120 protein-coding genes, 6 tRNA genes, 2 pseudogenes and 1 riboswitch (2 of these 129 running past the window's edge) are annotated in these 115343 nt (G+C 46.8%); of the genes and pseudogenes, 35 read left to right on the top strand and 93 right to left on the bottom strand.

Features of this window, described 5'->3' with window-relative positions; genetic code table 11:
- Together tilS and J5A52_01190 are read right to left on the bottom strand one after the other, a co-directional pair.
- Window positions 1-614 carry the 5' portion of a tRNA lysidine(34) synthetase TilS gene (gene tilS, locus J5A52_01195; protein ID QUB37708.1) on the bottom strand. The gene continues 253 nt to the left of window position 1, outside the view, so 614 of the gene's 867 nt are visible here — the first part of the coding sequence; its start codon is at window positions 612-614; its stop codon lies off the left edge, out of view.
- Window positions 615-704: 90 nt separating this feature from the next.
- The gene (locus tag J5A52_01190) at window positions 705-914 is read right to left on the bottom strand and encodes a hypothetical protein (GenBank protein ID QUB37707.1); all 210 of its coding nucleotides are present in this window, start codon (window positions 912-914) and stop codon (window positions 705-707) included.
- A gap of 190 nt (window positions 915-1104) precedes the next feature.
- Here J5A52_01190 and J5A52_01185 point away from each other — a divergent pair.
- A tRNA-OTHER gene (locus J5A52_01185) sits at window positions 1105-1179 on the top strand.
- A 488-nt stretch (window positions 1180-1667) separates the two neighbouring features.
- Here J5A52_01185 and J5A52_01180 read toward each other — a convergent pair.
- Window positions 1668-2102, bottom strand: coding sequence for a hypothetical protein (locus J5A52_01180; GenBank protein QUB37706.1), 435 nt, complete (start codon window positions 2100-2102; stop codon window positions 1668-1670).
- A gap of 138 nt (window positions 2103-2240) precedes the next feature.
- On the opposite strand from J5A52_01180, the gene J5A52_01175 reads away from it, so the two are divergent.
- Both J5A52_01175 and J5A52_01170 read left to right on the top strand, forming a co-directional pair.
- Window positions 2241-3077 (top strand): hypothetical protein, encoded by an 837-nt coding sequence (locus J5A52_01175; GenBank protein ID QUB37705.1) that lies wholly within the window; start codon window positions 2241-2243, stop codon window positions 3075-3077.
- A 192-nt stretch (window positions 3078-3269) separates the two neighbouring features.
- Window positions 3270-3346, top strand: a tRNA-Met gene (locus tag J5A52_01170).
- A 208-nt stretch (window positions 3347-3554) separates the two neighbouring features.
- Here the strand turns inward: J5A52_01170 and J5A52_01165 are convergent.
- The 3 genes from J5A52_01165 to J5A52_01155 all read right to left on the bottom strand — a co-directional run bounded on the left by J5A52_01165 (window position 3555) and on the right by J5A52_01155 (window position 5237).
- Window positions 3555-4118: a hypothetical protein gene (locus J5A52_01165; protein ID QUB37704.1), complete on the bottom strand. Its 564-nt coding sequence runs from the start codon at window positions 4116-4118 to the stop codon at window positions 3555-3557.
- Window positions 4119-4427: 309 nt separating this feature from the next.
- Complete coding sequence (locus J5A52_01160) at window positions 4428-5066, bottom strand: hypothetical protein (GenBank protein QUB37703.1); 639 nt, start codon at window positions 5064-5066, stop codon at window positions 4428-4430.
- Between the two features lie 30 nt (window positions 5067-5096).
- Window positions 5097-5237 carry a hypothetical protein gene (locus J5A52_01155; protein ID QUB37702.1) on the bottom strand — a complete coding sequence of 47 codons (141 nt, stop codon included), beginning with the start codon at window positions 5235-5237 and terminating at the stop codon, window positions 5097-5099.
- Window positions 5238-5360: 123 nt separating this feature from the next.
- Here J5A52_01155 and J5A52_01150 point away from each other — a divergent pair, with 123 nt between their 5' ends.
- From J5A52_01150 to J5A52_01140, 3 genes are read left to right on the top strand one after another with little or no spacing between them, the layout of a single operon-like run.
- Window positions 5361-6104, top strand: coding sequence for a hypothetical protein (locus J5A52_01150; protein QUB37701.1), 744 nt, complete (start codon window positions 5361-5363; stop codon window positions 6102-6104).
- A complete protein-coding gene (locus tag J5A52_01145) occupies window positions 6101-6388 on the top strand; it encodes a hypothetical protein (GenBank protein ID QUB37700.1) in 288 nt (95 codons plus the stop codon). The genes J5A52_01150 and J5A52_01145 overlap by 4 nt, the downstream gene beginning before the upstream one ends.
- 8 nt (window positions 6389-6396) lie before the next feature.
- Window positions 6397-7776: an NAD(P)/FAD-dependent oxidoreductase gene (locus J5A52_01140; GenBank protein QUB37699.1), complete on the top strand. Its 1380-nt coding sequence runs from the start codon at window positions 6397-6399 to the stop codon at window positions 7774-7776.
- 112 nt (window positions 7777-7888) lie between these two features.
- Here J5A52_01140 and J5A52_01135 read toward each other — a convergent pair.
- Together J5A52_01135 and J5A52_01130 are read right to left on the bottom strand one after the other, a co-directional pair.
- Window positions 7889-7966, bottom strand: a tRNA-Met gene (locus J5A52_01135).
- A 28-nt stretch (window positions 7967-7994) separates the two neighbouring features.
- Window positions 7995-8456, bottom strand: a complete 462-nt coding sequence (locus tag J5A52_01130; GenBank protein QUB37698.1) for a hypothetical protein — start codon at window positions 8454-8456, stop codon at window positions 7995-7997.
- 49 nt (window positions 8457-8505) lie between these two features.
- Between J5A52_01130 and J5A52_01125 the strand changes: the two genes are divergently transcribed.
- Window positions 8506-8581: transfer RNA gene (locus tag J5A52_01125), tRNA-Ile, on the top strand.
- 23 nt (window positions 8582-8604) lie between these two features.
- Here the strand turns inward: J5A52_01125 and J5A52_01120 are convergent.
- The 3 genes from J5A52_01120 to J5A52_01110 all read right to left on the bottom strand — a co-directional run bounded on the left by J5A52_01120 (window position 8605) and on the right by J5A52_01110 (window position 10706).
- Window positions 8605-9210, bottom strand: a complete 606-nt coding sequence (locus J5A52_01120; GenBank protein ID QUB37697.1) for a hypothetical protein — start codon at window positions 9208-9210, stop codon at window positions 8605-8607.
- A gap of 544 nt (window positions 9211-9754) precedes the next feature.
- Window positions 9755-9979, bottom strand: a complete 225-nt coding sequence (locus J5A52_01115; protein QUB37696.1) for a hypothetical protein — start codon at window positions 9977-9979, stop codon at window positions 9755-9757.
- Window positions 9980-10079: 100 nt separating this feature from the next.
- On the bottom strand, window positions 10080-10706 hold the full coding sequence (locus J5A52_01110; GenBank protein ID QUB37695.1) for a hypothetical protein: 627 nt from the start codon (window positions 10704-10706) through the stop codon (window positions 10080-10082).
- A gap of 68 nt (window positions 10707-10774) precedes the next feature.
- Here J5A52_01110 and J5A52_01105 point away from each other — a divergent pair, with 68 nt between their 5' ends.
- Window positions 10775-12076 carry a hypothetical protein gene (locus J5A52_01105; protein QUB37694.1) on the top strand — a complete coding sequence of 434 codons (1302 nt, stop codon included), beginning with the start codon at window positions 10775-10777 and terminating at the stop codon, window positions 12074-12076.
- 21 nt (window positions 12077-12097) lie between these two features.
- On the opposite strand, the gene J5A52_01100 is transcribed toward J5A52_01105, so the two are convergent.
- The 7 genes from J5A52_01100 to aspS form a co-directional block, all read right to left on the bottom strand.
- Window positions 12098-12439 carry a nucleoside triphosphate pyrophosphohydrolase family protein gene (locus tag J5A52_01100; GenBank protein ID QUB37693.1) on the bottom strand — a complete coding sequence of 114 codons (342 nt, stop codon included), beginning with the start codon at window positions 12437-12439 and terminating at the stop codon, window positions 12098-12100.
- Window positions 12436-13014 carry an NUDIX domain-containing protein gene (locus J5A52_01095; GenBank protein QUB37692.1) on the bottom strand — a complete coding sequence of 193 codons (579 nt, stop codon included), beginning with the start codon at window positions 13012-13014 and terminating at the stop codon, window positions 12436-12438. The genes J5A52_01100 and J5A52_01095 overlap by 4 nt, the downstream gene beginning before the upstream one ends.
- 24 nt (window positions 13015-13038) lie before the next feature.
- Complete coding sequence (gene trmB / locus J5A52_01090) at window positions 13039-13692, bottom strand: tRNA (guanosine(46)-N7)-methyltransferase TrmB (GenBank protein ID QUB37691.1); 654 nt, start codon at window positions 13690-13692, stop codon at window positions 13039-13041.
- The gene (locus J5A52_01085) at window positions 13689-14123 is read right to left on the bottom strand and encodes a hypothetical protein (protein QUB37690.1); all 435 of its coding nucleotides are present in this window, start codon (window positions 14121-14123) and stop codon (window positions 13689-13691) included. The genes trmB and J5A52_01085 overlap by 4 nt, the downstream gene beginning before the upstream one ends.
- A complete protein-coding gene (locus J5A52_01080; GenBank protein ID QUB37689.1) occupies window positions 14120-14659 on the bottom strand; it encodes a hypothetical protein in 540 nt (179 codons plus the stop codon). Before J5A52_01080 ends, J5A52_01085 begins: the two co-directional genes overlap by 4 nt.
- A 62-nt stretch (window positions 14660-14721) precedes the next feature.
- A complete protein-coding gene (locus tag J5A52_01075; GenBank protein ID QUB37688.1) occupies window positions 14722-15477 on the bottom strand; it encodes an A/G-specific adenine glycosylase in 756 nt (251 codons plus the stop codon).
- Window positions 15478-15517: 40 nt separating this feature from the next.
- Window positions 15518-17311, bottom strand: a complete 1794-nt coding sequence (gene aspS / locus J5A52_01070; protein ID QUB37687.1) for an aspartate--tRNA ligase — start codon at window positions 17309-17311, stop codon at window positions 15518-15520.
- Window positions 17312-18424: 1113 nt separating this feature from the next.
- Here aspS and J5A52_01065 point away from each other — a divergent pair.
- The 8 genes from J5A52_01065 to J5A52_01030 all read left to right on the top strand — a co-directional run bounded on the left by J5A52_01065 (window position 18425) and on the right by J5A52_01030 (window position 25264).
- Window positions 18425-20209, top strand: coding sequence for a type II/IV secretion system protein (locus J5A52_01065; protein ID QUB37686.1), 1785 nt, complete (start codon window positions 18425-18427; stop codon window positions 20207-20209).
- A complete protein-coding gene (locus tag J5A52_01060; protein ID QUB37685.1) occupies window positions 20210-21433 on the top strand; it encodes a type II secretion system F family protein in 1224 nt (407 codons plus the stop codon).
- Window positions 21434-21483: 50 nt separating this feature from the next.
- Window positions 21484-22542, top strand: a complete 1059-nt coding sequence (gene pilM / locus J5A52_01055; protein ID QUB37684.1) for a type IV pilus assembly protein PilM — start codon at window positions 21484-21486, stop codon at window positions 22540-22542.
- A complete protein-coding gene (locus J5A52_01050) occupies window positions 22533-23093 on the top strand; it encodes a hypothetical protein (GenBank protein QUB37683.1) in 561 nt (186 codons plus the stop codon). Before pilM ends, J5A52_01050 begins: the two co-directional genes overlap by 10 nt.
- Window positions 23090-23692, top strand: coding sequence for a hypothetical protein (locus J5A52_01045; protein ID QUB37682.1), 603 nt, complete (start codon window positions 23090-23092; stop codon window positions 23690-23692). The genes J5A52_01050 and J5A52_01045 overlap by 4 nt, the downstream gene beginning before the upstream one ends.
- 4 nt (window positions 23693-23696) lie before the next feature.
- Window positions 23697-23969, top strand: coding sequence for a hypothetical protein (locus J5A52_01040; protein QUB37681.1), 273 nt, complete (start codon window positions 23697-23699; stop codon window positions 23967-23969).
- 3 nt (window positions 23970-23972) lie between these two features.
- Window positions 23973-24551, top strand: a complete 579-nt coding sequence (locus J5A52_01035; GenBank protein ID QUB37680.1) for a PRC-barrel domain-containing protein — start codon at window positions 23973-23975, stop codon at window positions 24549-24551.
- Window positions 24552-25123: 572 nt separating this feature from the next.
- Window positions 25124-25264, top strand: a complete 141-nt coding sequence (locus tag J5A52_01030) for a hypothetical protein (GenBank protein QUB37679.1) — start codon at window positions 25124-25126, stop codon at window positions 25262-25264.
- Between the two features lie 346 nt (window positions 25265-25610).
- On the opposite strand, the gene J5A52_01025 is transcribed toward J5A52_01030, so the two are convergent.
- The 4 genes from J5A52_01025 to J5A52_01010 form a co-directional block, all read right to left on the bottom strand.
- Window positions 25611-26288, bottom strand: a complete 678-nt coding sequence (locus tag J5A52_01025) for a RecX family transcriptional regulator (GenBank protein ID QUB37678.1) — start codon at window positions 26286-26288, stop codon at window positions 25611-25613.
- A gap of 361 nt (window positions 26289-26649) precedes the next feature.
- Window positions 26650-26925, bottom strand: coding sequence for an integrase core domain-containing protein (locus tag J5A52_01020; protein QUB37677.1), 276 nt, complete (start codon window positions 26923-26925; stop codon window positions 26650-26652).
- Complete coding sequence (locus J5A52_01015; GenBank protein ID QUB37676.1) at window positions 26900-27175, bottom strand: hypothetical protein; 276 nt, start codon at window positions 27173-27175, stop codon at window positions 26900-26902. The genes J5A52_01020 and J5A52_01015 overlap by 26 nt, the downstream gene beginning before the upstream one ends.
- The gene (locus J5A52_01010) at window positions 27157-27537 is read right to left on the bottom strand and encodes a helix-turn-helix domain-containing protein (protein QUB37675.1); all 381 of its coding nucleotides are present in this window, start codon (window positions 27535-27537) and stop codon (window positions 27157-27159) included. Before J5A52_01010 ends, J5A52_01015 begins: the two co-directional genes overlap by 19 nt.
- A gap of 296 nt (window positions 27538-27833) precedes the next feature.
- Between J5A52_01010 and J5A52_01005 the strand changes: the two genes are divergently transcribed.
- A complete protein-coding gene (locus J5A52_01005; GenBank protein ID QUB37674.1) occupies window positions 27834-28007 on the top strand; it encodes a hypothetical protein in 174 nt (57 codons plus the stop codon).
- 55 nt (window positions 28008-28062) lie between these two features.
- On the opposite strand, the gene J5A52_01000 is transcribed toward J5A52_01005, so the two are convergent.
- Window positions 28063-28884 carry an IS1595 family transposase gene (locus tag J5A52_01000; protein ID QUB37673.1) on the bottom strand — a complete coding sequence of 274 codons (822 nt, stop codon included), beginning with the start codon at window positions 28882-28884 and terminating at the stop codon, window positions 28063-28065.
- 158 nt (window positions 28885-29042) lie between these two features.
- Here J5A52_01000 and J5A52_00995 point away from each other — a divergent pair, with 158 nt between their 5' ends.
- Complete coding sequence (locus J5A52_00995; protein QUB37672.1) at window positions 29043-29393, top strand: hypothetical protein; 351 nt, start codon at window positions 29043-29045, stop codon at window positions 29391-29393.
- Window positions 29394-29465: 72 nt separating this feature from the next.
- Here the strand turns inward: J5A52_00995 and recA are convergent, their stop codons facing one another.
- The gene (gene recA, locus J5A52_00990; protein QUB37671.1) at window positions 29466-30512 is read right to left on the bottom strand and encodes a recombinase RecA; all 1047 of its coding nucleotides are present in this window, start codon (window positions 30510-30512) and stop codon (window positions 29466-29468) included.
- Window positions 30513-30573: 61 nt separating this feature from the next.
- Here recA and J5A52_00985 point away from each other — a divergent pair, with 61 nt between their 5' ends.
- A complete protein-coding gene (locus J5A52_00985) occupies window positions 30574-30972 on the top strand; it encodes a type II secretion system protein (protein QUB37670.1) in 399 nt (132 codons plus the stop codon).
- On the opposite strand, the gene J5A52_00980 is transcribed toward J5A52_00985, so the two are convergent.
- The 11 genes and pseudogenes from J5A52_00980 to J5A52_00930 form a co-directional block, all read right to left on the bottom strand.
- On the bottom strand, window positions 30969-31721 hold the full coding sequence (locus J5A52_00980; protein QUB37669.1) for a PH domain-containing protein: 753 nt from the start codon (window positions 31719-31721) through the stop codon (window positions 30969-30971). The two genes, J5A52_00985 and J5A52_00980, sit on opposite strands and share 4 nt — an antisense overlap.
- Before the next feature lie 38 nt (window positions 31722-31759).
- Window positions 31760-32758: a Holliday junction branch migration DNA helicase RuvB gene (gene ruvB, locus J5A52_00975; protein QUB37668.1), complete on the bottom strand. Its 999-nt coding sequence runs from the start codon at window positions 32756-32758 to the stop codon at window positions 31760-31762.
- A gap of 1247 nt (window positions 32759-34005) precedes the next feature.
- On the bottom strand, window positions 34006-34659 hold the full coding sequence (locus J5A52_00970) for a hypothetical protein (protein QUB37667.1): 654 nt from the start codon (window positions 34657-34659) through the stop codon (window positions 34006-34008).
- A gap of 38 nt (window positions 34660-34697) precedes the next feature.
- The gene (locus J5A52_00965) at window positions 34698-35231 is read right to left on the bottom strand and encodes a hypothetical protein (protein QUB37666.1); all 534 of its coding nucleotides are present in this window, start codon (window positions 35229-35231) and stop codon (window positions 34698-34700) included.
- Window positions 35232-35245: 14 nt separating this feature from the next.
- A complete protein-coding gene (gene ruvA, locus J5A52_00960; protein ID QUB37665.1) occupies window positions 35246-35821 on the bottom strand; it encodes a Holliday junction branch migration protein RuvA in 576 nt (191 codons plus the stop codon).
- Window positions 35822-35830: 9 nt separating this feature from the next.
- Window positions 35831-38329 (bottom strand): penicillin-binding protein, encoded by a 2499-nt coding sequence (locus tag J5A52_00955; GenBank protein ID QUB37664.1) that lies wholly within the window; start codon window positions 38327-38329, stop codon window positions 35831-35833.
- Window positions 38330-38337: 8 nt separating this feature from the next.
- Window positions 38338-38820: a crossover junction endodeoxyribonuclease RuvC gene (ruvC, locus tag J5A52_00950; protein ID QUB37663.1), complete on the bottom strand. Its 483-nt coding sequence runs from the start codon at window positions 38818-38820 to the stop codon at window positions 38338-38340.
- 3 nt (window positions 38821-38823) lie between these two features.
- Window positions 38824-39153 carry a hypothetical protein gene (locus J5A52_00945; protein QUB37662.1) on the bottom strand — a complete coding sequence of 110 codons (330 nt, stop codon included), beginning with the start codon at window positions 39151-39153 and terminating at the stop codon, window positions 38824-38826.
- Between the two features lie 30 nt (window positions 39154-39183).
- On the bottom strand, window positions 39184-39906 hold the full coding sequence (locus J5A52_00940; GenBank protein ID QUB37661.1) for a YebC/PmpR family DNA-binding transcriptional regulator: 723 nt from the start codon (window positions 39904-39906) through the stop codon (window positions 39184-39186).
- Between the two features lie 207 nt (window positions 39907-40113).
- Window positions 40114-40944, bottom strand: a complete 831-nt coding sequence (locus tag J5A52_00935) for an IS30 family transposase (protein ID QUB37982.1) — start codon at window positions 40942-40944, stop codon at window positions 40114-40116.
- Between the two features lie 145 nt (window positions 40945-41089).
- Window positions 41090-41257 (bottom strand): annotated as a pseudogene (locus tag J5A52_00930) (helix-turn-helix domain-containing protein).
- Window positions 41258-41420: 163 nt separating this feature from the next.
- Here J5A52_00930 and J5A52_00925 point away from each other — a divergent pair.
- Window positions 41421-41497, top strand: a tRNA-Lys gene (locus tag J5A52_00925).
- Between the two features lie 286 nt (window positions 41498-41783).
- On the opposite strand, the gene J5A52_00920 is transcribed toward J5A52_00925, so the two are convergent.
- The 7 genes from J5A52_00920 to J5A52_00890 all read right to left on the bottom strand — a co-directional run bounded on the left by J5A52_00920 (window position 41784) and on the right by J5A52_00890 (window position 50504).
- A complete protein-coding gene (locus tag J5A52_00920; protein QUB37660.1) occupies window positions 41784-42272 on the bottom strand; it encodes a hypothetical protein in 489 nt (162 codons plus the stop codon).
- A 187-nt stretch (window positions 42273-42459) separates the two neighbouring features.
- Window positions 42460-43371: a 30S ribosomal protein S6--L-glutamate ligase gene (gene rimK / locus J5A52_00915; protein ID QUB37659.1), complete on the bottom strand. Its 912-nt coding sequence runs from the start codon at window positions 43369-43371 to the stop codon at window positions 42460-42462.
- A complete protein-coding gene (locus tag J5A52_00910; GenBank protein QUB37658.1) occupies window positions 43371-43883 on the bottom strand; it encodes an ATP-dependent zinc protease in 513 nt (170 codons plus the stop codon). The genes rimK and J5A52_00910 overlap by 1 nt, the downstream gene beginning before the upstream one ends.
- Window positions 43884-43931: 48 nt before the next feature.
- Entirely contained in the window at window positions 43932-47102 is a 3171-nt protein-coding gene (locus tag J5A52_00905) for a hypothetical protein (protein ID QUB37657.1), read from the bottom strand.
- A gap of 225 nt (window positions 47103-47327) precedes the next feature.
- A complete protein-coding gene (dnaJ, locus tag J5A52_00900; protein QUB37656.1) occupies window positions 47328-48440 on the bottom strand; it encodes a molecular chaperone DnaJ in 1113 nt (370 codons plus the stop codon).
- A 48-nt stretch (window positions 48441-48488) separates the two neighbouring features.
- Window positions 48489-49469 (bottom strand): DUF21 domain-containing protein, encoded by a 981-nt coding sequence (locus tag J5A52_00895; protein QUB37655.1) that lies wholly within the window; start codon window positions 49467-49469, stop codon window positions 48489-48491.
- A 21-nt stretch (window positions 49470-49490) separates the two neighbouring features.
- Window positions 49491-50504 carry a CBS domain-containing protein gene (locus tag J5A52_00890; protein QUB37654.1) on the bottom strand — a complete coding sequence of 338 codons (1014 nt, stop codon included), beginning with the start codon at window positions 50502-50504 and terminating at the stop codon, window positions 49491-49493.
- 78 nt (window positions 50505-50582) lie between these two features.
- Between J5A52_00890 and J5A52_00885 the strand changes: the two genes are divergently transcribed.
- Entirely contained in the window at window positions 50583-51341 is a 759-nt protein-coding gene (locus tag J5A52_00885) for a thioredoxin domain-containing protein (protein ID QUB37653.1), read from the top strand.
- A 335-nt stretch (window positions 51342-51676) separates the two neighbouring features.
- On the opposite strand, the gene J5A52_00880 is transcribed toward J5A52_00885, so the two are convergent.
- The 16 genes and pseudogenes from J5A52_00880 to arcA form a co-directional block, all read right to left on the bottom strand.
- Window positions 51677-52591 carry a magnesium transporter CorA family protein gene (locus J5A52_00880; protein ID QUB37652.1) on the bottom strand — a complete coding sequence of 305 codons (915 nt, stop codon included), beginning with the start codon at window positions 52589-52591 and terminating at the stop codon, window positions 51677-51679.
- Between the two features lie 39 nt (window positions 52592-52630).
- Complete coding sequence (locus J5A52_00875; GenBank protein ID QUB37651.1) at window positions 52631-53011, bottom strand: hypothetical protein; 381 nt, start codon at window positions 53009-53011, stop codon at window positions 52631-52633.
- 72 nt (window positions 53012-53083) lie between these two features.
- Complete coding sequence (locus J5A52_00870) at window positions 53084-54103, bottom strand: HAMP domain-containing histidine kinase (GenBank protein ID QUB37650.1); 1020 nt, start codon at window positions 54101-54103, stop codon at window positions 53084-53086.
- Window positions 54096-54776 (bottom strand): response regulator transcription factor, encoded by a 681-nt coding sequence (locus J5A52_00865; protein ID QUB37649.1) that lies wholly within the window; start codon window positions 54774-54776, stop codon window positions 54096-54098. Before J5A52_00865 ends, J5A52_00870 begins: the two co-directional genes overlap by 8 nt.
- Window positions 54777-54807: 31 nt before the next feature.
- Complete coding sequence (locus J5A52_00860; GenBank protein ID QUB37648.1) at window positions 54808-55071, bottom strand: MarR family transcriptional regulator; 264 nt, start codon at window positions 55069-55071, stop codon at window positions 54808-54810.
- A gap of 145 nt (window positions 55072-55216) precedes the next feature.
- The gene (locus J5A52_00855; GenBank protein ID QUB37647.1) at window positions 55217-57610 is read right to left on the bottom strand and encodes a glycosyltransferase family 39 protein; all 2394 of its coding nucleotides are present in this window, start codon (window positions 57608-57610) and stop codon (window positions 55217-55219) included.
- 321 nt (window positions 57611-57931) lie between these two features.
- Window positions 57932-58663 (bottom strand): ABC transporter ATP-binding protein, encoded by a 732-nt coding sequence (locus tag J5A52_00850; protein ID QUB37646.1) that lies wholly within the window; start codon window positions 58661-58663, stop codon window positions 57932-57934.
- A gap of 10 nt (window positions 58664-58673) precedes the next feature.
- Window positions 58674-60044, bottom strand: coding sequence for an ABC transporter permease (locus J5A52_00845; GenBank protein QUB37645.1), 1371 nt, complete (start codon window positions 60042-60044; stop codon window positions 58674-58676).
- Between the two features lie 75 nt (window positions 60045-60119).
- Window positions 60120-62297 (bottom strand): YhgE/Pip domain-containing protein, encoded by a 2178-nt coding sequence (locus J5A52_00840; GenBank protein QUB37644.1) that lies wholly within the window; start codon window positions 62295-62297, stop codon window positions 60120-60122.
- Window positions 62294-62734: an Rrf2 family transcriptional regulator gene (locus J5A52_00835; protein ID QUB37643.1), complete on the bottom strand. Its 441-nt coding sequence runs from the start codon at window positions 62732-62734 to the stop codon at window positions 62294-62296. Before J5A52_00835 ends, J5A52_00840 begins: the two co-directional genes overlap by 4 nt.
- A 201-nt stretch (window positions 62735-62935) precedes the next feature.
- The gene (groEL, locus tag J5A52_00830; protein ID QUB37642.1) at window positions 62936-64570 is read right to left on the bottom strand and encodes a chaperonin GroEL; all 1635 of its coding nucleotides are present in this window, start codon (window positions 64568-64570) and stop codon (window positions 62936-62938) included.
- A 4-nt stretch (window positions 64571-64574) separates the two neighbouring features.
- On the bottom strand, window positions 64575-64844 hold the full coding sequence (locus J5A52_00825; GenBank protein ID QUB37641.1) for a co-chaperone GroES: 270 nt from the start codon (window positions 64842-64844) through the stop codon (window positions 64575-64577).
- Window positions 64845-65179: 335 nt separating this feature from the next.
- Window positions 65180-66127: a carbamate kinase gene (gene arcC / locus J5A52_00820; GenBank protein QUB37640.1), complete on the bottom strand. Its 948-nt coding sequence runs from the start codon at window positions 66125-66127 to the stop codon at window positions 65180-65182.
- Complete coding sequence (locus tag J5A52_00815; GenBank protein ID QUB37639.1) at window positions 66127-67692, bottom strand: YfcC family protein; 1566 nt, start codon at window positions 67690-67692, stop codon at window positions 66127-66129. The genes arcC and J5A52_00815 overlap by 1 nt, the downstream gene beginning before the upstream one ends.
- Before the next feature lie 26 nt (window positions 67693-67718).
- Window positions 67719-68777, bottom strand: coding sequence for an ornithine carbamoyltransferase (gene argF / locus J5A52_00810; protein ID QUB37981.1), 1059 nt, complete (start codon window positions 68775-68777; stop codon window positions 67719-67721).
- A gap of 63 nt (window positions 68778-68840) precedes the next feature.
- Window positions 68841-70076, bottom strand: a pseudogene (gene arcA, locus J5A52_00805) (arginine deiminase).
- Between the two features lie 177 nt (window positions 70077-70253).
- On the opposite strand from arcA, the gene J5A52_00800 reads away from it, so the two are divergent.
- Entirely contained in the window at window positions 70254-71339 is a 1086-nt protein-coding gene (locus tag J5A52_00800; GenBank protein QUB37638.1) for a DUF475 domain-containing protein, read from the top strand.
- Window positions 71340-71404: 65 nt separating this feature from the next.
- Here J5A52_00800 and J5A52_00795 read toward each other — a convergent pair whose 3' ends face one another.
- Together J5A52_00795 and J5A52_00790 are read right to left on the bottom strand one after the other, a co-directional pair.
- Complete coding sequence (locus tag J5A52_00795) at window positions 71405-72511, bottom strand: ABC transporter permease (GenBank protein QUB37637.1); 1107 nt, start codon at window positions 72509-72511, stop codon at window positions 71405-71407.
- Window positions 72511-73272 carry an ABC transporter ATP-binding protein gene (locus J5A52_00790; GenBank protein QUB37636.1) on the bottom strand — a complete coding sequence of 254 codons (762 nt, stop codon included), beginning with the start codon at window positions 73270-73272 and terminating at the stop codon, window positions 72511-72513. Before J5A52_00790 ends, J5A52_00795 begins: the two co-directional genes overlap by 1 nt.
- A 431-nt stretch (window positions 73273-73703) precedes the next feature.
- On the opposite strand from J5A52_00790, the gene J5A52_00785 reads away from it, so the two are divergent.
- From J5A52_00785 to J5A52_00775, 3 genes are all read left to right on the top strand, one after another.
- Window positions 73704-74864, top strand: a complete 1161-nt coding sequence (locus J5A52_00785; protein ID QUB37635.1) for a Fic family protein — start codon at window positions 73704-73706, stop codon at window positions 74862-74864.
- Window positions 74845-75303, top strand: coding sequence for an NUDIX hydrolase (locus tag J5A52_00780; protein ID QUB37634.1), 459 nt, complete (start codon window positions 74845-74847; stop codon window positions 75301-75303). The genes J5A52_00785 and J5A52_00780 overlap by 20 nt, the downstream gene beginning before the upstream one ends.
- Before the next feature lie 463 nt (window positions 75304-75766).
- Entirely contained in the window at window positions 75767-76225 is a 459-nt protein-coding gene (locus J5A52_00775) for a YbhB/YbcL family Raf kinase inhibitor-like protein (GenBank protein QUB37633.1), read from the top strand.
- A 7-nt stretch (window positions 76226-76232) separates the two neighbouring features.
- Here J5A52_00775 and J5A52_00770 read toward each other — a convergent pair whose 3' ends face one another.
- The 3 genes from J5A52_00770 to J5A52_00760 all read right to left on the bottom strand — a co-directional run bounded on the left by J5A52_00770 (window position 76233) and on the right by J5A52_00760 (window position 81033).
- Window positions 76233-77207, bottom strand: a complete 975-nt coding sequence (locus J5A52_00770; GenBank protein QUB37632.1) for a hypothetical protein — start codon at window positions 77205-77207, stop codon at window positions 76233-76235.
- Window positions 77208-77221: 14 nt separating this feature from the next.
- Entirely contained in the window at window positions 77222-79117 is a 1896-nt protein-coding gene (locus J5A52_00765; protein ID QUB37980.1) for an ABC transporter ATP-binding protein, read from the bottom strand.
- Window positions 79118-79215: 98 nt separating this feature from the next.
- Window positions 79216-81033: an ABC transporter ATP-binding protein gene (locus J5A52_00760; protein ID QUB37631.1), complete on the bottom strand. Its 1818-nt coding sequence runs from the start codon at window positions 81031-81033 to the stop codon at window positions 79216-79218.
- Between the two features lie 122 nt (window positions 81034-81155).
- Here J5A52_00760 and J5A52_00755 point away from each other — a divergent pair, with 122 nt between their 5' ends.
- Both J5A52_00755 and J5A52_00750 read left to right on the top strand, forming a co-directional pair.
- Window positions 81156-81758, top strand: a complete 603-nt coding sequence (locus J5A52_00755) for a hypothetical protein (GenBank protein ID QUB37630.1) — start codon at window positions 81156-81158, stop codon at window positions 81756-81758.
- Entirely contained in the window at window positions 81751-82464 is a 714-nt protein-coding gene (locus J5A52_00750) for a DsbA family protein (protein QUB37629.1), read from the top strand. The genes J5A52_00755 and J5A52_00750 overlap by 8 nt, the downstream gene beginning before the upstream one ends.
- Here J5A52_00750 and J5A52_00745 read toward each other — a convergent pair.
- Complete coding sequence (locus tag J5A52_00745) at window positions 82454-83065, bottom strand: class I SAM-dependent methyltransferase (protein QUB37628.1); 612 nt, start codon at window positions 83063-83065, stop codon at window positions 82454-82456. The two genes, J5A52_00750 and J5A52_00745, sit on opposite strands and share 11 nt — an antisense overlap.
- 42 nt (window positions 83066-83107) lie before the next feature.
- On the opposite strand from J5A52_00745, the gene J5A52_00740 reads away from it, so the two are divergent.
- Window positions 83108-83184 (top strand) — tRNA-Pro (locus J5A52_00740).
- 889 nt (window positions 83185-84073) lie between these two features.
- Window positions 84074-84406, top strand: coding sequence for a hypothetical protein (locus J5A52_00735; GenBank protein QUB37627.1), 333 nt, complete (start codon window positions 84074-84076; stop codon window positions 84404-84406).
- Between the two features lie 213 nt (window positions 84407-84619).
- Here J5A52_00735 and J5A52_00730 read toward each other — a convergent pair whose 3' ends face one another.
- A complete protein-coding gene (locus tag J5A52_00730; protein QUB37626.1) occupies window positions 84620-85078 on the bottom strand; it encodes a transposase in 459 nt (152 codons plus the stop codon).
- 16 nt (window positions 85079-85094) lie between these two features.
- On the bottom strand, window positions 85095-85514 hold the full coding sequence (locus tag J5A52_00725) for a helix-turn-helix domain-containing protein (GenBank protein ID QUB37625.1): 420 nt from the start codon (window positions 85512-85514) through the stop codon (window positions 85095-85097).
- A 142-nt stretch (window positions 85515-85656) separates the two neighbouring features.
- On the opposite strand from J5A52_00725, the gene J5A52_00720 reads away from it, so the two are divergent.
- Window positions 85657-86814, top strand: coding sequence for a hypothetical protein (locus J5A52_00720; GenBank protein ID QUB37624.1), 1158 nt, complete (start codon window positions 85657-85659; stop codon window positions 86812-86814).
- A 13-nt stretch (window positions 86815-86827) separates the two neighbouring features.
- Here the strand turns inward: J5A52_00720 and J5A52_00715 are convergent, their stop codons facing one another.
- Window positions 86828-87052: a DUF167 domain-containing protein gene (locus J5A52_00715; protein ID QUB37623.1), complete on the bottom strand. Its 225-nt coding sequence runs from the start codon at window positions 87050-87052 to the stop codon at window positions 86828-86830.
- Window positions 87053-87124: 72 nt separating this feature from the next.
- On the opposite strand from J5A52_00715, the gene J5A52_00710 reads away from it, so the two are divergent.
- Window positions 87125-87955 carry a VanZ family protein gene (locus J5A52_00710; protein ID QUB37622.1) on the top strand — a complete coding sequence of 277 codons (831 nt, stop codon included), beginning with the start codon at window positions 87125-87127 and terminating at the stop codon, window positions 87953-87955.
- 40 nt (window positions 87956-87995) lie between these two features.
- Here the strand turns inward: J5A52_00710 and J5A52_00705 are convergent, their stop codons facing one another.
- From J5A52_00705 to J5A52_00680, 6 genes are all read right to left on the bottom strand, one after another.
- Window positions 87996-88661 carry an NAD(P)H-dependent oxidoreductase gene (locus J5A52_00705; GenBank protein QUB37621.1) on the bottom strand — a complete coding sequence of 222 codons (666 nt, stop codon included), beginning with the start codon at window positions 88659-88661 and terminating at the stop codon, window positions 87996-87998.
- Window positions 88658-89404, bottom strand: a complete 747-nt coding sequence (locus J5A52_00700; protein QUB37620.1) for a DNA alkylation repair protein — start codon at window positions 89402-89404, stop codon at window positions 88658-88660. The genes J5A52_00705 and J5A52_00700 overlap by 4 nt, the downstream gene beginning before the upstream one ends.
- Before the next feature lie 116 nt (window positions 89405-89520).
- The gene (locus J5A52_00695) at window positions 89521-89994 is read right to left on the bottom strand and encodes an NUDIX domain-containing protein (protein ID QUB37619.1); all 474 of its coding nucleotides are present in this window, start codon (window positions 89992-89994) and stop codon (window positions 89521-89523) included.
- Between the two features lie 52 nt (window positions 89995-90046).
- Window positions 90047-90676, bottom strand: coding sequence for a non-canonical purine NTP pyrophosphatase (locus J5A52_00690; GenBank protein QUB37618.1), 630 nt, complete (start codon window positions 90674-90676; stop codon window positions 90047-90049).
- Window positions 90677-90857: 181 nt separating this feature from the next.
- Window positions 90858-91292 carry an NUDIX domain-containing protein gene (locus tag J5A52_00685; GenBank protein QUB37617.1) on the bottom strand — a complete coding sequence of 145 codons (435 nt, stop codon included), beginning with the start codon at window positions 91290-91292 and terminating at the stop codon, window positions 90858-90860.
- Window positions 91293-91494: 202 nt separating this feature from the next.
- Window positions 91495-91911 carry an NUDIX hydrolase gene (locus J5A52_00680; protein ID QUB37616.1) on the bottom strand — a complete coding sequence of 139 codons (417 nt, stop codon included), beginning with the start codon at window positions 91909-91911 and terminating at the stop codon, window positions 91495-91497.
- Window positions 91912-92010: 99 nt separating this feature from the next.
- Here J5A52_00680 and J5A52_00675 point away from each other — a divergent pair, with 99 nt between their 5' ends.
- Complete coding sequence (locus tag J5A52_00675; GenBank protein ID QUB37615.1) at window positions 92011-92835, top strand: prephenate dehydratase; 825 nt, start codon at window positions 92011-92013, stop codon at window positions 92833-92835.
- A gap of 13 nt (window positions 92836-92848) precedes the next feature.
- Here J5A52_00675 and J5A52_00670 read toward each other — a convergent pair whose 3' ends face one another.
- From J5A52_00670 to J5A52_00625, 10 genes are all read right to left on the bottom strand, one after another.
- The gene (locus J5A52_00670; protein ID QUB37614.1) at window positions 92849-93202 is read right to left on the bottom strand and encodes an MmcQ/YjbR family DNA-binding protein; all 354 of its coding nucleotides are present in this window, start codon (window positions 93200-93202) and stop codon (window positions 92849-92851) included.
- Window positions 93203-93256: 54 nt separating this feature from the next.
- Complete coding sequence (locus J5A52_00665) at window positions 93257-93883, bottom strand: hypothetical protein (protein QUB37613.1); 627 nt, start codon at window positions 93881-93883, stop codon at window positions 93257-93259.
- Between the two features lie 419 nt (window positions 93884-94302).
- Window positions 94303-95358: a methionine adenosyltransferase domain-containing protein gene (locus J5A52_00660; GenBank protein ID QUB37612.1), complete on the bottom strand. Its 1056-nt coding sequence runs from the start codon at window positions 95356-95358 to the stop codon at window positions 94303-94305.
- Between the two features lie 53 nt (window positions 95359-95411).
- Window positions 95412-95530: riboswitch (SAM riboswitch) on the bottom strand.
- Window positions 95531-95582: 52 nt separating this feature from the next.
- Window positions 95583-96005, bottom strand: coding sequence for a hypothetical protein (locus tag J5A52_00655; protein QUB37611.1), 423 nt, complete (start codon window positions 96003-96005; stop codon window positions 95583-95585).
- Window positions 96002-98746 (bottom strand): DEAD/DEAH box helicase family protein, encoded by a 2745-nt coding sequence (locus J5A52_00650; protein ID QUB37610.1) that lies wholly within the window; start codon window positions 98744-98746, stop codon window positions 96002-96004. The genes J5A52_00655 and J5A52_00650 overlap by 4 nt, the downstream gene beginning before the upstream one ends.
- The gene (locus J5A52_00645; GenBank protein ID QUB37979.1) at window positions 98736-99728 is read right to left on the bottom strand and encodes a virulence RhuM family protein; all 993 of its coding nucleotides are present in this window, start codon (window positions 99726-99728) and stop codon (window positions 98736-98738) included. The genes J5A52_00650 and J5A52_00645 overlap by 11 nt, the downstream gene beginning before the upstream one ends.
- 7 nt (window positions 99729-99735) lie before the next feature.
- Window positions 99736-99885: a hypothetical protein gene (locus tag J5A52_00640; GenBank protein ID QUB37609.1), complete on the bottom strand. Its 150-nt coding sequence runs from the start codon at window positions 99883-99885 to the stop codon at window positions 99736-99738.
- A complete protein-coding gene (locus J5A52_00635) occupies window positions 99885-101438 on the bottom strand; it encodes a TIGR04141 family sporadically distributed protein (GenBank protein QUB37608.1) in 1554 nt (517 codons plus the stop codon). The genes J5A52_00640 and J5A52_00635 overlap by 1 nt, the downstream gene beginning before the upstream one ends.
- Window positions 101439-101440: 2 nt before the next feature.
- Window positions 101441-103327: a site-specific DNA-methyltransferase gene (locus J5A52_00630; protein ID QUB37607.1), complete on the bottom strand. Its 1887-nt coding sequence runs from the start codon at window positions 103325-103327 to the stop codon at window positions 101441-101443.
- Between the two features lie 23 nt (window positions 103328-103350).
- Complete coding sequence (locus J5A52_00625) at window positions 103351-104526, bottom strand: Fic family protein (protein ID QUB37606.1); 1176 nt, start codon at window positions 104524-104526, stop codon at window positions 103351-103353.
- A gap of 178 nt (window positions 104527-104704) precedes the next feature.
- On the opposite strand from J5A52_00625, the gene J5A52_00620 reads away from it, so the two are divergent.
- From J5A52_00620 to J5A52_00610, 3 genes are all read left to right on the top strand, one after another.
- Window positions 104705-105523, top strand: a complete 819-nt coding sequence (locus J5A52_00620; protein ID QUB37605.1) for a hypothetical protein — start codon at window positions 104705-104707, stop codon at window positions 105521-105523.
- Between the two features lie 114 nt (window positions 105524-105637).
- Window positions 105638-105838, top strand: coding sequence for a hypothetical protein (locus J5A52_00615; GenBank protein QUB37604.1), 201 nt, complete (start codon window positions 105638-105640; stop codon window positions 105836-105838).
- A 682-nt stretch (window positions 105839-106520) separates the two neighbouring features.
- The gene (locus tag J5A52_00610; GenBank protein ID QUB37978.1) at window positions 106521-107273 is read left to right on the top strand and encodes a polysaccharide deacetylase family protein; all 753 of its coding nucleotides are present in this window, start codon (window positions 106521-106523) and stop codon (window positions 107271-107273) included.
- Between the two features lie 4 nt (window positions 107274-107277).
- Here J5A52_00610 and J5A52_00605 read toward each other — a convergent pair whose 3' ends face one another.
- From J5A52_00605 to J5A52_00560, 10 genes are all read right to left on the bottom strand, one after another.
- A complete protein-coding gene (locus tag J5A52_00605) occupies window positions 107278-108633 on the bottom strand; it encodes an Ig-like domain-containing protein (GenBank protein ID QUB37603.1) in 1356 nt (451 codons plus the stop codon).
- Window positions 108623-109378, bottom strand: a complete 756-nt coding sequence (locus tag J5A52_00600; GenBank protein QUB37602.1) for a TIGR03943 family protein — start codon at window positions 109376-109378, stop codon at window positions 108623-108625. Before J5A52_00600 ends, J5A52_00605 begins: the two co-directional genes overlap by 11 nt.
- A complete protein-coding gene (locus J5A52_00595; GenBank protein QUB37601.1) occupies window positions 109368-110249 on the bottom strand; it encodes a permease in 882 nt (293 codons plus the stop codon). Before J5A52_00595 ends, J5A52_00600 begins: the two co-directional genes overlap by 11 nt.
- 56 nt (window positions 110250-110305) lie before the next feature.
- Window positions 110306-111199 carry a metallophosphoesterase gene (locus tag J5A52_00590; GenBank protein QUB37600.1) on the bottom strand — a complete coding sequence of 298 codons (894 nt, stop codon included), beginning with the start codon at window positions 111197-111199 and terminating at the stop codon, window positions 110306-110308.
- Window positions 111196-112098 carry a hypothetical protein gene (locus tag J5A52_00585; protein QUB37599.1) on the bottom strand — a complete coding sequence of 301 codons (903 nt, stop codon included), beginning with the start codon at window positions 112096-112098 and terminating at the stop codon, window positions 111196-111198. Before J5A52_00585 ends, J5A52_00590 begins: the two co-directional genes overlap by 4 nt.
- A 119-nt stretch (window positions 112099-112217) precedes the next feature.
- The gene (locus J5A52_00580) at window positions 112218-112796 is read right to left on the bottom strand and encodes a hypothetical protein (GenBank protein QUB37598.1); all 579 of its coding nucleotides are present in this window, start codon (window positions 112794-112796) and stop codon (window positions 112218-112220) included.
- Window positions 112797-113324 (bottom strand): kinase, encoded by a 528-nt coding sequence (locus tag J5A52_00575; GenBank protein QUB37597.1) that lies wholly within the window; start codon window positions 113322-113324, stop codon window positions 112797-112799. It lies immediately after the preceding gene.
- Window positions 113325-113368: 44 nt separating this feature from the next.
- Window positions 113369-114442 (bottom strand): ATP-grasp domain-containing protein, encoded by a 1074-nt coding sequence (locus J5A52_00570; GenBank protein ID QUB37596.1) that lies wholly within the window; start codon window positions 114440-114442, stop codon window positions 113369-113371.
- Between the two features lie 83 nt (window positions 114443-114525).
- Entirely contained in the window at window positions 114526-114909 is a 384-nt protein-coding gene (locus J5A52_00565) for an NUDIX hydrolase (GenBank protein ID QUB37595.1), read from the bottom strand.
- 167 nt (window positions 114910-115076) lie between these two features.
- Window positions 115077-115343 carry the 3' portion of a CBS domain-containing protein gene (locus J5A52_00560; GenBank protein QUB37594.1) on the bottom strand. It continues 462 nt past the right edge of the window, so 267 of the gene's 729 nt are visible here — the last part of the coding sequence; its start codon lies beyond the right edge, outside the window; its stop codon occupies window positions 115077-115079.

The raw sequence follows: 115343 nt of genomic DNA, 5'->3' as shown, positions 1-115343 counted from the left end.
ATCATTTTATGCTTTATGGCAATCTGTTTGTTGCGCAGCTGTACGATACGCGCCTGGTCGTCATTTGATAACAATTTTGATATTTTGCGACGTAAGCGATTCCGCAAATAACTATCTTCTTGATTACTCTCATCTTCAACCCATTCCAAGCGATACCGGCATGCGTACGCGTAAATTTCCCGCTTCGTCATGTGCAGCAACGGGCGATACAGCCCCGGACGATCCATCACCGCCAGCCCGCGCCAGCCCGTGCCGCGCGTCAGATTCACCGCCACTGACTCCACCGCGTCTTCTTGATGGTGCGCAAGCCAAATATCAGCCTGAAAATCCCGCGCCGCAGCGTACAAAAAATCATACCGCGCCCGCCGCGCTGCATCCTCTCCCGCACGCGCGCCCAGCTCCGCCCGCTGCGTCCGAAATACACAGCCGTATCGTGTCGCCAGCGCTGCCGCAAACCGCGCATCCGCTGCCGATTCCGGACGGATACCGTGGTCGAAATGCGCCACGATCAGCCGCGCTGCACCGTAGCGACAGTGCGCCATATCGAGCATTACCACCGAATCAACGCCGCCGCTCACCGCTAAGATATGGTTGCCGCTGCTTCTTGCTTTCACGTATCCAGTATAGCGCATAGCGGTATCGCATTATTGCTCAGCGCCCGATAGCTACCACCGCGGTGGCAATTATCCCATTGGGACAAGTGTCTAATCTAGAACTTGGATGATATCGCTATCTCTCAGCGTTTGAATAATTTGATTTTGGAGTCTAGGATTTGCTTCAAAAGCTTGCAGAACAAAATCTACACCCATCGCAAACCCTTCTGTACTATCTTTGTCCGTTGACTCTGGTACTTTGATACCAAGATTATAATTACTTCCGTTTTGTGACACGCTCGTTACGTACAATTTTTGCATATAAACTCCTTATTACATCTATACTAATTATAACAATTAAGAAATAGCCATCCGCAAAGCATAGAAAAGATGTATAATAGGATAAGTATTTTAATAAATCGGTAACCGGAAATTTACGTGTACGGCACGGATGTCTATACCCTGAGAAGGGCGTATCATCCGTGCCTTTTTTGTTAAGGCTGTAACGTATGGGGATGTAGTTTAACGGTAAAATGGCGATCTTGTCACTTCGCGGATCGGGGTTCAACTCCCCGCATTTCCACCAAAACATACAGCTAAAACAAAAGACGGTAAAAGAAATACCCGCTGATGTATAGCGGGTAGGCGATCTTGTCACTTCTAATTATAGCAAGTGACAATTCTTTGCGCTACCCCTTTAAACGAAAAAGGGATTATTAACTGTATGCATAATAGACTTGCATAAAATGATTATAGATTGTATAATACTACACGATAAGCTGTCTAGACCCACAACAAGGTTTTATCCCTATTGCTTTAGTGCAAATGGCTGCCCATTTCTCGGGATAAAAAATGAGCCTCATTATGGATCTAGACAATTAGTATTTTAGCATAAAAAAGCCCCAATGAATGGGGCTTTTGCGACAATGAACGCTAATTAAGCGCCGGCTCCGTAGGTTTTTTTCATAGTTACTAGTATACCCTTCCTAGTGCTTTATTGAAAGAACCTTAGCACTACTAATATTATAGCACCAGCAATCATTGGGAGAAAAGCATTTTGAACAGCTAGATATTTTATTTTATGGGATTTGAGATTTTTTCACTCGCATCCTCATAACCATTGACCATCTCCTGAAGATACTCTCGCTTTGTAAGCCGATCATCTATACTACCTATAATTCTACGGTCAGAAGTGTCAGTATATACCTCCCATTGAGTATCCATCTTCATCGCACGAATTAGTACAAAAAGCGCGTATAGGATGCACGTTAGTCCAAAAAAGTAGAATATAATACCGTATAGCTCTTCCGGAATAAACAAGCGCTCCCGAACGCCTTTTGATGTATCTATTGCACCAGAGTATAAAAAAGCAAGTCCCGCCAGAATAGCACCGATATAAACAACAATTCTATTTTTTGTGTCGTCAAACGAATTCGTTAGTTCGTCGTGAAAACGTTGCTGCTCAGCGAGCGTTGATTTCAATATCTCTATTTGCTCATTTTCATCCATATACTAAAAATTATAATATCAACTAATCCAATAGCAAATCATAAGCATTTACGCTTAGACGCCCATACACTTGTTTCAATGGGATAATTGCCACCGCAGTATATTGCATTTTTATTAAAACATGGCATAATTTTATGCATGCCAACACCAGAAAATCTCACCTATCTCTCATGCTTGTCCTGGAAGTTGCTTGACAAAGTTGATTTAGAAGAGAACGCTCGCAACTATAAAGTACTCCAGCGGCCAACAACCAGGAAAGAAGAGCGTGCCCTCGGCAGAATTAAAGAGATGATGCTAGACGGGTTTCCACTCACCCACAAGACAGAATCCGAGAACCTGAATTCTATTCAAAACAGTGCCATCATGCCAGCAAAAGCCTTGTCGAAAAACAAGTCCACTCACACGCTGCCTCTTGATGAATCGCTAGGCTTAGATGAATATGCGTTCACAAGCTGGGGCGATATGCACAGGCATTCTATATACGGGTCTTCTACGCTATTATTATGCACGGAAAAAATATTATTGTCAGACGAAACAATTGCCAGTCCATACGATATTACGCTTCATATTGGCGCGGGAACTAATTTTCCGTACGATGAATTAAATAAAACGGATACCGAACATTTAGAGGCATACTTGCAAACACTGGTTACGGGAGAACGCTGGCTTGAGATAACGGCTCGAAATGCGTTAGAAATCGCTCTGAAGGGAACCGTACCAGTCATATCTCATACAAAGCTCAATACTGGAGAGATTAAACACAAGGGAGCAATTGATTCAGCTCATATACAGGGAGTACTTTTGACCAAAGACGACTACCATGCCGCTCAAAACGAAATGCTTCGCAACGGATTTATGGCAGGTCCTCTAAACTCTCTCACGAAACTACACGGATATATACCAGCGGAGTACGAAGCGAATTTGAAGAGGGCTAAAAAGATGTGGCGCAAGGTCGTCGATCTAGCAGGACACTAAGCAAAGTTTCATAGTATTTACGCTTCGCCAAATAGATTCTGCCTCAAGTTACACTAGGCATCGGATACGCCAAATGTCATAGAGCAAGCGTAAAGCGCGAGTAAATTTATAGCTGTTCTGAACTAAACGGCCGCACCCAACGTCGAAACTGCTAGAAATCCATGCGTATGTCTGGTATAATTATAGCGCTATGGCACTGTAGCTCAGTTGGTTAGAGCGTAGGACTCATAAGCCTAAGGTCACTGGTTCGATCCCAGTCAGTGCTACCAAACTAATTTTTTCGGCGGATTTTCCGCCAATTTTTTATTTATCTAAATAATTAACGATTTGTTATATCGCCTGCGATTCCATGATCTTTCATTTAGAGTCAAGTTATAAATAACATCGCACTAATAAGAGCATTCGCAGTTCAATTCGTAGCGCTTTAGCCCCACTCTTCTTTCAAAACCAGGTAATCATTTTAACTTTGACATTGTATCAGTCTTGCCTTAAACTAGCTAGTTCAAGTATATGCAGTTGCTCTCTTGTCAACACATCTGCATAATGCTTTTTTATATATGCAAAATGCAGCTTCCGCTGATCGGGATTAAGTCTCTTAAAGTCCTCTAGTATTTCTTGCAATCTTTTTTCATCCTCAGCAGCTACTTGAGCAAACTGCTGTTTCAGCAAGTGCTTATGATATGTCACCTCAATCATCACTATATACTTTTCAATATTTTCCTTTGAATCTTTCGCGAATACGAGACCGAGGTTGACAATACCTTCTTCGCCATCCTCGGCTTCTATTGTTTTTATAAGCCAGTTAAGTTCATCGTCTGCATAATCCACATTGAACTCAGCTTTTGCGCGCGAGCGTATCACTTCGCGCGTATCCATCCGGATTTTATTTAATCTATCGCGTTCAGCCTGTGCCCTCTGTTCTTTCCTCTTCTTTTCGCCTCTACTACTCAGCCAGTATACAATCAGGCACATGATTACTGATCCTGGTATCATCACTTTATCCTTTCTTTTTGCGTTCCAAACAAAAGAAACATCGTACATCGGCGTTCTACGCCTTTCATCCACATTTGAGCGTTAAGCCCATTTGTTTCACACTGTGTTCCATTTCTGGTCTTAACCGTGCGAGGAAAAAAGATCGCAGCTCAAATATGTAAAGCGTAGAACACCTTTATTATGCACTAGCTATGTCTTAAAAACAACAGATCGGCTTTTAAGTATATAATTCCATACGGTGCTATCGCCGTTTTATATGGATAGTATACATATCACATAAACAACGTATCAATTAGCCCTCTTTTTACTTTCCTAGTTTCAATCTTTCTCACACAAGCTATTAGAACTTTCCGCCGATTATTTATCTAAATAATTAACGATTTGTCGTATCGCCTGCTCATGCCCGAGAATGTAGTCCTTTCGTTTTTCGGCAGAAAGCTCTCTAACTTCATGAAACATCAGATTTAATTCTGGTACGAAAAATAACGCTCGAAATGGCAGCCCTGGTAGCAGCGAACTGCACCGCGGGCGTTCAAGAATAACGCCGCGATTCTCGCCGCTTATTATTGCTATATCATCATCAGGAACCGAAACTGCAAAATACGTAACATACTTTGCCGAGCGATTATTCGCTCCACGCATCTTGTCAAGGCAATAAGCGATAATGGCTTCGTCGGTCATCTCGCTTCCATTCCAACGGCGCGTGTAGACGCCCGGCTCTCCATTTAGATACGATATCCGCATACCAGAATCATCGCCGACGACAATTAAATTTTTATCATCTCCCCGCAGATGCCGCCGCGCATTACGAACCTTCAAGCGTGCATTCTCTCTAAATGTTGTGCCCGTTTCGTCACAATCTGGAATGTCGTAAGTAAGGTCGCGAAATGATATTATCTCGTAATCAGTGCTGAACTTATTGAAAGTTTCTTTGAACTCAGCTAATTTTCCGGGATTTTTTGTGGCAAATAATATGCCGTGTTTTTCACGTGCCATACAATCATTTTACATAAAATAAGTTAGCGCCTACAGTTCAAAATCTTCAACCTCAAGCGCTTCATCGTGCGCCGCAACGAATGCGCGCAGCTCAGCAAGCGAGCGCGAACGATTCCAAGTGGCGTCATTATTAGTAAAATTGTTAGCTAATTTGCCGGCGATGATTTTCATGTTGCTGTTGCTTCTTTCTTTTTGTTATTAGTATCAATACTTTTATAATATCATAAACTCACCATAAACGCAATAGTTTTACAAAAAATCTTTACATACTTACACCGCTTACGCTATAATATTATGAGAGGATTTACGAAGACAAACATGGATACCCTAACCGCCCTCAGTGTCGTCGCGCTCGCTGCGCTTATTCACGCCAGTTTTCAGCTGGGCGTCAGTATTATTACAGCACTTTCAAGCTATGCGCGCGGACGGAAAGCGCCGAACAAGACGCTGCAGCGTCTAACCGGCGGGTTTTTAGGCGGTGTTATGACGATGACATTGCTAACCGTATCGCTCGCCGGCTGTATCGCAAGCGGCTTCTACCACAGCGTATCAACACCGCAAGCGTGGACGATTATTGCCATTCTACTCGCAAGCATCGGCGTGTTTGTATGGTTATTATACTACCGCCGCGGCGACGGCACGAGCTTATGGATTCCGCGCGGTTTTTCGCGGTTTTTACAGCAGCGCATAGCTCAAGCCTCACTGGCTACCGAAGCGTATAGCCTTGGGCTGGCAAGCGTTGCGTCTGAGTTATTATTCGTTGCAGTACCCGCTACCGCTGCGGCAATCTCGCTCGCCACATTGCCGCTCCAATGGCAAATCGCTGGCATTACGCTATATACAATCATCGCGTCGCTTGGCACATTGCTCGTTACTGTTCTTATCGGTAGCGGACACTCGTTAAGCAGCATCCAGCGTTGGCGTGAGCGCAATAAGCACTTTCTACAGTTTGCCGCCGGCACGGGGCTCATCGTACTCGGACTCTATTTATACGCGAACCAAGTCGCTGATGTCACCGTAAAGGCAGCGGGCTTATGAGTGATCTCTCTGTTGACGTCGTGAAACGCCAAGGTAAGCGACCAAACGAACCGTTTGACCCCGGCAAGTTATATGCCAGCATTTACGCCGTCTGTATTAGTACCGGCAGTCCGGACGGACTCGCCCACGACGCCGCAACCACTACCTGCAATACCGTCGTCGCCTGGTGCACAAATAAGCCCGAAATCACCACCACTGATATACGTACGCAGGCGGCGCTAGCACTCAAGGCGTTTCACCCCGACGCAGCATATTTATATAAACACCACAAAACAATCATGTAGGAGGCTTTATGGCTAAAAAAAATCATTTTGATTATGATCTTATCGTTATCGGCAGCGGCGCAGGCGGATCGGCGGCGGCCACTATCGCAGCGCGCGCCAATAAGCGCGTTGCTATCATTGAAGAGGATACTTTCGGTGGTGACTCGCCAAACTGGAGTGACATCCCAACAAAAGCCTTGTTACACGCAGCACATTTATATGACGAAGCGCGACACGGCACAAAGTTTGGGCTGCGTTCCGGTACACTGAGCTATAATTATCCGAGCCTACGCGCCTGGAAAGATTTAGCAGTCAAGCGCACTGGTGCCGCTGGCAATCGTAAATTTTACGAGTCGCACAATATTGATACCTACGCCGGGCACGCGCAATTTTTGTCGCCAAACGAGATCTCCATCAATCGCAAGCATATCAGCGCCGGACATTTCTTAATCGCGACTGGCTCGCGTTGGATTGCACCAGACATTCCAGGACTAACTGATATTGCATACCTGACGCCGCGAACAATGCTTGAAACAATCCGTCCACCAAAAAGTTTATACATTATTGGTGCAGATTCTATTGGCGTAGAGATTGCGCAGCTAATGGCGATTTTCGGTACGAAAGTATACTTAGCAGAGATCGCGGCACGTATCTTGCCGAAAGAGGAAGAGGAAGTCGGCAGACTGCTTGAGCCCTACCTGAAAGACCATAAGGGTGTCACAGCGCTCACGCAGACCCGCACCGTTGCTATCGCGAAAGATGGACTTGGATACCGCGTTAGCTTTCTGCGTGGCGGCGTCGAAAAAACGATTCGCGTTGAAGAGGTTTTAGTGGCTGCAGGACGCGTACCAAATGTTGACTTAGGTCTCGAAAACGCACACGTTGAATATGACCCGACCGGCATAAAAACAAATGAATATTTACAAACGAGCGCTCGACATATTTACGCTGCGGGCGACGTCGTCGGGCATGCCGAACACACGCATACTGCCCTGTTGGAGTCACAAATCGCAGCGCACAATATATTCAGCAAAGGTCAGCTTGCACCGGATTATACCGCTACGCCACGCGTCACTTTCACGATGCCGAGTGTTGCATCAGTCGGGCTAACCGAAGACGATTGTATCAAGCGCGACCTGAAGGTCAATAAAGCCTTGGCACCGCTCACCATCGTCGCGCGCGCCAATACCAGCGATTTCCGTGATGGATTCGCCAAAATTATTGCCGACAAGAAAGGTACCATCTTGGGTGCAACTGTCGTCGCACCGGACGCGGGCGAAATTATTCATGAGCTAGCCCTTGCCGTTCGACTCGGATTATCCGCACGTGATATAGCCAACACACAGCATGCATTTCTCAGTTGGAGCGAAGTTGTACGTGTCGCTGCGAGTAAATTAGCGACCAGCTAGCTAGTTGCTGCAGCACTCTAAAGAGTGTATACAACAAATCCGCATCACGTTTTGGGTACTATGTAAAAACTCCAAACAAAAAAAGACCTTTCAGAACCTGAAACGTCTTTTTTGGTAGCGGGGGCTGGATTTGAACCAGCGACCTGTTGGTTATGAGCCAACCGAGCTGACCAGGCTGCTCCACCCCGCGATACAGTTGTCATTATACACATGGATAACTACTTTTGCAACTGTGAAGCACTTTTGCCCGACAAAAAATTAATCCACTGCTGAAAATTCGACCCAGATGCGGTTATTTTTGCCGATGTTGCTGTTTTGAGTTTTTGGTCTCGCTCGTCCTGTTGGTGGGCTCGCTCGCTGTTAGGTGGCAAAATTAATACTTTTTCACCAGGACTTGCCAAACCTAATTTTGAACGTGTTTCTAAGTCTTTAAATTCATCGCTACGATAGTAATTCTGCTGATAGCGCAACGTTGCCACCTCAAGCTCCAGTACATCACGCTCGCGCTGCCGCTCCTCAACGACTTTTTGCGCTTCAAAATTCGCCTGAATCGTTGATGCCGCGCCCCACGCCCAACTCAGCACTACAAACCCTGCTACGATCGTGATACCCGTATTAAATGTCGCGTAACGATGCCATATGTAGCGCATGAATTGTTTCGAACGCATAAGCGATATCATGATTTTATTATAGCCGAACAGGACAAAATCGGCTATAATAGCATCGGGCGGGGGCGTAGCTCAGTGGTTAGAGCAGCGGGCTCATAACCTGTTGGTCGCTGGTTCAAGTCCAGCCGCCCCCACCACGGAATTATTACATAAGCATTGATTAATCGCGCTCAAGATATGCGCCGCTAGCGCGCTCAGCGTGGTCAGATTCCTCCCAGCGACGCAAATTAGCAGTATCTGCAACTATGCATCGCCCTAGCCTGCTCGCAGACTTTTGTTGTCGCACGGACACACTTTCACGTCGTGCCTGCAGCGTTGTTATTTTTTGCGCTTCTTGTTCGCGGACGATATCATCGTACAGCTTGCGCCGCGCCGTCAGTACCGCAATATAGCCATCCGCTTCTGTATGATACGTAATCTCGCCTGTTTTCGAGTTTCTTGAAACGATCGATTCAGGGTTAATGCCCTCGCGCTCTGCGAGTGCTTGGTAGAGTTCATAGTTGTGTTCGCGCCACTGCGCAATAAGCGCACGTTTTCCTGCGCTATCGCGGCGTTTTGCATCAATTTTCGCCTTTAGAGTTTTTTCTTCAATCGCCATAGCGAGTAAATCTTCCCACTTTCGCGAACACTCATGCAAGCTCATTAAATCAATATTATCGCTCTGGCTCTGACGCTGACACGCCTCCAACATATCGTCTATTCCCGTAAGGGGCTGGTCAAGTGATATCGACGGCATAAAATTTCCAAAATGTCTATGATTATTCATACTCTATATTATGAAACATTTTTATTATAAAACAATATTTGTGGGCTAAAATCTACAGCAATGAAAGCGCATGCGGGGTTGAAACTACTAACCCCTACCGAGACTTTATACAGATAAAAATCAATGCAGCGATGCAGCGTCCAACAAAAAGCCCTCCGTCGGGGAACGGAGGGCAAATTTGGCACCTGTTTGTTTCTATACGTAGCATATCGTGTTTCGAGAAAAAGCGCAAGCACTTATTATTGTAATATTTGTGTTCAAGATACGCGAGACTCTCTCCGCCTTTAGACGCTTCATGTCAATCGCAGCTTGCGCGCAATAGCTCGTAACGTCATCTTTTCTTCTATATCTCTCAATATATAACCCAAGAGAAATCATTATAGTCTTTAAATATAATGCTGCGAGCAGTGAACTTAATAGTGCCAATAATATTATCGCCATATCGTGCCGTCATACGCTCTTTTCCTATAGCCATACCGCTCAAACTACCCAATAAAATAGCCCCGCCCTTATTCCTAAGGCGAGGCTATTCTAAAAATATATTCTATTCCGCTTTCTCGCCGCCCTTCTTCTTCGAGACAGTCAAAAAGCCATTGCGCGGATTTTCTTTAACAAAACGGTCTTCCGGCAAATCGCACGGCGTGCCTTTTTTATTCTTCGCTACTTTAGCAAAAAAGTAAATAATCTGATGCTTGCCACCACGCAGAACAGACTCAGTTTTGTGTAAGTAATATGTAACGCCTTTCGAATTCGTGTGCTGATACGCCATAAGTGATACCTCCTATTTAAGTGTCTAAGTTACACCTGTTAGCTTAGCGCATACTATATAGCCATGTCAACACCCCTGAGCGACCCCTGAAGCGCATGAGCTAAATAGAGCGGTAATGACGACGCAGCAGGATTTGTAAAATACCCATGCTGATCAACCGCACGATAATGATAAAAACTAAAAACCCAACCAAGAGCAAACTAAACCCAGCAAAGTCGGGCGACCACAATGGCGATATAAATTCGTATCGGTACAATTCGGTATTTGGCAACTTTGGCTCGGCAAGCTTATCTGACGTCGGGTACTTTGCAAGCTCCGCCAAAACGCACTGCATATACGCCGTCGACCAGCCAGAGTACTGCGGATGACAGACAGCTTCGGCGCGAGCATTAGCGGTAGCGCCTTCCGATGAAGTATTTGATACCGCTTTAATTGCTGCCTGCGCGTCGCGATCATATTGATGTTGCAAATAAATTACACCGCTGCTTGCATTCATGTGTGCAGTTGAGTATCGCTGTAATTCCGCTATCCGCTCAGCGATTTGCTGCGCACCACCTACCTTATCGGCGGCGGTGACAGCATTACGGCGCTGCACCATGCCTGTGTTATTTAAGCGTAAGAATGTCGCTGATAGAAACCCCGCCAAAATCAGTAGAATTAATAGTTGCCACGTTTTGACGCGCTGCAATTTCTTAATATCGCGCCGAATTGAGCGTTTATCTGCCATTATCGCCCCACCTTCATACCCTATTAGTATACCATACCATAAGCACCGAGCATGCTATACTAAAAGATATGAACATCTACTTCTCGGGTATTGGCGGCGTTGGACTGGGACCGCTTGCAGAAATCGCACACGACGCCGGTCATATTGTGCACGGCAGTGATATGCAGGAGAGTCTCACAACGCGCGAGCTGCAAGAACGTGGCATTCCCGTGAGTACCGATCAAACAGGCGACTACTTAATGTACTGTCACCGGCAACAATCAATTGACTGGTTTGTATACACCGCCGGTTTGCCGAGTGATCATCCGGAACTGCTTAAAGCACGCGAGTTGGGACTGCATCTGGCGAAACGCGATGAACTAATCAATTACATCATCGGTGAAAAGGGACTCAAGCTCATTGCTATCGCCGGTACACACGGCAAAACTACCACCACAGCAATGATGGTGTGGGTATTCCGCCAGCTGAATATACCAGTGAGCTTTTCGATCGGAGCAACGACGTCGTTTGCTCCTTCCGGGTATTTCGATCCGAATTCGCGCTACTTTGTATACGAATGCGACGAGTTTGATTATAATTTTTTACATTTCGAGCCTGACATTTCAATCATCACGTCGCTTGATTATGACCATCCGGACACCTATCCAACCGAAAGCGACTATCGTGCCGCGTTTGAACGCTTTTTAACGCAGTCAAAACAAACTGTCATGTGGCTACGCGACACGTTCTCTGGTTTGAAAACACCGAAGAGCACGTGGTTGCTCAAAGATAGCGAGGTTATACCGCTCCAGCTAGCAGGCGCGCACAACCGCGCCAACGCAACACTCATTGTAAAAGCCTTTGAATACCTAAAGCTCGGGCAACAGCATGCCGTGCTGACAGCGTTATCAAGTTTCCCTGGCACGTCACGGCGCTTTGAGAAGTTAGCGGATAATTTATATAGCGACTATGGACATCATCCGGTTGAAATTGCCGCCACGCTACAGATGGCACGCGAGATATCAGACCACGTCGTGCTCGTTTATCAGCCGCATCAAAACGTCCGCCAACACGAAATTCGCGATCAATACGACAGCTGCATGGAACTTGCCGAAGAGATCTATTGGCTACCAACATATCTAACGCGTGAAGATCCAAGGTTGCCGATATTAACGCCACAAGAATTAGCGAACAATCTAACGAATCGTAACACCGTCCATTACGCCGAGCTTAACGACGAGCTGTGGCGACATATTGAAATGGCACGACACAACGGTAAATTAGTACTATGTATGGGGGCTGGCACGATTGATGGTTGGCTGCGAGAGCAACTAGCAAAAGCGGCGAGTACGACGGAAAGTTCTGATAACACCAATACGTCTACCATATAAGAACGTGTTTTACTGATAGAATCAGCGATCATCGCCACTGCCCTGCAGTTGACCGCGGTACTGGCGACTAGCAAGTTTTTCATTATTAAGGCGTGCAACTTCCTCAAGGTCTGAGCCAACGAGATGAGCGATAGCATTAACGTACCAAAGAACGTCGCCAAGCTCTTTGACAATCGCCGTGCGATCGCTACCAGAGATCCTACCTTGTTTGTCGCGCAAGATTTTCTTGAATTTTTCGAGCACTTCGCCCGATTCACCACCCAAGCCCAATACTTGCGCCATCAATTTAGCGTCAACCTCGCCATAAGCGTGTTCACCCAGTAGCGTACGAAGGGCTTGCTGCGAATAATCATTAATCGTCATAGCTCCTCCTTACTCGTAAACTTTGCGGTGGTATCTGCTGTGTCGTAGCTCGTCGCCGGCACAGTCTCCCAAACGTCGCTTGGCAACAATTTTTCAAACACATAGGCGCAAAAATCCTGAATATTCGGATATGTTTGCGTCTCGTCGAGTGCTGCAACATCTGCTGCACTCATCCAACGAAAGTCGGTTGATTCACCCTCAGCAGGCGGCGCGCTCGGCTTTGATCGCGCGATAAAGAGGTAATCTAAATCAGTATGAAAATGCTCCGGCGTCACCGCATGCGTATTGCTCGCGAATGGCTGCGGATGAACCGTAATGTCACGTGCTGATTTCATACGCAATTTCGGCTGCATGATATCTAATTCAGTCAACCGATAACCCGTCTCCTCTTGAAGTTCGTGGCTAACCGCCGCCCACGGCGTTTCATCAAGCTCAACATGCCCGCCCGGCGGCATCAACTTACCAAGTTTGCGGTGCATATGCATCAACAACTGTGGCTGATTACCGTCCATACATATGATAAACATCGTCACGCTAGCATCGTGCTGATTTGGTTGCGTGTGAATATGTGGCATATTTTTCTCCAGCTCATCTTTCAATTATTTTACAGGTGATTTCGCGCAGACAAAATTCGTTTTTCGCCCTTCATCCAACCAACGTTGCTCGTAGGTAGTCTTGATCTTATATTCATCATACAGGTTTGATTCGTGCAGATCAAACGATAGTTTCTGAACACGCCACTGCGCCGCAACAAGTTGCTCTAGACTCCAGCAGAAAAAATCAAGGCTATCATGTTTAAGTAGTAATTCGCCATCAGAACACAACAACTCAGCATAGATATGCAAAAAATGCGTGTGCGTGAGCCGGCGACCCGCTGAACGCTGGCGCGGAAACGGATCAGGAAACGTTAGCCAGATTGTGCGGAGCGATCGCGTAGCAACGAGTTTAGCTAACTGATCTGCCCGCGCCCGCACGAAAAACACGTTCCTAAGTCCACGCGCCTCCGCCTGGTATGCACCCTTTTGCAACCGATCGCCCTTAACATCAAGTGCGACAAATGTCTGCTCGGGATGGCGCGCCGCTAACTCAACGCTAAACAGCCCTGTTCCTGCGCCGATTTCTAGCACATCAACAGCACGCGGCGCCCACTCGCTAAGCTCAAAACAAAGCGACGAGTTCGCAAATAGCGCAAAGCGGTATTTTTTGCGCTTACGAGTGATGATAAAATCATTCGGGTTGAGCAATTGACTCATTGCGCAGACTGACTTTCTGACGGACTTGGAGCAGGGTTTGCTACGTTATTTGCACTTGTGTCGGTAAAGATTTGCAGTGAGTCGTCAGTTAGAGCTTCTTTACCAAAACTCGGCGCGTCGACAGTTCGCTTAGCGTGGCGGTCATACATCGTGCTGAACTGCAAATACGCTTTTGCGTCAAGATTACCTGTCGCCGCAAACTGCTCATCTGATGTATTAGCGGTAGCTTCTTTGCGCACCGACTGATAGCCCGGGCGACTCAAATCAACCTGCACCGCTCCACTCGCGCCATAGATATACAACGAAATACCCGTAAGTATACATGCCACTGCGATCACACAAATAATCATACTCGCAAAGCGAATCTTCCGACGGCGGCTCTCGGCGACCTGGTTAAGACTAACATACGGCGAAACAACCTCCTCTGTCATTTTGCTCCTGCGTGTTTCTTGTCGCTTGTTTGGTGAATCGTATCAATTTGCATACGGTACTTCTTTATCAATTCGCTCATTCTCATCACGGTTTGGCGAACTTCAGCACGGTACATACGTGCATATTCAATCATCTGATAAAAATCAACTGGACGCTCTTGGCAGTCAATATTAATCGTTCTCGCAACGCTTTCCTCATAACGCTGGTAGCTTGAGCGAAATGTCGCGAGCTCATCATCAAACTCAACCGTCGTTTTTGCAGCCATAACACCATCAAGTTTATTAAGTGCAATGCGACTATTCATCGGCGCCATTAGCTTGTTTGAAATCGTTTCATATTCGCGCCCCAAATTTACTCGCGCAAGTGCGTCATTCTCGTGCAACCGTTGCAAGGATGAACGAATCGACACGCAGTTCGCTCGGATCAGTGCGAGTTGCGCACTACTAAGCACAATCGGCTGCAAGCCTTCAGCACTCACAAGCGGACTCACCGTCAAGGCAGTTGCCAACACTAACAGAATGTATGCTCGCTTCATGTGCTTTTTATTATCGCGCATTTTAGCGAAATGGTCAAATTATAACAGAGTTAGATACGGCTTTATTCCTCACTGATTAACCCATCATTTTGCACCCCGCGTAATGCTGCTGCAAAACGTGAGTCACCACTTAATTCACGCGCTATCTGCGCAATTGATTGCCCACGCACGTAACGGCGAATGATCTCGCCGCGCATTTGACGGATACTGCCGTCAAGCAATGACTGCTTAGTATAATGCTTGCTCTGACTTAGTCTCCCATGACCCTGATGCTTGAGCTCCGCACCATAGTCCATCAGAGCCCAAAACCATTCACGTGGTCGGGCGGCGTCTATTGTTTCAGCGACTTTTACAAGAACGTCTTGATCGCTCACACGCGTTTCATTAGCAAAAAAATGATGAAAGTATACCGTGCGAATATTCGTCTCGACGAACGGCGTCGGAATTTCGTACGCATAATTCAGGATAGCCGCAGCCGTATTTGCGCCGACACCCGGCAGTTTCATAAGTTTGATTTGCGTATTCGGCGTGCCATTCACCGCCACTGCTTGCGCTGCTTGGTGCAAATACTTTGCCCGGCGATTATAGCCTAACCCTTGCCACGCCGCCAGCACGCGCGATAAGTCTGTCGCCGCAAGCGAATCAATAGTCGGAAATGTTCGCGTAAACTCAGTAAATTTCGCGAGCACGCGCCCCACCTGGGTTTGTTGCAGCATAATCTCGCTGACAAGCACGTAGTAGAATGTCGGTCGCTCACGCCAAGGCATGGAACGGTAGAGTTGTTTCCCTTTTTGCTGGACAAGTTGTTGGAAATCCATCTGAAAGCTACATCAACTTCATAATTGTCCGCCGGGAAGGCTATAGTCCCAATTCGCGCAGTTGCCCCGGCTCCACTGCACTTGGCGAGCTCATCATCACATCTAGCCCCGAACCATTTTTAGGAAAAGCAAGCACTTCGCGAACATTTTCTTCATTCAGCAGCTCCATTAGAATGCGGTCAACACCGAAAGCACAGCCAGCATGTGGCGGAGCGCCATATTTAAAGGCATTAATCATTGCGCCAAACTTAGCATCAACATAGGCGCGATTATAGCCTAGATTCTCAAACGCTTTGTAAAGCACTGCCGGATTGTGATTGCGCACGCCACCTGAGCAAATTTCGTAGCCGTTCATTACCATATCAAACTGATCAGCGACTACCTCCAAGCGCTGCTTATCAGTTGTCGCCGCATCCAATGCTGCTTCACCGCCACGCGGCATACTGAACGGATTGTGCCCAAAATCAAGTTTCTTACGAGCATCATCCCACTCGTAGAACGGAAAATCAACAATCCAGGCGAGCGCAACAACATTCGGATCTTTCAAATTAAAGTGCGTGGCAAATTCATTACGCAAGCGACCAAGGACAGCGTTAACAGTAACGCGGGTATCAGCGCCGAAGAAGATAGCGTCACCCGACTGCGCACCAGTCGCTTCAAGTACGCCCATGACTTCCTCAGACGAGAAAAACTTGAGGATTGGCGACTTCAGTCCGCTCATAGCACTAACCGGATCAACAGAATTAAGGCCTAAGTCTGGCAACCGCTCAACAGTAATGTATGCCAAACCACCCGCACCCTCGCTCTTCGCGATCGCAGTAAACGTATCAATCTGTTTGCGACTCAAGTTCGCGCCGCCCGACACGCAAATCGCTTTAATACACTCAGCATTCTTAAATACGCCAAATTCAGTCCTACTAAATACGCTTGTCAGGTCAACCAATTCCATGCCGAAGCGCAGATCCGGCTTGTCAGAACCGTAGCGCTCCATTGCCTCTGCGTACGGAATACGCGGAATACCCCGACCCAGCAGTTTTTTGCCGGCAAAATCGGCCACCAGCTGCTTGATTAGCGGCTCGACTTCCCGCCGAACTTCTTCGCCATCTTCAACAAAACTCATTTCGCAGTCCAGTTGATAAAATTCACCGTACAAGCGATCGGCTCGCGGATCCTCGTCGCGAAAACATGCTGCTAATTGGTAATAGCGCGACACACCACCAACCATTAGTAATTGCTTGAATTGCTGCGGTGCTTGTGGCAAAGCGTAAAACTTACCTTCATGCAGACGCGATGGAATCAAAAAATCGCGCGCACCTTCAGGGCTAGAATTTGCCAAAATCGGCGTTTGTACTTCCAGAAATTCGCGTTCGTCCATGTACTGGTGAATTAGCCTGTACATCTCAGCTCGTTTTTTTAGCATCGTCTGAACTTTGTTGCGACGCAAATCAAGAAAACGATACTTTAAACGCAATTCTTCTCCGGCTTGGTTATCGTCAGCAAACGGTTGAATCGGTAATGTCTCCGCGCGATTCAAAATCCTCAGCTCATCGACAACTAACTCAACGTTCCCTGTTAGAATTTTATCATTATGCAATTGTTCGTCGCGTTCACGCACCATACCGCTTGCAGAAATTACAAATTCATCACGCAGTTCTTCCGCCAGCGCAAACGCCTGTGGCTGATCAGGATTAAACACTAGCTGCAGCAACCCCGTATGATCGCGTAAGTCAATAAAAATTAGCCCGCCATGATCGCGTCGCGAATGCACCCAGCCAGCAACCGTCACACGTTTACCGATTGCTTGAGTAGAATTAAGAGTAAGCGTTCGTTTCATATCTCTGTTATTGTACGCGAAATGGGCATAAATTTCCAGCTGCCGTCATGTTGGTACATTAAACTAAAACGGAACACCCTAGTAAAATTAGCTCTAGCCATATAGTAAACAACTAATCAAAGAAAGAATGTCTCCCGTATGTCTCATTTAGTAGACATACCGAGCGAAGCTCGGTATAAATAGCTAATGAATAGCCATTACTCTCACTATTGCTCTTACTCACAAATATCCAATCATTATCACTCTTGCCCTTACTTTTATCCTTACTTTTACCCATAAACATCCAATAATTTTAGCTATCCTCTTAATATAAAAATACCGGATATCGATATCCGGTATTTTTTATCTATTTTACCTCTGTTATCTTTTATTCTTTTTTCTCTTCTTTTATATATAAATATATAGAGGAGAATTATGGTAAGAATTAAGAAGAAGAATTATATGGGATTATGGAACTATGAAACTATGAAACTATGGGAGTTATAGAGTTATAGAACTATAGAGTTATAGAGTTATAGAACTATAGAACTATAGAACTATAGAGAATGTCATTAAAGAGCTATAGAGAGTTAGGAGTTAGGAGTTAGGAGTTAGGAGTATAGGAGTATAGGAGTATAGGAGTTGTTAAAGAACTACTTATAGAGAGGTAGAGAGAATTAAGAGAATTAAGAGAATTAAGAGAATTAAGAGAATTAAGAGAATTAAGAGAATTAAGAGAATTAAGAGAATTAAGAGAATTAAGAGAATTAAGAGAATTAAGAGAATTAAGAGAATTAAGAGAATTAAGAGAATTAAGAGAATTAAGAGAATTAAGAGAATTAAGAGAATTAAGAGAATTAATTAAATTAAATTAAATTAAATTAAATTAAGTTAAGTTAAGTTAAGCTAGTTAGTGAATGAGTGGATGGGTGGATGGATGAGTAAGCAAATAGATAAGCAGACGAACAATAAACGTTTAGTACTTAAGAAAGGGCAGATAGCTATACTTGAGGGGTTGTATGGGTGTAGGTTTGGGGGATGCTGGTGTTGTGGGTTGGGTTAGGATACCGAAGTACCAAGTACCTTACATCATAGTATTTGCACACCAAGTGCTGTACAATAAACATAAGAAACATGAGAATTTTAAATCACACCATCGTGAAAATTTTGAAGCGTTATCGCATCGCAACCGACGAGCAGCTGCGACCATTGCTTGATGAGGCGGAGCGCTCAGGGCACTCGCTGCAAGATGTCGTGCTTGACGCGAAATTGGTATCCGAAACCGAGCTCACTAAACTATTCGCCGATTACGCTGATATTCCGTACGTCGAAATCGACCCGCGCGACATTCCGAGCGAAGTGCTCAATCGAATTCCCGAACGAATCGCGCGGCAATATAACGCCGTTATTTTCCAAGTTGATGAAGACGGTTTGGTGCATCTGGCGATGGACGACCCCGACGATGTGCAGGCAACCAATTTCATCGAGAAGCAAGTCGGCAGCAACATCCGTATTTATATTGCATCGCATGATAATATTCTGCAGTGTTTAGAAAATTACCGCGGCGACGTCAATCAAGAACTCAACGAAGTAATCGACGTCCAGCGTGAAGACGACGGCTCGGATCAGCAAGTATCCGAAGCTGATGTCGCCGAAGACTCGCCGATCGCTCAGACCGTTAATCTGCTGCTTGAATATGCTATTCGCTCGCAAGCATCCGATATTCACATTGAGCCGCGCGAAAATTTCGTGCAGGTACGCTATCGTATTGACGGCGTATTAAAGGAAGTCAACCAACTGCCACGCAACGTACTCGGCGCGCTTGTTAGCCGCATAAAAATATTATCGAATCTTAAAATCGATGAACGCCGCGTACCGCAGGATGGACGTTTCAAAATCAAAGTCGCCGGCAAACAATACGCGCTACGCGTTAGCACTCTGCCAATCGCTGACGGCGAAAAAGTCGTTATGCGTGTACTGGACGAATCAAACCAAGCAATTAGCCTAGAACAGCTCGGCTATTGGGGGCGTTCACTGGCTATTATCAACAACGCTATCGCCCAGCCGAACGGTATGATTCTCGTAACCGGACCAACTGGCAGCGGTAAGTCAACCAGCTTATTCAGCGTACTCAATATGCTCAATACACCTGATGTAAATATCTCAACGATAGAAGATCCAGTCGAATACAAAATTCCCGGCGTCAACCAAACGCAGACCAACGCCAAAGCAGGCATGACGTTCGCAAGCGGATTACGCGCCCTACTCCGCCAAGATCCTAACATTATCATGGTCGGTGAGATTCGCGACGGCGAAACGGCGAACCTCGGCGTGCAAGCAGCACTCACCGGTCACTTAGTATTTTCGACGCTCCATACTAACAACGCCGCAACCTGTCTGCCGCGCTTGCTCGACATGGGAATTGAACCGTTTTTGATTGCAAGCACCGTAAAAGCAGTTGTTGGACAGCGTCTGGTGCGACGATTGTGCATGAACTGCCGGCAAGTGTACGAGCCCGAGCAAAATGAGATTAACGAAATTGTGAAATTATTCAATCTCAAACCAGGACAAACATTCGCCTACATTCACGAACTTGAACTGCAAGCTATCCAGCAAAAAGTCGGCGGCGACACGCCGCTCAGTACAAGCGAACAAACCATTATACAACTATGGCGCGCCAATCCCGAGGGTTGCGACGAGTGCGGTCACACCGGATTCAAGGGGCGCGTTGGCATTTACGAAGTGCTCGACATGAGCCGCGAAATCCAAACGATGATCACAAAAAATGCGACAAGCGACGAAATCCAGGATCAAGCGATTAGCGAAGGTATGATCACAATGCAGGCAGACGGTTTAGTAAAAACATTGCGCGGCAATACAACGCTCGACGAAGTGCTGCGCGTCACAAGGGAGTCATAAATGGCAAAATTTACCTATGTCGCTACCAACGCGCGAAATGCAAGCGTGCGCGGCTCGGTTGAAGCGACCGATCGCGCCGCAGCAATCGAGACATTGACGAAACAGGGCTTATCACCGCTTGATATTAACCAGCAGAAAGAAGACGCGGCACGCGGATTTAGCGCATTCGGCGGCAAAAAAGTCAAAAATGACGACATCGTCATGTTTACGCGGCAACTAAGCGCAATGATTTCCGCCGGCGTTCCATTGCTACGCGGCTTATCGTCGCAATACAAGCATACCGATAGCGAAGCGCTCAAAACAGTACTCGGCGGCATTATCAAAGACGTCGAAAGCGGCGCACCGCTCGCCGATGCACTCGCGAAATATCCAGCAGTCTTTAACGATGTTTACGTCAACATGGTACGCGCCGGCGAAGCGGGCGGCATTCTCGACGATATTTTGAAACGCCTCGCCTTGCAACAAGAAAAAAATGCCAGCATGCGCAAGAAAATCAAAAGCGCTATGACATATCCGATCGTCTTGTTTGTTATTGCAATCATCGCATTTTTAGGCATGATGATTTTCGTCATTCCGCAAATCGGTAAAATGATGCAAGATCTAGGAGGTCCCGATCAACAGTTGCCAATGCTCACGCAAATCATGCTTAATATTAGTGACGCAATCGTCAAATACGGATTATTTATTTTACCGGTCATGATCGCTGGAATCGTGCTTTTGTTACGCTGGCTCAAAACGCCAAAAGGTCGCCATATTTTTCATCACGTTGTACTAAAAATCCCTGCCGTCGGCAGCATTGTCAAAAAGGTAGCCGTCGCGCGATTTGCACGCACATTTTCGGCACTAATGGGATCGGGTGCTGCCGTACTAGAAGCACTGGAGGTTACGGCGCGTGCTGTCGGCAATGTTGTATATGAGGATATACTGCGCGATGCTGCCAAACAAATCGAAAACGGCAAACAATTATCGACCGTTATTGAAAAAAGCGATTTATTCCCGCCGATTGTCGCACAGATGCTCTCTGTCGGTGAAGAAACTGGTCAGACTGACGTCGTACTCGTCAAAGTCGCCGATTTTTACGAAGAAGAAGTTGATGTCGCAATTGATAGCATTAGCTCAATTATTGAGCCGGTCATGATCGTCCTTATGGGCGGCATCATCGGGTTAGTCGCAGTCGGCGTTATGGGACCGATCGCCGGGCTAGCGTCCAGCGTGAAAAGTTAAAAAACTATGCCGCTTATGCTATACTAAGCCAAAAGAGTGAATGATCAAATATGTCACATTTATTTTATAAAAATAAGCCGCTAATCGGTCTGGATGTAAGCCAAACCGGCATTAAGGTGATGTCAATTAACCAAAAACGGTCGCTCATTCAGGGTTATGGTTCACTTGATCTTGATCCTGCTAAAACACGGGCATCATTAGACGACGAGAATGATAATTATCTGCTTGATAGCTTACGCTCGCTGCTTGAACAAAACATCGTTGGTAGCATGCTGTCAGATCATGCCGTTGTCGGCATACCAACAAGCCGTACGTTTTCGCGTGCTTTCAGTGTGCCAACCGATGATGAATCACATATCAAAGGTGCGGTACAAATTGAAGTTGAGCGCTATATTCCGATGCCCGCTGATTCACTCTACATTGACTACCAAATCGTTAAAAGAACTAAAGAAAAGATTATCGTTGTACTTGCTGCCGCACAAAGGTCAGTCGTTGATAGCGTCCTAAAAACCGTACGCGACGCTGGACTATTACCTGTCGCAGTCGAGCCGAGCATCAATGCAACAGCACGCGTTCTTACCTCAACTGAGGAAGGTCATCTGGCAACACTCATCGTTGATATCGGCACTACCAGCACCGACATCGCCGTACTTGACGAAGGAGCAATTCGCATCACCGGATCAACAAACGTTGGCGGCAATTCATTCACGCTCGATATCTCGTCGAAACTTGGTATTTCACTCGAAAAAGCCCACCAGTACAAGGTTCTGAACGGTTTATCGTCCGGTCCGCAGCGCGAGAAAATCGAAACCGCGCTGACGCCCAGTCTCAAGAAAATCGCCAACGAAATGCGCAAGGTAATTCGCTACTACAGCGAACGTCTCGTTGACGAACGTACGATTGAACAAATCGTTATCGTCGGCGGTGGCGCAAACGTGCCCGGTATCGGCGACTTTTTTACAAACGAGCTTGTTATGCCGGCGCGTGTTGCTAGTCCATGGCAGAACTTTGATTTCGGCAATTTACAAAAACCAAACCGCCAGTTCCGCCCGCGCTACATCGCAGTCGCCGGACTTGCCAGCATATCGCCCACGGAGGTATGGGAATGATTAACTTACTGCCGCCTAATGATCGCCGTCAGCTCGCGGCAGCGCGCACAAATACACTGCTTGTACGCTACGTTGTCATTTTGCCGATTCTAATTATCGCAATGATCGCCGAGATGGGCGCCGTATACTTTTTCATGAACTCTATACAAACGAATAACCGCCGCGTCATCGCCGAGAACGAAACGCAAGCAACGCGCTACGCCGATATCAAGAAGAAAGGCAACGAGTACAAAAAGAATCTGCTCATCGCAAAATCAATTCTCGACACGCAATTCCCATACACCGCAGTCCTGACCGCTATCGCGCAGGCACTACCCGAAGGTGTGTCAATCGAGCAAATTGCTATTGACACACAAAAACTCAACACACCAAGCGAGATCAAAATGCGCGTGCAATCATACCAGCAAGCTGTCGACGTTAAAAATATTTTGCAAAAAATCAAAGTTAATTCAAAATTACTCTTTTCCGACGCGAAAATCCAAGTTGCAAACTATAACGATTACTACGAAGCAACGTACAACGTCACGTTTTCAAAGGAGATTTTACCGTGAAATTGAAACAGCGTGCCCTAACGCCATCTATTGCGAGAGCTATCCTAGCAGGAACATTGCTACTAACGATCGCTACCGGAATTGGCGTATTTGTATTTGGACAGCAGCAATTGAGCGCCGTTGCCGAAGAAACGCGCAAGTCGACGACCGACGCCGAATCATCGTCAAATGAATTACAGACCTTGACAACGCTCAAAAACCGACTCAAAGAACAGGACAAAGATGTTGAGCGCGCTGCAAAGATCGTCTCCATCACTAAAAATTACAGTTACCAGGATCAAGTTGTACAAGATCTCGTCAATTACGCGAACGCATCTGGTGTCGTTATTAAATCAATTGATTTTTCGGCAAACAACAGCAGTGCAGCAAGCAAATCAACAAACGCGGCAACAATAACCAAAGCGCCAACCGGCACGAAATCAATCTCTGCAACAGTCACGCTGAATACGCCTGTCGCATACGATAGCCTGCGCGACTTTATCTATCGTATTGAGAAAAACTTATTCCAGATGCAAATCAGCAATTTGACACTATCGTCCAATAAAGATACGGGCGGTATCGTCGTCGACGCATTAACCGTAACCGCTTATGTGAGGTAATCGTATGGAAGTTTCTGTCGCATTCGCACTTGCAGCCAAAAAAATCGGGCAATTTATACACCGCTACCACGTGCTATTGTTTACCGTACTCGCTATCGGCGGATTATCATTTGCTACCTTTTCGCTTTATCAGCTCATCTCTCAGCCCGCCGAAGAAGCTAAGCAGAGCACATCTGCCAGCTTCGACGCAAAAACAGCTGCGCGCCTACGTAAACTTCATTCGTCCAACCAACCTGCCACACCAAACCTACCGTCAGGACGGATCAATCCGTTTTAGCCTATGATTATCCTCGGATCAAACCTCAATCATGCACCTGTCGTTAGCATCCAGACAAGCGGCGAAGTTGCCCATACGGAACGCGCAATTATTGACCCAGCCGACCTGCGCGTACTCGCCTACTCCGTGACAGGCGCGTTGCTGCCGAAGGCACCACAACTGATGCGCATCGCCGACGTGCGCGAGCTGAGCAGTATGGGATTTATTGTTGATTCGATTGATGAGTTTGTTGCGCCAAGCGATGTCCTAAATTTGCAGAAGATTTACGATTTACAATTTGACTTGCTCGGCATGCGCGTGATTGATCAGCGGCGGCACAAACTCGGCAAAATCATTGACTTTACTATTGACACGAATACGTTTTTAGTGCAACAGCTTACCGTTAAACGACCACTGTTCCGCAGCTTAAACGACACAGAGCTACTCGTACACCGTTCGCAAATTATCGAAATCAACAACGACGAAATCGTCGTTCATAGCGAAACCAAGGTACCCGAGCCTGAATTACACGAAGTAGTCGGTAGCTACGTAAATCCGTTTCGTAAAACAAACCCCGCTAAACAGCCGATCAACGAGAGATAGCGATAAAGATTATTTAACAGTAACAGTAAATAGAGGTCCATTAACCTAAACCAGAACCTCCCATAAACTTAGGAGTGAATAGCAACTAAGTGAAAGGGGATGTTCCTAATGTCTACCATACCAAAAGTTTGCCAGTAACAAGAAATACTGGCAGATCCTTAACAAACTAGTCTTTGGCGATGAGGTGTCTTGTCCTCGCTGCCATAAGGGTCTTCATGAAAACTATTGCAACAAATATCTGTGGTGTAAACTGTGCCGCAAGAAATACCGGCCTACCAGCTACCAGCTAACAGCTACCAGCTAACAGCTACCAGGCTAGTTGGTTATACGGCATGAAGCTAAGTCCCCGGCAGCTCTGTTCATCCTGCTCTACTGCTAGCAAACAAAACGCTCAACGGAAACGTCATACCTATTAGCTAGCGTAAGCTATACTACTGTTCGGCGCTAGTTTACCCGATTCCGCAAGCAACTGCCTGGCAGCAGCAAGCTCACCACCATGCTGGAGAGTGTGGTACAAGTAGATGAAAGCTACTTTGGCAAGAGGCGATCCAAACAGCCTCAGCACATCGTAGTTGGCGCTAAAGATACTACGACTGGGCGCATTGCCCTACGCATTACCGGCAGCCGGGGATAGACAATCGCTTGAACAATTTGTTCAGGATTACATCGTAGCAGGCAGCCTAGTGGCGAGTGACAAATGGTGGGGCGTATGACGAGCTAAGAACTACTTGGCTACGCTCATGAGAGTTGGAATCATAGCAAAGGGTGCTTTGCCAGTACCAACCAAGGAGAGAATGTCTGGAGCGTGACAAAGCGGTATGCTCGGGAAGCTGTTCGGCGGAAGAATCCTGACGAGACAGCTAGACTCTCTTTGCCAAGAATGGATGGCAAGAGCTAACCAGCCAGAACTGCTCGCCAGCCCAATAGCATTCCTACGGTTTACTAGGGCTTTACGGGTTAGTTGGGTGAAGCCGAATAGACTATATCTATCAATCTTCACAAATATGCGCATTTACGCGAATAGCGTTTATGCTGAAAAGTGATTCACCGCCTTGATAATCAACTATCAATCTCCCTCAGCGCTTGTTTAATGTCATCATAGTCGAAGCCTTGCCGCGCCAAATACGCGATAAATTTTTGTTCATCTGAGTAACGGTAGCGTTTTTTGATAATAATTTTAGTAAGCTCCTGCAAATCACTGCGATCCGATTCGGCAAGGATGCGTTTAATAAGCGCGTGGTCAACACCTTTAGCAGCAAGCTCGCTTGATAATTTTCGCTTCGACGCACCTTTTATGATATTACGATTTTCAACCCACCAGCGCGCAAACGCCTCATCGTTGACGTAACCTTTTTCGCGCAGCCGCACCAAAATGCGGTCGGCTACAGATTGATCGACGCCAAGGCGCTCTTTTATTTGTCCGGTGAGCCGCGATTTGTAGCGCCGTGTTACCGTCTTTCGTTGTAGATAATCACGCACTTCGTGCACCGAATGCGGCCTGGCGAGACAATACTCAAGCGTGCGCGCATACAATTTACCGAACTGGCTTTCGGCTTCTAACTCCGCCAATTCCGCCGCCGTGACGCACCGCCCAACTTTCACGCCTAGATCCGCTACCTGCGAAATATCCAGACTAAACCGGTATTTTCCGTCAACCGAGACATTCACGCGGTCAGGATTACGGGTTTGAACAGATAGCGCGGTGATTTTATGCGTTTTTGGCGAGTCATACTCCATAGTGTTTATTGTAGCATTTCACCTAGTAATGAGTACCACACTCCTTCGTACCGCATGAGAGAACCTTACATTTAATTTATCTTGAGTTTCCGCAAACTGCAATAAAAGTGTGAATGCTATTCATTATAAGGATCAATTCAATGATTTTTATGTTGATATTGTAATTCAACATAAAAAAAGAAAAGGATTCCTTATATATTTTGGCGTTTTTAAGGATTTATTTGTTTAGATATAGGCGATATTAGGGACGCATGAAAATTTGCGGAAACTCAAGTTAATTTATATCCTTACCCTCCCACAAACATCTCGAACACTAAAACCATAAAACCAAAGCCCTAACACTAGCCCCAGGCCTCAAACCCTAACCGCTAAACTCAAGCAGTTTCTCCTCCGGTATCAGGTAGTTTAGTCCCATGTGCGGGCGGAAGGCGTTGTAGGCGTTGAGGCAGTCTTGGTACATTTGGTTCAGTTCTACGGGGTCTTTTGGCCGGTCAATACGCCAGAAGAGCTCTTCTTCATCGGTTCTAAAGCTGCGCTCAATCACGGCGTTTTCGTTGGGACTGCTTTTGTGGATGTAGTGATACTTCCAGCCTAGTCTTGCGGCGGCACGGCTATCGAAACCTCTTTTGGAATTCAAGACCGCTGCCGGTTTGGATAAAGTCTATTCTGTCTTGCAAAATTGGCGGCAGCAGCGGCACTAATATCCCCAAGGCTTCAATGGCTAATGCCTGGCCTGCTGCCGGCAGAATAACGCCTTGTTTCCAGCGGCTCCAGATGCCAATAACAGCATACAGATAGGTTGTATGTTCTAGCCCTGAGAGTTCAGGCGCGACATACGTAACGTCCATCTGTAGTTTGCCTGGTTTATCTACGTTCTTGAGATACATATGCGTTGCCTTTTGGTACCGCGGGCGGCGGCAGTTTTGCCTGGCGCGGTTAATCCTTGCTTTCCCGGAAAGCGATGAATGGTATTGGCGTGCTTAGCGGCGCCCGACAGTACCTTTAGCTTAGCAGCTCCGTAGCCGTATTGCCGATGCAAAGCTTTAATTTCGGTCTGCTTTTTGGCGGTTAGCGTAGTGCTTCTGGTAGTCTTTGGCTTGGTTGAACGGCGCTTCAAACCGCTCGCGCGGTACAAGCCCCTGCAGCCAAGATTAGCCCGCTTGCGCCAGAATATTACCGTACTAGGACTGACGCCAGCCTCACGAGCCGTCTGGCGTACTCTGCCTTCATTTTTTAGTAGCAGCTTCATAAGCTCATTTGAATCTACTCAGCATACGCTCTCCTTGAGGTTAAGCATATGCCTGCCTACATCGAGTGTTGGAGGGATCTAGTTAAAAAGGTGTTCGATATGTTGTGGGAGAGTAAGGCTAACTTGACCCGACAACCATTTATTGATATATATTAGCCTTTCGCAATCACGCAAAGGCTCGCACACAACAATCTGCGACGATCATATCGTCGCCCGACTCTATTAGGAGTTTTATGAGCGACAGCAACTGGACCAACCCTATGGGTGGCTGTGATGCCGAGGGGAATCCTCTCACTGTGTCATTCGGAATCGGCTCCAGCAACCAGGGAGAGACTCTCCTTGGCGACGGTGACCGCAGCGAAGGCGTTGGCTGGGACGGAGAGCTTGCCGAAGGGGCAACCCACTTTTCGTTTCACGAGAGCAACAACCACAACCACTACGGCTCTGGGACGGTCCTCACGACAACGTGAAGGATCGGGGACAGTACACGGGTCTGGGTCACTGAACCCTGCTCGGTTCAGTCAACTAACCCGGAACATCCAAAGTAAAGCGCAGGTAAGTCATCGGGTTCTCGAATAGCTTGGGGCGGTTGGCTCTTGCCATCCATTCTTTGCAGAGTTCTTCTAGTTGGTGGGTTAGTATACGTTGTCCGTAGAGCTTACGCATATGACGTTTGGCTACGCTCCAAATTAGCTCAGCTTTGTTGGTATTAGCAAAGTCGCCTCTGCTGTGGTTGTGGCTTTCATGCTCGTAGCCTAGGAGCGGTAATTCGTCGTAACCGTACCATTTGTCGGTAATAATTAGGCTGCCTGGTTTTACGCTGTCTTGGATGAACTGTTCAAGCACATCTTGGCTTCGTCCGTCATGGAAGCCGCCGGTTATACGCAAGGCTAAGCGCCCGGTATCCTGCTCAATGGCGCCAGTAACTATGTAGGTAGCTTGTTTACTCTTGAGCTTTGAGAAGTAGCTTTCGTCGGCTTGGATTAAGCCTTCTAGCATTGTTGCAGCGTCTGGCAGGTTCTCTCGAAAGCGGGAGAACCATCTAGCTACAGTTGGATAACTAACGCCAGCAAACAGTATAGCCGCCTCAACACTTTTACGATTCTGCCAGCACCAGATTAGCTTGAATAGTTGTTTGGACGACAGCTTCATGCCATACAGCCAGGAACCATGCCAGGCAGTGGCTCTGAGCTTTTTGCGGCATATTTTGCACCAGAGATATCTTGAGAGGTAGTTTTCTTGCAGCTCGCACCCGCAGAGCGGGCACGACACCTCCTCCCCAAAGACAAGCTTGTTGATAAGCCTCCAGCACTTCTTATTGCTGGCAAAGTTTGGTATGTTAGACATACGGAGCGTCCTTTCTGTACTTAGTTGCTTTACATCTCTAAGTATATGGGATGTTCCGTTTTAGTTTAGAGTACCACCCTGCTCATCGCCCTAGACACGGCAAGTAAAATGTCTTATCCTGAGTATGATATAAAACTACTCACTTTTCCTAGAACAATATGAGAAAACTCATGTCAAACTGGACTGATAAAGATTTTGAAACATACACGCAATCCGATTGGGAACTTATTAAATCAGTAAAAGAACTTACTGATATCAATCTCGGCAATCCTGCCGTCTTGGAATCTGCGAATGAAATAGCTTTAGCGGTTTTCGGTATGCTGTGCGTGCGGCTGCACGAAAAGGGCGGCGAGGGTGTAGACGGACTTGGAATGGCGCTTCAGGAATATACCGGCACCGTCTTAGGATACAGCAAAGGCGGCGAAAATGACGGCTGGGCGGACGAATACGCAAAACCGATTGACCAATTTATACGTTTCGGCAGAAAGAAATTTAACCAAAGATCGTAAAATAGCAAGAATGCACCGACAGCCTCGGTGCATTCTTTGCTTTGTACCACGAAAATATACGACTAGGCACAATTAGTCAGACATCTCTTCTGCTTCCTTCACCTTTTCCCGTACCTTGCCATCTATCTCTGCTAACACATCTGGATGTTCTTTTAGATACTTTTTGGTTTGCTCGCGTCCCTGCCCAATCTTTGCGTCATTATAGTCAAACCATGCGCCGGCCTTACCAACCACGTTATACTGCACCGCAAGATCAAGTACGTCACCAGTTTTTGAAATACCCTCATTGTACATGATATCAAATTCTGCCACACGGAACGGCGGCGCAATTTTATTCTTCACAATCTTCACGCGCGTACGATTACCGATGACATTATCACCCTCTTTAATTTGTCCGATCCGACGAATATCTGCACGTACCGACGCATAAAATTTCAGTGCGTTACCACCAGTCGTCGTCTCAGGATTGCCGAACATCACACCAATTTTCATGCGAATCTGATTAATAAAAATTACTGTCGCCTTCGACTTATTGATAATGCCGGTCAGTTTGCGTAACGCTTGGCTCATTAGCCGCGCCTGTAATCCCATATGCGAATCACCCATATCACCATCAATTTCCGCCTGCGGTACAAGCGCCGCTACAGAATCCACAACAATAAGATCAACTGCATTAGAACGCACTAGCGTTTCGCAGATTTCTAGCGCCTGCTCGCCGTTGTCCGGCTGCGATACGAGCAAATTATCGGTATCGACACCTAATTTTTTAGCATACGCTGGATCAAGCGCGTGTTCTGCATCAATAAACGCGGCCGTGCCACCCTGCTTTTGCATTTCAGCAATAGCATGAAGCGTCAGCGTAGTTTTACCGCTTGACTCCGGACCATAAATCTCAATAATCCGTCCCTTCGGGTAGCCGCCACCAAGCGCAATATCTAAGCTTAAGCTACCGCTCGGCAACAACTCGACATCAACTTTCTTCGCTTCACCGAGCCGCATAATTGAACCATCGCCGAATTGCTTGGTAATTTGATCTATCGCAAGCCCCAATGCCTTTAACTTGCCCTCATCTGCCGTTGGTTTCTGTGTCGGTGTCTTTGCGTCGGTTTTCTTCGCCATGCTTCCCCCTCTCGTAGCCTCATTATACCCTAGACATATATTTTTTGATATAATACCAGATATGAGACGAAACGGATTCACTGTTATTGAGCTGCTCGTTGTCATCGCCGTACTCGGCGTTGGTTGCTGGCTTTTTTTCAGCGAGAAGATGAAACTAGACGCCGTCCAGCGCGATAATCAGCGCAAAGTCGCTATCAATGCAATGTATTACAGTCTTGAAGAATACTATTACGCTAAATTCGGCTACTACCCGCAAACGATTGACAGCAAAACGCTACGTACGGTTGATCCAGAATTATTTACCGACCCGACTGGTATTAAGTTCGGTAAAAGCGGCGCAGACTACAGCTACAACTCAACCGGCTGTTCTACCGACGGAAAGTGTACCGGCTACACGCTACTCAGCACAATGGAACGCGAAGGCGACTACCGTAAGCAAAATCGCGAACACAAAAACTAATCGTTACCCTCGCCGACTGGACGACCATTCTTAAACGCCTCGACAGCGTTATTCAGAATCGCGATTTCATGCTTTGGATTTGCAACATAGTGAAAACGGTACGTCGTCTCGTCGCCTTCAGTACTCAACCGAATTGAGCCGTAATTAAATATCGTCTGCAGCGGCCCCTGTTGCGAATAACTCGCGTCCTCAATATTTGCCAGACTCACCGTCTGCTCGCGCTTTGAGAAAAGGCTTATTTGGATTTCTTGGATTACGCTCTCATTTGTCAAAAAGAAGCGGTTTTGTGTATACACCCACACTGCAACATAGCCGCCAATCGCAAATAACACCATCACCATCGTAGCGATGATAATAACTTGATTGTATGCCGCAAGAGGCAACCCGACACGTCTCGCCATATCAGGATAGCAAAACATGAATACCGCAGTCAGTGTGATACCGGTAAGCGATAACAAAATTGGCGTCCATAACCCGATGCTATGGCGAGTCACAGCACTAATAACATATTCGTGCTGGCTTAAATTCAACCAAGGAAAGCGCTCAACTGACTCTTGATGCTTACGGCGCGTTTCTTCGGAAATATGTACTGGAATTGGCTCAGTCGAGCGTGCGACATGCACAACTTGCTTGCCAGAATCAGTAACCTGTGCATGCGCTGGCTCAACAGGCGCGGCATACAACGGCCGCCCCTCGGCGTCATACGCTACTGGTTGCTGTCCGTTTTGCGCCGCGTTGTCGTTGCTCATCGCTCATCTCCTCGCCGTTAATACTCACCTATAGTATACTACAAGTTCAAATGTTTGCGCGCCCGCAGCGTTACGCGCCGACCGCGCGGTGTGCGCTCAATGAAACCGATCTGCAATAGATACGGCTCGTAGAAGTCTTCAATTGTACTTGCCTCATCCCCGGTCAGTGCCGCTATAGTAGTCAAGCCTACTGGATTGTCGCCATAATTTTTAAGCATTGCACTTAGCAGTTGCCGATCAGCGGGATCAAGTCCTAAATTATCTACTTCTAACATCTGCAACGCTTGTTGGGCTGTTGGCATATCAATAATACCGTCACCGTTCACGTCAGCGTAATCACGCACTCGCCTGAGCAATCGGTTAGCAATCCGCGGCGTCAAGCGCGCCCGGGTGCTCAGCAACTCCGCGGCATTTTTATCAATCTCCGTCGTTAAAATAGCAGCACTACGCCGTATAATCTGCGCAATATCTGCTGGCGTATAAAACTCCAACCGATAGATATGCCCGAACCGATCACGCAGAGGAGCCGCTAAGCTACCCGTCCGCGTCGTCGCACCAATGACAGTAAAATGCGGCAAATCCAAACGCACACTGCGCGCCGCCGGTCCTTTACCGATAATGATATCCAGCTTGTAGTCCTCCATTGCCGAGTACAGCACTTCCTCTACCGCCCGGCCTAATCTATGAATCTCGTCGATGAATAAGATATCTCCATCACCCAAGTTCGTTAGAATAGATGCCAAATCGCCCGCCTTTTCAATCGCCGGTCCGCTAGTCACACGCAATCTAGCACCCATTTCGTGCGCGATGACACCTGCCATTGTTGTCTTGCCAAGACCCGGAGGCCCATACAGCAACACATGGTCAATCGGTTCACCGCGTTTTTTCGCCGCCTCAATCGCCAAACGCAAATTACGCTTCAACCGCTCCTGTCCAACGTATTCGTCAAATGCCTGCGGACGCAAGGTTACTTCAATCTGCTGCTCCGCGCCATCTTCATCATGCGCACTAGTATCAACGATTCGCTCAACTGTCATAAGTATAGTATATATAAAAATAATCCGTAAATCACTTCATAAACCGTAGTTTCTCAAATTGTTAAAGAATATAATGTTTCGTACGATGTTTTTCTCCCTGAACCTTATGTTTAATCGCATCATAACAATAAACATATTACCAATAACTTGTACGTCCATAATCTAGTTAAAAGTAGCTTACAGTAGCTTAATTCCTCTTGCTTGATAGCATCCCGCATGAACTGACGTGCTGCTACCACCTCTTTCATTGTCGGCTGCTTCGTTGTCATTCGTCTTTCCAAACCCGCCAAGGCGCGCGTCTTGAAGAAGCTAACAAAGCCATATTATCGATTGCATTAACGCCGTAATTGACACTAATAGGTCTGTGAGCGGACAATACTTATCAAGAGATAGCATAACCGCCTGAACAGCACTATGAGCATATCAAGAAAGCAGTAGTAACTAGCATTGCTAAGCGATAGATAAATAACGTATAATATTATCTGCTTGGTTTAGCCATCAAGCGAACTTTCTCTCGCCTCCAGGAATGGGGGCGAGTTTTTCTACCCGTAGAGTACATATATGCTGTATATGTACTCTACGGGGCTACCACATTTCCATTTATTCAGCCTCGTCGCCTGGAATATGGCTCTTTGCTTTTAGAATAGCTCTTCGGTATATAGGATATTGTTTGCTATATTCTTTCTTGATAAGCAACTCCACCATGAGTCGGTCGCCTGAAGCAGAGCTATATTCCCCGGCAACAGTACTCTCTAGAAAAGCTTCATCCTAAATACCTGCTTGTATCCTTTCGCTACCCTGCAAGAAGCGGGGCATTGAGAGAAAAAAGAGAATGAGACGCAGTGTCTCCTATTGCCACTATAGCCGTCAAGCTCGGCTTCATCGTTGTCATGACTGACAACACTATTTTACACCCTCACTCTGAGTACACTGAAAAACCCTTCACTATACTGCCGCCATCCCCGAAATTTTTCAAGAATACGATACGTATAGCAATCCCGCGCCTGTGTTTAAAATCAACCCTAGGCGTAAGCCGGCGTTAGCGCTTCTGTTTGATAATATTCCGCTAAATATCCGGTCTCCAAGCGCACTAACCCCGGCGAGCTCCATGTCCTTGTCTCCTTTCTTCTTCCCCTGACGCTTAAGTAGCCCCTATCCGATCCTCCGATTGTCATTAAGGATGTCTTGGCTCTCTCGCCCGAGTTTACGCCCGAGACTTTCCTATTCTGGCGCCGCCACCTCCCATGCTATCTATCGGTTTCCTTTGGAAAAGAGAGACGCCGGAAAACGCGGTTAACAACCGCCGACGGGTCAGAGAGTACAGTGCGCGGATTATCGTCCCAAATATGGGGGTCAGTAAGCGCGCGCTTCATTTTTTCAGGATAGGCGCCGCGGTTGTGTAAAAATATGCTCAGGCTATATTCGCCGTCTTGTCCGTCGAATAAAAACACGTCAGTTCCATTGTCCAGCCTCGAGCGATACGACACGCAAACTATTCTCGTTGATCCGTGCCACAACTGGCGCGTCTCATCTACCGAAACGGTTCTTAAAGTAGCCGGCACCGGTGCAATCATGCTGTATGAACAATACTTGGAACGACGCGACCAGTTCACAGAAAGCCACTGCTCAAAATCAGCATCAAAGCCGATTGGCGGCAACGGAGGAAGCGACGATTCAGTATTCACGCCAATTGTATAATCAATATATTCAAGCGGTTCTATTTGATACGATTTATACGGCTTGACGCTGTTTCCGCAAAATGCGGTAAGACGACAAAAAAGCTCGTCTACTCGCGCATAGAACAGCTTGAGCAACCGATCATACTGTACTTTAGATAACGCAATAACTGCACCTTCAGGTGTTGGTTTGACAATATTATCAGATGTGAAATGGAACGCCATATAAGTATTATATACCTACAAATACAAACAGTCGTCTCTTATAGTTGCCGTATCTTACCATCATGTTGCTTGCCAAATCCTTTTAAAGAAGCTATTCCTGTTGTCGCTGATATCCCAGCCGCAATCCAACCAACTTGGCGAACTTGACTTTCACTACCGCGCGCAGCCGACACGATACAAGCTGCTATCGCCAAATTTGATATCTTCTGGCACTTACCGCCTTTTGTTACTTCGCCAGTTTTTAAATAATGTGCTAGATTTATCGCGCCAACAGCTAACGCTCGCATTGCCATCAGTTTTAATGGCAATTGAGCTTCTGGATGTTGCCGATATACCGCATATCCCATTCTAAAAATTGAAATTTGATCAACCACGCCATCCGCTACCCGACGAGTTGGCGTGTCAGCGTTAAACCTACGCAAGAATTTGCCGTCATAAATGTCAGCCGTAATAAGTGCAAGCATACCTAACGTAGCAGATTCGTGATCTTTCACCTTTTTAGCCACGTACTCGGCTAACGGATACCTCGCTATTGTCAAGGTGATGCCTGGCGTCTCCTGGAAAGAATTCATCAAGCTTAGCTCAATCATCCTCGCAGTGCCCGCGTCACGCGCTCAGCTGTCGGTAGCGCCGGATCAACTCCTTCAAGTGCACGCGTCGCGTCTGCCAATGTATAGCCAAGCGCTACAAGGGCTTCAAGAGCTTCATCAGTAGCGCTAGACGAAACCTGCGGCGATATATCGGAATGATTGTGTGCTGTCGGCAAACCAACTTTATCGCTTAGATCAACCACTACGCGCTCGGCAGTTTTTTTACCGACGCCAGCGGCTTTTTGGATGAAAGCATGATCGGCGTTAGCTATGGCATTGCGAACAATTTCCGCCTCGCCCAGACTCAAGATTGCAAGCGCCGCTTTCGGACCAACACCCTGCACGGTGATAAGTAGCTGAAATAACTTTTTTGCCGCCAGCGATGAAAACCCAAAGAGCTCTTCAGCCTGCTCGCGTACGTGGTGATACGTGTAGATTTTCGCTTCACTGCCCACATTAAAGCGCTCGAAATCACCTGCCGCCACGTATACCTCATAGCCAACACCGCCAGCATCAACAACAATACTATCATTAAATTTTTCCGCAACCGTGCCAAACACATGCGCTATCATAATCTCGTCCTACGGATTAGTTGGCGCCGTGTTGCCGCTATTATTATCTTCATTACCTCCGGTATTATCATTAGAGTTATCATCCTTTTCTTTTGCAACACAGTTTGCAGTGTCGCGCGAATAGCGCGAATTAACCGCTTGCGTCTTTGGTATTGTAACAATCTTGCCCGTTTGCGTATCGCAAACAGCGACACGCTGGTTATTGGCGCAATCTGCAGTGTCGCGCGAATACTTTGTACTATCGTATTCATTTGCGTTGATTGATATGACTTTTCCAGTTGACAGGTCACAGACTTGTTCAGTCGCTGCTTTACAGTTTGCTGTGTCTTTTGAGTATTTCGATTCATTAAATTCGTCTTCTTTTATAGACTCGACTTTGCCTGTCGCGAGGTTACAAACGCTTACAGTTGTCGGCTCAGCGTTACAGCTTTCGGTTGGCAATGCGCCGCTCATGAAATATTCGTTGTAGGTATTACCGCCCGCTTTTACCGCCAACCCACCGTTCTCACGGCAAACAGCGCGCTGCACTATACCATTTGGTATATTAAATTTTACATCAGCCTTACCTTTCAATAATGCCGACATCGTACCTTTGAAAATCGGGCCCGCCATGTCGCTGCCCCCACTACGCATCACAGTATTGTCGTTATTACCAACCCATACGCCGACGACATATTGCGGATTGTAGCCAATAGTCCAAGCATCGCGGTTGTCGTTCGTTGTACCGGTCTTGACCGCTACCGTACGGTTGCCAGGTACTGTAATTGATGAGCCGAAAATCCGAGCACGCGTCGCAGCGTCACTTAGTACATTTGAAATCAAGTATGCTCCCTGCTGGCTAATCGCCTGTTTACCCTTATGCTCACGTGCAAAAATTTGCTTACCGAACTTATTGTTAATCTCCGATATCATAGTCACGTCGTATTGCTGACCGTTGTTTGCAAACGCTGCATATGCGTTCACCATTTCAACCAACGGAACTTCCGCCGAACCAAGTGCCAGCGATAAACCGTAACTACTCGTATTATCACTTAGCGTGGTGATGCCGAGATTTTTAGCAGTGCTAATTGATTTCGAAATACCGTATTTCTGCATAACCTCTACGCTCGGAATATTGAGAGACCAATTGAGCGCCTGGCGCACCGATGCCTTACCGCGGCTTGCCTCGCGGCGATCAGCATCGCGCGGCACATACCCACCGCCAAAATCTTTCACTTTATCGTCAAATACAGTTGCGGGCGTAATAACGCCATCAGCAAGAGCATTTGCGTAATAGATCGGCTTAAAACTTGACCCCGTTTGTCGGGCTGTCGTTACCATATTGACCTTGCCCCACTTTTCGTTGCCGTAATCAGCGCTGCCAACCAAGGCGCGAATCTCGCCGTTTGTCGGGTCAACGACAACACCGCTCGCATTACTGCCGCCCATGCGGTTAATATATTTCATTTGCGCAACAATGTTATCCGTTAGTGTTTTCTGCGCCGATAAATCAAGCGTTGTTTTTACCTGATAGCCCGAACGCATGACTTTTTCGTAACCGTACTTTTTACTCAGTTGGTTAATTACCATTTCCGCGAAATGCGGCGCGATTGACGTTTCGTTTTTCTTCGCACCTGCGCCGTACACAAGTTCTTGGGCAGCAGCAGCATTTTTCTGATCCTCCGTGATAAAACCGTTTTTTACCATACGCGACAGCACGGTATTTTGACGCTCTTTCGCGTAATTTTTATTGCCGCTAATTGGCGAATACGCGGTCGGCGCAGGCAGCAACCCGATGAGCATCGCGCTTTGCGCTATATCAAGTTTATCTGGCGTCGTATTAAAATACACTTTTGCAGCTTCTTCAATACCAAACGCATTCTCTCCAAAGTATACTGAATTTAAATACATTGCCAAAATCTGATCTTTCGAGTAATTTTGTTCTACGGCGATTGCCATAAAGAGCTCCTGATACTTGCGGAAGTAACTGCGCTCATCGCTCAGCAGAGTGTTTTTCACGAGCTGTTGCGTCAGTGTTGAGCCGCCGCCCGTTCGTGTCACCAGCGCGCGCAAGATGCTCAGCGGATTAAAACCGCCGTGTTTATAGAAATCTTTGTCTTCGCTGGCAATCAACGCTTTTTTCATACTATCGGAAATGTTTGCAAGTGCTACATCATTACGATGCTCCGCCCGCCCCACGCTATAAAATGATTTGCCGTTCACATCTTGCAGCACAATACCAGTATTATTACGGTTCATCAACCGTTCTGGATCCTTAATATCGTTTGCGAGCATAACATAGGTAACGATCGGTACAACAATCAAAAAGACGAGAATCGGCAATGTGATAAATGCTATTTTTTTCTTTAGCGGAAGTCCGCGCCACCACGTCACAAATTCACCAAACTTACCTGGTGGTGTCCACTTTGAACGATGGCGTGGCGATTTTTGCCGCCCTAGATTTGCATAGCGCCCCATGCGTGCTGGTTTCATTTTTGACTGCTTCTTCTTTGACAATAAACTACTCACTATTTTTATTATACCGCGCGTCCGCGCCACATGAAAGCGTGCGTCAGCGCCGCAGCTAGCGCATCGGCGCAATCATCTGGCTTTGGTACTTCTGTTAATTCTAACTGCAGTCGCACCATTTCCTGCATTTGCGGCTTCTTTGCTGAACCATAGCCCGTGATTGTTTTTTTGATTTCATTCGGCGTATACTCGTAGATTCCAAGATTCGCTTGTTGCCCCGTAAGCGTCGCCACGCCACGCGCTTCTGCCACGCTAATTGCTGTCGTGATGTTTTTTGTGAAAAATAGTTTTTCAATCGCCATATGTTGCGGCTTAGTCTCGGCGATAATTTCCGTCAAACTATTATAAATCTCCTCAAGCCGCTCCGGCAACGGTGTATACGCCGGTGTTGTCACTACGCCCGCCGTCACTAATTTCACACGCCCGCCCACAGCGTCAATCACACCGAATCCGAGAATACCTGTACCAGGATCAATACCGATTATACGCATATTCTATTTCACCGCAGACAGGCAAGATTCTTTTTTATAATTATGACCAAATGTATAATGAACGAACGCCGATATATGCATTATTTTGTCATGATACACTGCGTAAAACTTTCTAGCTCCAATGATATGTCGCCTTTGAATCTGTTTACTTGCGCTACCCAATAAATCTTCTTCCAGAAATTGTAATCGCCAAACTTTTAGAATCATCATATAGCTGCTCATGTTATACAATTTAACAAATTCTTCTATGCCAATACTATTTTTTACTTTTACGACAAGAATCCTCACATCAACACCGGCGCTAAAAGATACCAATCTAGCAATCAGAACCATAGACAATACCCGTTACAGTATACAGAGCTACTAGTTGACATCAACTGTGATGTCGGCATTTGTATGGACGTTCGTAACGTCATCAAGCTCTTCAACTGCATCAAGCACCTTCATTAGTTTTCGCGCAGTTTCGGCATCATCAACCGGCACGTCGTTATTAGCAACATATTGCAATTCAGCATCTTCAACCTTCAACCCAGCCTGCACTAGCGCTGCGCGAACTTTAGCTAAATCCTTCATGTCAGTATAAACAGTTAGCCCATCACTCTCTTCAACTGCATCTTCCGCACCTGCGTCAAGCACCTGCAATAGCGCGTCCTCTCCAGTAGCCGCTACGCGAATCACACCTCTGCGCGTAAACTGAAACATTACGCTACCCGCATCTGCCATCGTACCACCATTCTTTGTCAATGCTGTGCGGATTTCCGGATACGTGCGATTTTTATTATCAGTCGCCGCCTCAACTATAATGCCGACACCACCTGGACCATACGCCTCGTACGTCACTTCTTCAAGTGCTGCTGCATTTTTATCGTTTACTCGGTCAATCGCACGCTGGATATTAGCGTTTGGCATGTTAGCGGCTTTTGCTTTCTCAATCGCCAACGCTAACGCCGAGTTAGTTGCCGGATCAGTACCACCACGTGCCGCAATCGCGATTTGATTACCGATTTTCGTGAAAATAGCCCCACGCTTAGCATCAACAATCGCTTTCTGACGATGCGTCGTTGCCCATTTGCTATGTCCTGACATACCGACTCCTTTTACCTTAATTACATCACAATTTATTATAATTATAACAGACAGGAGTGCTCTATTCTACTACCGATGTCTACGATCCGCTAAACTAGACATACGGAATAGTTTCTTTCGTAGATTTTAGATTCGTTATTCCTAACCTACATTCTACTATTTGGGAGGTGTTGTAGTTAGTTTAGGTCAGCGGATCAGCAGAACCGCTTAAACCCACCCCTCAACCGCAACACCCAAAGACGCGGCGTATTCCAGTGGCGTTAGCCACTGGAATCGTTTTCTTGGTCGGTTGTTAAGCATGGATTCTACTTTTAATATATCCCGGTTAGTTAGTTTTTTGAAGTCAGTGCCTTTGGGGAAGAAGTCGCGGATGAGCCCGTTGGCGTTTTCGTTTCTGCCTCGTTCCCAGGAATGGTAGGGATTGGCGAAGTAAATATCCGCTCCTAGGTCTTTCTCGGTTTGTCTCCAACCGGCAAATTCTACGCCGTTGTCGTAGGTTATGGTCTTTGGCAAGGCTCCGGTGTGCCTGCTGAGCCTTTCTAGATCAAGCATGGTCTGTTTTTGTATCTTATGTACATCATAGCCGCACACTAGGCTAATTGAGACTAACCCCGTCTTTCGCTCCACGTGAGTTAGCAATCTGTCTCGGCTATCTTTGCCGAAGATGGTATCGCCCTCTAGGTCGCCTAAGCGCCCGAGTTCATCCACTACGCCGGGTCTAGCTGCAATATTGCGTTTGCCGGCAGACATCCAGCCGGCAGGTACGGCAGGTATACGGCTGCATCTGTATTTCTTGCCGCGGCGCCGCAGGTGTTTATGGAGGTTGTATTTCTTGGCGTATTTGCAGATTGCTTTAGGCGAGATGTAAGACAAGCTAGCAGATTTGTCTCTTTTGTTAATCTCTATCTGCAGCCTGCCAGCAATCTGCTCGGGAGACCAACGCAGCCTGAGGCGCGATTCAACGAACTCTCTGGTTTGCTGGTATCCAGAAAGCTCCGAGCAGCAGGGATTGTTTCTTGCATCTAGCCAGCATCTTATGCTGGGCGGATTTAGCCAAGTAGTTTATTCTCTCGAATTGGCACAGGCGTCTTCTATGCCGAGCTTTCTTTTCGCGAATCACTGGCACTTTGGCGGTACCGCGAAAGTGTCTCGAGTCTAGTCCCAGCTCCTTAGGTTTATTAACTCTGGTCTTTTTGGCAAAATTTTGGTTTCGCCTGAGCTCCCGAGAGATGGTTGAGGGACTGCGGTTTAGCATGCGAGCTATCTCGCGCACCCTGGCTGAGCTTCTAAGCAGCGCTTCAATAACAATTCGCTCTTCGCTTGAAAGTTGTGTATACTCTCTTTGAGGCATTTTGGAATACCTTTCTGCTAAAATTAGGTTGTTTTCGCAGATCCAATTTTAACAAAGGACGAACCAAGATGCCTCTTTTTGTATGGGGAGTGTTGCGGTTGAGGGGTTGGTGTAGGCCGCACCTTGACTCACCCGTCGACAAGCAGTATAATACAAGCTATTCGGGTCCATAGCTCAGCTGGTTAGAGCACCTGCCTTTTAAGCAGGGTGTCGTGAGTTCAAGCCTCACTGGACCCTCCATTTTGGTGTTTTTCAAAGTTGCGGCGCGAATGCGCCAGTTTTTTTGACTTGACAATTCAAGAGTTATAAAAACCAGCGGGGAAACTTTAAAAATATAAAAAGAGTTTTTCTGGTGAGATGCGTTCGGGCTTGCTAATACAGGTAGCGTGACTCAAATTGTCGCTTAGCTAGATTGCCTTCAGATTTACGTCACTTCAGCTCGCTTGGTTCGCCGGATCTGTGATAGATTCTAGCGAATTTGAAAAATCGCTCATATTTTTTTAAAACGCATATTCATTACCTTGTTCTATTTCTTCTTTTTATCTGCCACACTCGCATGCGGTTGGCGTCGAAAACTAATTTCCACAATCGCATAAACAATGCATGTCGTGATAATAGTATGGCGATACTGCGTGATGTACGCTGCATACTGCCGACTTGCGTCGTCCATCTCAACCGCAGCGTGAAATGCGCCATACGTTAGTATAGCCGCAAACATTGCGAACACGAGTGACCCCACAACATTGTGCAACCGTGACGATACTCGCCCCGCTCGCACCATAACAATTAGAGACGGCAGCAGGGTCAAGGACACCGCTACCACGCTCGTCAGAGGCGGTCTTGTTAAAATTAGTCCCGCCTGCGCCACGACCGGGACTAAACTGCCCGCCCATGCGTCCGCAAGCAATGCGCCTGCCGCTAGCGCCAACGTCGGCACGCCTAAATTTCGTCGGCTCAACCATGCCGCCGCAAACAAAATCGCGAGATAAGCTCCTAGGATGACGAGATAGGTCATATTGCTATTTTAACATGAGCAGTACCTGTTTTAGGCGAGTCAGCTATCGTGACATAGAGCTGTCACACTAGTAGGTCATACTGCTTCTGTGAGTTTCCATCCATCCTTCTTCACGAAGTACAAGGCGGCTCTCCCAGTTCGTATCCACTTATAGCAGATATAAAACCCCGCGATAGAACATAACCTATTATGCTCCAACCTTATCTTTTTTTGGTCGCCGCTTAGCATTACGCTCAATATATTCAATGATAGGTGTCGCCACATCGCGTCCTGTAATTTTCTCAATGCCAAAGCCTGGACTAGCATTTACCTCCAGCACCAGTGGTCCGCGCGACGAACGCATGAAGTCAACGCCAGCAACAGTAAGATTCATCGCTCGCGCTGCTTTCACGCACATTTTACGCTCTTCATCGGTCAATTTAATTGCTGTACCAGCACCGCCCTTGTGTAAATTACTGCGGAAATCGTCATCCAAACTCTGGCGTCGCATGCTTGCCACTACACGGCTGCCAACAACAAACGCTCGAATGTCCGTTCCCGCTGACTCCTTTACAAACTCTTGCAACAATACGTTTGTGCCATCTTCATTTGTAAGATAAAAAGCCTGTAATACCGATTTCGCCGCCTTTTTGCTTTCCGCAAGTACAACACCGTTACCATGCGTACCACGAGCTAGTTTGATAATTACTGGCGTACCACCAAGCTTTTCAAGCAAATCGTCAATATCGGTCGAGTTACGACTAAACACCGTTTTCGGGATTCCTACACCTGCTCGAGCAAGCAACTGCGTTGAACGTAGTTTGTCGCGACTACGCGTAATAGCGATGGAACTAGAAATTGTCCATACGCCTTGCATTTCCATCTGGCGAACAATCGCTGTGCCGTAACGCGTCATGTAGCTAGCAATGCGCGGAATTATTGCATCGTAACCACTTAAGTCCTCACCGCGATAGCTCACGACCGGATTATTTTGTTCAATTGAAGCATAGCACTCTTTGTATTTAACTACACGTACCGTGTGCCCACGCGCTTTCGCAACTTCTCTGAGTCGCTTCGTCGAATAGTTTCCGGAACCATTAGATAAGATAGCAATTTTCATCAGATAACATCTCCTCTCGGATTATTGTGGTAATATTTTTCGAAAAACGCTTTCGGATCACATTTCAATTCTTGAGTAAGTTCATCTGTTCTATTCTCCCGGATAAGCCCCTTCGACACGTCTACCAGAAATTTCTTGTTCAAGATTTTACAGCCAATCAGCGCCGGATATTTATTCTTCGACCGATCGGCAAGCGTAAACGTACCGCGAATTTTCTTACCGCCTAAAATTATCGTCAGATGTATACGAAATCTCACCTGCAAGCCGCCGTGCGCACTGCGCACCCTGCTTGCCTCAAAGTTTTTCGTTCGGTACACTGTGCCGCTATAATATTTTGATTCCGGCGCAAAAAGTGTAAACGAAAGCTTTCCGTCGTCGCTCATAGTAATATTCGACGCCCAGATTGACGACCGATCCGCACCCGTATCAATTTTCACACGAATGCTACGTGCGCCCTCGCTCGGAATAACAATATGTTCTGTCCGCCCGATGATGACTTTTTTATCGCTCATAACGCTACTTTATAATTCTATTCGCTTTGTGTCAATTATACCGCTGCATCATTTCCGTATACGGACGTTTTTACGATTCGCACGCACGATCGCAAACACTACAGCCACTAACACAAGCAGACCGATCATGATATTTAAGAGTGCCTGGAACTCACGCAGCATGTAGAGGATCGCCACTGTCACACCGACCGCACCCCAGACCGACGTAAGCTTACGCGCAGTCACTACGCCTACAATAACGACCGCCGTGTGTTCAACGAGAAATAATAATTGGTACCAGCCGCCATCAATAAACGCAGCAGCTAAACCTGGAATCGTCACGAGACACAGCAGTATCACCAGGTGGCATATACTTTCTATTGGACGTTTACATATATGATATCCAGCATACAATGCCACTGCAACAAGCACCCAAAGATGCGTGTACACGAGCGCATGTGTGTCAGGAAATGCTATACACAGCAAACGCTGCGCACCAAGCATCGCAATAACCACACCGCACTCTGCAAATTCCAGCCGTTTCATTTCATAGCTCTGCACACTAAATACGACCCCAGCACCGACCAAAATTACCGCCGCACCCACTACGATAGCTACATCCGACGACAACGATGCCAATAACCCAGCTGAACAAGCAACTGTTAGGCTCGACACGAGCATTGCGTTCCATACTCGCCCAGCGCCACGACACAAACGATACAGCCACCCTACACCATAGAATCCAATCAGCCCAAACGCCGCAATAGCTACAAGCGCACCACTAAACGATACGCCGCACCATGCGCACAACAATGCCACTAATATAACACTCATCACGTTACCGGCATACAATAACGTAACGTGCCGCACAACGTATACAAGCATATACATTGCTGCTACTGCCGCCAACCACCCCGCTGAGCGCATCAAGTAATTTTGATTTGACAACAATGCAAAACTGCCGAACGCCAATGCGCATGCCACACCAGACCGCCACCATGTTTTTGTCTTGGCGGTAACGCAATTTGCCGCGCACATCAGCACGCTCACCGCCCCAAACCCTACAAACGACAGCCATGCCATCAGTGCGCAAATCTCTACATACGATAAATTGCACGCGATACCAGCAAGCAGTATTTGCACGACAAGCACGGCATGAAGTGCATACATCATCACGATCTCCTTTTGGCGGTACGCTGCATGCGTACCTATCGCTACGATCGGCAGCCATGCTAGCATACGCCATTCATTTACCATACCCGTAATGAGCACCGCAAGACCAATAGCCGCACCATATCCAACCGCTGCGCTTCTATACATCACTGCAGTGCGCGAAACACGGTTGCGCCAGCGGAAATACTCCGCTAATGCAATCGCCGTAGCGCTATGCCCAACACCAAGCACTACAACAGTTTGCGCAGCACTAAAGCTGCACTTAGCGCATAGCAACCACCCCGTCGCCAACGTCGCGCCATGCGCACATAACACTACCCAACGCAGTTTTTCAACTACGACCACATAGTAAAATACTGCTGCAAGAAGTATCCACCAGCTAATATGCCACCATGAGACATCATGTCCCAGCGTGAACGCATACATAGCTATATAGAATACCGCAAACAACAGCCATATACTCGTCGACACGTATACAAACGTACCAGCGCTTAATGTAAGCCGTCTTATTAAGAGTCGTAGCGCGAGCACTAATACAATACACGCCATATAAATCATGATGTATGCATCATACGATATATGTACGATATTATTTACGACAATCAATAGCGGCACCGTAATAATATATACCGCCGGCCATAGTAGTCCGTAACGGCGCAATCGCGCCGCCGTGAACAAAGACAGCATCACAGTAAGCGCCAATTCAACTAACTGCGGCATCGCTTCTGGGTGCACTAGCGCAGCGTCACTCCTCAATAAAGACGGAATTGATGCAAGAAACGGTGCGACAAGTGCCGCCGTAAAGAATCCAATCCACAGCATCGCTTCATGAATTGACGCCCGTACGGTACCGACTGGCAGATAGCGAAGTGATGCAATTATATTAAGCAATGCCACAAACGCCACCGACAAACTAATCGCAATATATGATGTATCACTTGCCCACGCTGCAGCAGTACCCGTCGCCACCAGCGTGAGCAATCGCGCTGAAAATTCTGCATAGTTGCGTACCGATTTATTAGACGTCGTTAGTGCTTGCGCAGTATAATAAAGCAATCCCGCAACAAACACCACGGTATATTCCGAAACACTCAGCACTGCCACCGAAGTCGTTGCCGCAAGGAGCGCTAACGGCACCGCCACTAGGCTTGACGTATACATTGGCTGCGCGAATAATTTTAGTGCACTCGGAACCTTTACGCAGCTCAAGAGCGTCATCGCACCGCCAAATGCAATCATTACGACGTAATACCACACCAATTGCGCATCAACCATCGCCGGCAACGACATTGATACCGTAAAGAGTGACAAGATAGAAATATATGACAAGAATTGATTTTTGAACGTAATTGCAGCGAGCACATACATTACCACGCCGATAAACGATGTAATAAACCAGCACAAAGCAGCATCATGCAGCACGAGCGCGTACATCGTGACGCCCGCTACCGGAATACTTGCAAGCGCCGTACCAACAAGCGCCAACGCTGCTGGGCGAATCATCGGAATATGCTTTTGCAGCATAAAACCCGCTATATACGATACGATAATCAACAGCCACACGAGCGCCATGCGCAACCACGATTCAAATGCAAATGTCTGCGCCAATAAAATAATACCAGATACTAGCAACAAGACGGCAACATATAATGCAATATTAATCGTTATGTGTGATGACGATTGTGGTGACGGGGTACTACTATGCGGCGGTGGAGCAACATAACCTACTAAGGGCGGCGGCTGCACCGGCGCAGGCACAGCATGATCTTTCATTGGAGCAAGCTTATCTCGGAGTGGGGCAGCTGGATTTAATTCGCCCACAGGCGTACTATTATCACTCTCGCCTGCAACCGCAAATCTTTCAGTTGGCTCGGCCATAACGGGCAATACGGCAGCACTAGGCACTTCGGGTGAATGCGCCGCACCTTGTTCTGCAGCACGTACACCGTCCCAATAGCCTTGGCGATACGACGCGCTCGTCGGATCAATCATATTCTTCGCTTGGCTGCTCTTTTGCGACAACAAAATCGCGAGAATAATTGTTGCAACAAAAAACAGAAATCCCATACTACCTCCTCTCTGCCGCTATTCTTAGTATAGCAAAATTGAGAGAAATACTCGTTAACTGCTTTTGTTTTCGGTGACGCTTGCGATCCTTACGAAGCCGCTTTAAGGGTTTGCAGTTTAAGTGTTAATTCATTTTTACTATAAACCACCCCTGCTATGGATGCTTGATTTCTATTAGAGCGAGTAATTTAGTGAAAGTGTAAGACTATTGCGATTCGTGTGAACCTACGAAAATATCCCATGCCGCTTTGCAGCATCAAATTCTTCAAGCAACTCGCGCTGTTTTTTTGTCAATTTCGTTGGCGTATCAACGATGATACTGACGATATGCGGTCCGCGGCGATCGCTCCGCAAATGCGGCACACCATGACCAGATAGCTTAAAATCCGTACCTGACTGCGTGCCAGCAGGTACCTTCATCGTGATAATACCGTCAACAGTTTCGACATCAAGCTCCGTTCCAAGCGCCGCATCAACCATCGAAATATGCTCTTCACTCAAAATAAGATCGCCTTCACGCGTGAATTTTTTATGCGCCCGCACACGTACGTATACATACAAGTCGCCACGCACGCCACCAGCAATAGCCTCGCCGTACTCACGTAAACGAATCGTCGCACCGTCGTCAATCCCAGCCGGAATCTTCACTGTAATGTCCTGCTCGCGCCGCTCAACGCCCGTACCATGACAACGCGTACATTCTTTTTCTGGAATTTTACCACGTCCATGGCAGGTTTCGCAGGTTACTGCTTGCTGAATTGGACCAAACATCGTATTCATCACACGGACTTGTTGTCCTGCACCCTTGCATGTCGGACATTCTTTTAGCTCGAAACCGGGCTCAACTGTCGTGCCGTGGCAGTGGCTACACACATCATTAAGCGTTAGCGATAGCGTCACGTCTTTACCAAAAATTGCCTCTTCAAAACCCAGTGTCACGCGCGCTTCAACATCGCGCCCTCGTGCTTTGCCTGCTTCCTGATTACCACCGGTACCGCCAAAGAACTGACTAAAAATATCACCGAATGCACCACTGCCGCCAAAATCGAAATGAATATCTTGCCCGTTGAAATTAAAACCTTCAAACGGATTACCGCCGCCTGCGCTACCGCCAGCAGTGCCGCCAACGCCTGCATGCCCAAATTGATCGTAGCGTTGACGTTTTTGCTTGTCTTTCAGTACTTCGTAGGCTTCGTTGATTTCTTTAAATTTCGCTTCATCACCACCCGCCTTGTCTGGATGGTATTTAACCGCCAGCTTACGGAAAGCCTTTTTGATTTCATCTTCGCTCGCGCCTTTACTAACGCCAAGCACTTCATAATAATCTCGTTTTGCCATAGCCTTCCGTTATTATAGCGCACTGCTAGCACTCATACAAGTAGAGTGCTAATTTCTGTGCAAATCGCGGTCAATTTCATCGGCAATCTCATGTCCGATCGTTTCTTCAAGCAGATCTTCCACTGTAACGATACCAATAATTCGATCATTCTGTTCAACCGGTACTAAGTGCGACCCAATACGCCGAAATTTATGAAACATCGTATCAAGTGCTGTCCGCGCCCCAACCACACGCGTCTTATGGAGCGGAAAGCACCAGAGCGGCACCGGATTATCATCAAAATCAATATTTATCATGTCTTTCGCAAGCAGTACACCATGGCATGTTGTCAATTTATCGTCAAACACTGGAATACGGCTATAACCGCGCGCAATAATTTCGTTCACCATGTGTTCGTCGAGAATCGTATCAAGCGTCAGCCATTGCACTACCTTGATAGGCGTCATGATTTCTTTTACGGTTTTTTCGCTTAATTGCAGTGTACTCTGAATAATTTCAACTTCACCGCCATCAAGCTCGCTTTTGCTGCCGATTTTGTGCTCGCTGATCAGAAGGCCAAGCTCAGCGCGCGTCAGCAATCGCCGGTGTTCAACACCAACTAGATGGTCAAGCAGTAACGCTAGCGGTTTCGCTACCGGATAGACGACAATGATCATCACGCGGATTAACGGCGCAAAAAATGCGCAGGTTTTTAGTGCAGATCTAATGAAAACCGCTTGCGGAAGCACTTCGCCAAACACTACCATGAGCAACGTTGTCGCAATGCCGGCAATCCAACCGTTAAAATGATGCTCCAGTAATAGCGAGCTGCCTGACACCACCGCCATATTTGAGAATAAGATCGCCGCAAGCGACAAATGAGCGTCGCGTCGCAAAGGCAGTACTTTTTGCGCCGCACGGTTACCAAGCTTTGCCTTGCGCCGTAAATCACCGAGCGACAACGACATCAAGCTAATATTCAACCCAGAGCAAATCGCCGCCAACATTACGAGTACTGCAACTTGAATAAAAACAGAGACATACTGCATGTATTACGTCTTAGTATACCATCAAACGTCAGTTGCCGCCGAACTTTTATTGTTATGATGCGGATTTTTCGCTGCAAAAGCACGCAAATCGACAATGACATCATCTTCATCGACAATTTTACGCCCGAGCAGCGCCTCAATGACATCTTCAATCGTAACGACACCTGCCGTCTCACGGTAATCATTTACGACAATGAACAAATGATGATGCGTCTTGATAAACGCTGACAAAGCTTTTTCGAGTTTTTGATTTTGATTGATGCAATAAACTTTCTGCTCCATTACTGTTTCTGCGCGATGTGAGCGCTTGTCGACAAGGGTCAGCAAGTCACGGATATAAAGTACGCCGATAATATGATCAATATCACCGTCCATAACCGGAAAGCGGCTGTGTCCAGTTTTGTGCAGTTCATCAAGCAAAAGCGGCCCAATTAGCTGATCTTTTTTTATTGCATCAATCACGCCGCGCGGTGTCATAACTTCTTCAACTGTTTTGTCGCCAAAATGGAGCGTACTTTTGATAAGGCGTTTTTCGTCGGCAGTCAAAATTGCACCCGACTCTTTAACCAAATGTTCTAATTCCTGGCGCGAACTAAGCAAGCTCGTTTCGGGTGGTGCCGTGACGCTCCGCAATAGTTTACCGACGCCCGGATAGCGCTCAACAAACCGCAACAACTTCGGCTCAAGCATCATATAATACCGGTCTGTAGCCGCTGCTAACATGCCACTATGTGCAATACGACCATACCCGAGCGCTACAAGCGCCGCAACCAATACGCCAACCAGCCAGCCAAACGCCATAATTGCACATGGCACCGTGCAAACCAATAATAGCGCCTCAGCTGCTTTCTGCAGTGACAAAATATCGTTAATAAGCAAGCTGCGCCGTAGCTCTTCTGCCGCCGACGCATCACCTATCGCCCGTCGACGCTGTAACTCATATGACGATACTATGGTGCGCCGAGGTGACATGCTCGCTATTGCAACAAGTGCGAGAAATAGTGCGGCGAAAGTCAAAACCCAAAGCGTCTGCATGCCTTCATTGTACCGCAGTATCGCTTGCTTGGCGAGGTTCAGCGCGCTATACTTTACAAAGAGAAACGAAGGAGGATTATGACAAAACGAGCCTGGATTATCTTTGCCGCAATCTGCATGGCGATTATCGGCGGATTGATTTATTTGTCACGCAGCAACAAAGTAAACGTAGCAACCGTCAATCCTATCACTATACAGACCGCTACTGCCGATAACGGCAATATTGCCGACCATACCTACGGCAACATAAAAAGCAAAGTGATTTTGTTTGAATACGCGGACTTTCAATGTCCAGGTTGTAATTCAGCGCATCCGATCATCAAAAAAGTTGTCGAAAAATACAAAGGGCAAATCGGCTACATTTTCCGCAATTATCCGCTAACAAATGCACACCCGAATGCGCTTGCTGCCGCTGCCGCTGCCGAATCAGCTGGAGTAGAGGGGAAATATTGGGAAATGCATGATAAATTATTTGAGCAACGCAGCAACTGGGTTGAACTAACAGGCGCAGCACGCACAAATTATTTCGTATCGCTCGCGGCAGAGCTTGGCATTAACAAAGATAAGTTTTCTGAGCATCTTGATAGCGCCTCAATCCGCAAAAAAATCAACTATGACCTTGCTGTCGGCACGAAAGCTGGCGTCAGCGGAACACCAGCGCTTTTTATCGGTAAAAAAGACGTCGGCAATCAAAGAGTTTCAAATGGTAAAATCGTCTCAACCGGTGAAGTCGACTCAGGCGCGACATACGTTTGGACGAATGCCGATGACTTCGAAAAGTATGTAATTATTCCTGCGCTCAAAGAGCACGGCATTGCACTACCAAGCGAAAGCTAGATAGCCTAGAGAAAACTCCGCACGCAAAATGCCCTGCTAGTTAGGGCATTTTGCTTGTATTGTATATATCGCTACTGTAATTAGTATACGATATATCGTTGCCATACTGCAGGCAATATATCCACCGCAACTCGCTTGCTACGACTAGGTACAAACGATACAGCTATTGACATATCTTCTCCTATTTTTTGCGTGTATATTCACACAATTCGATTCGCTATAATTTCACGCGCTCGACCCCTTAACTATCATGTATCACGCGCATAGCCTACGAACTTGAGTCATCATAGCGCATTATCTTGCTACGATGCAAGCATAAACAAATTGTTTGCGTGCTAGCGTTTCTTCAAGAAATAATACCCTGTTGCGATCGCTGTAATGATACTTGCAACGACAATTACCCAGAATGCCATCACGCCGTGCGTATCAAACGGAAAGTCGACATTCATACCAAACAGCCCAGCAAGCATTGTCGGAATCGTCAGCGCGAGCGTCGCCACCGTCAAAATCCGCATCGTTTCGTTCAGGCGTGTGTCCATGACGGCACGGAAACTATCACGTACGTTCTGAATCGTGCGCAAGAGCGACTTACACCGTGCAATTAGCTGCTCAATGTCAACCGACAAATCTTCGACGATTCCCTGATCCTCTTCGCCAAGTTTAATGAGTTTATAACGCGTATTCAGTGTACGCTCCAGTGCGACATTCGTCGGAATCAATGCATCTAAGTAATCATTTAATTTACGCTCAAACTCTACCAACGTAGCAATATCACGCGAACGCAGAGTTGTCACGTCACCCGTAACGGCGCGCGTCTGTCGGTTAATCAGTGCTACGCGCGACTGGTACGATCGCAACATCGCTTCAACCATTACCAAAAATAATTGCGTTTGCGACGGTGCTTGAATCCGCGTACGGTCAACAAACGGCTGCCATACACGCCCCATACGCTCACGGCTAAGCGTCACAACATGTTCACCGAGCGCAAACATGATCGGCGTCGTAAAATCATTAAAGTTATCATCAACACCTGGCAATCGCGTAATGAAATATACCCAGCCATCACCCTGTTCAATCCGTGGTATCTCATGCGGGTCAAGTGCGTCATTCACTAAATCGTCATCCAGACCAAGCTGATGCAAATGGAATAAGTCGTCCGCCGACGGATTCTCACACCGCGTCCAAATGGTACGTCTAACATCGTTGCAACGCTCTAAAGCGCCATCCGTAAACTGGTAGTAGGTAAGCATACGTTTATTGTACCGCGTTTACGGACGATAACGCGAAAATTATGTATTTGATGTGCTGTTCGCGGATGGTTGAGGATTCGTTTTTGGCGCCGTCTGGTTTGCGCCTTGATTTTGAGCTGGCGTGTTGCTTGTCGGCTGACTCGTCTGATTTGGCGGTTGTTGCGCTGACGAACCAGTCTGTGGTGGCGTCGAGCCAGAGCCTCCTGGCACACCGCCTTGCTGCGACGATCCGCCAGGCGCTATACCCTGCGAACCCGCTAGAGAACGGCTGCTACTTGACTGCATGCCAAGCATATACCCGATCACGCCAGTCAGAAGCGCCATTGAGACCGCTGCAACTACCAGCCCCGTATTTACCACTGATTGCCGTGCTACAGCCGGCGCTTTCGGCGAAGCGTTAAATCCATCTTCTATTTTCATTTATCCTCCTCTTATTCTTAGTTAATGACGAGAGGAATTGTAACGATGGCATGTTAAATCCAGCTTAAAAGCCTATGGCTTCGTGGCAAGTGGTAACAAAATTGTAAACGTCGTTCCTTTGCCCTTGGCGCTTTGCACAGAAATTTTACCGCCGTGCGCCTGCACAATCCGCTGCGCAATCGGCAGGCCTAATCCATACCCGCTGGTCGTACGTGACTCCTCGGCACGATAAAACCGCGTAAAAATCTGTCCAACTGTTTCACCGTCCATACCGATTCCCTCGTCGCGCACCGCGATCACCGCCCGACGACCTTTGCGAGCACTTGATACATGAACCGTTGTGTCGTTGCCGCTGTATTTGATCGCATTATCAAGCAAAATCGTCACGAGCTGTTCTAGCTTCTGGCGGTCGCCGAGTAGCATCAGCTCTATCGTCTCGTCCTCGACGGCGATGTTTTTCTCGACTGCCTGCGCCACTACCAAATTCATCGCACGGTTCACGACTGCCTGTAGCGACACCGGTTCTTTCGTCATAGTCATGTCGTCGTCCTTCAGTAACCCGAGCATGGAGTTTGCTAATGTTTGCAAACGCGTCACATCGCTAACATTATCAGCAATGACTCGTTTCGCCTGTGCGAGCGTGAGTTTTGTGTTGCGTGCCGCCACCTCATTTGCTGCCAACAATGCTGTTAGTGGCGTGCGCAATTCATGACTAGCATCACTCACAAAGCGCGACTGCGCTGCCATATTTTCCTCAATCGGCTGCAGAGTATGCTGCGCCAACAAATAGCTCAATAGCGACGCCACAACAAACATTACTAGGTTAACTATCACCAAATTGATCCGTAGCGATGCCATCGCGAAATCTTCGCGCTTCGACAAGTAGTCGCTCACGCTCAGCGACTCATCGTCGATTACAATTGGCGAGAATTTTGAGTCAGCATGCCGCTGCTCTGGACGGCGGTGAAATTCCTGCGCCGAAAAATTATACAGCACAAAACTAAACACGATGCTCATCACCATAATAATAGCGAGATATGTACCCGCTAGACGCAGCACATCGCGGCGGCGCACATGCTTCATCTCATGCACCGTCCTTGATCACATAGCCGAAACCGCGCACTGTTTGAATGAGCGGCTCGGATTGTTTGAATGGTTTATCTATTTTACCGCGTAAATAATTGATAAACACCTCAACGTTATTCGGCAAGATATCAGCGTCGAAATCCCACACGTGCGTCATGATATTTTGCTTGCTCATGATTTGGTTTTTATTACGCATTAAATATTCCAAAATCGCAAATTCCTTGCTTGATAATTTCACCAGCTTGCCAGCACGCGTTACCGTCCGATTCACCGTATCAAGCCTAACATCCTTGGCGGCTAGTACATTATCAAGTACCTCCTGCGGGCGGCGCAGCAGTGCGCGGATACGCGCTCCCAGCACGTCAAAGCTAAATGGCTTTGCGAGATAGTCGTCGGCGCCGCTATCAAGCCCTTGCACAATGTCGCGATTTTGATCTTTCGCAGTAAGCAAAATAATCGGCGCTGTGTCGCCGGCAGCACGCAGCTTTTTCGCCACTTCATAGCCATTCATTACCGGCATCATCACATCAAGCACGATCACATCGTATTCATCGGCACGCGCCGCATTGTAACCGTCCTCGCCGTCGTGCTCAACATCAACCGCATAGCCGTCAAGCTCAAGCCCTTGTTTGATTGCCTCGGCGATTCGTACCTCATCGTCTACGACTAAAATCTTCATTATTTTACAGTATACCCTCCTCAATAAAAATTTAGTAGGCTGGCACTATTTCCGGCCACATATACCGAACAAGTTGGCGGCCACGCTTACTAGCACGCACCCACAAATCGCCGTAAACTGACTTGATCGTTACGAGTTTTTTCGCACGCAGCCGCTCCAGCTGCTGTGCTACGCGCGATCGGCTCATGCGCAGCCCATGCGATAATCCAATCACGTCATCTTCACCGTTTTCAGTGATTTGTTGCAGTACAAGCGCCTCGTCGTTCGTTAGGGCAATTGGTCGGATTTGTTTCATATACGTCTCCTTTCGTTAATAGATAACAGTATGCCGCAGATTACTTGGATAAAGCTTAAATGATGCTATCTCTTATAATATTTGGCTTATGCGCCATTTTGCACAATAGAAGCATTCTGTTTTACATTTCAAGTAAACTCACTTACTATAACGATGCACTTTTTAGATCATATACTGCGTACTGCGCGCCGCCATATTCAATCTTCACACCCGACGATGTTGCCCACTGCGCGATGTCAGAATTTCTGCCTGATCCACCGCCGCGGCTACTGTTATCCGCAACGTAGTAGCGTACTTTTCCGGTAGCGACGAGTTGCTTGAACGACTGAAGCGTGAGCGTCAAATCGCTGCCATTAAATCCGCCAATTGCCATAACCGGATGCTTGGTTGACAGCTGAATCGGCGCCGACGTATTTGCACTATCAACTGCCGCAATCCACGTTGCGCCCCGCTGATTCGCAAGCAGAAATTTTACGAGCACCGCCTCGGCAAAGGCAGTTTCGTTGTTTGTATTATTCATCGCGCTTGCGTTTGGTCCAGCCGTTGGAATGCTACCGCTATGCGCTACCAAAACCGTTGAAATACTATACGCAATTGGAGCAGCACACGCCGAAATTACTGCGCAGGCGAGCGCCATTCGCCGCAGCCGCTTTGAAATGCGCGGAGGTAATATGACCGTTATGCCCGTAGCGGCAACTCCTGCTACGCCGACAATCCACATAAGTATTGTCCAATCATTGCGATAGCCAAGCATAATGACGCTCGTGATTGTTGTTGTCGCGATTGTTAGCGGCACGATCCACCAAACATGCGTACGGCGCGTATAGGCTTTCCAGATATACGGCACGCCAATTCCAACGAGTGCCGCTACCGCCGGCGCCATCGCCACGACATAGTACGGGTGAATTGTGCCGCTTGTCATGCTAAACACTACAATGTGAATAAACAGCCACCCTAGCCACAAGAGCACACCGGCACGCTCTTTGTTATCACGCGGTGCGCGGCGCAATAACCAAACAACCAATCCGCCGCCAATTAGCGCCGCTGGAATCAGCCACGCAATATTCGGACCAAAGCTCTCATTGAAGATGCGCAGCACGCCCATCTCGCCGCCAAAACCAACACAGCCTGGTCCGCCGCCTGCACCGCCAGGCGCGCCTCCGCGTCCGCCGAACAAACGCCCAAAGCCGTTATAGCCAAATATTAAACTCCAGATATTGTTGTTATTCGTACTGCCTATCCATGGACGATATGCTGCCGGTATCAACCACACGAGCACGCTCCACCAAAATGTTGACGCCACCGTCGCGATACTAGCAACACTCAAATGCCGCACGCGCGTCATAACCGCCGGCTTCGCGCACGCTATGTACAACACCGCCATGACAGGCAAGACCAGCAAGCCCTGAAGCATTTTCGTGTTAAAAGCAAACCCCGCGAGCAACCCGGCTACGCTCAGCCACAGCGCCGATTTTTTACTATCAAACGCACGCAAAAATGCATATGCGCTCGCCGTCAAAAACAACGTCAAGAAACTATCGGGGTTATTAAATCGAAACATCAGCGCAGCCGCCGGCGTAAGCGCCATCACCGCACCAGCGATCAACGCCGATTTCACGCCATACCAGCGCCGCACCGCCATATACACCAACACCACCGTTGCTACACCTGCCAACGCATGCGGCAACAGCATACTCCACGACGAAAAACCAAACACGCGGCCGAACAATCCCATAATCATCGTGCTGACGGGCGGCTTGTCAACGCTCATGAAATTCGCTGCGTCCAGACTACCAAACAGCCACGCCGTCCAATTCACACTCGCCGCTTGTGCAGCGGCAGCATAATAGCTATTCGCCATGCCGTTGATCGTTATATTCCATAGGTACAGCATTGACGCCATGAGCAGCAAACCGCCAAAGCCCGCCGCTTCAAACAGTGTCGCGCGGCCATACTCGCCGCGCACGCGCGACAAACCTTTGATATCTTCAGTCACCGTTTTCACAATATGAACGCGCGAATCAGTATCCTCAATCCATTCCACCGGTTCCTCATGAATTGTGTAGCCTTCATACTCTGCTTTTACGAGCAACTCGGTGTCAAAAAACCACGCTGTATCTTTCACGTGCGGCAGCAATTGTTGCGCAACATCACGGCGCATCGCCTTGAACCCGCACTGCGCGTCGACAAACTTTGTATGCATCGTCCAACGAATCAGCCTATTATAACAACGCGAAATAATGTCGCGTTTTAGACCGCGCGTTGTTTGCGACTCTTTCATTAGCCGGCTTCCTACTGCAATCGCTGCATCGCCAGTCACGAGCGGCGTAATCATTGGTACGAATGCACCTAAATTCGTTGATAAATCAATATCCATATAGCTGACAATGTCAGCGCGGCTTTGCAGCCACACTTGCTTGAGCGCCCGCCCGCGACCTTTTTTTCGGTAAGCAGACTGCGCGTACAGCAGGGAAGTGCTCAGCGAGTATTGCTGCCACTTGACGCGTGCCGTCCGCACTGCCATTATCAACGATGGCAATCTGATAACGATACGGCAGATTATCATCCATATAAGCGCATAGCGTACGCACTGATTTTTCCAGAATATGCGCTTCGTTAAGTACGGGCAGGACAATATCAACCGTTAGCGTACGCGGGTTAAGCGCGCAAAGCGGCGTTGTTTTACATCTTGACGCCGCAAGCGCGGCTGTGTAATTGATAGCGGTAGTTTTCACGCGCGTTACTATACGAGCGCATCATGAAAGGAACCTTAAAAAAATACTGCAACACGTAAAGGCAGCAGACAAAAGATACTCTGTCTGCTGCTATTACGTAAATACGCTACGCTATTAAACGTAATTTATCGTGTTGCGCGTACCTTTTTTGGCACAGGTTTGGTTTCTTTCGCTCCGCCCGCCGGCACCGTTGAATGCTGAATGCGACCGTCTTTGATGCTAATCTGATAATCGCATTTGTTCGCCAAATCATTATCATGCGTAACAATCACAAGCGTAACGCCTTTCGTTTTATTGTAGCCAAATAGCAGCTTCTCAACACGCGCGCCGGTTTCGCTGTCCAGATTTCCCGTCGGCTCGTCGGCAAAAATAATCTGCGGCTCATTCACAATCGCACGCGCAATCGCCAATCGCTGCTTTTGCCCGCCCGACAAATCACGGGCGCGGCTCTTTCGTTTTTCATACAAATCAACCGCCCGCAACGCCGCATCAATTTTACCCGCCCGTTCGCCATACGGCACGTGCGCGATTTCGAGCGGTAGGCTCACGTTATCAAATACACTCTCATTGCCCTCTACAAAGAAGCTCTGAAAGATAAAACCGATTTCGTTTGCGCGGAATCGATCAACCTGCCGTGGTTTTAGCTTCAAGATATTACGACCGCCAACAAACACGCGACCTTTTTGTGGACGATCAAGTCCGCTCATGGCATGCATTAGCGTCGACTTGCCGCTACCGGATTTACCGATAATCGCTACACTTGCACCATCAGGAATCGCTAGCGTGATATCATGCAATGCCGTGAATACATTCTGTTTTTTGCCATATGTTTTCGTAACCTGTTGTAATTCAATCATCGCTTTCCTCCTATTCCGTTCTCAGTGCTTCTATTGGGTCAAGCTTTGCCGCTTTGCGACTTGGGAAGAATCCGGCAAGCATCGCCACTATAACCAACGATACCAGCACTATGATACCGGCGCTCGGCGTAAAAATAAGTAGGTGATTTTTACCGAGACCGATAGCACTACTGATAACCGGATTAAGCGCCGTACCTGTTATCCACGCAAGCAAAACACCAACCGCACCACCGAAGAAGCCGATCCACGCCGATTCATAGCGGAATAGTTTGCCGATATCGCGGCGGCTCGCTCCAAGCGCTTTCATCAGCCCAATTTGCTGCGTACGTTCCAACACCGAAATGTACTGCGTGTTCACAATCCCAAACACGCTCACAATCAGGGCAAGTACGCCAAAGCTTAGAACAATCGTCTGAAGAATGTTAACAAACTGGAACAGCATCTGCTGCGCATCTCTCGCCGTCATTGCATGAAAACCAGATTTTTCAAGCGACTCTTTGGCGGTATCTGGCGATACGCCATCGACTGTTGTCGCAGTAACCATTAAATACTTATGATACGCATCAGTGCCGACCGTACTAAATTCGCTGATTTCTTTTGCCGCGCTTGGAGCAATAGAAATGCTTGATCGGCTCGCCATCTGATCCGGCGACTTTTTTGTCACTGCAACAACTGTAAATTCTTTACGCAATTCTTTCGGCTCAACTAGCGCCCTGACTGCCGCTTCGCCGCCTTCGGCGTACGCCTTGGCTATCACTTGGTTGTCGACTTTTTGCGGCGTTTGTGCCACTACAACAGTTAATTTCTGCCCAATGATATCGTACGGACGTTTCACGCCAAGCGTCTCCAGGTATGACTCCGGAAGTACCGCTTCGTTAGCTTTGAGTTCAACACCCGCGTCAAGCGATTTGCCGGCCGCAGTCTCAGTGCGAATTGAATTATCGCGCATCATTACGTTAGCGATATATTTTTTGTCTTTCACGTTGCTAAAGCTAACATATTTTGGCTGCAATTGATACAATGGTTCAACATCCTTAATCTGTTTATTTTGGCGTAATTTATCAATATCCGCCTGCGTCACCGATTCGTAGTCTTGCCCGTAATACGAGGTTGCATTTGGGTTATACTCGCGCAAATTCGACGCCGCACCCGTTGTCGCTCCTCCTGCGACAAGCTTTTTATCTTTAGTAATAATTAGCCCCTTAGGATTGATATTATTCGCGATAATACGGTCAATATATTGCCGCGCACCTTCGCCGGCCATCAAGCTCACCGTAATTGCGAAACCGCCGACGCTGATCGCGAGAACAGTGAGGATGGTACGCATACGTGCATGCCTCAGATTTCGACCGGCACGCTTGATGATGTCAATTCGTCTCATGAAGTACCTTTCATTTATTGCTATTACTATAAGTAATAGTTTATACAAGGTACTATAACTAGTCAAGCAGTAACGTCACGACGCCTGCGTTGCCTCATGCTTAAAATGCTTCATGCCGTGACAACGTAAAAATACAACTAGTAATATATTCGCTGCCACTAAAAATATTGTTAGTATCGATATACTTTGCCAAAACATGTCCTGCCCTAAGCCGCCAGATATTGCTTCGCGAAAAGCGCGGATTGAATACGTCATCGGCACAAACGGATTAATTGCTTGGAACAGAGCAGGCGATAGACTGATCGGAAAAACACCTTCAGCAGAGCCAAGCTGTAATACAAGTAGCAACATCGCCAAGAAACGCCCAACGTTATCAAGCGCAATCGCGAGTAGCGCCACGATTGACATAAAGGTTAGCGATGTTACAATTGACAATCCGACAAATTGTGCCGGGTGTGCTACATGAAGTCCCAACCCAAATACCATCACCGCGTCAAGCACCAATGCTTGCGCCACGCTCTCAAGTGCCAGCACCGATATTTTTGCCAACCACCACGAACGTGCATTTTTCGGCATACTATAAAATCCGCGAATCGGATAAATTACGCAAAATGCCAACGCACCGACAAATAGCCCAAGTGATAGTACGTACGGTGACAGCGCGTTACCATAGTTTGGCACGTCACCCTGCACGTGATGATTGGCGGCAACGGGTGATACGATTTGCCGCACCGTCTGATCGCCTGTTGGTTGCAATGCAAGCTGATTTGCTGCTTTGGCCAATTTACCGGACAATTCGCTTGTAGCAGATGCGAGCTGCGCTGAACCATCCGTAAGAGCACCAGAGTTTACTGTTAGCTGTTTTACACCAGATGATAGCCGGCTACTACCAGATCGCGCATCGGCCAGTCCCTGCGTCAGCACTGCTGCGCCATTTGATAGCTGCACTGAACCGCGGGACAATGTCGTGTAGCCATTGAGTGCCGACACTAGATTAGGCGAAAGGGTATTAACACCGGTATTTAGTGTGCTAACGCCAGCACGTAAGGCTTGTTGCTGCTTGGTGATAGTAAACTGTAAGTTCTCTAAATGAGTTTTTAGTCTTGCGCCGGATTCTGCAGCACTTTTTACCAACTCCCCTTGACGCGACTGCAGCGCTACAACATCAGCTGCCACACTGTCAACCTCAGCAGCCGCACCCACGCCTACTGCCGCCACGCGCTGCTTTAACGCTGCTAGTTTACATTCAACTTTTGAAAACGACGCCGCAGAGTTAGTGATATAAACCGGACACTGAGCTGGATCCAGCGGCGCAAGCGTAACGCTGAGCTGCGTCAAATTGCTCGTAAGCATCTGAGATTCTTTCGTAATTTCTGCTGCTAGCTTTACTGCTTCCGGATTATTCGCGCTAACCTGCGCCGCTAGCGTATTCATACCATTTTGCACCTGCTTCGTACCAGCGATCAGCTGATCGACTTGGTTTTTTGCCGGCAAACGTTTTTGTAGTTGTAATAGTCCATCTGTAAGTGCTACTGAACCAGCATGTAACTGCGACAAACCGTTCTGGAGTGAATCCGCCCCCGCTGACAGTTGCCCGACGCCGCGCGTATACGCCGCCAATCCGCCTGCCAGCCGATCGCTGCCGCCATGCAATGCAGCTGCACCTGCCGACGCTTGCGATAACCCCGTACCAAGTTCGCCAACCTGCGCCATCACTGCGCTCACATATGCGGTACTAACTTTAGCAGAGACAGATCGCACAACCTGCTGTGCCGCTTGATTGCTAATCACCGAGCCTACAAAATTACGCGACGGGGTTGTCGTGTACTCAACAACGCTCTGTTGCGGCGACGATGTTGTAACTGTCGCTGCTTTTGCCGAAAAATCGCGCGGAATCGTAATACGCATATAATAAGCGCCGTCGTTCAAGCCTTTCGTTGCTTCGTCTGCCGATACAAACTCCCACTTCATGCTATGATTATGCTTTAGGTTATCAACCGTTTGCTGCCCGATTTGTACAAAATTGCCGTTAAGCACCGCGCCCTGATCTTCATTCACGACAGCGACAGGCAAATGCTCAGTGCTGCCATACGGATCCCACACGCTACCAAGGAAAAATCCACCATACAAAATCGGAATGATTGACAATGCGATACACGAAATTAACAGCATACGGTTATGTCGTAAATTCGCCCATTCGGCACGAACTGCATCACGCCGATCGCGCAATTTTGCTCTTATTCTTTCAGTCATAACATCTCTCCTTTGAGTGCGTCGTCGATAATCTCTTGCATCGTCACACTAGATAAACTGCGCCGCCACGCCAATTCCGCTTCGTGCATTTTTTCCTGTACCACAGACATACCTTTTTCAACAGCGCGACGGCGATTCTTAAACACGCGCTCAACAATGCCCGCCGGCTGGAAAAACGGCTCATCACCTTCAATCGCCTCAACGACCATCAATAGCGTGATCAGCCGCATCGGTTGTACCAATACAAATCCGCCTTTTGCGCCAGGTTCGGACGAGATTAGCCCTGCAATGACAAGTCGCCGCGTGATTTTCGTCAAATACGACGGCGATACCGCCATACGCGCACTCAGTTCGCCGTTAGTAATAGGGGATAGGTTACATGACGCAATAAGCGCCAAAATACAACACGCTTGTTCAGTCGCTGTTGATAGTCTCACGGGACGATACTCCAATCATCGATAATTTATATCTATAATCTATGATACGCAATTTGCGAAAAAAGTCAACCGTCTATTTACCATTTCGTGCCTATAGACAAATTCACATGCTATAAAAAGAAGTCCCCCTCCTTTTTACCGGGGGACTTCCCTCTATTTTAGGCTAGTAGCCGTGTTTTCACGCCGTAGAAGAGCGTTTTTCTACATGTACCCGCCCATACCGCTCATATCTGGCGTACTTGGAGTTTCTTTTTCTGGGACATCAACTACTAACGCGCCCATTGTCATTGCCGTGCCAGCGATTGAGGCAGCATTTTGAAGCGCCTCTTTAGTAACGCGCACCGGATCAACAACACCGTTCTTCTTTAGGTCAATTAGTTCGGTTGGGTGGTTCACATCAATACCTTGCCCCGCCTTAGCCTTACGCACTTGCGGCAACCATTCGTCAGCGTTCAAACCGGAGTTTGCAAGCAGAATACGGAACGGCTGCTCCAGCGCGTTTACAAGCAATTTCTCACCCGCCACGACTGACGCATCTTTACTGCCTGCATATTTATAGTTACCAGCTAAATTAACCAATGTCACGCCGCCACCCGGCACGATTCCTTCAGCAAGCGCCGCTTTAACCGCCGCAACTGCGTCGTCGACACGATACTTCTTCTCTTCAATCTCCGTCTCAGTCGCACCACCGACTTTAATCACTGCAACTTCGCCCGTCAACGCCGCTTGGCGCTTCAGCAGGTTATTGCGTGTATAATCGCTTGATGTCTCTTCAACCTGTACATCAATTTGGTCAACACGCGCCTGCACTTCACTCTTGCTGCCTGCGCCCTCAACGATCGTCGTCACGTCTTTTGTGGCGATAACTTTGCGCGCTGAACCAATCACGTCGCTGCCAACGTTGTCAAACGTCATGCCCGTATCATCAGTAATAACTTTTGCACCAACTAATGCTGCAATGTCATACAGTACATCTTTGTCGCTTGGCGCTTTGATAGCAAGCGTATTAAACGACCCTTTTAGACGATTCAGTACCAGCAGGCTAAGCGCTTCGCCATCTACATCATCAGCAATCAGCACCAAATCCTTCTTACCGCTTTGCGCAATCATCTCAAGCAGCGGCACAAATTCTTGCGCTGACGAAACTTTCTTGTCGGTCACCACAACCGCCGGCTTGTCGTACACTGCTTCCATGCGCTTTGGATCGGTCACCATATATGGACTGATAAACCCGCGTTGTACCGTGAAGCCTTCAACGACTTCGCTTTCCAACTCTAGACCACGTCCTTCTTCAACTGTCACAATACCATTCGGACCGATTTTGTCCATTACATCGGCAATCAGCGCGCCGATCGCTTCGTCGCCTGCCGAGATCGTCGCAACTTCTGCCACGCGCTTTTTATCGCCTTTGATGTCTTCTGATAATTTAGTCAGTTCTTTAGTAACTTCAACCGCAGCACGCTCCAGTCCTTTACGCAACAGCATCGGATTATGTCCAGCGGCAATCAGCTTGTTTGCTTCGTGCAGAATATGATAGGTCAGCACTGTCACTGTCGTCGTACCATCACCCGCGACATCATTCATCTTGTTGGCAGCTTGTTTAATCAGCTCAGCACCGACTTTAAAACCAAGCGTTTCGTCGTCAATATCAGCAATATCAATGCTCTTTGCTACCGTTACACCATCATGTGTTACACTCGGACCGCCATAGCTTTTACCGACCACAACATTACGCCCCTTCGGACCCATCGTAGTTTTGACTGCATTGTACAATACTGCCGCTCCACCTAAAACGCGGCGGCGCGCGTCTTCATCGTAAAAAACTTTTTTCGCCATATATTTACTCCTCTACTGTTGCGAGAATATCCTCGTCTTTGATAATCAAATATTCTTCCTTGTCAAGTTTGATCGTTGTCGCTGCGTAATTTTTATACACAACATTTTGACCATTCTTCACGTCCTTAACGTCCGACCCGACGGCTATAACTTTCGCCGCCTCTGACTTTTCTTGAGCCGATTCAGGGAGCAGAATCCCACTCGCAGTTTTACTCGGTTTCTTCTCCTTGACGGCGACAACGAAGTGCGCCATCGGCTTGATTGGTGAACTCATCAATTACCCCTTTCGTATTAACTGGCACTCTCTATGCAAGAGTGCTATTTCTAGCACTCAGTATATACGAGTGCTAGAAAATGTGCAAGAGGTTTTATGAAAATAATTTTGAGTTCCTGGTGAATACTATAAGCATGAGCACGGCAGCTACCCTGAAATGACCTGTACATGTCATGTATCGACGCCTGAAAGAGCACCCGCTTGCGCGATGACGTCGAATGTCCTGAGGGTAAATATAACAATTCCGCAGAAATCATCATTCAACATATTAGCCAAAATAGCGCAAAATAGCGGCTAGCCCGCCGCTATTTTAGAAACTTTCGATTTCGCCTCGTCTAACTTTCGATAACGGTACCGACCTGCCCATCAAGCGCGTCGCTTGCATGCTCAAGACTCGCAATGATAGCGCGACGACCTGGTTTTTGTGCGAATTTCATTGCTGCTTGCACTTTTGGTAGCATACTGCCCGGCGCAAACTGTCCAGCGTCCACATACCTTTGCATTTCCTGCACTGTTGTACGTCCGATCGCGCGTGCTGTCGATTTTCCATAATCAACCATCGCGTTATCGACTGCCGTCAAAATCACTAGCGCTTCCGCATCAACAGCATCAGCAACGACTGCCGCAGTGAAATCTTTATCAACAACCGCCTCAACGCCTTCGAGCCCTTCGTCTGCAGTTTCGATGACTGGCACACCGCCGCCGCCGCCTGTGATAACTGTCACGCCAGCATCAAGCATTGCCTTTACTGTATATTCTTCAACAATTCGTAACGGCTTCGGAGACGGTACGACGCGGCGCCATCCGCGTCCGGCATCTTCCTTAAACACGAAATCCCTGCCGTTTGCCGCAGCGCTAGCATCATCTTTCGTTTTGTAGAACACACCGATCGGTTTCGTCGGGTCTTTGAACGCCGGATCATCTTTGTCAACAACAACCTGCGTCACGACTGTCGACGCAACGCTATGCATATGACGGCGGCTAAACTCATCAATCAGTGCCTGCTGTAGCCAAAACCCAATTGCACCCTGGCTCATCGCCACGCACGTATCAAGCGGAAATGTCGGCACCTCCGCCGTGTTTATTGATTCCTCGTGCAGAACAATATTACCGACTTGCGGACCATTACCATGCACGATCACCAATCGATATCCGCTCAAGATCAACGGCACCAGATGACGCGCCGTTGCATCGGCAACACGCTGCTGCGCGTGCGCCGATGCCTCACCTTGTTTTTGCAGGGCATTGCCGCCCAATGCGACGACGACTGTTTTCCGGTTCATCAATGAATCATCCCGAACAACGCGATCACAACGAGGCTAATCACGGCAAAGACTATCATAATCGGCAGCGTACGCTTCAGCCAGGTACGGTACGATACGCCAGCGAGCGCTAGCCCACCCATCAGTGACGCAATCGTTGGCGCCATCATATTAAGCACGCCAGATGCTGTTGCGAAAGCCGCCACGACAACTTCCTTGCCAACACCAACCAGCTCAGCCACTGGTGCAATAACGGGCATCGTTGCCGCCGCCAAACCAGACGATGACGGAATGATAAATGACATTGGCAGGAAGAAAATATACGCCAGCACGCCAACAAACCCTTGTCCGACATGTTTCAGCGAGTTTTCACCCCAGCTAATAATCGTGTCTTGTATACCGCCATTCTGCATAACAACACCAACACCCGCCGCCACTGCGATAATAAGAGCAACGCTTAGCAAGTCAGCTGAACCTTTCAGGAACGAATCAACAACAAACACTTCCTCTTTTTTGAACTGGTGGTAGTAAATTGTCGCAATCACGATTGTTGAGATCAAGAATAGTGCTGAAATCTCGTTAAAGTACCAATCACCAAACGGAACTGAGTGTCCAATACCAAACACTGCACCAATTACTGGCATATCGCTTGCCGCAGTGTACAGATCTTTGAAAAGTGTTACGCCCCACTTTTCCCATGGCATGAGCGAAATGGTCATACATACAAACGTCAACGCGAATACAATCATCACCGCAACACGCGAACGTGTAAACTTTGGCACGTTCGTCATATCAAGCGCTGTCGTTACCGGTTTATAGCGCACATCATCTTTGTAGTTGCCTTTTTTCACTTTCGCAGCATAGCGCATCGTAAACACGATCGCCGCAACCAAACACAATAGCCAAACAATTGCCTGAACGCCAAGCACTTTATTCAGCTCGACACCGGCAGATTTTGCTGCAATGCCTGTCGAAAATGGATTCAGCGTTGAGCCAAGCACACCAGAACCGGCACCGAGCACAATCACCATCACTGCGGTCATCGCGTTGTAGCCAGCTGCCATCATGATCGGCACGACGAGCGCATAAAAGGCTACCGTCTCTTCTTGCATACCGTATGTTGTACCGCCGATCGAGAAGAATGTCATCAGGATCGGAATAAGCCACTTCTCTTTGCCTTTCATCTTACGGAGCAATGCGCCAAGCGTCGCATCAAGCGCGCCGGTTTTCATCATCACGCCCAAGAAACCGCCAAGGATGAGGACGAACACGATAACATCAAGCTTTTCAGACATGCCTTTAATCGGTGCGATGAAGGCATCCCACAGCCCTTGACGACCATCATGCGTGACAGCATTACCATCGTCGTCTTTTTTTGGCTCACCGCTATCGTCGAGGTCAACAATCTTTTGCTTGTCAACTTTCGAGTACGTACCTGATTCGCGGTTACCGTCTTTATCGAGTTTATACTGACCAGATGGTATCACCCACGTCAACGCCGCCATTAACGCAATCACAACGAACAGTACGGTAAACGCCGATGGCGATCGCAGCTTCTTCTTAACTTTTTTAATTTTTTCTACCATTTTGGAGCCTCCTTCACTCCGTTATTTTACAGCGTCAACGCCATGACGGCCTTGATGGTATGCATACGATTTTCAGCTTCGTCAAATACGACACTATGTTTGCTGCGGAATACTTCATCAGTCACTTCCATACAATCAAGGCCGTACTGATCGTGGATCTGCCGACCAATCACCGTATTTGTGTCATGGAAAGATGGTAAGCAATGCAGGAACTTCACGTTTAGGTTGCGCGTCTGCTCAAGCATTGCGCGATTAACTTGATACGGCTTGAGGAGAGCGATACGTTCAGCAAATTGATCTTCTTCGCCCATTGATGCCCATACATCGGTATAGATTGCATCTGCACCCGCAAGCGCCTCGCTGTGATTGTCGGTAATCATAATTTTCGCACCAGTCTCGGCAGCGATCGTACGCGCCGTTTCGAGAATGTCACCAGTCGGGTGCAATTCACGCGGCGCCAATATTCGAAAGTCAACGCCCATTTTTGCCGAACCAATTAACAAGCTATTCGCCATATTATTGCGCCCATCGCCGACAAACACCAGCTTCGCACCTTTCAACTTACCGACATGCTCTTCAATTGTCATGAAGTCTGCCAAGATCTGCGTCGGGTGGAATGTATCAGTCAAGCCGTTCCACACCGGCACATTTGCGAATTCCGCCAAGCCTTCAACTGTTGAATGGGCGAAGCCGCGGAACTCAATACCGTCAAACATGCGACCAAGCACCTTCGCCGTATCTTCAACCGACTCTTTCTTGCCAAGTTGGATGTCGTCTTTGCCTAAGAATTCCGGCGCCACACCGAGATCGTTTGCAGCAACCGTGAATGCGCAGCGCGTCCGCGTTGAGGTCTTTTCAAATAACAGCGCGACCTGCTTGCCTTCGTGCAGACGATGCGCTTGGCCATCTTTCTTTTGGCGCTTCAATTCATGCGCTGTATCAAGCATTAAACGGATTTCGCTCGGCGTGAAATCTTTTAGCGCCAAGAACGACCGCCCCTGCAACTCACGCGAGAGCGTCCATTTGCCGGATGACACAACACTTGCGCTTGGCTCTGCTTTTTCGATAAACCGCGGCGCAACCATGCTCGGTACGCTTGCAACCGGAACGCTAACTCCGCGATTATCATTCACTTCAATGCGGCGCTTCAATTCCTCACGCACCAGCGGCATACTCATACAGCGCGGGCCGCCGCGGCCACGACCAAGTTCCGAACCGGAAATCTCAATCACTTCAACGCCAGCATCGCGCAGCTTCTGGTTCGTCACATAGTTACGATCATATGTCACCACCACACCCGGCGCAATTGCAAGCGTGTTGCTTCCATCATTCCATTGCTCGCGCGCTGCTGCAATTTCATCACCGCCGCCACACTCAATCAGCGTAATCTTCGGAAGACTGAGCGCTACGCGCAACGCATGCTCTAGATCATTTTCGCGCGTAATCTTCGGGTATTTCTGCCCTTCAACTTTCTCTAGAATAAACAGATTCAAGTGGCCTTCGGCGTCGCGAATCTCCGGATGAATCGTAAATTTATCGTAGTCAATCATCGTAAACACTGTGTCAAGGTGCATGAATGCATGGCTCTTTGGAATTTGCAGAGCGATGATTTTCTTAAACTCCGATCCGGCAAACAAGTTTGCCGCCATCGTTTCGATCGCTTCCGGTGTCGTACGCTCGCTGATACCGATTGCCATTGTCGTACGATTCAGGATAAGCTCGTCGCCGCCCTCCATTGAGAATTTCTCATCGCGGTTGTACCATACTGGGATATTCTTACCGGCAAACCGCGGATGGTGGTCAATGATATAGCGCATGAACAGTGATTCGCGGCGTCGTGCCGGCCAGTGCATGCGATTAATCGTCAGCCCGCGCCCGATTGCCGCCGCTGGATCGCGCGTAAAGTACAAATTCGGCATTGGATCAAGATAGAATGGATAATGATCCTGCTCAACCATGTCATGTAGCTGCTCACTATGCTCGGCTGGCAAGTTGATTTCATCTTTACGTACGCCCGCCATAATCTTACGTACCATTTGACGCGGCTCCATGCCAAGCAAGTATTCTGCCAGTGCCCGCGTAACGCGACGTTCGCCTTGCTTACTTGCCGCAAGCATCTCATCGACAAATTGCCGCCGCACCGCGTCGTCCGCCAATGATTCCGCCGCCAGCTCGTCGAGATACAGCACCTCAATACCACGCTCACGCAATACGTTCGCAAACCGGTCGTGCTCTTCTTGTGCTACTTTCAAATGCGGAATGTCGTCAAACAACAAATCATGTAATGTTTCCGGTGTCAGATTCTCTAATTCTTCGCCCGGGCGATGCAATAGCACCGTACGAAGCCGTCCAATCTCTGATGTAATATAAATAGGTTCGTCCACCCTAACCCCCTGCGGTTGTGTATGTTAATTGTTAATGCTTATATTGTAGCAGGTTATACTGTACGCGCAAGTAATCTACGATTATTCCACTATAAAATAGGCGAGCGTCCAAATAACCCAATCCACCCTACCCTATTCGGCTAGATTTTTTACACAAAAAGCCGTATCATAACCTTTATGAAAAAAATACTACACGCCCATCATCCATTTCGCATCTTCCTCGTTTCCGCCCTATTAACAATTGGACTGGGCGCATGGACGGCGTGCAATAAAGGAGTTGAAGCTCTCTGGCTGTTTGTTGTGCTTGTTCTCCTTGAGGTGACCTTCAGTTTTGACAATGCCGTTATTAATAGCCGTATCCTGGCGCGCATGTCAAAATTCTGGCAGGCGATGTTTTTAACAGTCGGGATTATCACAGCAGTGTTTGTAGTGCGATTTATCTTACCGATCGTCATCGTTATGTTATCGAGCCGACATGATTTTATGAGCGTACTTCATATGGCGCTTCATCAACCGGCAGCCTATAGCGCCACGCTGCATAGCGCCGCGCCAATTATTAATGCATTCGGCGGTACGTTTCTTTTGATGATTGGCATCAGCTATTTCATGGATCGCAATAAAGATCTCTACTGGCTTAAGCGAATCGAAAAGATGATGTCGCGATTCGGACGTTACGAAGTCTTTAAGGTATTCGTAATGTTGCTCGTCGCAATGGGACTATACACTACTGCCGACCCGGCACACCGCGAAGCAATTTTGGCAGCATCGGTACTCGGCACGCTCGTGCATTTAGCACTTGAGTTGTTTGGCGATTACTTCTCAGCGCGACAATCGCACGCCAAAGTATTAACCGGCATGGCGGCATTTGCTTCGTTCGTTTATCTCGACATTCTTGACGCTTCATTTTCACTTGATGGCGTAATCGGCGCCTTCGCGATTACTAACGACGTAATTTTGATTATCGCAGGGCTAGGCGCTGGTGCATTGTGGGTGCGGTCGCTAACAGTATACTTGACGCGAACAAACAAACTTGCAAAGTATCGTTACCTAGAGCATGGTGCACACTGGGCAATTTTAGCACTCGGCGTTGTTATGCTCGTAAAACTCTATCATGTCGATCCACCAGAATGGTTCGTAGGCTCAATTGGACTCGTCTTTATCGCCACTGCAATCGTCTCAAGCGTACTTGAAAAGACCTACGCCGACCATCGCAAAAAGCATTCAATCGCTCAGAAAATTAAAGCGCGCTTAATGAAGATATAGCCAAAAAACCTTTAAAACGCACAGTGAAGCGATCCGTTTTACAAAGGCCGACTCTTACAGTTGAGTTATTCCCAGCGAAACACGCGCGTTGAAATAAAATACACAACGACTGTCACGCCAAGCACCATCAACGTCTGCTCTCCGACAGCAGCCAAACTAGCATTCTCGGTCATAATCAGCCTTAGCCCATCAACTACCGGCGTCATCGGAATAAATTTCGTAATACCTTGCAGCCACTCTGGAAACAGATAGCTCGGGAAGAACGCGCCAGACAAGAACATCATTGGAAACGATACGAGATTCGTAAGCGGCGACGATTGGTTTTCATTCTTTGCCCATGAGCCGATAAGCAACCCCAAGCTCACCATCATTGCTGCCGCCAGCGCAAGAAACAAACTGAATGTTAGCCAGTCGCCGCGTATTTGAAAGTGGAACATCAAGTGCCCGACTAGCAGCATTGACACTGCACTCAGCAATGAGATTAGCGTATAGACGATCATCGTCGCCAAGATCAACTGTCCTGACGTAAACGGTGCTGCCTGCAACCGCCGATACGCGCCTTTTTGCTTCTCCGTCGGCATTTGATTTGCCAGACCAAAAATCCCCATACTCATCAAACTAAACGCCAACAAACCGGTAAACGTATAGTCAAACGTTTTCAACGCTTTATCGCCCACCGCCTGCGATACCACTTTTAGCGGCGCCTCCGGCTGTCCCATGCCTCTATTGATGCCGTCGACGATCTGCGTCATCACAGCGCTCAGTGTGCCGCCAGCTTGATCTGAGCCTTTTGCATAGAGCACATTAATTGTACCGCTCGGGCGACGGTCAGCACCCGGCTTGCCAAAATCTTTCGGCAACTCAATTATACCGTCTAGCTGCGAATGCTTCATTTTTTCCCTCGCCTCATCCATGCTACTAACGTCTTGAACTTTCAATACTGAAGTGCCGTCTTTCTTGGCGTTATCGACAAATTGTTTAGCAAATAGACTATCAGAATGATTGATAATCGCTACTTTTAGTGACGCCGACTGGTTATTGAAGATCGTGCCAAATACTAACAAAAAAATCAGCGGAAATAAAAAAGTAAAAAACAGCGCCATTTTATCGCGCATAACGCGCTTCGCTATCGCCACTACTTGGCCGAATACGCCCGTCCAATATGCTTTCATCAATCTCGAATCGCCTTTCCTGTTAAATCAATGAATACATCCTCCAAGTTAGCCTGCTCAACAACCTGTTTTTTCTTGAAACCACGTTTTAAGAGTGCCTGGATAAGATTATGCGGTGTATCAATCGTCAGAATTTTACCATTATCCATAATTGCTAGCCGGTCGCACAAAATTTCCGCTTCGTCCATATAATGCGTCGTCAGTATAATCGTCATGCCTTCATTGCGAATCTGCTTGATCAAATTCCACATGTTACGACGCGCCTGCGGGTCAAGCCCGGTCGTCGGTTCATCGAGAAACAATACTTTCGGTGTATTCACCAGCGTTGAGGCAATAGCGAAGCGCTGCTTTTGTCCGCCGGAAAGTTGCTCAACGTAATTTTTTGCTTTATCAGTTAATTGGACTTTCTCAAGCAGTTTATCAGCGTTCACCCGCGTACCGTACAAGCTCGCAAACATTTTCAGCTGTTCGCGCAAATTCAGCTTGTCATAAAAGCTTGTCGCCTGCAGCTGAATACCGATAATACGCTTAACTTTCTTCGGCTGTTTGGCAACATCAATACCGTCGATATGAGCTTGTCCGCCGTCAATCGGTCGAAGCGCTTCAAGCATCTCAAGCGTCGTCGTTTTGCCGGCGCCATTCGGTCCAAGAATACCGAAAATCTCACCTTCACCCACGCTAAACGACACGCCGTCTACTACGTTTGTTCTGCCGTAGGCTTTAACTAGACCGATTGCCTCGACGATTTGTTTCGTCTGCATTACATTTTCTCCCGTAGTCTTGTTTCATTCACTTTAGTATATCACCCCTTTCCCGAAAGCGTAGCAAGCAACTGTTTCAATATCAATCTTGTATCTACGGTTTCGCAGTCGTCTTAATATCAGCATGCTATTTGTCGATATCCATCAGATGAAAAGCAATGTCTCACGCATCCTTTTCTCTCGCGCGATCACACTTTCACTTGCGCATTAGTCCAAGGATCCAATAAGGTATTAGAGCTAGTGCTACATACTTAATTTTACTGAGGATTTGGGCTAAATTGCTGGACTAAATTTTGCAGATAGACCATTAAATAATTATATAACAATATGTTAAGAACATACTTAACATATTAGAATTATAAACAGATATAATAACTATAAATTTGTTAAAAGTTATTGATATAATAAATAAAAACATTTATAATAACAGCGTGAAACCGATTGTTCATATTAACCCAACTTTTGACTCGCAGTTAGTAAGCGAAATATTTTCTTTAGAGCGATTACGCTACATGCAGCTTGGCGGAACAACACCACCATGGCTTTTTTATGATTTAAAGGAGATTATGCACATTTTAGAAAGTGTTGCATCTGCTAGGATAGAAGGAAACCATACAACAGTAGCAGGCGCAGCACTTGATTCCCTCTCGTCTGATAAGCCAGCAGAGAATGAAGACTTTCAAGAGCTACGCAATATTCGTAAGGCAATAAAATTTATTGAGGAGAATCTTAGCGATGATAACTCACCGCCAATTACCCCAGGTTTTATACGAGAACTACAGAAAATAGTTACCGCCAACTTAAAAAACAGTGGAAGCAGAGCTCCTGGCATATGGAGGCAGGAACCAGTACACATTACGAAAAGCGTTCATCAACCACCAGAGCATGTTGAAATACCGGCGCTCATGCAGGATCTGTGCAGTTATATTGAAAGTAAAAGTGAAAATAAGACAGATATAATTAAGATTGCAACCGCCCACCACCGCCTAGCTGCGATTCATCCGTTTGATAACGGTAATGGTCGCACAGCGCGCCTACTAACTTACGCAATGCTCGTAAAATTGCGCTTTATTGACAAAACAAAGCGGACGATACTAAACCCATCGGCTATATTTTGTACTGATAGACAAAAGTACTATACTATGCTAGCAAAAGCTGACAGCAACAGGGTAGCAGACATGGAGGCGTGGTGCTTGTATGTTGCGCGGGGTATTTCCGCTGAACTTGAGCGGGTCAACAGATTACTCGACCGAAATTACTCATCCTCAAACATCATAGAACCAGCTATCAAAAACGCTCTTGATAGTAAATATATATCGCAGGAAGAATATGAGATTTTACGTATCGCTATGCGCAAAGACATTATCCAGGCGCAAGATGTAAGGCATATATTCGGCACGACGCCGTCAAAGATGGTTCAGACTTCTCGGGCGTTAGCTCATATGCGCGAGAAAAACCTTCTGATGGTACACCCAAACTATAAAAAGAAGTATGTTATGCGATTTGCCAACAACTATCTACTCTCCGATGTCTTAAGGGCAATGGACAAGAACAATTTGCTAGTAGTAAAAAATGAAACAAATGAGATATAGACACACGCATACCATGTTTAATGATAGGATACCGTCCACCGGTGAAAAAGTTGTTGCAAAGTTGCTACTCTATAATGAAGCAAATGAGGTTCTGGTGTTATACCGCAGCATGACGCATCCACATTTTCCTGGACACCCAGACTTTCCTGGCGGTGAAGTTGAGACAAACGAAGACTGGCGCGCAGCAATATGCCGAGAAACGAAAGAGGAAACGGGTATAATAATCATGCCCAATAACGTAACACACGTGCTGACAAAAGAACATACGCACGTGACACATGTTGTATATGAAACGCATGTACACGACAACCCCCAGGTGCAACTCAGTTGGGAACATAGTCAATATACGTGGCTCGCAAAGGAGAACCTTTTACGCATTACACCGGCAGGAGCAGACCAATATTATATTGATGTGGTTAATTATATTATAAGTAAATAGCCCGAAAAGATTCAGGCTATTCTATAATTATTAAGGTTATTGATAGCTAGAATCCAGTAAGTAATTTGAAGCGTACTGTTTCAATTCCATTACCAGAGCACATTGCTTCAAATTTCCATTTACCGTTTGCATCAACCGTGTTTGCATTTGCGAGACAACCTCCAACGTTCGCACCGCCCGCATCCAACGCAGAAAAAGTTATCTGGATATAGCCATTGATCGCTTCATCGGAATTGTTAGAAACAGCACCAGTAGCCTTTGTCGTGTATGGATTACTTTGCCGCGACCGCTGATCTAACCTCAGCGCGCTTCAGGCGATAATTCGTGCATAAGAGCGTGCGATACTTCTGTCGTCTCACCTATTCCATTTTACTAACTCCTTGCGTATTTTTTATAAAGACATAAAACGTAAGTACTTACAATAACTTGACGATCTGCCTACTGATTCGTACTATTATGTAGTATGAATATTTCGAGTCTCGACTTCGCTGACGGCGCTAAAATCCCAAAAGCTTACACACGGCTTGGCGGCAATCGACGCCCAACACTGCGCATTGCCGGCGTGCCAGCAAATGCAAAAAGTCTCGCCGTTATTTGCCATGATCCTGATGCGCCCGGGCGCGATGGATTTTATCATTGGACTGTCTGGAATTTGCCACCCGAGACAACCGAAATCACTGGCAACACCCTGCCAAATGGCGCGGTTGAAGGCATAACCAGTTGGGGTCATTCCGGCTACGGCGGTCCTCAACCGCCGTTCGGCACACACCGATACCAGTTCTTTGTTTACGCACTCAACACTATACTCGACATTCCAGCTGCTACAAAGCCGCAAGCGTTGTCTGCTACTATGCAGCCGCATATCATCGACCAGGCGGTATTGACGGGAATGTTCAGCGCGTTAGACACTTTTCGAAAGTAGATTTAAATTAAGCCATCTTGTACATGTCTTGATATACGCACCCAATATGGTCAACAATCTCTGCATCAATCACCTTCCCCTCATCAATATACTGCGCCACTATATCCGTGATGCATAAACCCGCCCATGCAATTGCATCGTTTGTCGTGGCAGCACCTTTCGCTCGCAATCTGTGAAATCCGCGTTGAAACTCTTCAACCCTTGGTAACGGCTTACCAGACACAACCGTTCGAGCATATCCGCCAGGTATATTGTTCGCGAAACAATATACCAATGCTTCAATGTACATACTTTTCCAAGTAAATCCATGCGGCGGACGGATATGACTCGCGGTAATACATATCTCGTACGGCTGTTTCATCAATGTGCGGCTGCGTTTCGAGCATGATTCTATCACGTGAATATACTCGTGCAACACAACGGTAACAACATTTGCTATAGCGCTTTGGCGGTACTCAATATACGGGCGCAGCAAGATAAAGTCGGTACCGCTAATCCGATGCCCAATCACGCCCGCATCGGGGATATTCGGTAATACATAGACTGTAAGCGTGGTATGCAAATCAAATGTCGAAGCAAGAAAGGTCTTAATGTTCACAAGTAATTCATTAGTACGCGCGAAATTATACGCCTGGAGTAAATCGCGCCACATCAGCATCGTTTTTTGTGTATCACGCCAAACGAGTGCTTCAAACAGCGGCATGCACGGTAGCGCCCGCTCTACGATCGTTTGCGCATCATGCGAGCGAGTATTACCAGCGTATAATTCTGCCAACAGCTGCCGCGGGTTGGAATTGTACTGCAAAAGATATTTTACATCGTGCAGTGCTTTTTGTTGTTCTTGCGACAACATAGAGTGAATCTGCCCTGTATAATACGCTGCCGATTCTGCGTCGACTGCCGATGAATCATCCCACCCAGCAACAATCTGCAGCCAATAATAAAAAGTTGTCTGCTTATCGACTGAGAAAACAACACCCATTCTTTTAGTATATGCTAATCTGCAAACTGGCTATTATATAGCTCAGCATAAAAACCATGCTGGTCAAGTAACGCTTGGTGTGTACCCTGCTCAATGATATTGCCGTTTTTCACGACTAAAATCAGATCAGCGTCGCGAATTGTACTGAGCCGGTGAGCGATAACGAAGCTAGTTTTGCCCTTCATCAGCCGATCCATTGCTTGTTGAATCAGCACTTCGGTGCGCGTATCAACTGAGCTGGTAGCTTCGTCTAAAATCAACATCGGCGTTTTAGCAAGCATCGCCCGTGCGATAGTCAGCAGTTGTTTTTCACCCTGCGAAATGTTCGTTGCCTCTTCGTCAAGCACCATGTCGTAGCCGCCTGGCAGCGAGTGAACAAAGTGATCAACGTGCGCTTCTTTGGCGGTAGCGATCAGTTCATCGTCGCTAGCATCCGGACGACCGTAACGCAAATTATCGCGAATCGTGCCACTAAATAGCCATGTATCCTGCAGTACCATACCAAACATCTGCCGCACGTCGCTGCGCTTCATCTGGCGGATATCAACGCCGTCAATTTTAATCGCGCCACTGTTAATCTCATAAAATCGCATCAGCAAATTTACCAGCGTCGTCTTGCCGGCGCCGGTCGAACCAACGATCGCCACGCGCTGCCCCGGCTTGACACGCGCCGATAAGCCCTTGATAACCGGCTCGCCTGGATTATAACCAAAGGTGACGTTATCAAATTCCACGCCGCCCTTCACTTTTTCTAGCTTTACCAAATCCCTACCCTCGCGCGTCTCTTCTGGTTCGTCGATAAACTCAAATACCCGCTCCGCTGCCGCAGCCGTTGATTGCAAAACGTTAGCGATATTTGCCGTCTGTTCAATCGGCTGATTAAACTGTCGCATATATTGAATAAACGCCTGAATATCGCCAACCTGCAATCGACCATTGATCGCCAGCCAACCACCCAACACTGCCACGCCAACGTAGCCCAAATTTCCCACGAAATTCATAATCGGCCACATCAGTCCCGACAAAAACTGCGATTTCCAAGCACTTACGTGCAGTTGATTATTAATTGTCGTAAATTTTGCGAGCGAACGCGCTTGCCCGTTAAACACACGCATAACTTGATGTCCAGCATACATTTCCTCAATATGCCCGTTCAGTTCGCCGAGCTCAGTTTGCTGACGAGTAAATTGTACCTGCGATTTTTTCGCAATTAGCAGCACAAAACCCATGCTCACTGGCAACACTAGAAGTGCTACTACTGTCATCTGCCAACTAATTGATAGCATCATTGCCACGATACCAGCAATCATTACCACCGCCGACACGATTTGCGACAAACTTTGATTTAGCGTCTGGCTGATTGTATCAACATCGTTCGTGACGCGACTGAGCACCTCACCGTAAGTTTGCTTATCAAAGTAGCTGAGCGGCAAACGGTTAATTTTCAACGAAATATCACGCCGCATCTGAAATGCGACTTTTTGCGTTACGTTTGTCATGATCCAGCTTTCAAGATAGCGGAGCGTTGCACTCAACAGATACAGCCCAATAAGCCACAGAACAATTTGGCCAATTGCGTCAAAGTGAAACGCTGGTCTTTTCGTCACATCAAGCGCGCGGATCGCATCAAGCTGACCGGCTGGGATTTTGTTTTCAATCTCCGATTTGTTTGGCAACTTGTTTAATATATTACCTCCCGTTGTGCCGCTTGGCAGCTTTGTATCCGCCGGTAGTTTTTTCGTGATTGTATCGTATGCTTTGATACTAACGTAATCTTTCACGATCTGGTTAGTTGCCTCGCCGAGTATTTTCGGGCTAACGATTGCAAAAATTGTGCTGCCAACCGCAAGCACTGCAACCGCTAGTAACCGCCAACGAAACGCCGCCAAATAGCATACTAATTTTTTCATCGTACCGCGAAAGTTTTTAGCTTTTTCGCCCGCACCCATATTTCCCATCGGTCCGCCTTGGCGCACGCGTGGTCGTTTTTTAAAATCTTGTTTATTACTCATCGCGCTACTCCTTTCTGCCGCCGGACAGATCGCGTAGCAGACCTTTTTGATGCTGATGATGGCGTAGCAACATTAGCCGCTAGCTGCGCAAGCTCTTCATCAGACAACTGCGACGCGGCAATTTCTTGGTATATACGGCACGACTGCATCAATTCAGCATGCGTGCCCTGCCCGACGATTTTACCCTCGTCAAGTACGATGATTTTATCAGCATTCATAATCGTGTTGATACGCTGCGCCACAATCAGCATAGTTTTATGTTTCATCTCCTTAGCAAGCGCGCGCCGTAGTTTCGCGTCAGTCTTAAAGTCTAGCGCCGAAAACGAATCGTCGAAAATATAAATCTGTGCCTGCGTTGCCAGCGCACGCGCAATTGATAACCGCTGACGCTGTCCGCCCGATACGTTGCTGCCACCCTGCGCAATACTACTGTCGTACGCACTGTCAAGTTCATTAATAAATTCTGCCGCCTGGGCAACCTGCGCCGCTTTCTCAAGCTCCTTACGCGACGCTTTCTGATTACCGTAAGAAATGTTACTCGCGACCGTACCGCTGAAAAGTACGCCTTTTTGCGGCACATAGCCGATGCGTGAGGTCAGCTCACTGAGCATGACATTGCGGATATCAACACCATCAAGCAAAATCTGCCCAGCACTCACGTCATAGAACCGCGGGATTAAATTAATGAGAGTTGATTTACCGCTGCCCGTACTGCCAATAAACGCCGTTGTTTGCCCTGGCTCAGCAGTAAAGTTAATACCCGACAGTACTGGTAAATCCGCACCCGGGTAACTAAACGTTACATCACGAAATTCAATTTTTCCCACGCCATCCGCCGGAAGATGATTCGGTTGTTTCGGATCAGTAATTGACGGCTGCGTATCCAAAATCTCGCTGACGCGCCGCACCGACACCGCCGCACGCGGCACCATAATGAATACCATCGAAATCATCAAAAATGAAATAATCACCTGCATTGCGTATTGCAAAAACGCCATCATATTACCAATTTCTAGCGTCCCCGCATCAACAAGCCACGCGCCAAACCAAACCACTGCAATGCTTGTAAGGTTCATAACTAACATCATCACCGGATCAAGTACCATCATCAGGCGATTCACGAACAAATTTAGTCCGTTCAACTCATTATTCACGCGCTGAAATTTCGTTTGCTCAATTTTTTCATTGTGGAACGCCCGCACAACCCGCAAACCCGTTAAGTTTTCGCGCGTTACTAGATTCAGTTTATCAACCAGCTGCTGTAATTTCTTGAATCGTGGAACCGCCACAGCGAAGAGCATAACAATTATAATCAACAGCCCCGCCACTGCCGATGCGATGATCCACGTCAAATTTGGCGCATTTTCTAACGCTTTCTGAATACCACCAACCGCCATCAGCGGCGCCATCAGCGCAAAACGCAGCAGCATCATCAATGTCATCTGAATTTGCTGAATATCGTTCGTTGAGCGCGTAATAAGCGACGCGGTAGAGAACTGATTAAAATCCGCAATCGCAAGATTCTCAATCTGCGCAAACACCCGCCGGCGTACATCTCGCGCTAATCCTGTAGCAATCCGCGCCGCAAAGAATACGCTTGCAATCGTGCAAACGCCGCCGATCAGCGCAACGACGATCATCATGCGTCCATCTGTCCAAATCGAACCAAGATCCTGCAAGATAATTCCTTTGTTGACGATATTCGCCGAATAATCCGGCAAACGCAGCGACATCATTACTGCGACATACGTGAATACCACTAGCGCAACAAACGCCGCAATGTACGGTTTACATAATTTCAAAATCGGTTTCATAGATATTCTTTCTGTTAATCCAGCTACCATTCTACACCATTTTATACGGAACCAGGATTTATATGGACTTCAACCAATAGATATTTCTAGCCTTCTGTATGCTATCGCGGTATAATTTAGCTATGAAAGGCTTTGATTGGCGGCGGGGGCTATTATCGCTTACCGGACTGAAACGCCTTATCCGGCAACCGCAGTACGTCGTGCTCAGTTTTATTGTTGCGTTTTTATTTTCGATCGTCATCTACGGGCTAATCCATATTAATTTTTACGGACCACTTTTTCTATCTTCGCTGCCAATTGTCGATAAGCTTGCGCTTGTTGGTCAGCTTATTACTGCATTAGCCTGCGACACAATTACGACGAGCACTGGTTTTATGATTATTCTTATTTCACTTTTACAGGGCATTGCTATTGCCGCTATCGTATTCGACGCTAAACACAACCGCGCAAACGACAAACAACTTGCATCACGCCAAACCGCAACGAGCAGCCTTGCTACCATAGCCGCCGCACTTGGACTCGGCTGCGTCCCCTGCGGTACGTCGCTTATTTTGCCAATCGTGACTTTGTTCTTTTCTGGTGCCGCCGCCACAACTGCTGCGCACATCGCTAATAGTTTCATACTAGTTGTTGCGCTCTGCTTGAGTATATGGTCACTTGTGAGATCTGGTTATATCGTTTATATTCATACGGAATTAACACAGCAAAAGGAGTCACATGCGTAACAATCGTGGTATTGCACCAATTAATATCGTTCTTGGCGTTGTTGCCGCTGGCATTGTCGCGTTATTTGTATATAATATCGCGAACCGTCCGCCTAACCAACATGTCGGGGATGGCAGACCATGGGTACAGCATATGTCACGCGGCAATGCAGACACAAAAAACGTTTTTATTGATTACACTGACTATTTTTGTTCATACTGTGCTCAGGTTGAAGCGGCAACATCACAGCATGAATTTAACGATACGTACATCAAACCTGGCAAACTACGCTATGAACACCGCGTCGTCACTGTACTTAAAAGCATGGTACCCAACAGCGAACAAGGCGCTGAAGCCGCCTATTGTGCTGCCGACCAAAATAAGTATTGGGAGTACACACACGACATCGTACCACGTATCAAATCCGACTACTTTGATAAAGGTATCGGTGTGAAAAATGTTGCTGTGCCAAAAGAAATTCCGAAGTTGCCGCTCAACTACTTCGCTGAATCGGCAAAATCAGCTAAGTTAGACATTGCTACATTTAGCGATTGTATGGCACACGAAAAGCATAAGTCCGAGATTGAAGCTAACACCAAACGAGCACTTGCGCTCGGCGTATCAGGTCTACCGTACATAGTAGTCAACAACTACACGACAAGTGGTTTCGCCGGCGGATACAACGGGCTGCATACGATTCTGAAGGCAGGCGGCATCAATCCATAGTAGACTGCGGATGTATCACTGCAAGTGATTGCTCAACGCGTAAACGCGCCGGATGAGTCCGCAGCCATTCGTCAACCGCCCGCACAGCACCTGGCAGCGCTTCGTTCGTGTAGTCATCAACGACGATAACCGCGCCATCCGCTAGCTTACCTTCAATAAGCCGCAGCGGCGTGAGAATCGACTCGTAATAATCGCCGTCCAGAAACGCGAAGCTGATTGGCGCCGGTATATCGCTCGGATGCAAATCACGGAACCACCCCTTATGAATGTGCGGCAATGGTATGCCGGCTTTTTTGAAATTCGTCATAAATTGCTTCTTCGTCGCTAGCAACTCGCCTGGGCGAAATTGCTCGCCGATAGGACTAATGTCGGGCGTTGTCTTCTCTGGCAAACCAGCAAATGAATCGTAAACATGAAATTGCTTGCCGCCCAGCCACCGCGCAATATGAATGCTCGCCGTGCCCGCGTAGCAGCCAAATTCAACCACTGCACCAGGCACTGTCTGGACACGTACCAGCTCGCGCAGGATAATCGCCAGCTCGCGAAACGTAATTTGTTCGGACAATAGCGTAGCAGCAGCAAGATATCTCTCTAAACTCATGCTTTTATTATACTCGCCGGTCAGGTATACTAAGGAAGACGTCGGGGTGTGGCGCAGCTTGGTAGCGCGCACCGTTCGGGACGGTGAGGTCGCTGGTTCAAATCCAGTCACCCCGACCAAGTGTTCGACACTCAAACCCACGTCCTGAGAGACCTCAGGCGTGGGTTTTTGGGTTGAACACGGCTTGTTCTGGACGGTCTTTGGTGGTTTGAGGCAGCTCTGCCGGTTCGGAGGCTGCGTGCCTGGTCTTGTGTTTGCGACCTCATGACCCCCTGCGACCTCGTGGCCCCGTGGTACTGGGAGGGTCTGTGCTGCGCCTGGTGGCTGTGGTGTGTGGGGCTGGCCACTGGCTGCGGTGGCAAGGTTTGCTGCCTGTTCCTCGTCGCGTTCTCCTGGATCCGTGGTGAGAGGCTTCATGCTCTCCTCGCCTTCGGGCAGGGTCTGCTCGTTGTCTGTCGGGCTCCCGCCCCAGCCCAGGATGCTGTCAAAGGGCGGCATGCAGGTGGCGGTGGTGGTGAGCTGGCTGGTGTCGTCGTGGGGGACGAGGTAGACATGTTCGAAGAGCAGTTGGTTGAGCATGCGTCGGATGTGGTTGGGTGCGTGGTGGTAGGTGTTAGCCATGTGCTGGGCGATGTCTAGTGCCTGAACGACTAGTTCTTCTTTATCTCCTAGATCTTGTTCTAGGGTTTGGATACGGTGGTTGGCAGCGGTTAGGCTGTGGGTGATACGTTGTTGTTCCTTGCGTAGTAGCTCTACGGGGATGGCGCCCTCGTAGTGGGCTTGGAGGAGCTTGTGCTGCCGGGTCTTCGTGCGCGAGGCGGGGACTGGCGCCAGCTACACGACCGGACAGGCCGATTTCTCCAGGGGAGATGTGAGGAAATGACGTTCACGCGACGTGGACACCAGGGGCGTACCCGGTGACCGGGAACCACCCCACGCAGACACCTCACCCCACACCACGGGTCGAGCAGACCGGTGGACAGAAATTGTGGTACAATAATGTATTAGATGACTGGTAGAATTTCAGAGACAGAGACACATCGAATAGATCGCGAGTTTGACGGTCGTCAAACTTTTGTGCGACGTGCTATCGGAAGGTTCGTGTTAGGCGTGACTCCAGTCAAGATAATAAAGAAAATCATCAGAAAAGATAGCAAGCAGGCTTTTTGGCGTCCTGGCGACAGGTTGACAGCATCAACAATTTTTGATCCTAATCCATCTTATTCTGCAGAAGAAGCGACAGAGTCTTTTGAAGAGCAGCGACATCGATTTCTTTACGATTCTGACGGTGGTTCATGGTGCGCATCGCCTAATTATGAATCACCTTGGCAGTCTGAATAGTTTATAGAGAAGATAACATCATTATGTTGCACGAAGAGATGATTATAGCTTCGGCTAATTATGCTGGTATATATCCTGCGATGCGAAGACTTGAGAGCTTTCGAAGTTTTTGGCTCAGAAGGCATCTCCTCACTTTAGATTTCAGCGAAGGAGAAAGGACATGGGTGGAACGGCAGTCTCCGTACCAGGCTCACTACCTTTGCGACACATTTATTAGCAGCTATGCCAATCCAATAGATCAAGCGGATAATTTCCATTAATGCTTGAGTGCCGCCTGAACTGGTTGTAGTATGCGAGATACCAATAAATCCTTTCCGGCACAATTGATGCACGTATGTTTGGAGATAAGCATTCCTCTTGGATAGTACGATTGAATCTCTCAATATGGGCATTGTCATTACTCTTGCGCACTCTGGAATGGCGCAAGGCAATCCCTTTAGAATTCAGTTGATCGTGAAACCATTTACCAAACTCTGGCCCGTTGTCGGTTTGTAGCATCGCCAGCGAGATACCGAGATAATCTTGTCCGCGCATAACAAAATGAAAGCTCGCCCGCTGATTGCATTTGGGAGAATACTCAGCATAGGCAGCACGCGAAAAGAGATCTATGAGTGTATAGACATAAAAGCGCCCGCCATCTCTTTGCACGAAATGAATAGTATCCGCCTGCACTAAGTCTCCTGGTTTATTAGCTAGCGGGCGCGGTATATAAGGCCGATGCCGTTTCCACTTGCTTATAGGTTTTTGTGAGACCTTGGCGCCGCAAGGTACGCTTAACGCTACTGAGTGATACCGCTACGCCGCGCTCTTGCAGCTCAAGATGAATAAAATACGCACCGCGGCCGCTCCGCTGTCTTTCTGTTACAATAGCCGCAACTATCTCGTCTGGCAATGTATGAGGATGATGCCGCGGCGCTGAAGACAAGGTCGGTATATGAGCATTCCATGCTAAGTCTAGGGTCTTAGCTTTTTCTATCCATCGATACAGCGTCGTCCGGTGTACGCCGCTCCGGCGGGCAGCTTCAGCGACACTCATGCCTTGGCGTATGACCAGATCTACTGCCGCTCGTCTAGCCTTTGGAGCGTAAGGATTGTTAGAATAAGCCATAGCAGACTACTCCTTTCTGATTAGGTGGTACTAATCTAGTGTAGGATAGTCTGCTTTTTTAGGCAGAGGATGTTGCGAAGGTAGTGAGCCTTTACGATGATATTGACTTATAAGCACTATTATGCTATTACTTATACACGTTATGGACAAATGTTTTGGAGAATCTGTGCTGAGTTGTGCAGAGGATATGGAAGATTCTAAGCTAAATGACGAAAAGCTCAGTCAAGTGTTTGAGGAAATTGACAGCGTCGAAGAAAGCGACAATAAACACACCAACAAACGTCCACTATGTCCAATCCTTAGATTTCTATCATTGGAAGATGCAGCCAGGATAGGGTGTTATTCATGCGAGTTTGGTCCGCAACCAGTTGAGAGAGAATCCCCAGAGCTTTCTGTTCCCGTCTTCAACGACATACTAATTGCATATCAAAGACGAGTACATAAAAAGTTAAACCCCCGTGCATCGCGCAAAGATATTGAGTCCATCGACCGCCCAGATCGCCACATACTCTTTGAAGAGCAACAACTGTCACCCGGCAGGTGCTCATCAATTGTTCAATCTGTTGTACATTCGTTTTTTGGCAAAGATATCAGCCGCCTTAAAAAATTGATAAAGAGCGATTCTAACAGCAGCAACATAGAAAGAGCCATTATCCATCCAGATTCAAAAACAGAACTTGAGAAAGTAGAAGCCGAAAGAAACCTGGCAGTTGCGATTCTTGAGGCAGCTCCCGCTGCATGGCACAACAATAAACAAAGATGCGTAGATAGACAGATAGAACTAGGCTTGGAAAACTCAAACAGAACAGAGAAAAAAGAAGTAATAGAAATGGCTCGCCTCATGCACGACATGACAGATTTCGTGTTAACCAGGGACACGCAGATGTCAGCGTCAGACGTCAAAGATTTTATGGAGGGTACGTTTTACTCTCTGCTCCCTCGTGAATGCAAACGTGAAATACCTGGATGCGTCCGCGGCATAGTTGGCGAGGTCGCAATTGCAAAAGCATTCAAATCAGCAGGTGATATCTACATTCATGGATCAGCGGAGGAAGACGCCAAAGGGATTGACTTTAAGCTTAATCCAGAATGCGATAGACGAAAGAATCAACCGCAGTATTTTGACCTAAAATGTTACACAAATGTACAAGAGGTATCTTTTGTTAGATACGGGTCTCGCCCAGACTCCTACACGCGGTTAACTATTCCTGCATCTATGATAAACCTGGAAACCTTGGAATTATACCCAGCAGCTGAAAAAGATGCTTTCAAATTTCTAAAAATCCGCACTCAAAAGTAGTTGGCTCTAGTTATTAATCACTAATCTCAAATACTTTCCGCCGCGCCGTCCGTCCGCGCAGTAATACTACGCGCGTTTTTGCGACCCCTATATGCGCGGCGGCAAGTCGAATTGCCGCTGCATTTGCCCGCCCGTCAATCGCCGGTTCTTTCGTGAAAATCGTTAGGCTGCCGTCAGCGTTTTCAATTACCATATCACCGCGTCTGCTGCCGGGTTTTAGGTGAACAGTAATTCTCATATATTTTCATTATAGCCTGAGAAAACCGTATCAAAAATAAGCATCCTACACTGTGCTATCATACATACATATATGCGTCATTTTCTTCAACCGTTTTCGGAGTCTTTTGCATTGAGCCTGGTGTATTGGCCATTTATGTGCATTTTGCTGACAATCCCGTTCATCATTGCGCGGCTGATAGCACGGCGGCGGGCAACATGGGGATATGTTATTTTTTCGTATACATTTGTACTGTATTTGCTTGGGCTTGGATTATTCACTCTCTATCCAATGCCCGACAGCTCTGCGTCATTTTGCGCAAAACAGTCTTTATCGCCACAACTTATCCCATTTCACTGGATTGTTGATGCTATGCGGCCCGGCAAACACATAACTGCCGCACTGCAAGTCATCGCCAATATTTGTTTCTTCATGCCGCTCGGCGCATTTGTTGCGTTATATTTTAGAAAACACATTCGTTTCGCTATCGTGGCAGGTTTAGGTTTGTCATTCTTGATCGAAATTGCACAGCTGACCGGATTTTTCCATATCTACCCATGCAGTTATCGTCTGTTTGACGTTGACGATCTAGCAATGAACACGCTCGGTGCGGCACTTGGCTACACTATGACATTCCGTCTCAAGAAATATCTAAAAAGCCAGCCGCTCAATGCTGAGCCTGTAAAGAACAATCTCGCTAACCACTTCCTTGCCGGGTGTATTGATGCAGTAGCAATTATGCTCATAGCGTCAGTGAGCGCCATGATACTGCGCGTCTATGCCCCAGCGATTTATCAAATCAGTCCACAAGCTATTGTGATGCTTTGGTGGATAACGTGGGAGTGGATTATACCAAAAATCTGCCACGGCTGGACATTTGGACGATATTTAGTCGGCGTAGAAAAGCGAAAGAAGCGACGGTAGCGCAAGTAACGCAGCAGGAGAACAAAAATCCTCAGTGCTATCAATACCACGTTACAATCTCGTCCATATCACGGCGGCTGCGCGGATGCATTGATCCGTCGGCACGGTAACCAAGTGCCAGCATTACTACCGGTAAATCATTATCACGGTTGATCAATTTGAAACTTTCTAGTACGGCAACTACTTTGTCGATCGAAAAACCTTCTATTGCACACGAATCAATTCCTCGCTCTGCTGCTGCCAGCATGACAAACCCGAGCGCGATATACGCTTGTCGTGCCGCCCACTGGTGCAGTCCATCCGGCGTATCGTATACCTTAAAATCAGTTTTCGCCCAATGTTTCCATCCTGTTTTCATTGCCGCTGCCGTTACTGTATTCATACCTTTTACGTCGCGCAGCATGTGCGTCATATGCCTATCAAATCCGCTCGCAGTTTTCGCAGTGAAAACCAATATATGGCTCGCATCAAAGCGCGGACCATTCACAATACTGCTCGCTTTTTTCAGTTGAGCGCGCAGCTTGGCATCCTGCGCCACGATGATATTCCATTGCTCCATGCCGTATGAACTCGGCGCTAAGCGCGCTGCTTGCAAAAGCAATTCCATGTCGTCCTCTGAATTTTTTTTATTAAGATCAAACTTCTTGCAAGCGTGACGAAATTCCAGCGCCTCACTTATATGTTTCGCTGTAATAGATTTTGTCATAGCATGCCCCTTTCTTTGGCAATTATTGCTTGCTGCTCCGGCGTAAACCGGCGCGATTCTTTCATTTTTTGCATAGCTTTCTTTTTGATCCATACGTCGATTGGTGCAATAGACAGTTCGTTCATTGTCTGGTCGAAACTAACCAGCGCCGCTTCAGCATACAGCCATGCCATCGCTATTTTGACATAATAACCGTCATGCGAGATAGTTCGCAACTCAGTAAACACGCGGCTCATACTGTCCAGCGTCAAAAAATTACTCATCAGCATAATCACGCCATAACGGACGGAAAACTCGCCGTCCTGATGAAGATTCTCGCATGCAAAATTCCACCAAGCATCTGCCCGAAACCGCGCGCGGCGCTCAACAAAAGTATCAATTTCTGCCCAGCTATCAACCAGCGGCAAATAGCAGCGTATCAAATCAATCATCGTTTCGTCATTCATTTTCGTATAATTGATAAGCAAGCCGCCCAGCAGCACCTGTTCGTAAACTGTCTCGTCAAGCTCGCGTAAAAATATTCGTATATCAGCAGCGTTCAGCGGCGGCGTTTCATTATTGCCATCACCTCCAGCCGCACCGATCCCATAGCGTGCCAGCTGCTTTGCTAGATGCCGGAGCGCCGGTGTGCGCACGCCGTACACGCGCTTATTTGTATTAACGATTCGTCGCTGAAACGTCGCATATTTTTCGTCGCCGACCGCTAACTGGCGCAAAGTTTGGTCAACTGCAGCGATGTCCATATGATTATTGTAACAGAATGGATAAATACCTTCTCACAATAACCGCCGCGAAAAACACCTATTATTTTAATATAAATCGTAAGATACTATTATTTACAAGCAAGCTGTAGAGCTGCTTAATTATGCCTTTGCACAACAACTTGTTTCTTGAACGCCGCATGCCAATACCTAACAATCCGCCGCTCTACCTCGTGTTTTGACTGTTCAAAATAATTAAGTGGCAGCCATGCAATTTCGTCGCCATCAATGCCTGGTGCATAGTGCCCGCCAGGCTGCGACACGGCGAAAATCAATCGTACTTGCCAAAAATTATGTTCTGCCAGATATGCTGGCTGATCAATATCAATAATTTGGTACGAGAATTTGCCGCTTAGACTTACCTCTTCTGCTAATTCTCGCGCCAGCGCTTGGCGGAAATCCTCGCCATGATCCATGCCGCCGCCCGGTAAATCATAGTAATGGCGCCCTGTCTCCTTCACGACCAGAATATCACCATTAGCATTCGTAATCAGCGCCTTAAGCGACAACCGATACAAATAGTCTGTCGGGCGATTCGTTTGATGCGTAATGATTCCGTGGACGGCACTCATACCACTATATATTACAACTTTTTTAAGCTTTCGCACAAACACGCAAAATTATTTACGATAACGCTGCTATCGCTTGCTTCAACTTTTGAATGAAAGCTCTGTCAAACGCACGCTTTTCGTCGTCGCTCATCTCATCCCACGTCTTTTTTCGATCGCGCGACTCAAACGCCGCCGCTAGCGGATAATCCGTTCCATTATATGGCTGTTGTAATTTTACCCGATTCAGCACGCCATTATTCACATTATGCATTACCCTGATCTCGCCGCTCGGCGATGCAATCGCGACGCACTGCTTGAAATAACAATCAAGATTTTTCAGCCCCCTCGTTTTCTGCCGCAAATAATCCCAGAATTCCTCGCCAGTCGTTTCTTCCGGCAGTTCTCCGCCCCAACGGCGCAGCGCCACACCCGGCTCGCCATTCAGTTCTTTGATAAAAAATCCTGTATCATCGCCCAAACACATCAATCTGGTTTTTACTGCATATGCCCTCGCTTTAGCAATCGCATTATCTTCAATTGAGTCAATTCCTTCAGGAATTTCCAGCTTTATACCAATATCATCAATACCAAGCACAGTATAATCATCACTCAGGTACAGCTTAAAATCAGCTAATTTTGCTTGGTTACTTGTTGCGATAAGTAATTCCGCTCTACTATTACTATTCTTTTCAGTTTCACACACAGCGCCTACTTCTCCCTCGTAATTTTTATAAAACCACTCTCTCGAATGTGTCTCCGTATATTTTCTGTACTACAACAAGAATATACCATACCACATATTCACCTATCACTAGCACAAGCTCATTTACCATAACTCATGGCTGCCTATTAAATTAGCCTGAATATAGTTTCAATTGCCACAACTATACACCCAAACTCGAAAATCTTTCGCCGATTGAGATAGCGTGCAGTGCACTAATTACTCCAGGGATACCGACAGTCTCTAACTCCTTGAGTGTCATAAAACGCAGATCATCCATTTTATCCGGTTCGCAGATACACGGCTTACCCTGCCATGCGGCAATGTTAAAATAAAAATCTATATAGTCAAACTCACCTTCGTGGCGCTGCATAGCGTGTACTAGCTCAGCATCCGCTTCAATTACCCGCAGACCAACTTCTTCTGCAAGTTCGCGCACAGCCGCCGCCCGAGCTGATTCACCATCGTCAACGTGTCCAGCTGGCACAGTATACTGACCATCGCGATAACCGGTATTATGCCGACGTATTACTAGATATTTATCACCCTGCTTTATAAGCATGTATACAGCTGCTCGAAAGTTTTTACGTGTCGTCATCCTATTATCTCCTCTTATACGATGAATGCTCCTTAAACCATTATTATCGCAGTCATTAAATACGTCAATCAGTCTTGCTCATGGTATACTGTCTGAAAAATGGATAATCTATTAAAAAAATTGCCAAAACTTACGCTGCTAAATCATTATTCATAAACACCCTACCAGCAGTACTACTAGCGTGCTAGCAACTACCAAGCATCTAGCTAATGTATCCACCTTCCAAAAGCTTTCGCGTCATCGGTAATAATTCCAGTTCAAGCGCTTCGTCGCGGCTAAACAATGCAAGATCACGCACAAACACCTCGTCACTGTCCGAAAACTTATCAAGACCTGGCAATCGCGCAGTGAAACAATAAACAGTCGCTTGCACGTCACCGTATGTGATACGTAGCTCATCAACAAACTGCAGGCCATCATCCGTAGACAGTGTATAATTTACCTCTTCTGCAATTTCACGCCGAATCGCTTCATGCGGCGTCTCGCCCACCTCAATGCCGCCACCAATAAACTCCCACATCGTACCGCCCGTGTCAGCGCGGCGGTTTAGTAGGATTTTATCACCATCACGAAATGCGATAAGCGACACATGAACACATTGTTTTACGTCATTTGCCATCAGTTAGTTATACCATAAAAAATCATACCCGTACAATTGTCTAGGGTTACATTTTAAATAGTCCTATAAGTAACACTGAAAGTGATAAAATGGTTTTCAGTGACCCAATCAAAAAATATTACCGTAGCGATTCAAGGACAAGCCGGCTCATTCCACGAACAAGCAGTGCGCCAGTGGTACGGCGCGCGGGCAACAATCGTGCCGTGCGTAACATTTCGCGACGCATTTGACGCCTACGCTAATGGCGCAGCTGATGCAATTGTAACGGCGGTAGAAAACACGATTTTTGGCAGTATCAACGAAGTGTACCAGCTGATAGAATCATGCGGCGCACCAATTGTCGGCGAAATGAAGCTGGCAATTGACCAAATGCTGATAACACGCCCAGGCGCGAAGCTTACCGGCATCACCGAAGTATACTCGCATCCTGTAGCGCTCGCACAATGTCAATCGTTTTTAAAACAGCACATGCCTCACGCGACCTTGATTGAGTTTTTCGATACCGCTGGTGCAGTTGAATTTATTGCGAGCGGACATGCACTACACCGAGCGGCTATCGCAGGGCGGGCAGCAGCCGAACTATACGGCCTGCCAATTGCCGCAGAATCAATCCAAGACGACAAAGACAACATTACGCGCTTTTTAGTGTTAGAATCAACAGATCCGCCCGTTGATGCAACACGCGCATCGCTCGTCGTTATGACAAGCCATCAGCCAGGTGCGCTCGTCGAGGTACTGCAGATTTTCGCTCGCGCCGGCGTCAATCTAACCAAACTCCAATCTCAGCCGATCATGGGTCAGCCGTGGCAATACAAATTTTTCATCGTCGTTGACTGCGCCGGTGCAAAACTCCGCCAGCTTATTAATGAGATTGAACAAAGCAGCCACACAGTGACAGCTCTAGGCGAATACCGAGCAGCGTAATTTATATGCAAAACTACCGAGTCGCCTGGTAACTCATATCTAGCAGGCTAGCGATTTCCTCATCTACTACCAAACCATCCAGCACAATACTCACCCAATGCATTTTGTTCATATGATAACCCGGCGCAAAACCTGATCGCACTCGTAAATCATCAATCAAGTTCGGGTCAAGCTTTAGATTTAATACATCAACCATGCCCTCACCCGTTAATCCAACTGTACCGCACGGCACATTCATCACGATTGCATACCACTTATGATTGTCATCATGCCGAAACACTGCATAGTTCGGGTATTTCTGCCATAAAAACTCCGGGTCAGTACCATAGGTTTGTTTAATGTGAATGTATAATTGCGAACGGTTCATCTATTTCTCTAACCACTAGGATAATTTACAAATATACCACGACTAGATGACTAGCTATCGTGTCTTTGCAATAATCTCACGTAATTGTTTGATCGCATCCGCACGGCGCTCGGTCGTCCAGTATTCACCGGGCGTCAAGCCTTTATCATCAATGGACGTTTCCGGTAAAAATCGTCCAACAATTTTGCCGTCATGCAATGCCGTGACGTCTGGCACGAAGATACGCGGATTACCATCGCCATCTTTCGCTAGATAATCTTTTAGTTTTTCGACCAGCATTTGGTATGTTACGTCATTATTTGCACGCGCCTGGCGTATGTCCATATAATAAACTTTTGTCAGCCCTTCAGCTTTTGCTGCCTCGTCAATCATTGGCGCTAGTTTTTGGCACCACGGGCATTCTTTGAAGCCTAAAAAGACGAGACCGCTGCCATGTTCGAAAATTTGCTTAATCTCACTAGGCGACACATACACAAAACGGTTATCGTCCGCCACTTGCGAATAGTGTTGCTTAAATTTCGCTGCGTCAGGTAGAGCAACCGTTGACTGTTCATGCTCTTTCGATGATTGACTTACTTTAAGTATGCACCACCACGCGGCAAGCAGAGCAACCGCTGCCACAATAGCCGCGACAATTATCCATTGTTTTCGTTCTCGTGCTTTCGATTTTTTTGCGCTCATAGTCCACCTCCATTTCACCTTTTTATTGTATCACGCCGCTACACGTACACTACTTGATTCCGTTGTGTATCTAATGCTATGGCTCGGTCACTAATTAGACTCTAACTATAGTAGTCGATTATCTTAATTTTTTATCTTTGTTCTATGCTTATTCTTAACTTCTACTCCTACCTTTACTTTCACTTGCTAGGTTCTTGTTCTTATATCTCTACCGTCTATTCATAGTTATTATTCTTTTCTTATATATTTATATATAAGAAGGAGAGAGAAAAAGAATGATGAATAATAGGGGTAGAATAGGTAAAGAATACCGGATATTGATATCCGGTATTCTTTTATAGTGAGAGGGGTAAAAAAGAGGGTGAAAACTATACTAGAAACGTTAAGTTAGCGCTATACTCAGCAGTACTGTGTAGGTTTTAACCTTCGTACGACTCCCATGAAAAACCTGCTTGACCGAAATGACCATAGCGGGCAGTCTGTTCGTATATTGGACGACGCAAATCAAGCGCTTCAATAATGCCGTTCGGCGTCAAATCATATCCAGTGATCTTGCGCAACGCACCATCAACGATCGCTGTAGTTTCAATCGGTTGATCGTAACCAATCGCATATGCTAATCGTACAAGTACTTCGCCTGCATGGAATCGATGCAAATAGTCAATGGCGATTTTGCGCGCCATATACGCAGCACTACGATCCACCTTGCTTGGGTCTTTACCGCTAAATGCCCCGCCGCCAAGCGGTATACGCGGACCATAATTATCTACTGCCAGTTTGCGGCCTGTTAGACCCGCGTCAGCGTCAAACCCACCAATTTTCCAATCGCCTGCTGGATTGATATGCAATATTGGATCGATATTTTGAATCACTGCATTATTCATCTGGTGCTCCGTTTGAGTTTCTGCAAAGTACTTTACCCCCACATATCGTACCGCTTCGTCTCTCACCCAATCTTTCACCGCCTGCTCCAGCTCATCGTATGGCGCATGCTGAAAACTCGCTACAACCGCGACGATATCGCGACCACGCACCGATACTTGCGTCTTGCCGTCATACGGCCAACGCTGATATAGACACTGATTTAAGCGCCGCGCTAACACCACTTCTAGCGGCAACAGCTCCGGCGTCTCATTGCAAGCATAGCCTATCATAATCCCCTGGTCGCCCGCACCGCCCGCGTTGACACCACGCGCAATCTCTGGACTCTGTTCAGCAACCCGCTCAATAACTTCACTATTTTTGCCGGCAATTCGGCGAACAATTTTTGCAATACTTACTTCTACCCGACTTGATACCTCGCCCGTAACGAATACTGCACCATGTCCGCCCGCTACATCAATCGCTACACGCGCCTGCGGATCCTTTGCCAGATATGCATCTACAATTGCATCTGAAATCTGGTCGCATAATTTATCCGGATGCCCCGGTGACACACTCTCAGCTGTGCGTATACTATTTTGATTTTTACTCATAGGTTACTCCTTCCGCACATCTTGCCACACACCGAGTAGAAAGAAGTTCCATGAAAATATCTTCCCATTCGGGCTAGATGGAGCACCTTACCGTAACATGGAATCGTCTCATGCTAAAGCAGGTTGCTGGCGGCTCAACGAGCTAGTTCTCTCGCCGCACTCTTGATATGCTAGTTGTTAATTGTGGGATTATTGTAGCATGAAATGACACGTATTCACAACAGCTACCGGCACGGCGAACGCAATACATAAAGATCAACCAAAACGTATAAACATACGGACTGCATGAAGATTATATATAATAGAATACCCCAATCTTTCCTTGTGAATATCCATACAAATCGTCGTACATAATCGTCCATATCTGTAAGGTCACCACCACGTACATTATTGTCACCATACTGTTCCATGTATTTTCGCGTCACACGACCTTCATACAATTGAGCTCTCTCAATATCGCACAGACCGAGATCTTTCGTATCGTGAATTTTCAGAGGTTTATATTTTTTCGTCCAATTCGCACCGGCAAAACCCCGTTGATGCTCGCGAAACCGCTTTTCGACTGAACGCGAAGTGATACCAATATACCATTTGTCTTGCTCCAGTTTTAAAACATAGAGCTGCCAACGCGACTTTTGCTTATTCACCACTTCCGTTCTTTCATATCACACTTTTTTAGCGCACTCTGCAAATCCCGCACTGGCGCCACATATTCAACTTCAACTTCTACGAAATGCTGTCGTGCAGCCAGGATTTTGCCCCGCTCGCTCGCGCTCAGATGTGAATTGTTGATTTTATTCACTCCTTTTGTCTCTGCAACAAAATAAACTCGTTCGTCGCCATCAAATACCACCGCCCAGTCTGGATTATATGACCCGAGCGGCGTCGGGATCGTGAACCAACCCGGCAGCTTTACATAAAACCGGATGTTGCCTGCTTGCTCTAACGCTTTCATAAACTTATACTCCACCTCTGAATCAACCGTCACGTAATCATATATCGTTTTATCCGGATTATCAACAGCAATCGCTCCGCTTTTCATCGCCGCATCGTACAAATAAGCTTCGAGTTCATGGTTTTCAAACAGACACATATCGTAACTTTCGCCAGTTTTTTGGTAACTAATTCCGTCTACCATCACCTCTTGCTTAGCACGATTGATAGCCCGCGCCGCCTCGTCGATCATCTGTTGTGGATTACGTGCTAATTTACCAAACACATCTGCCTTATCAAGCACGGCAAAAATCATCGCGCGCGTCAATCCTGTTCGCTTTTCCAGCACACTCAGAATATCTGGCACATACACCTTCTGGATATTCGCTGCTACACCAGCACCTGGCGTTTCACTGACCGTAAAACCGCGCTCCGCGCCTAACTGTTCAATTCGTACTCTGGTATCAACAATCTGCGGACAGACGACCTCAACCAATACTAATTGCTTAGTCGCTTGACGCACTAACTCATCTACATCAAACGCCACACGATAAACGGTTTTATGTTTTATCCGCTCCCACAATTCCTTAAAATCGTCGCTCAAAGCCAGGCTTTTTGTCAGCCGTATCCGCCGCCGATCGTCGCGATTCTTAATCCGCCCGCTAAACGAGATTCCCGTTTCCTGTTCAATCTCGGTCTGCAACTTTCGGCTAAAATCCGCGTAACTTTCGTTAGCTACCACCGTCAGCACATTAGTATTCTGGTCGTGAACTCGCTCGCCATTGATATCTACCGGTAAGCGCAACCCCCGCCCAATTTCCTGGCGCTTTTTCATTTCACTTGACGTTTCGTTCAACGTACAAATTGTAAACACATTCGGGTTATCCCAACCCTCGCGCAGCGCCGAATGACTGAAGATAAATCGCAGTGGCTCGTTCGGATCAAGCAGCCGCTCCTTGTCTTTCATAATCAAGTTGTATGCGCTATCATCATCTTTTGTCCGGCCACCTTCGCCCTTAGTGTCACGCGAGTCCTTCCACTGCCCGATTTTGTCTTTGGCAAAATAGCCATCGTGCACCATCTCGACCGCCAGCCCGTCTAGCATGCCAGCAAAGCGTGGTTTAGCTGCCACTTTTTGGTAGATTTCTTCAAACCACTCAGCAAACTTACCTTTCACTACACCGCCTGGCGTATACTCACGGTAATTCGCCACTTTGTCGATGAAGAACAGACTCAAGACTTTAACATTCGTGCCCAGCTGTTTCTGTTTGTCAAAATGGTCTTCAATCGTCAGTTCAATCTGCCGTTTCAAAATCTCCTCGCACAAGCTCTCGTCTTTCTGCCCGACATACACCGTCTTGCCATTAGCAAATTCTACCGCCTGCTCAATAAAATCAATCCGCTCCACCACGTAATTTTCGTACACCGCACGACCTGTCAATTCCGCCAAATCATCGCCCGGACTCACTTTTACCACTCGCCGTTGCAAGCCATACTCATCACTAGCATCAACTTCAATATGGGCGATAATCCGGCTCTTGCCTTTGCGCTCCAGCTTCAGCACATTTACATACGCGTCATTATAGCTATCCTCGCTCAACACACTGTGCACCTCAATCTTCTTTACCAAATGTTTATCATAGGCGTCAACCGGCGTCAGGCGATAGAGTAGATTGTATGGGTTTTTATGCGTGGCACTATAGCGCAGTGTACAAAGCGGATGCAGGCTTTCAATCGCTGCTTTTCGCGTATCGGTTTCCATATTCTGCGGTTCGTCGACAATCACTACCGGATTAGTCGCACGGATGAAATCTAGTGGACGACCGTAATCACTCTGCTTATTCATGATGTTAGCCGCCTTAGCAAAACTATCAATAGTGATAACCATAATCTGCAATGTAGCATTGGTCGCAAACTCACGTGCTTGCCCGGTCTTTTTACTATCCCAGACGTAATAGTTCATTTCTGGCTTGCGATAGAGATCAGCAAAGTGTTCGCGGGTAATCTCTAGGTTCTTCAGCACGCCCTCACGAATCGCCACACTCGGCACCACGATGATAAACTTCTTCCAGCCATACTGCTCGTGCAACTCGTGAATCGTTCGCAGATATACATACGTCTTGCCTGTCCCTGTTTCCATTTCAATAGAGAAATTCATACCGCATTTAAGCAGGTTACCATTAGCAGTCCCGCCGACCTCTAGTATTTGGCTCCGGCTTAGTCCATTACGCTCTTGGACTCGGTGGGTATTTCGAGTAATCTGGTCATCCGCTAGCTCTAGGATATTTCCCCGAGCTACCGCCGCTTCCAAACTCAACTGCTGACCATCAAAGCCCAAAATCTCTTGCCCGCCAAAGCTTGCTCCGTCTATCTTCCGCTGCCCAGCAAAAACATCTATCACCGCATCAATAGCGTCAAGTTGGTATTGTTGGTTGGGGTCGAATTTAAGCTTCATTAGAATTATCAGTCCTTATTTCTTTTACCGCCTTATCAAAATCACTCTCCAGCCGCCGCATTTCATCTTGGCGATATGCGTCAAATTCGCGCCTAGCCTTTTTCATCGCCCGTTTGTGGCTAATCTTGCCAGCGCCATCAAGCAACTTTGAGTCGTTTACACATAAATACTCGTCTAGTTTATCAATCCACTGCTGCATGGTCATGGCTTTGCGGCGAGTTGCCTGGAGCTCAGCAAAATCAAGGTATTGCGACACTATCAAATTCAACTCGTTTAGCTCATCCTCGTTTAAGTAGTTTTTTGCTACCGCTACGTCATCGGTTGTTATGTAATTACCCTTAAAGTTCGTTAGTCCCATGTTCGGCTGCGTAGCATTGGCACGATCATAAATCATTTCCGCTGCAGTTTTACCGTGCACCGCATAGTGCATCTTATTTTGCACCGTCGCAAAGAACTTTTTAGTCATATCAGAATCTTTTTGATAATCAATGCTCGTTGCATAAATATCTGTCACCTGTTGGTACAAATTACGTTCGCTTGAACGAATATCACGAATACGCTGGAGTAATTCTTTGAAATAACGACCGCCGCCCTGCTTGAGGCGTTCATCGTCCATCGTAAATCCTTTGACAATATATTCACGCAATCGCTTGGTTGCCCATTGGCGGAACTGCGTACCGCGCAAGGATTTAACGCGATAGCCAACAGAGATAATCACATCTAAATTATAATGTTTAACGCTATAACTCTTCCCATCAGCAGCAGTTACTCGGAATTTCCGAACAACTGAGTTCTCGTCCAGTTCACCCTCTTCAAAAATATTGCCTAAATGCTCTACGATTGTTGGTTTTGACTTATCAAAAAGCTCAGCCATCTGATCTTGTGTCAGCCAAACCGTTTCACCTTCAATCTGAACGTTGATGGAGACTTTATTGTCAGTAGTTTTATACAGCAGAAAATTAGCTGGAGTATTTTTCATCATCATGCTGTCACTCCGTTGTCCCGCTTAAGTACTCCGACCCGACAACTTTGTGCTCGCCAAAATCTGCTTCATCCAGCTGTCGCTCAATAAGAATATCCCTCACCGAATTGATAGCGTAAAGCTGGTATTGTCGGTTAAATACGAATTTGAGCTTCATCAAGCCGACCTTCTCTCATAGGAAAAGCTTACGCTAAACTTAAGATCTTTCTCTCGACACATTGCATACAGCGCGTTGATCTTTGACAAAAAAGTAAATGATCTTATATCCATTAAACTCTGTATCGGGTTACTCCTATTGGTGAATATTAGCCAAAGCTCAACTTCATCGACTTCTATATATCCACCATCGCTTGGAATATATCTACCATTTGATATTAACGATATGACTGAACTAGCTTGATCCAGGGCGTAGCCCAAATTTCTTGCATCTCCTCGCTTTGTGACAATTATTTTTTTATTAAGCGGATCATATACATCACATATCTCTATATTCCTTTTGAGCTTAAAATCTATCTTCCGATCATATAGTTGATATTCCCCTCTCTCGCTTAGTACCTTATTATAGTAAAGCTCCTTGTAGGCAGGATTCCCACTCTCTTTCTCCCGCGAGCACCAATTTAAGAAGTCTTCTTCATTAAAGTTAATGTCACGAGTTGCTATCTCTATCTTCTTTACCCAAAATTGGAGATCTTCTAAATAGTCATTATTAAATTCCTTCCATCTACCATTTTCAAGATAACACCTCGTATCATCATCTTGATAATCAATAAAGTATATTAGTTCTTTAGTAAAAGTGCGCCCTTGATCAGATCTTACAACAAGTTTTAGATCCTTTAATATGCCCCTGAGCAGAAAATTATTTGTGTCACAGAACCTTTTTATAGTGTCTATACTAATAGAACTATATTCGTCTTCATATATAATCCCCTTGTATTTAAATTGCCATATGACATCATCTGTAAAGAATATATTCACACCAAAATTATCAAAATCGTAAAAACCTATATTATAATCATCCCCGCCATTCTCAATGGCCTTGACTAGGTTGTCATTTAGTTTTTTTATCTTTTCTGGATTAATCACTATTTTAGATCGTGGAACCTTAAATTTTACATCCAAAGCCAATGTTTCGTTTACCTTTTCAATTAAAAATCCTAGTTCACGCGCACTAATATCTATATTAGCTAGCTGAATACTTGAACCAAATACGATAGCAGACCTACCAAAATCTTTATCATTCTCAGCTTTCATTTTCAGCAGATTAATTGATTCACCGGCAGTAAAATCTAAATTACTATAATCAACATTACTGGTTATTGATCTACTTTTAATCCCCCCATTAAAAATAGAGCTTTTCATTTTACTTTTAGACCCATCACCTATGCGTTGTGCTACATTTATTCCAAATTCTTGATCGCAATAGTCATCAATGATCGAAAAACTGCGCCCCATAGACACTGCATAAACGGATTCTTCAATAAGAGCAATTAGTATCGCTGAATATGTCGTAGCCTTTAGATCATGATATTCTTCAGGTAGGATGGGCTTATACTGAGTAGACCACCATACATCACTGTATTCTTGTGATATACAAAAATTAAAGCTAACGTTGCTTGATTTATATTCAGCGACAGACTTGTATTCTTTTTGCCTAAGTTTTTCCTGAAGTCCATCAAGATCATCTATCTTATAAATGTTGTACTTTGCCATAGCTATACCACCTCCACCCGTACACCACGCTGCTCTGCCTGCAACATTGCGTTTGCTCTCAAGTTCGCATCATCGCCAAATGCACGCGATAGCAGGACGATTTGTTCGGCACCACTGTCAAGCAAACGGGCAAAGTCAGTCTCAGTTATGTTAGCAATAAGTGAAATCGCAAGTGATTCAGACGGTATGAATAGATAGTTATTACGTTGCTCAATAGTTACCAATGGAGAGATGCCGCGTTTGAGTAAGACCTCTGTCAGAATATCATCATCGGTCGCACCAAGCTCAAGCGGGTCAATTGATTCAAGCGTCTGCTGGCGGATTTCCTCGGCGGTCGAGACCTGCTCGTTCCAGCGTTTGAAATTGCTTTCGCCGATAGTGTAGGCACGAAAGCCAAGGTCAAGTGGTGCTTTTCTTTCAGATAATTTATCGGCAAAGTCAGCTTTGATTTTCGCACCAGCGCGACGAATCCGCTCACGTGACAAATCCGCTATAGTATGTCTTAAATTTAGCCTATCAAGTATTGCCACAGCGTTCTCAATAATTTGCCTCGTTTTGGGGTTGGCACTTTTGTAGTTTTTATCAAGATCTTCACTTAACTGTACAGCTATAGTTCTGAGATTAATATTATTTTCAACTGAGTACTCCATCGCTGCATGCATAATCGTGCCCGATCCCGCAAAGAAATCAACGATAATATCTCCATCCCTAACGTTTGATATATCGATCATATTCTTTATTAAACTTATGGGTTTCGGATTCTCAAACACAACCTTACCATCAAATAGTTCTTTTTGTTCCGAAGTTGCCGCTTGATTATTCCCAAAAACATCACTGGACCACCAGTTTGTGGCAGATTGGCCCTCTTCTTGTCTCTCGCTTAAATAATATTTCTTCCTAGGCAGCCCGTTACCACCACTTGGGAAATAAATCCTACCTTGTTCTAAAAGCTTTCTGTATGTACCTTCGCTGCCCATCCAGTCATCCAAGACTTCCCTACCGCTAGGCAGCTGAATTTTATACCTTACTCCACTCTGGCTAGATCCTGTTTTCCACGGCTTAGATGCCCACGCACCATTGACATCATTATCTGGATTAGAAAAATCACCCGTTACCGCAATCTTACCTACTCCAGAATTTTTATATAACTCTGCGTTTCGTGTATAAACTAATATATGTTCAGCCACCAGACCAATCATTTTCATTGGGTCATTTGGCTGATTTGTCCTTCTCCTCCAATGTATATGCCCTTGAAAATTCTCCTCCCCAAATATCTCATTCATCATCAGGCGGAGGTTGTGAACTTCATTGTCATCAATTGATACGAAGATTACGCCGTCTTGCCGCAACAAATTGCGGGCGAGAAATAGCCGCGGATACATCATACTCATCCAGTTGCTATGCTTGTGTCCGCCGGTGTTGGAGCATAGGCCATCGTCGCGCGTCACATTACCTTCGTCGTCGGTGATGCCGGCTTCCGCTTCGTAACTTTTGCGTGTCTGCTTGAAATCATCGTTGTAGACGAAATCGTTGCCAGTGTTATACGGCGGGTCAATGTAAATCATCTTCACCTTGCCGTAATAGCTCTTGTGTAAAATCTTCAGCGCCGCCAGGTTATCGCCCTCAATGAACATATTGCTCGTAGTATCCCAATCAACGGAGTTGGCTCGGTCGGTATGGAGTGTCTCGACCGTTTTCTCTTGGATTTTGGCGAAAACATCACTCTTACCCTTCCAGCCGAGACCGTAGCGTTCACCCAAATCTACCGCATCGCCGAGCGTCGCCTTTAGTCGCGCCCAGTCAATCCTATCCTCAGTAAACACCTCCGGAAAAAGCTGGCGGAGCTTCGCTCGTTGATCGTTTGCAATATCGTCGTTATAGCCGTTCATCACACTTCCTCTTTATTATAAAACTATCCTAGAGATCTATCCTCTGTAAATATTTCTATATAGTCTTTATAGGTATACTTCTTACCATAGCCATCGTTCTCGTCGGCTGGATAAAGAATATTCATACCAACGAGACGATCTATCAGCTTGTAGGCTGATGGTCTACTATAGCCAGTTTGGTTAACAACATCAGCAATACCTACAGTTGGCACCTTGTAAAGGAAACGAATCATATCAAGCGTTTTAGGAGCTGTAGCCTTGCCAAGTTTCTGAACTTTACGCATATCTCGTTCTCGTAATTCTGTTATCTTTTTGCATGTTTCAATAGACGAATTAGCAGTATCTAACACGCCATCTAGGAAAAACTCCACCCATTCTTCAACATTGCCGCTCTCTGAATGGTAAGCATTGAGTTTTTCATAGTAGATTTCTTGATGCTTTTTAAAGTACGTCGATAAATAAAGAACTGGCATTTCCAACAATCGCCGATGCCACAAAAACATCGTCACCAACATACGTCCAGTTCGCCCATTGCCGTCAAGAAATGGATGGATCGTTTCAAACTGAGCATGCAGTAAGCCAGCTTTAATCAGTGGTAAGTATTCATCGTCAGCATGAATGAATTTTTCTAGGTCGTCTAACGCCTGGTTCATTTCGCGAACAGGCGGCGGCACAAAACGTGCGCTGTCCGGGCGAGTACCGCCGATCCAGTTCTGCGTACGACGAAACTCACCAGGGAAAGAGTTATGAGTATTACGTGCACCAATCATAAGCTTTTCGTGTAGCTCACGAATGAAACGCAGCGAAAACGGAAAATCCTTTGCCCGCTCTAATCCATAATTAAGCGCCTCAATATAGTGCAAAATGTCATCAACGTCTTGCGGCAAATCATTACGCCGCTCAATATTTAGCGCCTCGATTGCGTCAGAGATAGATGCCTGCGTACCTTCAATTTGACTTGAGGATGAAGCATCTTTGCGAACGAACATTTCCAAAAAATAATCTCTATCTGGCAGCAAGGCTGTAATGCCGTCTAGTTTTCCTAAGAGTCGCATCGCCTCAGCATGCTTCTGTTGAATAGCCGATGAGAACACTAGTGTATCTTTTGGCGGAAACGACTCTAAGACAAAAGCCTTAAACCCTTCTGGCTGGGGTCTATATACACCAATCCTAGGATTTTTATTGCTAATTTTAGTCATACTATGTAAAGATTTTAGCATTTTTTATTTACATTTACAATGAACTTGTAAATATTTTAGCTATTTTGTTTACATATAGCATAAAGATGTAAAGTTTTTATATAATACTGAAACAATTACGCGCAAAACGACGAAGTGGCAGCCGCCGCTGCATTTCAACTGCCGTTGTATATGGGTGATGATACGTAAGATGTCGGACGATTATAAGCTACCTGAAGTCACCGGCATGAAGAACGAAGAGCTTGCTGACAAGGTAGAGCATCTCAAAACAACGCGCAAGCAGGAGCTGATTGATACTGGCGTACTAGCGAAAGGTGTTACTAAAGTCGACACCGAAGCCTTATTGATGTACCAGGGGATTTACTACAAGGAGATAAATGAACACCTCCGAACCGGAACTGCTATTAGTTCGCATGCGACTGAGGCAGTGAAACGGTTAGATAAGATGATTGCAAAGTCTGCGCTCGGTAATGACACTATACTCTATCGCGGTTTTGGTTTGAAAAATCAACTGGCCATTGGTGATACGTTCAATGACAAGGGCTTTTTATCGATGAGTCGCGATAATATCGTTGGACGAAGTTTTGCGTTCGGTGCAAGCGACCCGTATAAATACTTGTTGCGGGTGAAAGTGCCTCAAGGTTATCATGGACTTGATGTAAACGCCATATTGCTTGAGCGCTCTGAATATCCGTATGAGAAAGAGATATTGCTTGGGCGCGGTCAGGATTATATAATTAAAGGCATGAGCAAACCGGACGAAAATGGTATCGTTGACGTCGACATTGCGCTTGTAGATAAAAGCGGCAAGGAACTGTCTGATCCGAATGTTCGCGTTATCACTGCTGAAGAAATAGAAGCGGCCGATAAACTGCTTGGTGTCGATGGCGACTCTTTGCCGGATGAAGAGACGTTGGCTAAGATTCATGAGAAGATGAAATCATATAACCAGAATGTTACGATAACACGAGCGGACGGCACGACGTTTATAACGTAGTCTTGCCACCCCCCGTTCTCTGTAGTACAATAACCCTAAGCAACGTGGTCACGAGCAGTGGGCACGTTTCTTCTTTCTCTCGCAACCTAGAAAAGTAACACAGCCACCGCTATCGTGGCTATTTCAAACGTTGCTAAAGAACAAACAATCATGAAAACACAAACAAACACGAATACAAACACGCTACGAAGCCGCTATGTCGCGGTCACTAAACATGGAGACGTAAAGCTTACTGATACCAACGACGGTAAGTTCAAACGATTCAAGAAAATTTTCACGCAAAACCATTCTCATTGCAGGAAGAAAAAGCGATGAGAAAACAGCTATAAAACGAACAGTGCGATTATGATCAGCTGCCGCGTTTCAGTACTCTTCAAAATAACACAACGAGTTAAAATAACGTGTCTTCGGATATCACATCATTAATTCGGGTAGTAGAGACCCATTTTGATAGACGACATCGGTCGTCTATTTTTAGACTACAGTTATAGCATTATGCTATAACTGTAGTATGATTCGCTCAAAATCACACAAAACAACATTACCCGCACCGAAGAAATTAGTGCGAAAAACGCCAAGAAAACGACGGAGCATTTCTTTGAAAAAATCATACATTATTGTTTTTGCTGTAGCGCCAGTTCTTGCGACCATATGCTTAGCACTAGTATTTCATCTGAACCGCCCGCATATTACGCCAGCAGCTGATCCTGCCGACACGAAATATTATTTCGCAAACTCGAAATATCGCGACATTACGTCAAAATTCGTACAGCGCCGCAACCGCGCCGAACAAACATCAATTGAATACCCTATCACGAAAAATCAGAAGATCAACGATACGATCGCTGCTGCTATCAACGAGAAAGACCGCGGCTTTCGCGACGCACTTACTAAACAGTCGGCGCACATTACCGAGCCATTCACAAACACAGCAGGCTACCAAGTGCTACGTAACGACGACCGTTTTATATCAATTACAGTGCTAATTAAGCAAAATATGCACACTTCGCATTCCGAGCAGTATTTGCTATCATGGACGTTTGACAAACAAACAGGCGATATTGCAGGATCTAACGATCTAGCGTCAACTAATCCGCCAGATAATCCTACACCAACTCCCGCTGCTCCGCAGAACAGCACAACACGGTGCAGCGGCAAATGTATCGCGTTGACATTCGACGACGGACCAGGAGCGCATACTATGCGTTTGCTCGATACGCTTGATACATATCACGCCAAAGCAACCTTTTTCGTGATCGGCGAAAAAGTAGCAGCGCATCACGCAATTTTGCAGCAGCAAGCTGCCCGCGGGCACCAGATTGGCAACCATTCATGGCGGCACCCTGATTTAACAGCACTTGCACCAAGCAATGTTGCGAACGAAATTTCACAAACTAACCGCGCGATTCACGCCGCTATCAAGCAAACGCCAACGGTAATGCGCCCGCCATATGGCGCGATCAATGCCTCAGTTTCGCAGCAACTACAGACATTTGGCATGTCGTCGGTTTTGTGGTCAGTTGATACGCGCGACTGGGCTGACCGCGATAGTAATATCGTATGCCTGCGCGCCGTTAGTAACGCGCGCGCCGGTGCAATTATCTTATTCCACGACGTCCACCCAACGTCGGTCGACGCTATACCGTGCGTTCTCGACGCGTTATCAAAACAAGGTTTCACATTCGTGACAATTGATACGCTTTTTGGCGGAAAATTACAGCCAGGACGATCGTATTTTAGCGCGATGTAAAATTCTACTTCCACACAACGTTGCACCCGTCTATCGTGCGCATAACAGTACCGCTCTGATCAATGAGTACGGTGCGTGTCGACATATTACGTCCATTAACAGGGTAATTATCAAACGACGAATTTTGCTGCGACGCAGTCTCGACAGCGATATATTGGCCATTCGGCGATGCAGATAACCCTGTAATATCATGCGCGCCATCTGGACGATATAGCCTGGCTACGCTACGCCCATCATTATACGTGACCTCACTGCCCGGTTTTCTGTCGGCAATAAACATACTCTGCATCAACCGGGCATTCTTTCCCAGCAATTTAAGCCGCACAATATATGAATTCGCCTGCGTTGAGTCACTGAAAATTGCGCGGCGTTCATTTCTTTCAAGATCGTACGCTACAAAACCACCTGCACTACCGAGAAACGACAGCATTCGCCCATCGCTTGAAAAATCGCCAAGCTCGCTCGCATTACCGAGTGGTCGCGGTTGTTTTTTACCTGCCGTATCAATAAGCAATAAATCTCCTTTCACTGTAACGACCGCTATTAAACTGCCATCAGGACTGGTGCTCCAATCAGTCACTGCACCCACATTTTTAACCACACGCGACGATCCGTTTGTTACGTCTAGTAATTGGAGTTGCCCGCCTTTCGTATCGGAGTGCTCTCCCGTAATGTAGCCGACGCGCCGTCCATCGCCAAGCGATTGCAGTTTCGCGGCAAGTTGTGGTTTTGCTACCGGCACCGCTTGCGTGCGCTTGTTACTCAAGCTAACGCGCTGCAACTGCGATACGCCATCGCGATAGGTATTTATAACTAGTTCATCACGCACTGCGACAAACTCAAGGATTCGCGGCGCTGCAAATAGCACTTCGGTATTGTTAGACTGCATGGTTGTCGCGATAATCTGATCATTTGCCTTGCTCTCGTCGCCACCACCACTATACTGCCGCTGTAGATAATATAGCTTCGCCGGCGGTGTAGAAAAATGATATTCAATATTGCTATGTTGCCGCCCATATTGGCCTGCTATATCGCGTACGCGCACATAATATTCCGTTTGATACCGTAATCGTTCGTTTGGCGTGATAACTATTGTATTGCCGCTTGTCGTCACCGATACGGAAACAGCCGGTGTCAACGAAACTTGCTCTGGCATAACGCGCTTGACCGGCACCGACATATGCAGCACAATCCGCCCGTCCGCATTGGTCAATTCAGATGGATTAAGATCAGCGTAGCGTACACGAACGCCTGTATTTGCTGTTGCTATTGTGAGAATTACTATAATGGCGCTGCAAACAGCTGCTACTAGCGTAAACCGGCGTAAGCGTAGCCGATTCAGCTGCACTTTAATACACATACGGCTCCCGCGGCGGCGCGACCGATTGAATGCGCGATGGTTTCAAAACGATGTTATGCAGCGAATTTGTATCAGGGTTTTCGATAAACTCACCTGTAATTTCAAGCCAGCTATTCGGTGAGTAACGATGCCGCCAGTCCGGTACGTAAACCGGCACACCAATCGGCTGCGCGTCAACCACACAGCATGTCACAAAAAAACGCGAGGCGAAAAATATATTTGTATTACCATTATCAGCGACAAATCCGGTGATTGAAGCGGTCTTGCCTACGAAAAAATTTGCATCGTAGTGCGCCAGCAACGACGACCAATCTTTAATGCCGAGCTGCGAGTAACCAGCCGTATCAAATAACGCTGACGAAGCATCTGCATTGGTCAATGCCGAATTGCGGTCGATACCACGACTAGCTGCCGTGCGTGCACTAAGCGTTGCCGGCTGCACGAAAAGAAAACCGGCACAAGCCATCACGAAGAGGAGCGCCGTTATTACCTTTGCTATTGTACGATTATCTCTAGCGCATGTAGCTGTTTGAACAGCATGATACGACCGATATCCGACCACCATGCTCGCCAGCGCTACTATTAGTCCAGCACCGGCCATCACCAATGTGAATATCGTGTAACGCGGATGAATATAGAGTTGTAGTTTTCCGAGTATGCCTAGGCGAATGACTCCAGCGCACAATAGCGCCATCGCAATCGCACCGCAATGCTCAACATGCCACGCCGACCATTTACAGTACATAATTCACCCCCAATCCTATTGCCGCAGCCATTAACAATACCGACAGTGAAACCTGCATCAGCACTTTCGGCTGATATGTCGTCCGCATCAAACTGAGCAATTTGATGTCGATCATTGGCCCAAATACTAGAAAGCTCACAAGCGAACCAGCAGTAAACGTATCTCTAAATGCCAGCGCAAAGAATGCGTCAACATTTGAGCAAATAGAAATCACAAACGCCAGCACCAGCATTGCGGCGATAGACCATGCCGGGTTGCTACCAAGTGTTAATAAAATTTCACGCGGCACGGCAACTTGCACTAATGCTGCCGCTGCTGCACCGAATAAAAGCGCCGGCAGTATATGGCTTGCCTCGTGACGGAATAATTCTAAACTACGCGCCCACCGCCGTTCATGAATGTGGCGAGAAATTTGGCACGTTTTGATAAAATCTGGCTGTAGCAATTCATCGCGCCGACGCCTCATAAACACCCAACCAACTACATTCGCAATAACGAAGCCACCCGCCATACGCCCAGCAAGCACCACCGGATCGTTCGCAAATGCTTGCTGCGTGGTAATAATCGTCACTGGATTCAGTACTGGAGCGGCAAGCAAAAATACCAGCGATTCCGACGCGCTTAAGCCTTGTACTAACAGCCCGCGCGCCAATGGCACATTACCACACTCGCACACCGGCACAAATACACCCAACAACGAAATAGTAACTTGCCGCACCCAACGACGCTTTGGCAACCGGCGCAACAACCAGCCTTCCGGCAGCCATACTTGTACTGCCACCGAAATTATAATACCGAGCACAACAAACGGCAGTGCCTCAACGACAATACTAATCAAAAATGTGAGAAAATCTTGCAAGGGAGTGAGCATACTTATTGTATTATACCAACTATAAATCTATGCCCGACAAGTTTAACACTATCCGCCTAGACAACCTTACGTTCAATCAACCCCAAGTTCGGCAGCGTAAACTCAATATATGCTAACATATCGCTCGTAAAGTCATTTGCCGCCGTAAAACTAACGCTTGCATCATTTCGCCAACAAAAATCCCCAGACTCGGCAAAAGTCTCATGGATGTGCCCATGCATTGTTAATAAGGGATGCTTATCCTTGATGAATCGGCGAATCGCTTGACTGCCGATATGGAGCTGTCCGTTCTTAATATATTTATTATCTGACGCAATTTGATCAAGTGGTGTATTAAAAGGCGCTTCGTGAAAAATATAAACAGTATCCTTTGGATCGCTTAAACGAGATAATACCCGTATATCATCAGCTATCGTCTGCGTATCGTTATATAGATCAACCGGTATATGAGCTCCTTCACGAGAAATATAGCCGTCAGTGCGATATATTTTATACGGCAAGCTGCGCGGCAGCTCATCCCATCGTTCCCAATCCTTATGATAGAACGGTGTCAATCCAACATATGGATAACCCGCTACATACAAGTCCCTGCCATGCACCTGCATTTTTTTCACCTGCCGATTCAAAAAATGCACATTCTCAATGGCAGCTTGCGTAAGCATTGAATAATTACTACTAAAATCATCATTACCAAAAATTGCATACACGTCTGCTATTTTCCCAAGCTCAACCAGATAACTGAAAAAATAGTTTTCAATAAAGTCAGCTTGCATTGCTGTTGTTCGCACTTTGTTATTAATGTGCCATGAACCACCAGTTTTCGGTAAAAGATCGCCGCACATAAACACAAAATCGAACCGTTCGCCTGCAACAAGCGTTTTTAATTTCTCATACTGCACTATATTGCCGTGAATATCAGCCACCGATATACATGTATGTTGCTTTGTCATCGTTGTTTATGCGGCTTCACCTTTTGCCAGTATTTTGCCAATTCTCTGAACATATTTACGGTTATAACATCAGGATTAATCCCCGTAAAATCAGCGATCATCTGCATGCTTCTTGACGTCGGATCTTTCACGAATCGCTTTTCACTCTCCGCATTTGAATAAAGTGGGATGTCCGATTGCATTTTATCAAATTCCAATCCAAGGGTAGCAACTCGCAGTACTGCATTTGACGCGCAATCTGTAGCTTGCCCCTGCGGGTCTATATATATCTTCTCGCGGGCTTCAATACTTAAGCGCTCACCCTCATCGCTAAATACCGATTCTCCATTGATTACCATCACTCCCGTCTGCGGCGTGTCAGTCAGCGTACTGCCATCAGGTTTTTGCACTTTACTGCTACATAAAAAATTAATTAGATATATGCCGCCATCCCGATCGACAGTTGACAAAAAGTACGATTGGTCGCGTTTTTTCGCATGATTGCCTGACCGATATTCAGTCGCATACGGTTTATTCCGATCGGGATATGAACCGCGAAACTTCGACTCACTAATATGAAGACTCAGTTTTCGACCGTCTTGGCTCCGCACCGATGTCGACACGTAATCTGCAGTGCTCACCGCCGCACCCGGCATTAGCGTGTCTCTAAGAATCGGTGGCATATTGCCAATGTCTCCTATTACCGTAAAGTCAACATCAGATCTCGAACTGATTCTACCCGAAACAAGACTGCCATGTACAAAAACTGACGCCCCGCTTTGCTGCATAGCGTCAAACAACTGTATGTCAACACCGTTCAAACCGACAGCACCCAGCATTGCGATAACCGTAGGGTTGTGTTCCGACCTCTCTAGATTATCCGAACTGCCAAGATGAACGTCCACTCCTCCTTTTAACATTTCTCTAACCATATTCAATAACATAACATTAAATATAGTTATGCACAAATTATTACACGAGTTAAGCCATCATATCATTTTCGATCAAAATATCGCTATACAGCTCCTCTTTCAGTGTATTATTTACTGCTACACAAATCCTTTTTGTGCTTATTCACCCACGCTGCAAATTCCTGCCATACTGGCGCAGTCAGCGCTGTTTGTTCCTCGTCAGAGAACTCTGCAATAGTTTTGTCTCTGCCGTCAGCGACAAAATATTTATCGTAATTACGCCCATTCATGCCACGCGGTTCACGAACTAATGTACCAGTCACTTTTGATGAAAACGTCTTGAGCGTCACGCCATCAAAATATGTAATCGTTCGCTGCGTGAATGCTACTGGCTTTTCAATATTTTGCACTAGATTAACCAACTTATCTATACCGAGTACACCAAGTACGTACTTTGTATACACACCAGGAAAGCCACCGAGCGGTTCAATAAACAACCCTGAATCCATCACTACTATAGGGCAGCGCAATAACGCATGGTATTTTATCGCCTTGTCGACCGAAACTTCCGTTTGATCATCTGATTGAATTTCTGGAACGTCCGGTAGATCAATGCTTGGCAGCATTAATTCAATACCTGTACCGGCAAGTGCACGATTAGCACCGCGAAGCTTATGTATGTTGGTGGTTGCATAGAGGAGTTTCATTCATGACCCCTTCATAGTGTTATTGCTGCCTGTCACGCAATCATTCAATATCTTTCTCAGCATATCATCTGCGCTCATCTTTTCATTAAATATCTGTTCTTCTTTTACACCAAGTACGTCATTGCTCCTCCACCATTGGCGCATCTCCGCCTCGCCAAACTCATGTGTATTCGGCTTCGTGGCGTGCCGGCGTAATGTTTCATCAAACGGAATATCAAGGTAATAAATATGAACGGCTCCATTAAAATTTACCATTAATTCTGTAAGCTTATTGCCGTACACGTCGCGGCGCAAAATTCCCTCTAGAATGACAATCTTATTAAGACGATTGCCGTACAAACACAGTTTATAGATAAGTTCAACTGCTGGATTATTCGGTACGTCTTTAACACGAAGCATGGTACGGCGCACGACATCTTGCGACACAAGCATCGCGTCCGCATGGAAATGGTCAAACAACCGTTTTGCCACCGTTGTCTTACCGCTGCCAGAATTACCGCGGAGGATGATGAGATGCGAATCTTCCACATGTCTATTATATAATTTATAATGATACTTTACAGAAAATCATATTATCGGTATGGGCGAATTATAATTGCATTACCCATATACTCCGACCTTACCAATACAGTATCAGCCGTATCTACTGACAACAACGGTACCTCTTCAAAATACTCCACATATCTATATATGCCAATTGCGTTTGCGAGCAGCGTCGGCAGTGTTGCAGCCGTCAATCTAATATTACACTCTAGTACATCTAGACTATCCTTGCTTATCATCAAGTCAATACCAAAAAATCCTGTATAGCTATGGATAAGCGAGTCAATCCTGCGGCACGTCTCAGCCACAAAATTATATAGCCTATCTTCCATTACAGCTTTAATGTCTAGCACTTTAGCACCAACAAAATGAGTTCCATCCATATACTGTTCGGAGAAACCGTAAAGTGTATATTCGCTGCCGTGTTTGTATATTTGCATACTATGCGGTGCACCATGAGCCTTAACCTCATAGTACCACTTCACGCCGCCGGAGGTGATTTCATGGCGACGATTAACGATTTCACGCGCGTCAGTCTTAAGGTTCAAAACACTAAAGCCTCCCGCACCACGTGCCGCCTTAATATACCCCCTCTCTCGTTTCACAACATTTTCAAAGTTCTCTGGGGTAATAACAAAAAATTCTGGCGAGAGCTCACGAAGTATCTCTTTCTGTGCAAGCTTATCGTTGTAACGTAAATAATCTGCATAACAATAATTAAGTGCTAAATTATGCCTTTTGCAGTAGTTGTCAATCGATGGGTGTGGTATTGCCGCCCAAACTTTGTTAACGCCAACAACCGGTTTATCTAATCGATCAATTAAACTTATAGACGCTTTTTTACCAGGCAATGCAACTATAAAATTATCCTCACGGACATCATTGCGCAATAATTCAGGTGAATTTATGACGTATTTACCGCACTTTCTTCTTGAATTAAAAGGAATAAGCCACTGCGAAAGGTTCTCATACAAAAACATGCTCGGTATTTCATGTTCAAGCGTTTCGCCAGTCGCACGAAAGTCTATCAAATGCAAGGTATCAGAAACGTTTATCTCTGATATATCATCTACTGTTAATTTATTCATTTTGACTTTAGGCATCTTTACCACACCTTACACTATAGCACTAAAATACAGCTGTCCTGGCATCCAGCCTCCGGACGCGTCTTATGTCTGTGAGAATATTAAGAGGCTCTTCCATCTAATAGGTCAAGTGCTCGTACGAGAAATGGAAACTCTTGATCGTTAGAACCATTTTCAGTTTTAATAACATTTAGATTGTTTCGGTTTGCCCAAATAACTTCAGAATGATCAGCAAGGTTTATCTTTGGCAGGCAACCGTTTGCTAGTTGTGCGAAAAAGATAATTTCAACTGAATGCGAGCGTTTCACTTCATTTACATACGTGAAAGCGCCGACAGTGTCTCTGACCACAACATCAATACCGAGCTCTTCCTTTAGCTCTCTACGTAAACCATCAACTAATGTTTCGCCAAACTCAATGTGTCCGCCTGGCAGTTCTAGCTTGCCTGGCAAGAACTTCTTTGTTAGCGCTCTACGCGCAACCATGATCTCATGCCCGTTACTGCCTTTTCGATGTATAACGGCACATGCGGTTATAACTTGCTGCCCTTCGGCTAGGGTAGCGCTGTCTTGAGATGAGCTCATCCTACCTTCCCTACCTTGATAAACGAGCATCGCACGATCCTTAGTCCCAACCAATCGTTGCGACAACTCTATCCAACTTGCTTTTTTTGCTTATCAATTTTATACAAATCCCAGGCCGTGATAATCCCAAGCGGCATAGCCGACTCAGTGCCATTTTCAGATACGAGAATCGCCAGAAGACGCCTCTTGTCCTTAATTGCGTCAATAAACATATCTTCAACCTCATAAACAGTTGTATCTCTGGAAACATAACCATACGTATCAATATCATCTCCGTACGGCATATCATACCTAATGTCCTGTATTTTTGCCTCATCAACAAATGCACCGCCAAT

This window comes from TM7 phylum sp. oral taxon 349, assembly GCA_018127705.1.
GTDB lineage: Bacteria > Patescibacteriota > Saccharimonadia > Saccharimonadales > Saccharimonadaceae > Saccharimonas.
Note: the sequence above shows the minus strand (reverse complement) of the source record. Positions and strands in the feature narration are given on the sequence as shown.

Bases quoted from the DNA above. Each gene is read 5' to 3' on its own strand.
- J5A52_00775 (QUB37633.1), top strand. From the start codon at position 75,767: ATGAATATTTCGAGTCTCGACTTCGCTGACGGCGCTAAAATCCCAAAA.
- J5A52_00780 (QUB37634.1), top strand. From the start codon at position 74,845: ATGAAACAAATGAGATATAGACACACGCATACCATGTTTAATGATAGG.
- J5A52_01190 (QUB37707.1), bottom strand. From the start codon at position 914: ATGCAAAAATTGTACGTAACGAGCGTGTCACAAAACGGAAGTAATTAT.
- J5A52_00760 (QUB37631.1), bottom strand. From the start codon at position 81,033: ATGAAACCGATTTTGAAATTATGTAAACCGTACATTGCGGCGTTTGTT.
- J5A52_00635 (QUB37608.1), bottom strand. From the start codon at position 101,438: ATGGCAAAGTACAACATTTATAAGATAGATGATCTTGATGGACTTCAG.
- trmB (QUB37691.1), bottom strand. From the start codon at position 13,692: ATGAGTCAATTGCTCAACCCGAATGATTTTATCATCACTCGTAAGCGC.
- J5A52_01105 (QUB37694.1), top strand. From the start codon at position 10,775: ATGAACATCTACTTCTCGGGTATTGGCGGCGTTGGACTGGGACCGCTT.
- J5A52_01040 (QUB37681.1), top strand. From the start codon at position 23,697: ATGGAAGTTTCTGTCGCATTCGCACTTGCAGCCAAAAAAATCGGGCAA.
- arcC (QUB37640.1), bottom strand. From the start codon at position 66,127: ATGAACCGGAAAACAGTCGTCGTCGCATTGGGCGGCAATGCCCTGCAA.
- J5A52_00995 (QUB37672.1), top strand. From the start codon at position 29,043: ATGAGAAAACTCATGTCAAACTGGACTGATAAAGATTTTGAAACATAC.
- J5A52_00640 (QUB37609.1), bottom strand. From the start codon at position 99,885: ATGAAGCTCAAATTCGTATTTAACCGACAATACCAGCTTTACGCTATC.
- J5A52_00695 (QUB37619.1), bottom strand. From the start codon at position 89,994: ATGAGTGCCGTCCACGGAATCATTACGCATCAAACGAATCGCCCGACA.
- recA (QUB37671.1), bottom strand. From the start codon at position 30,512: ATGGCGAAGAAAACCGACGCAAAGACACCGACACAGAAACCAACGGCA.
- J5A52_00845 (QUB37645.1), bottom strand. From the start codon at position 60,044: ATGAGACGAATTGACATCATCAAGCGTGCCGGTCGAAATCTGAGGCAT.
- J5A52_01150 (QUB37701.1), top strand. From the start codon at position 5,361: ATGAGAGGATTTACGAAGACAAACATGGATACCCTAACCGCCCTCAGT.
- J5A52_01140 (QUB37699.1), top strand. From the start codon at position 6,397: ATGGCTAAAAAAAATCATTTTGATTATGATCTTATCGTTATCGGCAGC.
- J5A52_00745 (QUB37628.1), bottom strand. From the start codon at position 83,065: ATGAGTTTAGAGAGATATCTTGCTGCTGCTACGCTATTGTCCGAACAA.
- J5A52_01100 (QUB37693.1), bottom strand. From the start codon at position 12,439: ATGACGATTAATGATTATTCGCAGCAAGCCCTTCGTACGCTACTGGGT.
- ruvA (QUB37665.1), bottom strand. From the start codon at position 35,821: ATGATAGCGCATGTGTTTGGCACGGTTGCGGAAAAATTTAATGATAGT.
- J5A52_00660 (QUB37612.1), bottom strand. From the start codon at position 95,358: ATGAGTAAAAATCAAAATAGTATACGCACAGCTGAGAGTGTGTCACCG.
- J5A52_00795 (QUB37637.1), bottom strand. From the start codon at position 72,511: ATGAAAGCATATTGGACGGGCGTATTCGGCCAAGTAGTGGCGATAGCG.
- J5A52_00965 (QUB37666.1), bottom strand. From the start codon at position 35,231: ATGAATTCTTTCCAGGAGACGCCAGGCATCACCTTGACAATAGCGAGG.
- J5A52_01015 (QUB37676.1), bottom strand. From the start codon at position 27,175: ATGTATCTCAAGAACGTAGATAAACCAGGCAAACTACAGATGGACGTT.
- J5A52_00895 (QUB37655.1), bottom strand. From the start codon at position 49,469: ATGCAGTATGTCTCTGTTTTTATTCAAGTTGCAGTACTCGTAATGTTG.
- J5A52_00595 (QUB37601.1), bottom strand. From the start codon at position 110,249: ATGCTCACTCCCTTGCAAGATTTTCTCACATTTTTGATTAGTATTGTC.
- argF (QUB37981.1), bottom strand. From the start codon at position 68,777: ATGGTTGCGCCGCGGTTTATCGAAAAAGCAGAGCCAAGCGCAAGTGTT.
- J5A52_01025 (QUB37678.1), bottom strand. From the start codon at position 26,288: ATGGAGTATGACTCGCCAAAAACGCATAAAATCACCGCGCTATCTGTT.
- J5A52_01095 (QUB37692.1), bottom strand. From the start codon at position 13,014: ATGCCACATATTCACACGCAACCAAATCAGCACGATGCTAGCGTGACG.
- J5A52_01145 (QUB37700.1), top strand. From the start codon at position 6,101: ATGAGTGATCTCTCTGTTGACGTCGTGAAACGCCAAGGTAAGCGACCA.
- J5A52_00735 (QUB37627.1), top strand. From the start codon at position 84,074: ATGACTGGTAGAATTTCAGAGACAGAGACACATCGAATAGATCGCGAG.
- J5A52_00825 (QUB37641.1), bottom strand. From the start codon at position 64,844: ATGAGTTCACCAATCAAGCCGATGGCGCACTTCGTTGTCGCCGTCAAG.
- J5A52_01080 (QUB37689.1), bottom strand. From the start codon at position 14,659: ATGAAGCGAGCATACATTCTGTTAGTGTTGGCAACTGCCTTGACGGTG.
- J5A52_01120 (QUB37697.1), bottom strand. From the start codon at position 9,210: ATGAATAATCATAGACATTTTGGAAATTTTATGCCGTCGATATCACTT.
- J5A52_00885 (QUB37653.1), top strand. From the start codon at position 50,583: ATGACAAAACGAGCCTGGATTATCTTTGCCGCAATCTGCATGGCGATT.
- J5A52_00970 (QUB37667.1), bottom strand. From the start codon at position 34,659: ATGGCGTTCCATTTCACATCTGATAATATTGTCAAACCAACACCTGAA.
- J5A52_00620 (QUB37605.1), top strand. From the start codon at position 104,705: ATGATACGTAAGATGTCGGACGATTATAAGCTACCTGAAGTCACCGGC.
- J5A52_00920 (QUB37660.1), bottom strand. From the start codon at position 42,272: ATGACCTATCTCGTCATCCTAGGAGCTTATCTCGCGATTTTGTTTGCG.
- J5A52_01050 (QUB37683.1), top strand. From the start codon at position 22,533: ATGGGAATGATTAACTTACTGCCGCCTAATGATCGCCGTCAGCTCGCG.
- J5A52_01130 (QUB37698.1), bottom strand. From the start codon at position 8,456: ATGATATCGCTTATGCGTTCGAAACAATTCATGCGCTACATATGGCAT.
- J5A52_00985 (QUB37670.1), top strand. From the start codon at position 30,574: ATGAGACGAAACGGATTCACTGTTATTGAGCTGCTCGTTGTCATCGCC.
- J5A52_00710 (QUB37622.1), top strand. From the start codon at position 87,125: ATGCGTCATTTTCTTCAACCGTTTTCGGAGTCTTTTGCATTGAGCCTG.
- J5A52_00680 (QUB37616.1), bottom strand. From the start codon at position 91,911: ATGGCAAATGACGTAAAACAATGTGTTCATGTGTCGCTTATCGCATTT.
- J5A52_00755 (QUB37630.1), top strand. From the start codon at position 81,156: ATGAAAGGCTTTGATTGGCGGCGGGGGCTATTATCGCTTACCGGACTG.
- J5A52_01010 (QUB37675.1), bottom strand. From the start codon at position 27,537: ATGAAGCTGCTACTAAAAAATGAAGGCAGAGTACGCCAGACGGCTCGT.
- J5A52_00645 (QUB37979.1), bottom strand. From the start codon at position 99,728: ATGATGAAAAATACTCCAGCTAATTTTCTGCTGTATAAAACTACTGAC.
- J5A52_00665 (QUB37613.1), bottom strand. From the start codon at position 93,883: ATGAGCGCAAAAAAATCGAAAGCACGAGAACGAAAACAATGGATAATT.
- J5A52_00770 (QUB37632.1), bottom strand. From the start codon at position 77,207: ATGGGTGTTGTTTTCTCAGTCGATAAGCAGACAACTTTTTATTATTGG.
- J5A52_01165 (QUB37704.1), bottom strand. From the start codon at position 4,118: ATGTACGATGTTTCTTTTGTTTGGAACGCAAAAAGAAAGGATAAAGTG.
- J5A52_01175 (QUB37705.1), top strand. From the start codon at position 2,241: ATGCCAACACCAGAAAATCTCACCTATCTCTCATGCTTGTCCTGGAAG.
- J5A52_00865 (QUB37649.1), bottom strand. From the start codon at position 54,776: ATGAAGATTTTAGTCGTAGACGATGAGGTACGAATCGCCGAGGCAATC.
- J5A52_00875 (QUB37651.1), bottom strand. From the start codon at position 53,011: ATGAAAATAGAAGATGGATTTAACGCTTCGCCGAAAGCGCCGGCTGTA.
- J5A52_01000 (QUB37673.1), bottom strand. From the start codon at position 28,884: ATGTCTAACATACCAAACTTTGCCAGCAATAAGAAGTGCTGGAGGCTT.
- J5A52_00880 (QUB37652.1), bottom strand. From the start codon at position 52,591: ATGCTTACCTACTACCAGTTTACGGATGGCGCTTTAGAGCGTTGCAAC.
- J5A52_01110 (QUB37695.1), bottom strand. From the start codon at position 10,706: ATGGCAGATAAACGCTCAATTCGGCGCGATATTAAGAAATTGCAGCGC.
- pilM (QUB37684.1), top strand. From the start codon at position 21,484: ATGTCACATTTATTTTATAAAAATAAGCCGCTAATCGGTCTGGATGTA.
- J5A52_00980 (QUB37669.1), bottom strand. From the start codon at position 31,721: ATGAGCAACGACAACGCGGCGCAAAACGGACAGCAACCAGTAGCGTAT.
- J5A52_00945 (QUB37662.1), bottom strand. From the start codon at position 39,153: ATGGTTCTGATTGCTAGATTGGTATCTTTTAGCGCCGGTGTTGATGTG.
- J5A52_00725 (QUB37625.1), bottom strand. From the start codon at position 85,514: ATGGCTTATTCTAACAATCCTTACGCTCCAAAGGCTAGACGAGCGGCA.
- J5A52_00940 (QUB37661.1), bottom strand. From the start codon at position 39,906: ATGTCAGGACATAGCAAATGGGCAACGACGCATCGTCAGAAAGCGATT.
- J5A52_01085 (QUB37690.1), bottom strand. From the start codon at position 14,123: ATGACAGAGGAGGTTGTTTCGCCGTATGTTAGTCTTAACCAGGTCGCC.
- J5A52_00570 (QUB37596.1), bottom strand. From the start codon at position 114,442: ATGCCTAAAGTCAAAATGAATAAATTAACAGTAGATGATATATCAGAG.
- J5A52_00705 (QUB37621.1), bottom strand. From the start codon at position 88,661: ATGACAAAATCTATTACAGCGAAACATATAAGTGAGGCGCTGGAATTT.
- J5A52_01115 (QUB37696.1), bottom strand. From the start codon at position 9,979: ATGGCGTATCAGCACACGAATTCGAAAGGCGTTACATATTACTTACAC.
- ruvB (QUB37668.1), bottom strand. From the start codon at position 32,758: ATGACAGTTGAGCGAATCGTTGATACTAGTGCGCATGATGAAGATGGC.
- J5A52_00590 (QUB37600.1), bottom strand. From the start codon at position 111,199: ATGACAAAGCAACATACATGTATATCGGTGGCTGATATTCACGGCAAT.
- J5A52_00815 (QUB37639.1), bottom strand. From the start codon at position 67,692: ATGGTAGAAAAAATTAAAAAAGTTAAGAAGAAGCTGCGATCGCCATCG.
- J5A52_00585 (QUB37599.1), bottom strand. From the start codon at position 112,098: ATGTTAAAAGGAGGAGTGGACGTTCATCTTGGCAGTTCGGATAATCTA.
- J5A52_01065 (QUB37686.1), top strand. From the start codon at position 18,425: ATGAGAATTTTAAATCACACCATCGTGAAAATTTTGAAGCGTTATCGC.
- J5A52_00840 (QUB37644.1), bottom strand. From the start codon at position 62,297: ATGACTGAAAGAATAAGAGCAAAATTGCGCGATCGGCGTGATGCAGTT.
- J5A52_00670 (QUB37614.1), bottom strand. From the start codon at position 93,202: ATGAACCGTTCGCAATTATACATTCACATTAAACAAACCTATGGTACT.
- aspS (QUB37687.1), bottom strand. From the start codon at position 17,311: ATGAAACGAACGCTTACTCTTAATTCTACTCAAGCAATCGGTAAACGT.
- J5A52_01060 (QUB37685.1), top strand. From the start codon at position 20,210: ATGGCAAAATTTACCTATGTCGCTACCAACGCGCGAAATGCAAGCGTG.
- rimK (QUB37659.1), bottom strand. From the start codon at position 43,371: ATGAAAATTGCTATCTTATCTAATGGTTCCGGAAACTATTCGACGAAG.
- J5A52_00765 (QUB37980.1), bottom strand. From the start codon at position 79,117: ATGAAAAAATTAGTATGCTATTTGGCGGCGTTTCGTTGGCGGTTACTA.
- J5A52_00790 (QUB37636.1), bottom strand. From the start codon at position 73,272: ATGCAGACGAAACAAATCGTCGAGGCAATCGGTCTAGTTAAAGCCTAC.
- J5A52_00910 (QUB37658.1), bottom strand. From the start codon at position 43,883: ATGAGCGATAAAAAAGTCATCATCGGGCGGACAGAACATATTGTTATT.
- J5A52_00610 (QUB37978.1), top strand. From the start codon at position 106,521: ATGCACACTTCGCATTCCGAGCAGTATTTGCTATCATGGACGTTTGAC.
- J5A52_00800 (QUB37638.1), top strand. From the start codon at position 70,254: ATGAAAAAAATACTACACGCCCATCATCCATTTCGCATCTTCCTCGTT.
- J5A52_00630 (QUB37607.1), bottom strand. From the start codon at position 103,327: ATGAACGGCTATAACGACGATATTGCAAACGATCAACGAGCGAAGCTC.
- J5A52_00850 (QUB37646.1), bottom strand. From the start codon at position 58,663: ATGATTGAATTACAACAGGTTACGAAAACATATGGCAAAAAACAGAAT.
- groEL (QUB37642.1), bottom strand. From the start codon at position 64,570: ATGGCGAAAAAAGTTTTTTACGATGAAGACGCGCGCCGCCGCGTTTTA.
- J5A52_00905 (QUB37657.1), bottom strand. From the start codon at position 47,102: ATGGGATTTCTGTTTTTTGTTGCAACAATTATTCTCGCGATTTTGTTG.
- J5A52_00715 (QUB37623.1), bottom strand. From the start codon at position 87,052: ATGAGAATTACTGTTCACCTAAAACCCGGCAGCAGACGCGGTGATATG.
- J5A52_01035 (QUB37680.1), top strand. From the start codon at position 23,973: ATGATTATCCTCGGATCAAACCTCAATCATGCACCTGTCGTTAGCATC.
- dnaJ (QUB37656.1), bottom strand. From the start codon at position 48,440: ATGGCAAAACGAGATTATTATGAAGTGCTTGGCGTTAGTAAAGGCGCG.
- J5A52_01155 (QUB37702.1), bottom strand. From the start codon at position 5,237: ATGAAAATCATCGCCGGCAAATTAGCTAACAATTTTACTAATAATGAC.
- J5A52_00700 (QUB37620.1), bottom strand. From the start codon at position 89,404: ATGGACATCGCTGCAGTTGACCAAACTTTGCGCCAGTTAGCGGTCGGC.
- J5A52_00860 (QUB37648.1), bottom strand. From the start codon at position 55,071: ATGAAACAAATCCGACCAATTGCCCTAACGAACGACGAGGCGCTTGTA.
- J5A52_00685 (QUB37617.1), bottom strand. From the start codon at position 91,292: ATGACGACACGTAAAAACTTTCGAGCAGCTGTATACATGCTTATAAAG.
- J5A52_00565 (QUB37595.1), bottom strand. From the start codon at position 114,909: ATGGTTGCGCGTAGAGCGCTAACAAAGAAGTTCTTGCCAGGCAAGCTA.
- J5A52_01075 (QUB37688.1), bottom strand. From the start codon at position 15,477: ATGGATTTCCAACAACTTGTCCAGCAAAAAGGGAAACAACTCTACCGT.
- J5A52_00890 (QUB37654.1), bottom strand. From the start codon at position 50,504: ATGCAGACGCTTTGGGTTTTGACTTTCGCCGCACTATTTCTCGCACTT.
- J5A52_00720 (QUB37624.1), top strand. From the start codon at position 85,657: ATGGACAAATGTTTTGGAGAATCTGTGCTGAGTTGTGCAGAGGATATG.
- J5A52_00600 (QUB37602.1), bottom strand. From the start codon at position 109,378: ATGTACTGTAAATGGTCGGCGTGGCATGTTGAGCATTGCGGTGCGATT.
- J5A52_01180 (QUB37706.1), bottom strand. From the start codon at position 2,102: ATGGATGAAAATGAGCAAATAGAGATATTGAAATCAACGCTCGCTGAG.
- ruvC (QUB37663.1), bottom strand. From the start codon at position 38,820: ATGCGTATAATCGGTATTGATCCTGGTACAGGTATTCTCGGATTCGGT.
- J5A52_00605 (QUB37603.1), bottom strand. From the start codon at position 108,633: ATGTGTATTAAAGTGCAGCTGAATCGGCTACGCTTACGCCGGTTTACG.
- J5A52_01160 (QUB37703.1), bottom strand. From the start codon at position 5,066: ATGGCACGTGAAAAACACGGCATATTATTTGCCACAAAAAATCCCGGA.
- J5A52_00625 (QUB37606.1), bottom strand. From the start codon at position 104,526: ATGACTAAAATTAGCAATAAAAATCCTAGGATTGGTGTATATAGACCC.
- J5A52_00750 (QUB37629.1), top strand. From the start codon at position 81,751: ATGCGTAACAATCGTGGTATTGCACCAATTAATATCGTTCTTGGCGTT.
- J5A52_00580 (QUB37598.1), bottom strand. From the start codon at position 112,796: ATGAAACTCCTCTATGCAACCACCAACATACATAAGCTTCGCGGTGCT.
- J5A52_00650 (QUB37610.1), bottom strand. From the start codon at position 98,746: ATGAAGCTTAAATTCGACCCCAACCAACAATACCAACTTGACGCTATT.